The following is a 112,207-nucleotide window of genomic DNA, read 5'->3' on the forward strand; positions in this document are numbered from 1 at the left end:
AACTCTCCCTGGACGCGGGCCTTCCCGAGCACCTCTTCCAGGTGCTGCCGGGTGCGGGCGACGAGGCCGGCAACGCGCTGGTCGAGCACCCGGGAGTCGCCAAGATCGTCTTCACCGGCTCCACCCGGGTCGGCAAGCAGATCATGGCCAGGTGCGCCGAGCGCGTGAAGCGGATCACCCTCGAACTCGGCGGCAAGAGCCCCAACATCGTCTTCGCCGACGCCGACATCGAAGCCGCGGCGGCCGCCGCCCCGCTGTCCTTCCTGGACAACGCCGGCCAGGACTGCTGTGCCCGGACCCGGATCCTCGTCCAGCGCTCCGCGTACGACCGCTTCCTCGAACTCCTCGCCCCGGCCCTCGCCGCCGTCGTGGTCGGCGACCCGGCCGACGAGAAGACGCAGATGGGCCCGCTCATCTCGCGGACGCAACTGGACCGGGTGCGCGGGTACGTCCCCGAGGACGCCGCCGCGATCCGCGGCAGCGCGCCCGAGGGCCCCGGATTCTGGTTCCCGCCGACCGTCCTCACCGGCGTGACCGCGGACGCGCCCGTGGCCACCGAGGAGGTCTTCGGACCGGTCGCCGTCGTCCTGCCCTTCGAGGACGAGGCGGACGCCGTCCGGCTCGCCAACGCCACCGACTACGGCCTGGCCGGATCGCTCTGGACCCGCGACGTGGGGCGCGCGCTGCGCGTCGCCCAGGCCGTCCGGGCGGGCAATCTCTCCGTCAACTCCCACTCCGCGGTCCGCTACTGGACCCCGTTCGGTGGGTTCAAGCAGTCCGGCCTCGGCCGCGAACTGGGCCCGGACGCCCTTACCGCCTTCACCGAAACCAAGAACGTCTTCCTCAGTACGGAGGCCTGAAACGGTATGACCACGGACCACGGGAACATCTGTCGCCGCCTCGTCGGCCGTACCGCCGTCATCACCGGCGCCGGCAGCGGCATCGGCCTGGCCGCCGCCCACCGGCTCGCCTCGGAAGGGGCGAAGGTGGTCTGCGGCGACATCGACGAGACCGCCGGCAAGGCCGCCGCCGAAGCGGTCGGCGGCACCTTCGTACGCGTGGACGTCACCGATCCCGGACAGGTCGAGGCCCTGTTCAGGACGGCGCAGGACACGTACGGCTCCGTCGACGTCGCCTTCAACAACGCCGGTATCTCACCGCCCGACGACGACTCCATCCTCACCACCGGGCTGGAGGCGTGGAAGCGCGTCCAGGACGTCAACCTCACCTCCGTCTACCTGTGCTGCAAGGCGGCCCTGCCCTACATGCGGCGTCAGGGCCGGGGATCGATCATCAACACCGCCTCCTTCGTCGCCAGGATGGGGGCGGCGACCTCGCAGATCTCGTACACCGCCTCCAAGGGCGGCGTGCTGGCGATGTCGCGCGAACTGGGCGTCCAGTTCGCCCGCGAGGGCATCCGGGTCAACGCCCTGTGCCCGGGGCCGGTCAACACCCCACTGCTCCGGGAACTCTTCGCCAAGGACCCGGAGCGCGCCGCCCGCCGGCTCGTGCACATCCCGCTCGGCCGGTTCGCCGAGGCGTCCGAGATCGCGGCCGCCGTCGCGTTCCTGGCGAGCGACGACTCCTCGTTCGTCAACGCCACCGACTTCCTCGTCGACGGCGGCATCTCCGGTGCCTACGTCACACCGCTGTAGGGGAGGGCCCGGAAGCCGGGAGGGCGCTGAAGCACCCTTCTAGAGTGGAGCCATGAGCAACGCGACGCCGCCCGGCTGGTACCCGGACACGGCCGCCCCCGGTCACGAGCGGTGGTGGGACGGGACGGCCTGGACCGGTCACACCCGAACCCACCCCGCCGCGACCCAGCAGTCCGGTCCCGGCCGGGGAGCCGGAGGAGGCGGCGGCACGGGCGCCAGGACCGTCGCGATCGTGGCGGCCGGTGCGGTGGTCGTCGCGGTGACCGTGGCGGGAGCGGTGCTGCTCAACAGGGGCGATGACACCGCGCCCACCACGACCCGGTCGGGCAGCTCGGCCCCGAGCCCCGCCGACACCGCCGCCGACGCGAAGCCCGACGACGGCCCGTCGCCCGAAGGGGCACCGGCCGACGAGGACCCCGCGGTCCTCGTCGACCAGCTCAACGGCATCACCCTGCCGATCCCCGACGGCTGGGAGCGGCCCGAACGCACCGCTGGGGAACTGCTCACGATCCACACGACCGACTCCTACGACTGCCCCGGGGCCTCCTCGTCGTTCTGCTACCACGGCACGGTGACCACCCGCACCCCGGGCGGCACCGACGCCACCACGCCCGAGGCGCTCGCCAGGGAGGACATCGGCGCCGCCGCGGACCGGGCGTACGAGGAGGACGTCGTCGGCCGGCGCATCCACGGCGGCATCGTCTCCCACCGGCAGATCGCCGCCGGGCCGGTCAGCGTCGCCGGACGCACCGGATACCGGGTGCGCTGGCGGGTCGTCACCGCCGAGGGGCCGGGCGGCTACGTCCAGTCCCTCGTCTTCCCCTCGGCCGTCGGCAGCGAGTCGCCCGTCGTCGTCCGCTACGCCTTCGACGCCGGCCCCGACGGCCCGCCCCTCGCCCTCATGGACACGCTCACCGAGGGCATCCGGCCGATCGGCGACCGTGGGACCGGCGGGGGCGTCGGCAGCTCCATCGCCCCCTGAGGCGCCGTGGATCGCCCGCTCAGAGGAAGGTGCGGCCCTCGCCCCGGTACGTCGGCACCGTCGCCGTCACCCGGTCACCCTCGATCAGCTGAAGCTCGTCGAACCGCTCGCACAGCTCACCGGCCTTCGCGTGCCGGAACCACACCTTGTCCCCGATCAGCAGATCGTCGGCCGGGGCGCCGAGCAGTGGGGTCTGCACCTCGCCGGGGCCCTCCTGCGGGTCGTAGCGCAGACCCTCCGGGAGGTACGGGACCGGCAGCCGGTCCGCGCCCGCGGCCCCGGAAGCCGGGTAACCGCCACCGAGCACCGTCACCACGCCCACCCCGGGCCTGCGCACCACGGGCTGGGCGAACAGGGCCGCCGGCCGCGCCGTGAACGAGGTGTAGTTGTCGAACAGCCGCGGCACGTAGAGGCCGGAACCGGCCGCGATCTCGGTGACGGCGGCCTCCGCCGCGGTGTGCTGCACACTGCCGGTGCCGCCGCCGTTCACGAACTCCAGGTCCGGCGCCACGGCCCGCACCGCCCGCACCACCTCGGCCCTCCGCGCCGCCAGCTCCCGACGGCCCGTGGCCTGCATCAGCCGGATCGCCCGGGAGCGCAGCGGCCGTCCCGCGACCGAGTCACCCACCCCGGCGATGTGCCCCTCGTACGCCATGAGTCCCACCAGCCTGAATCCGGGCCGGCGGGCGACGGACCTGGCCAGCTCCGCCAGCTGGGCGGGGGAGCGCAGCGGCGAGCGCAGGGCGCCGATCCTGACCCGGCCGCCGAGCATCCGCAGCGAGGTGTCCAGCTCCAGACAGACCCGGATCTCCTCCGCGCCCCCGGCCCGCGCGGCGTCGATCAGCTCCAACTGCGCGTGGTCGTCCACCATCACGGTCACGGCGGCGGCCAGCTTCGGGTCCGCTGCCAGCTCAGCGAAGGCCGAACGGTCGGCTGACGGATAGGCCAGCAGAACGTCCTCGAACCCGGCGCGCGCCAGCCACAGCGACTCCGCGAGCGTGAACGACATGATCCCGGCGAATCCGGGCCGCGCCAGGACACGCTCCAGCAGGGCACGGCAGCGCACCGATTTGCTCGCCACCCGGACCGGCTTTCCGGCCGCACGCCGTACGAGATCGTCGGCGTTGGCGTCGAACGCCTCCAGGTCGACGACGGCGATGGGGGCGTCGAGATGGGCGGTGGCCCGGTTGTAACGGGTCCGGTCAGCGGCACGGGCAGTCATGGCCGCAGCTTGCCAGACGGTTGTACCGCTGGGTAGGGGGACGATCTGCGCAGATCGGCACCCAGGGCCCGTCCGGCGTGGCGGCCCGCTCCCACCACGCCCTCCCCAGCCCGTAGAGTGACCGGCACGCGGCGAGCAACGGCCCTGCCAGTGCGGCCGGTCCGCGTGCGGTACGGAACGGACCAGGGGGGGCGGATGAGTACCGAGGCGCAGCGCGCTCCCGTCCCGCCACGCCCGACCGCCCCGCCACAGCCTCTCCCGGAGCCGGCCGACCGGGGAACGGGCACCGCCGTCCCGCCCCGCCCTGTCACCCCGCCGCGGAGCGATCGCGCATCCGCTCCTGCGGCGAGCGGCCCGGCGCCGGCCGCGCCTGCTGCCCCACCACGACCCCTCTCCCCGGCCGCCACCGAGCCCTCGCCCCCCGTGGAGACGACCGCCCGCCTGCGCCCCGTGCCCCCCGGCCCGCCCGTTGAGGCGCCCGTCCCCACCGGGGCACCGGCGTTCCCGCCCGTCTCCTCCACCGGCGCCCCGGCGTCCCTGCCCGGTACGCCCCCGGCGGCGACCCGGCGGCGTCCCGTGGGCGCCGTCGAACTCGGCGGCCCGCCGGCCCGGTTCGGGGCAGCGGTGCCGTACCCGTACCGGCCCCCGCACATCCACCCCCCGGCCGAGACGCCGGCCGAGACCACCACCCGGCTCCGGCCCGTGCGGACCCGGCACCCCTTCAGGACCGCGGCCGCGGCGGTCTGTGTCGTGCTCGGACTCGGGCTGATCGGCGGGGCCGCCACCGGCAGCTGGCTCATCAGCGACTCGTCGGCCGATCCCGCGGCACACAGCGCCTACACCGTGGGCCGCGAGGCCTGGCACAGCATCCCGGTCGACACGCTCTTCCCCCGGACGCTCAAGGGCGACGGCGCGGGACCCGGCGGCGCCGACCGTGTCTGGACGAGGATCGCCGTGGCCCCGGACAGCGGCTGCACGGGCGCACTCGACCCGCTGCTGCTCAAGACCCTTCGACCGGTCGGCTGCGCCCGACTGCTCCGCGCCACGTACACCGACGCGACGAGCAGCAGCGTCACCACGGTCGGACTGGTCTTCACCGAGGGTGACACCGGGGCGATGCGGGCGCTCGGTTCCCGCTACACCCGTGAGCACCTCGACGCGCGCGCCGACCTGATGCCCCGTACGTACGCCGTGAAGAACAGCCCCGCCGCAGGATTCGGCGACCGGCAGCGCGCCAGCTGGACCGTGCACGTACTGACGGAGGTGCCCGTCGTGGTGTTCGCCGTTTCCGGCTTCGCCGACGGGCGCAAGGTCACCGACCCGCAGCCTGCCGAGAAGGCGATGGCGGTGGACGCGACGACCGCGGCAGCCCAGGCCGGACTCGGGTACGAGGCCAAGGGCGTGGCCGACCGGGTCGAGCGCGGACTGCGCAGAACCGTCGCCGATCTCACGGAGAAGCCCGAATGAGCCGCCGCGTCCGCCCCCGCAGGCTCCTCGGCGCGGTCTGCGCCGCCACCGCGTTCGCGCTGCTGCCCGCACCCCCTGCCGGAGCGGACACCATCCGGGCCCAGCAGTGGGGCCTGGACGCCCTGCACACGGACCGGGCCTGGCAGACCACCCGAGGCAAGGGAATCACCGTCGCCGTCGTCGACACCGGGGTCGACGGCAGCCTGCCCGACCTCACGGGCCAGGTGCTCGACGGCAAGGACATGATCGGTTTCGGCGCCGGGCGAGGCGACCGGTCCTGGGCCAGGCACGGCACCGCGATGGCCGGGATCATCGCCGGCCGGGGCCACGGCAGCGATGGGGACGAGGGGGTCATCGGCATCGCGCCCGAGGCGAAGATCCTCCCCGTCCGGGTCATCCTCGAAGCGAGCGACCCCGCCCGCGCCAAGGCCCGCAAGTCCCGCGGGACCGCCCTCGCCGACGGCATCCGCTGGGCCGCCGACCACGACGCCGACGTCATCAACCTCTCCCTCGGCGACGACAGCGCGTCCGCGCACCCCGAGCCCGGTGAGGACGCCGCCATCCAGTACGCACTGAAGAAGGGCGCGGTCGTCGTCGCCTCTTCCGGGAACGGGGGCGAGAAGGGCGACCACATCTCGTACCCCGCCGCCTACCCGGGTGTGATCGCGGTCGCCGCGGTCGACCGGTACGGCACCCACGCCTCGTTCTCCACCCGCCGCTGGTACGCCACCGTGAGCGCGCCCGGGGTCGACATCGTCGTCCCCGCTCCCGACCGCAAGTACTACGTGGAGTGGGGCACTTCCGCAGCATCGGCGTTCGTCTCCGGCGCGGTCGCGCTGGTGCGTGCCGCCCATCCGGGCCTCTCGCCCGCCCAGATCAAGAAGCTCCTCACGGACACCGCCCGCAACTCCCCGTCCACCGGCCGCGACGACGCCCGCGGCTACGGAATCGTCGACCCGGCCGCGGCCATCGAAGCGGGCGCCTCCCTGCGCCCCGGCGGGCTGCGCGCGGACTCCGCCGCGGCCGGCTACCGCAAGCAGTACTTCGGCTCCGGCCCCACCCCGCCCCGTGCGGACGACGGTCCCGCGGACTGGCTGGCCCCGGCGGCGGGCGGCATCGGCGCGATCCTGCTGGCCCTGGCCGTCGTCCTGTGGCGCGCCCGCAACGGCCGCTCGCCCTTCCCCCGTCGCTGAACGGCCCTCACCCCGCGGCGCCGGCCCGCACCACGGCCACTGCGGCCTTCGCCGCCGCCTCGACGAGCGCGATGCCCGACTCCTTGGTCCGCTGACCACCGGAAAGCACCGCCACCAGGTAGGTCCGGCCGTCCGCCGTCACCTGCCCGATGCTGTTGATGTTCCACAGCCCGGTGGCGGTGCGCGGCATCCAACCGTTCTTGAGCGCCCACGCGCTGCCCGCCGCCGACACCCCCCACTGCTGGTCGGCCTCGACCTGCGCCATCAGCCCCCGCACACAGGCCCGGGACTCCTCGCTCAGTCCGGCGTCCGCGTCCGTGCCGAACACCGCCTCCAGCAGCGTCAGCTGATCGGCGGCGGTGGTACGGGTCAGACCCCAGGCCTGCGCGGCCGTCGTCGAGGTGAGACCGAGCCGTTCGTTGGCGGCGTCGAGCCCGGCGGCTCCGCCCACCGCCGCCAGCAGCGCGGTGGCGGAGTCGTTGTCGCTCCGCTCGATCATCGCGACGGCGTGGGCGTGCTCGCCCGTGGTCAGGGCCCGCTTCTCGTCCTGGGCCCGGAGCAGCAGCGCGGCGAGAATGTCGACCTTGACGATGCTCGCGGTGTCGTACGTGGCGTCCGCGCCCCCGTACACCGCACGCGTCCTGCCCGCGCTGTCCAGCACGGCCACCGACAGCGCCGCCGTGCCCGCATCGGCCAGCAGGGGCTCGACGGCCGCGGCCAGCTCCGTGTCCCGTTCCACCGTCGGCTCCTCGCTCGCCGCCGCGACCGGAGCGGTCGCTGCCGAGGGGACGGACGATACGGAAGCCGCGGCTGCGGGCGCGTGACCGGCCGGCCTTCCGGCCAGATACGCGCCACCGGCAGCCGAGCCGGCCAGGACGACCGCGGCCGCCACGGTCGCGGACAGTGCGGATCTGCGGATTCTGTGTCGGGACATGGCCCGGACGCTAGGAACCGCGGCTGAGAGGAGGCTGAGCCCGACCTGTCGACGGGATGAGAATGCCCAGGCACTAGGCTCGCCCTGTGGCGCAGAAGAACATTCCGGACCCCGGATACTCCGACGACGACGGTACGGCCGACCCCGCTCTGACCGCGGCACTCGCCGCCTGGGCCGAGGACCGCAAGGCCGTCGGCGCGGTACTCGAAGCCCTCAGGGGGGCCCGCCTCCTCGTTCCCGTGGTGGCCGTCCTCGGTGAGGTCGAGGAGGACGAGAACGGGCTGCGCCGCGAGAAGACGAGCGACATGGCGGTCCCCACCCTCCAGGCCGGCGAGCGTCGCGCCCTGCCCGCCTTCACCTCCACCGCCTCGCTGGCCCGTTGGGACCCGCAGGCCCGCCCCGTCGCCGTACCCCTGCACCAGGCCCTCCAGGCCGCCGCGCACGAGAAGGCCGACACGGTGGTGCTCGACCTCGCCGGGCCGGTGGCCTTCGAGCTCAGCGGGTCCGCACTGCTCGCCCTCGCCGAGGGCCGTACCAGCGCCGACCCGCTGGACGATCCGGCCGTCATCGCCGCGGTACGTGACGCTGTCGCCGCGGAGCCGGCGGTGCTCCGCGCCCACCTCGGGCCGGGTCGCGCCGACGGCACGCTCGCCCTCGTCCTGACGGCGGACGCCGATCCCGCCGAGGCGGCGGGCCGGGTCGCGCAGGCGCTGGCGGCGCACGAGGTACTGCGGGCCCGGCTGAACCGCGGCCTGGACCTCGCGCTGCTCCCGGCCGACGCGCACACGCCCGGTGAGGCCCTGTTCACGCGCTGACCCGATCTGTTCCCCGCCCCCGAAGCGACCGCAGGCCGAAGTGCCGCCTGGGGAATCGGACGATCGCGGCGCTCGCGCACCGGCCGGCCCCCGTCGCGCCCTGGTGGCAGGGGGAGTCCGGTCCCGCCCCGCACGACGTGAGCCCGCTGCCCGGTTCGGGCAGCGGGCTCACGGTCGGAAGAGGCGGAACGAGGGGCGAGGAAGGCAGAGGGGCGGGATCAGCCGAAGACCGGGCCGGTGTACTTCTCGCCGGGGCCCTGGCCGGGCTCGTCGGGCACGAGCGAGGCCTCGCGGAACGCGAGCTGCAGGGACTTCAGGCCGTCACGCAGCGGCGCCGCGTGGAAGGAGCTGATCTCCGTGGTGCTCGCGTCCAGCAGGCCGGCCAGTGCGTGGACCAGCTTGCGGGCCTCGTCGAGGTCCTTGTGCTCGTCGCCGTCCTCGGTCAGTCCGAGCTTCACAGCGGCGGCGCTCATCAGATTGACCGCGACCGTCACGATCACCTCGACCGCGGGCACCTCCGCGATGTCGCGGGCCATCTCGTCGAAGCCGGGGGAATCACTGGTGGGGGTCGCGTCACTCATGCGCCATACGATAGGCCCCCGGCACGGCCGCTTCTCCTGCGGGAGTGCGCGCGGCCACCGGTTAGCGCACGCCCCGCCGAGCTGCTAACCTTGTGTAACGACCGGCTGGGCATCTATGTGCCCGGCCCACAAGTGGAGGCTCCGATCTCCCACCTGGCCGTCCTCAGGACGGCGGGTCACCGGTCAGGTGGCGCCCATCGTTCCGTACGGACGATGGAGCCGCCCGATGCGCCCCGCGGTAGATCGCGGCGGTGTTCCGGTTGTTCAGGAGCCCCGCCTGTGTCCCGTCGGGGCATTTTTCATGGTCCCGCACGGTTGGTCTGTCGAAACAGACGTTACGTGGCTGTCTGCCAGGCGGTCACGTGGTGCTACCGAGGAGGATCCATCAGCGCCGAGCCCCGCATCAACGACCGGATTCGCGTGCCCGAGGTGCGACTTGTCGGTCCCAGCGGCGAGCAGGTCGGGATTGTTCCGCTTGCCAAGGCCCTGGAACTCGCACAGGAGTACGACCTCGACCTGGTCGAGGTGGCGGCTACCGCCCGTCCGCCCGTGTGCAAGCTCATGGACTACGGGAAGTTCAAGTACGAGTCGGCCATGAAGGCCCGTGAGGCGCGCAAGAACCAGGCGCACACGGTCATCAAGGAGATGAAGCTCCGGCCGAAGATCGACCCGCACGACTATGACACCAAGAAGGGTCACGTCGTCCGGTTCCTCAAGCAGGGCGACAAGGTCAAGATCACGATCATGTTCCGTGGTCGCGAGCAGTCCCGCCCCGAGCTGGGCTTCCGACTGCTCCAGCGTCTCGCTTCGGACGTGGAGGAACTCGGCTTCATCGAGTCCAACCCGAAGCAGGACGGCCGGAACATGATCATGGTTCTGGGCCCGCACAAGAAGAAGACCGAAGCCATGGCCGAGGCCCGCGAGGCCCAGGCCGCCCGCAAGGCGGAGCGTCAGGGGTACACCCACGACGACGACGCCGAGGCTGCGGACGAGGCTGTCGAGGCTCCGGCCGAGGCGACCTCCGAGGCTCCGGCCGAGACACCCTCCGAGGCGTGACCTCCGGGGGCTGCCATCCAGGCGCCCCCGGGTCCACCCGGAGTCCCACCAAGATCTGACGCCCCTGCAGTCCGGTGCCCGCACCGAGAGGGGCGCCACTGACGAGGAGAGAACGGCGCGATGCCGAAGAACAAGACGCACAGCGGTGCCAGCAAGCGCTTCAAGATCACCGGCTCCGGCAAGGTGCTCCGGGAGAGGGCCGGCAAGCGCCACCTGCTCGAGCACAAGTCGTCCAAGAAGACCCGCTCGCTGACCGGCACGGTCGTCGTGGCTCCGGCCGACGCCAAGAAGATCAAGAAGCTTCTCGGCAAGTGAGGCCGTCGTCCCCGGTGACACCGGGGACGCGCCCTCGATCCGACCGGGACCAATTCGTTTCCGGGCCGTGTGAGTACGACCACGGCCCCGCTACAAGGAGTTAACAAGTGGCACGCGTCAAGCGGGCAGTCAACGCCCACAAGAAGCGCCGGGCAATTCTCGAGGCCGCCAGCGGTTACCGCGGTCAGCGCTCGCGCCTGTACCGCAAGGCCAAGGAGCAGGTCACCCACTCCCTGGTCTACAACTACAACGACCGCAAGAAGCGCAAGGGCGACTTCCGTCAGCTGTGGATCCAGCGCATCAACGCCGCTGCCCGCCAGAACGGCATGACGTACAACCGCCTCATCCAGGGTCTGAAGGCCGCCAACGTCGAGGTGGACCGCAAGATCCTGGCCGAGCTCGCGGTCAACGACGCCAACGCGTTCGCCGCCCTCGTCGAGGTTGCCCAGAAGGCCCTCCCGAGCGACGTCAACGCCCCGAAGGCCGCCTGATCCAGGCAGTACTTCTTGGCTTTTGAGCCGGACCCGCAGGCGCACGTCGTCTGCGGGTCCGGTGCGTTCACCACCCGGACCTTTTCGTAACGCAGAGAGGCTCGCCGCCGACATGGGCACCCCCGAACTGATCTCCCCGCGATCGCCACGGGTCGCCGCCGCCCGGCGGCTGGCCAGGCGCAACTTCCGCGGCAAGGAGCGCAGGTTCATCGCCGAGGGGCCGCAGGCCGTCCGCGAGGCCGCGGACCACCGCGGCAGCGACGGCGAGCCGACCCTCGTCGAACTGTTCGCCACCGTCGAGGCCGCCGAGCGCTACGAAGCGATCGTCGACGCCGCCCACGCGGCGGGAGCCCGAGTGCACCTGGCCGACAGCGAGGTCCTGGCCGACGTCTCGCAGACCGTCACCCCGCAGGGCCTGATCGGAGTCTGCCGCTTCCTCGACTCGCCGTTCGCGTCGGTCATCGCCGCACGGCCGAAGCTGGTCGCCGTCCTGGCGAACGTCCGGGACCCCGGGAACGCCGGTACGGTACTGCGCTGCGCCGACGCCGCAGGCGCCGACGCGGTCGTCCTGACCGACGCCTCCGTGGACCTGTACAACCCCAAATCCGTGCGCGCATCCGTCGGTTCGCTCTTCCACCTGCCCGTCGCCGTCGGCGTGCCCGTCGAGCAGGCCGTGCAGGGGCTGCGGGATGCCGGTGTTCGGATCCTCGCGGCCGACGGCGCGGGCGAGGACGACCTCGACGACGAGCTCGACGCCGGCACCATGGGCGGTCCCACCGCCTGGGTCTTCGGCAACGAGGCCTGGGGCCTCCCCGAGGAGACCCGGGCGCTGGCCGACGCCGTCGTGCGCGTACCGATCCACGGCCGGGCGGAGAGCCTCAACCTGGCCACTGCCGCGGCCGTCTGCCTGTACGCCTCCGCGCGCGCCCAGCGTCCACGCCGCAGCGCCGGCTGAACCACCCGCGCCACCGCTTTTGGCCCAGGGCCCCCGCAGGGTGTCGCTCCGCCACCGGCGACTAGGGCCTGTTTCGAAAGTAGCGCCGTCCGCCCGGAGGGCGGGCTCGGCGGCGTCCGGCGCGTGCGATCGCAAGGCGGAGGGTCGCCCCGATACTGGGCGTATCGGGGTGATCCCGACAACGCGGCGAGCGTGCGTGCCAGGCGTCGCCGAGCAGGCGGGACTTTCGAAACACGCCCTAGTAGGGTGACGAACTCGGGGGCCCACTGCACCTGTTCGAGAGGTGGGTACGGGAATATGGCTGTCGGCATGAGCGGACCGCGGGAGCGCGCGGAGGCCGTCGTGCGCGCCGCCGAGGACCCGGACGGCATCACCGTCGCGGGGAGCGGAGCCGGTCCGGCGCTGGATCCGGATGACCTCCCCGACGGGCTCGTCGTCGCGGACGAGACCGGCCGGATCATCTGCTTCAACTCCGCCGCCGCACGGATCACCGCCGTGCCCAGGGCCGCAGCACTCGGCCGCCCGCTGGAACACGCGCTGCCGCTGGAGGACCTCAAGGGCCGCCGCTGGTGGGAGCTGACCGACCCCTACGGCGGCCTCGCCACGCGCGTCGGGCAGCCCGAACGCAACCTCCTGCTGCCCGGTGGCCGCGAGGTCCTCGTCTCCGCCCGCTACGTACGCGAGAGCCCTACCGGCCCCGTGCACCGGCTGGTGATCAGCCTGCGCGGCACCGAGGCCCGCCGCCGCAACGAACGCAGCAACGCCGAACTCATCGCGACCGTGGCCCACGAGCTCCGCTCGCCGCTCACGTCCGTGAAGGGCTTCACCGCCACGCTGCTGGCCAAGTGGGAGCGGTTCACGGACGACCAGAAGCGGCTGATGCTGGAGACCGTCTACGCGGACGCCAACCGGGTCACCCGCCTGATCACGGAGCTCCTGGACATCTCCCGGATCGACTCGGGACGTCTGGAGGTGCGGCGCCAGCCCGTCGACCTCTCCGCCGCCGTCGAGCGCCACATCCAGGCGCTCACCGCATCCGGCCAGGACCCCGGCCGGTTCCTCGTCCGTACCTGCCAACCGCTGCCCACCGTCTGGGCCGACCCGGACAAGGTCGACCAGGTGCTCGGCAACCTGCTGGAAAACGCGGTGCGCCACGGCGAGGGAACCGTCACCATCGAGGTGGCACCCGCACCGGCGAAGAGCGACGAGAAGGGAACGGCGGTCACCGTGAGCGACGAAGGCCCCGGCATCCCCGAGGAGTCGATGGGCCGTGTCTTCACCCGCTTCTGGCGGGGGAGCAAGCGCGGCGGCACCGGCCTGGGCCTCTACATCGTCAAGGGCATCGTCGAGGCGCACGGCGGCACGATCGCGGTCGGCCGCGGCCCCGGGGGCGGCGCCGAGTTCCGATTCGTCCTGCCGGTGAGTACGCCGGCGTATATGAAGTAGAGGGGTTCGCGGAGCGGCCCACGGGCGCCCTGTGCATCCTGCGGCCCGTAGACTCGACCTTTGGCACCTTTGTGTCCTCCAGGCGTCGAGCGGGACCACGGGGGTCCGGGGGTACACCCCGGTCAGCGCAGTACCAGCCAATCGGAAGTACGGGAAGAGATGTCGGCACCGAACAAGTCGTACGACCCAGTCGAGGTCGAGGCACTGAAACCGGAAGAGATCGAGCGCATGCGGGACGAGGCGTTCGCCGCCTTCGCCGCCGCGGGCGACCTCGACGCGCTCGCCCAGGCGAAGACCGCGCACACCGGTGGTACCTCGCCCCTGTCGCTCGCCAACCGCGAGATCGGCGCGCTGCCGCCCCAGGCGAAGGCCGAGGCCGGCAAGCGCGTGGGCCAGGCCCGCGGCGCCGTGGGCAAGGCCCTCGCGGCCCGCCAGGCGGAGCTGGAGGCGGAGCGGGACTCCCGGGTCCTGGTCGAGGAGGCGGTGGACGTCACGCTGCCGTACGACCGCACCCCGGCCGGCGCCCGCCACCCGCTGACGACCATCATGGAGCGCGTCGCCGACGTCTTCGTGGCCATGGGCTACGAGATCGCCGAGGGGCCCGAGGCCGAGGCCGAGTGGTTCAACTTCGACGCCCTGAACTTCGTGCCCGACCACCCGGCCCGGCAGATGCAGGACACCTTCTTCGTCGAGGGCGCCGACGGCGCGAAGAACGACGAGTCCGGTGTCGTCCTGCGCACGCACACCTCGCCGGTCCAGGCCCGCACCCTGCTCGACCGCGAGCCCCCCGTCTACGTCGTCTGCCCCGGCCGGGTCTACCGGACCGACGAGCTCGACGCCACGCACACCCCGGTCTTCCACCAGATCGAGCTGCTCGCCGTCGACGAGGGCCTCACCATGGCCGACCTGAAGGGCACCCTCGACCACATGGTCCAGGCGCTCTTCGGCCCGGACATGAAGACCCGGCTCCGGCCGAACTTCTTCCCGTTCACCGAGCCGTCCGCCGAGATGGACATGGTCTGCTACGTCTGCCGTGGCGAGTCCGTGGGCAACCCCGACCGTCCCTGCCGCACCTGCGGCAGCGAGGGCTGGATCGAGCTCGGCGGCTGCGGCATGGTCAACCCCAAGGTGCTCATCGCCTGCGGCGTCGACCCCCAGAAGTACAGCGGATTCGCCTTCGGGTTCGGCATCGAGCGGATGCTGATGTTCCGCCACAACGTAGAAGACATGCGAGACATGGTCGAAGGCGACGTCCGGTTCACCCGGCCCTTCGGGATGGAGATCTGATGCGCGTCCCGCTTTCCTGGCTGCGGGAGTACGTCGACCTGCCTGCCACCGAGACCGGCCGTGACGTACAGGCCAAGCTCGTCGCCGTCGGCCTGGAGGTCGAGACGGTCGAGCAGATCGGTGCCGGCCTCAAGGGCCCCCTGGTCGTCGGCAAGGTACTCACCATCGAGGAGCTGGAGGGCTTCAAGAAGCCCATCCGCTTCTGCACGGTGGACGTCGGCACCGCCAACGGCACCGGCGAGCCGCAGGAGATCGTCTGCGGCGCCCGCAACTTCGCCGTCGGCGACAAGGTCGTCGTGGTGCTCCCCGGCGCCGTGCTGCCGGGTGACTTCGCGATCGCCGCGCGCAAGACGTACGGCAAGACCTCGCACGGCATGATCTGCTCCACCGACGAGCTCGGCATGGGCGACGACGGTACCCACGGCATCATCGTGCTGCCGCCGGAGCACGAGGTCGGCACCGACGCGATCGAGCTGCTCCAGCTCGTCGACGAGGTCCTCGACATCGCCGTCACGCCCGACCGCGGCTACTGCCTGTCGATGCGTGGCGTGGCCCGTGAGACCGCCATCGCCTACGGCCTGCCGCTGCGCGACCCGGCCCTCCTGGACGTGCCCGCGCCCAACGCGTACGGCTACCCGGTCAAGATCTCCGACCCGATCGGCTGCTCCCGCTTCACCGCGCGCACGGTCGTCGGCCTCCAGCCCGAGGCCCGGTCCCCGATCTGGATGCAGCGCCGGCTCCAGAAGGCCGGCATGCGGCCGATCTCCCTCGCCGTCGACGTCACCAACTACGTGATGCTCGAACTGGGCCAGCCGCTGCACGCCTACGACCGGACCCGCATCGATGGTCCGATCGGGGTGCGCCGCGCCGAGCAGGGCGAGAAGCTCACCACCCTCGACGGCACGGTCCGTGTCCTGGACGCCGCCGATCTCGTCATCACCGACAACCGCGGGCCGATCGGCCTGGCGGGCGTCATGGGCGGTGCCAACACCGAGATCGCGGACGCCGCCGAAGGCACGCACACCACCGAGGTGGTCATCGAGGCCGCGCACTTCGACGCGATCTCGATCGCCCGGACCGCGCGCCGCCACAAGCTGGCCTCCGAAGCGTCCAAGCGCTTCGAGCGCGGCGTCGACCCGCAGGCCGCGGCCGCTGCCGCGCAGCGCACCGTCGACCTGCTGGTGCTGCTCGCCGGCGGCACCGCCGAGGCCGGCGTCACCGAGGTCAGCGCGCCCTCCGGCCCCCGCACCATCACGATGGCGGCCGACCACCCGGACAAGGTGGCCGGCGTCGCGTACGGCCGCGAGACCGTCGTGCGCCGCCTCCAGGAGGTCGGCTGCGACGTCTACGGGCAGGACGAGCTCCTCGTCACCGCCCCCTCCTGGCGGCCCGACCTGAACGAGCCGAACGACCTCGCCGAAGAGGTCATCCGGCTGGAGGGTTACGAGAACCTCCCGTCCACGCTCCCGACGCCGCCGTCCGGCCGAGGCCTCACCGACCGCCAGCGACTGCACCGCAGGGTCGGCCGGGCTCTCGCCGGCGCCGGCTACGTCGAGGCGCTGAACTACCCGTTCACCGGCGAGGCGGTCCTGGACCAGCTGGGCCTGGACGCGGACGACGCCCGCCGCCGCACGGTCAAGCTCGTCAACCCGCTCTCCGACGAGGAGCCGTCGCTGCGCACCACGCTGCTGCCGGGCCTCCTCGGCGCACTGCGGCGCAACGACGGGCGGGGCAGCCACGACCTCGCTCTCTTCGAGACGGGTCTCGTCTTCCGGCCCACCGGCCAGGAGACGAAGCCGGTCCGGCTGCCCGTGGACCGGCGACCCTCCGACGAGGAGATCGCCTCGCTCGACGCGGCGCTGCCGCGTCAGCCGCGTCGCGCCGCGGTCGTCCTCGCGGGCGCCCGCGAGCAGGCCGGCTGGTGGGGCAAGGGCCGCCCGGCAGACTGGGCGGACTCCGTCGAGGCCGCCCGGGCCATCGCCCGCGAGGCCGGTGTCGACCTCACGGTCCGCGCCGATCAGCACGCGCCGTGGCACCCGGGCCGCTGCGCCGCGCTGTACGTGACGGTCAACGGCGAGGAGACCCTCTTCGGGCACGCCGGCGAGCTGCACCCGCGCGTCATCAAGGAGCTCCACCTGCCCGAGCGCACCTGCGCCATGGAGGTCGAGCTCGACGTCCTGGAGCAGGCCGTCGACGGTGCGCTCCAGGCTCCGCGGATCTCCACCTTCCCGGTGGCGACCCAGGACGTCGCACTCGTCGTCGACCAGGACGTCCCCGCCGCCGACGTGGAGCACGCGCTGCGCGAGGGTGCGGGCGAACTCCTGGAGTCGCTGCGGCTGTTCGACGTGTTCACGGGCGAGCAGATCGGCGCCGGCCGCAAGTCCCTGGCGTACGCACTGCGTTTCCGTGCCGCGGACCGCACGCTGACCGTCGACGAGGCGAGCGCCGCCCGTGACGCGGCGGTGGCACTGGCCGCCGAGCGTACGGGGGCGGTGCTGCGCGGCGCGTAACAGCGCACCCGCACAGTGAGGAGGGGCGTATCCGGCCACCGGATACGCCCCTCCTGTGTGCTCGCCCAGAGGCGGAGGACCGCACGCGGACTCCGGCCCGGCCCCGGGAACCCGGTTCCCGGCCGATTCCGCAGAAACCCTCCGATCCGTGGGCAGTGGGTCGTGCGTTCCGGCGCCGTCCGCCCTGCCACGGAGTGTCGGGCAGGTCGGCAGAGCGGACGGCGCGGATGCGGGTCGTCGTGCTGTACGAGGGGGAGCAGACGACCCGGCCGCCTCTTGCGAGGCACTCATTCAAGCGATCCGCGGACCGGTACGACAGAGTGCGCAGCGGGACGGTTCGGGCATTCCGTTCACACCCCGTGTGAATCGTGCTCCACTGGGGCGACACGTCCTGGCGTGCCGATCCACCGGAGGGGGCAATGGGGGCAATGGAGCCCAACACTCTGCTAGAGGCTCTGATCGACGAGGCGGGTGTCTCCCGGGCCGGGCTCGCCGCACACGTGAACCAGGCCGGCCGCACCCGGGGCCTGTGTCTGCGGTACGAACACACCGCCGTCGCCCGCTGGCTGAAGGGCCAGCGCCCGCGCGGCCAGGTGCCCGACCTGATCTGTGAGGTGCTGGGCAACCGCCTGAGCAGGGCACTCTCGCTCCATGACATCGGCATGGCGGCCCTGGGCGGCCACCCGCCCGCCCAGGGATCCTCGCTCACGGGATTCGTCGAGCGGGCCACCGCCCTGTGGCGCTCCGACGAACAGCAGCGCCCGCATGTCGTCGCCGCTCCGGCCGTCACCGGAACCACCGCGGTGATGCCGGTCTGGGAGTGGGAGAACCCGCCGGAGGACACCGATGTGTCCCGTACCGGCCCGCACCGCGTCGGCCCGGCCGACATAGCAACCCTGCGGGCCGCCCGTGCCCACTACGAACTGATGTACCGCAAGGCGGGCGGGATCGCGACGCGTTCGCGCATCGTCGGGTTCCTCAACACGGAGACGGCCCCCCTGCTGCGCGGCGGCTACAGCGATGCGATGGGGCGTCAACTGCACCGCGCGACCGGCGGTCTGGTGGCCGTGGCGGGCATCTGCGCGTACGACTCCGACGCTCACGGGCTCGCCCAGCGCTACTTCCACCAGGCGCTGCGGCTGGCCAAGGCGAGCGGGGACCGGGGGCTGGGCGGTTACGTGATCGCACTGCTGGTGAACCAGTCGCTCTTCCTCGCCGATTTCCGGCAGTCCGTCGCCTTCGCCGAGGCGGCACTGCGGGCCGCCGGACGCGACATCACCCCCGCGCTGGCTGCCGACCTCCACGCGATGCAGGCCAAGGCGTACGCCCGTCTCGGCGACGGACCGAGCGCGTTGAGGTGCATCCGGCGCGCCGAGTCCGAGGCAGAACGGATCCGGCCCGGTCAGGAGCCGGACGAGACGGGGTACGTCCAGCCGGGCCTGATCAACGTCCAGGTGGCGGAGGCACTCCTCGGCCTCGGGGACCTGTCGGCGGCCAGGGAGCACGCCGCGGCGGCGGTGCGGACTCCCGCGCACGACCGGGGCCGGGTCCACCGGCTGGCGATGCTGACCACGATCGAGTTGCGCCGGGGCGAGGCCGACCGGGCCGCGGTCACGGCGGCGGAGATGGCGGAGGGCGCGCGGGGCATGGAGTCGCAGCGGTTGCGTGACCGGTTGCGGTCGGTTCGGGAGCACCTGGTCGCGAGCGGCAGCGCGGAGGCGGAGCGCGCCGCGGATCTCGTCGACAGTGCTTTGCGCGTACCGCTGTAAGCCGGGGTCTGCTGCGATATGGCCACCTACTAGTCAGAAGGTGGCAGAACTATGCAGTGGACGAACCTGAACGAACAGACTGTGTATGAGAATCGCTGGTTCCGGGTCAATCTGGCCGACGTCGTGCTCCCCGACGGTCACCACCTCGACCACTTCGTGATCCGGCTCCGCGCTGTCGCGGCGGCCACCGTCGTCAACGAGGCCAACGAGGTCCTGCTGCTCAGGCGGCACCGCTTCATCACCGACAGCTGGGGCTGGGAGCTCGCCGCCGGCGTCGTCGAGGACGGAGAGCAGCCGGCTGCCGCGGCCGCCCGGGAGATGGAGGAGGAGACGGGCTGGCGTCCCGGCCCGCTGCGCCCCCTGCTGACCGTCGAGCCGTCGAACGGGCTCACGGACGCCCGGCACCACCTCTACTGGGGCGAGGAGGCCGACTGGACGGGCCACCCCGTCGACGCCTTCGAGTCCTCGAGCCGCGAGTGGATACCCCTCAAGCTGGTGCCCGACATGATCGCCCGCGGCGAGGTCCCCGCGGCGGGGATGGCCGCAGGGCTGATGATGCTGCACCACTTACGGCTGGGCTGAACCGCCTCCGCCCACGTGCGAGGGGCCGCGGGCCCCTCGCACGTGGGCGGCCGGTCTCAGGCGTACGGGTAGAAACCCGAGCCGGTCTTCCGGCCGAGCCGCCCCGCGTCGACCATCCGCTGGAGCAGCGGGGGAGCGGCGTACAGGGGCTCCTTGTACTCGGCGTACATCGAGTCGGCCACCGAGGCCACCGTGTCGAGCCCGATCAGGTCGGCGAGCTTGAGCGGGCCCATCGGGTGGGCGCAGCCCATCTCCATGCCGTTGTCGATGTCCTCGCGGCTGGCGATACCCGACTCGAACATCCGGATCGCGGAGAGCAGGTACGGGATCAGCAGAGCGTTCACGACGAAGCCGGAACGGTCCTGGGCGCGGATCGGGTGCTTGTCCAGTATGTCCTGCACCATGGCCTCGGCGCGCTTGACCGTCTCGTCCGACGTGGTCAGTGCCGGGATCAGCTCGACGAGCTTCTGCACCGGGGCCGGGTTGAAGAAGTGGATGCCGATGACCTGGTCCGGACGGGAGGTCGCGACGGCCAGCTTCACCAGCGGGATGGATGAGGTGTTGGAGGCGAGGATCGCGTCCGGCCGGGTCACCACCTGGTCCAGCACCTGGAAGATCTCGGTCTTGACCTGCTCGTTCTCCACGACGGCCTCGATCACGAGATCGCGGTCGGAGAACTCGCCGAGGTCGGTGGTGAAGCTGAGACGGCCGAGCGTCTCGTCGCGCTCCTCCTCGGTGATCTTGCCGCGTTCGGCGGCCTTCGAGAGGGAGTTGTGGAGCCGGGTGCGACCGATCTCCAGCGCCTCGCCGGTGGTCTCGGCCACCTTGACGTCGAGGCCGCTGCGGGCGCACACCTCCGCGATGCCTGCGCCCATCTGGCCACATCCCACCACTCCGACGCGTGCAATGTCGGCCATAGAGTCCGTCACCTCGTGCCTTTCGCTGTTCTCCGTTCGGCGGCTTCCGTCTGATTCCGGGCTCCACCACGACCCCACGACGTTACTCCGCGCCTCGGGGTGACCGGCAAATGGGGGGCGGCGTGCATGTGCCGGTCGCCCTTCCCGGGGATCACGGGCCGGGGCGGGCATGCTCGGTCTCACGCCCGGATTCCGGGGCTGCGGACACGTGAGGAAACGGCAGGTACGGCGAAATGCGGCACATGGACCGACGGAAGTTCGTGACGGGGGCGGCCGGAACGGTCGCGGGGGTGATCGGATCGGCCGCGGTGGCGGGTGACGCCGTGGCGGCCCAGCGGGGTGGTGGTCCTACGGGCCGGCCAGGAGGACCCCGCGATGTGCAGCGGCGCGAGCTCCGGGGCATGTGGGTGGCCACGGTCGCGAACGTCGACTGGCCGTCGAAGCCGGGTCTGTCGGCCGCGGCACAGCGGGCAGGGCTGATCTCGTACCTCGACGAGGCCGTCGCCCGGCGGTTGAACGCGGTGATCCTCCAGGTCCGTCCGAGCGCCGACGCGCTGTGGCCGTCGCCGTACGAGCCGTGGGCCCAGTGCCTCACCGGCGTCCAGGGCAAGGACCCCGGCTGGGACCCGCTGGGCACGGCCGTCAAGGAGGCACACAGCCGCGGTCTGGAACTGCACGCCTGGTTCAACCCGTACCGGGTCGCCAACCACACCGACCCCTCCCGGCTGTCCGCCGGCCACCCCGCGCGACTGCACCCCGAGTGGGTCCTGCCGTACGGCGGGAAGCTCTACTACAACCCGGGACTGCCCGAGGTCCGCGCGTTCGTCCAGGACGCGATGCTCGACGCGGTCCGCCGCTACGACATCGACGCCGTCCACTGGGACGACTACTTCTATCCGTACCCGGTGGCGGGCCAGACCTTCGCGGACGGTGCCGCGTACGCGAAGTACGGGGCGGGATTCCCCGACCGTGCCGCCTGGCGGCGCTCCAACACCGACAAGCTGGTCCGGGAGATGTCGGAGCGGATCAAGGCGCTCAAGCCGGCGGTCCGCTTCGGCATCAGCCCGTTCGGTGTGTGGCGCAACGCCTCGACCGACTCGCTCGGCTCACGGACCCAGGCCGGTGTGCAGACCTACGACGATCTGTACGCCGACACCCGCGGCTGGATCAAGAAGGGCTGGATCGACTACATCTGCCCGCAGCTGTACTGGAACATCGGCTCCGCGGCCGCCGACTACGCGACGCTGGTGCCCTGGTGGGCCGAGACGGTCCGGGGCACGGGCGTGGACCTGTTCATCGGCGAGGCCCTGTACAAGGCGGGCGACCCGGCCCAGTCCGCGGCCTGGCAGGACCCGGCGGAGCTGTCCCGCCATGTCGACTTCGCCGCCGCGTACGACCAGGTCCGCGGCCACGCGTACTTCTCGGGGAAGAGCGTGGTCGCGGACCGGATCGGCGCGATGGACCGGGTGGTGGCTGACCACTACCGTTCGCGGGCGCGCCCGCCGCGCTGAACCCTTACGTGCCCGGGTCCCGGCTCCGGTCGGCGGTGTGCTGGACGACGCTGTCGGGGCCGGGAGCGAGCAGGTGTTCGTGTCCGTCCTCGAAGCGGACGCGGTACGGGGGAGCGCCCCCGTCCCCGAGCACTTCGACGATCTCTGCGACCCGGTCGTGCTGCCCCACGGTCCTGCCGTGCGTCAGCAGCCGGTCGCCCGTGTGTGCCTCCATCGGGAGTGACCTCCTCACGGGTGGCGTTCCATGTCGACAAGTCTATGACCGGCCGGCTCCGGCGCGCTGGGTGACGGCAATGCAGACCAGGACACCGACCGCCGCCACCGGGGCCGCGGCAGTGATCTCCTCGCCGAGCAGCAGGAACGACCAGGCGAGGGTCAGCAGGGGCTGCGCGAGCTGGAGCTGGCTGGCCCGCGCCACGCCGATCTCCGCCATTCCGCGGTACCAGACGTACAGGCCGAAGAAGGTCGAGGCCACCGAGACCCAGACCAGTCCGATCACCCCGTGCGCGGACCACCGCACCGGCTCGTACGGCAACGCCACCGCGGCCCCCGCCATCGCGAGCGGCACGGTGAGGACCAAGGCCCAGCCGGTCACCTGCCAGCCCGGCATCACCTTCGCCAGCCTGCCGCCCTCGGTGTAGCCCGCCGCGCAGACCAGCAGTGCGCAGAACAGGTAGAGATCCCCGGCCGACAGATCGCCACCGCTCTGCAGCACGGTGAAGGCGATCACGACCGCCGCCCCGGCGAGTGCCGCAGCCCAGAACGCACGGGGCGGCCGCGATCCGGTGCGGACCGAGGAGAACAGCGCGGTGGTCAGCGGCAGGAGCCCGACCACCACCGCCGCGTGCGAGGTCGTCGACGTCCGCAGGGCCAGCGTGGTCAGCAGCGGGAACCCCACGACCACTCCGCCCGCCACCACCACGAGCCCGGCCCAGTGTTGCCGTGCAGGCACCCGCACCCGGGCCGCAAGCAGCACGCCGCCCGCGATCGCCGCGGCCAGCAGGCTGCGCAGCGCGACCAGGGACCAGGGGCCGAAGCTCTCCAGGCCCCAGGCGGTGGAGGGGAACGTCAGCGAGAAGGAGACCACTCCGAGCAGGGCGAGCAGCGTGCCGTTGCGGCCCGCCGGGCGGGACCCGGGCTCCGGGGCCGCCGGGGGGCCGGTCTGTGCGGGGCCGTCCGCCGCCGGTCCGACCGCTATCGTGGACGTGGTAGTAGCGCTATCCTTTGCCGTCATGCAAGAGCGTAGCAGTGTCGCCCATCTGGTCCTGGTGCTCCGTGGTGAGCTGAACCGCTACTCGCCGGGTGAGAAGTTGCCGTCCAGTCGCGCTCTCGTCGAGCGGTTCAGGGCGAGCCCCGTGACCGTCTCGCGGGCGGTCGCGCAACTTGCTGCGGAGGGCCTCGTCGTCACCCGCCCAGGATCCGGTGCGTTCCGGGCGCAGCCGCGTACCGAGGTGACTCCGCCCGCCGACACCTCCTGGCAGGAGGTGTCGCTCAACGGCGACGGCGGCCCCGAAGTAGTGCCCCGGACGGTCGACGCGTCCGGCCTGCTGGTCACCCTGACGCCCCCGCCCACGGGGGTCATCGAGTTCAACGGCGGATACCTGCACAGCTCGCTCCAGCCCGAGCGGGCCATGGCGGCAGCCCTCGCCAGGGCGGGCCGCCGCCCCGGTGCCTGGAGCCGCCCGCCCACCGACGGGCTCACCGAACTGCGCGCCTGGTTCGCCCGCGAGATCGGCCCCGCACTCACCGCGGCCGATGTGCTGATCACCGCGGGTGGTCAGAGCGCCCTGGCCACCGCGCTGCGGGCGCTCGCCCAGCCGGGCGCGCCCGTCCTCGTCGAATCACCCACCTACCCCGGCATGCTGGCGGCCGCACGGGCCGCCGGCCTGCGGCCCGTCCCCGTCCCCGTCGACACCGACGGCGTACGGCCCGAACTCCTCGCCGCCGCCTTCCGGGCCACCGGCGCCCGCGTCCTGGTGTGCCAGCCCCTCTTCCAGAACCCGACGGGCGCCGTCCTCGCCGACGGCCGGCGCGCCGAGGTCGTCCGGATCGCCCGGGAGGCGGGGGCCTTCGTCGTCGAGGACGACTTCGCGCGCAACCTCGTCCACGACGACGCCGGCCCGCTCCCCGCGTCGCTGGCCGCCGACGACCCCGACGGAGTCGTCGTCCACGTCTGTTCGCTGACCAAGGCCACCTCGCCCAGCTTCCGGGTGGGCGCACTCGCCGCCCGGGGGCCGGTCCTGGAAAGGCTGAGGGCCATCCAGGTCGTGGACAGCTTCTTCGTCGCCCGGCCGCTCCAGGAGGCCGCGCTGGAGCTCGTCGGCTCTCCCGCCTGGGGCCGTCACCTGCGCTCCGTCTCCACGGAGCTGCGGATCCGCCGCAGTGCCATGATCACCGCGCTGCGCCAGGAGCTGCCCGGTCTCGCACTGCCGCACCTTCCCGCGGGCGGCGGCAGCCTCTGGCTGCGCCTGCCCGATTACGGGGCCGGTGCGGACGAGTCCGCCATGGTCGCCGCGGCCCTGCGCGCCGGTGTCGCCATCGCGCCGGGGCGGCCCTACTTCTGTGCCGAACCGCCCTCGCCCCACGTCAGGCTGAGCTTTGTCGCGGTCGCCGGCATCGCCGAGATCGCCGAAGGGGTGCGGCGGCTGTGCACTGCCTGGGAAGGCATGCTCGACACCCCTGCCGATAGGGTCCGGCCATGACCGAGACGCCTCAGGAACGCTACGAGATCTCGCCCGACCCCGCCCGTCTGGACGCCGCCCGGATCCACAACTGGCTGTCCACCGACACCTACTGGGCCAAGGGGCGGACCCGGGAGCACCAGGACCGGGCCATCGCCGGGTCGCTCAACTTCGGCGCCTACGACCTCGCGTCCGGCGAACAGGCCGGATACGCCCGCGTGGTGAGCGATCTCGCGACGTTCGCCTGGCTCTGCGACGTGTACGTCGACCCCGCGGCCCGCGGGCAGGGCCTGGGCGGAAGGCTCGTCGCGGCGGCGCGCGATCAGCTGAGGACTTACGGTGTCCGCAGGTTCCTGCTCGCTACGGCCGATGCCCACGATGTGTACGCGAAGGCCGGTTTTCGGCCGCTCGACAACCCGGACCAGTGGATGTGTCTGCGGTTCGCCTGAAGGGGAACCACCTGCGGCGGCACTCTTGACCTGTGCGGCGATCGGCTCCACGATCGCGCCCATGAGTGTTCGAGTCTCGCTCGTCGCCGCGGCCCGCAGTTCCTCCCTGCTCGGCGAGCGCTTCGACGACGACCGGCCGCTCGACGAGGCGGGCTGGCACGAGGTGCAGTTCGCCGCCCCGTCCCTGGTGCCCCTGGGCGCGGCCGAGCTGCGCTACTGCTCACCGACCGCCCGGAGCCGTGCCACCGGGGCGGCCCTCGGCTTCGCGCCCCTGGTCCAGCCCGCACTGCGTGACTGCGACATGGGGCGCTGGAGGGGCTGCACGCTCTCCGACGTCACCGCGCGCGAACCGGCTGCCGTGGATGCCTGGCTGGCGGACCCGCGCTCGGCGCCGCACGGTGGCGAGCCCCTGATCGCGTTCATCTCCCGCATCGGCAACTGGCTGGACACCCGTCCCGCCTGCGACGGATCCATCGTCGCCGTCGCCGAACCCGCCGTCGTCCGGGCTGCCCTCGTCTATGCGCTGAAGGCCCCGCCGTCGACGTACTGGAACGTCGACGTCCGCCCGCTCTCCACGATCACGCTGACCGGCCTGCCGCGCCGCTGGAGCCTTCGCCTGGAGGCCGGGGCCCGCTGACCGAAGCCGCCGCGAGCGGCGCGGGCTCGGCGCGTGCCACACCTTCCCCCCGATCCGACCAGTCGGTATGTTGACCGGGAACCGAGTCCGACCAGACGTGTCCCAGGCGAGGGAGGCCCCGTGCCCCAGATCGACGGCCACTGCGACGAACGATTCTCCGCGGTGCGCAACGCGTTCGAGGCGAATTTCCGCGAGCGCGGCGAACTGGGCGCGGCCGTCACCGTCCTCGTCGACGGCAGGCCCGTCGCCGACCTCTGGGGAGGCTGGGCGGACGGTGCACGCACCCGCCCCTGGGAACAGGACACCCTGGTCAACGTCTGGTCCACCACCAAGGGGCCGATCGCGCTCTGCGCCCACATCCTCGTCGATCGCGGCCTGCTCGACCTCGACGCCCCGGTCGCCGCGTACTGGCCGGAATTTGCCGCAGCGGGCAAGGAGGCCGTTCTCGTACGGCATCTGCTCTCCCACCGCGCCGGCCTCGCGGGCCTGCGCGAGCCGCACACCCTGGCGGAGCTCTACGACTGGGAGCTGACGACCGCACGGCTCGCCGCGACCGCACCGTGGTGGGAGCCCGGCACCCGGTCCGGCTACCACGCCCTGACGTACGGTTTCCTGGTCGGCGAGGTGATCCGGCGGGTCAGCGGATCGCTGCCGGGGGAGTTCCTGCGGCGGGAGGTGACCGGCCCCCTCGGCATCGACTTCACCGTCGGCCTCCCGGAGAAGGAGGCGACGCGCGCCGCCGAACTCGTCGTCCCGAAGGCGGACCGGTCCCAGCAGGCGGCGCTCTTCGCGCAGTTGGAGCCGGTCGCCGTGGCCTCGCTGCTCAACCCGCCCACCGGCGCGGCCGCCGCCAACACCCCGGAATGGAGGGCGGCCGAGATCCCTGCGGCCAACGGCCACGGCACGGCCCGAGCGGTCGCCGCGCTGTACGGAATCCTCGCGGGGCGCGGCAGTGCGGACGGGCTGCGGATCCTGTCCCAGGAGGCCGCCGAGCGGGTCCGCGAGGGCCAGGGCAGCTGCCGCGACCTGGTGCTGGGGGCGGGCTTCACCCACGAGACCGAGATCGCGCTCGGCCTGTGGCTGAGCGGTCCCGACGCCGGCTACGGACCCAACCCGCGGGCCTTCGGCCACGACGGAGCGGGCGGCTCCTGCGGCCTGGCCGACCCGGAGAACGGGATCGCGCTGGGCTACGTCATGAACCGGATGGGCCCGCACATCGCGAACGACCCGCGCAAGACGGCACTGGTCGAGGCTGTGTACGCGTCGCTGTGACCGTCCTCGTTCCGGGGCCGTCGGTCACGGGGCCGTCGCTGGCGGGGCCGACTCGCCCTCCGTGTCGATGTGGGGGAGCACCCGGTCCAGCCACCGGGGCATCCACCAGGCACTGCTGCCCAGCAGCGTCATCACCGCGGGCACCAGCAGCAGCCGCACGATGGTGGCGTCGACGAGCACGCTGACCGCCAGCCCGAGCCCCAGCATCTTGACCACGATGTTGTCGCTGATGACGAAGGCGGCGAAGACGCTGACCATGATGAGCGCGGCGCAGGTGATCACCCGTGCGGTGATCTCCAGACCGTGTGCCACCGCGCCCTTGCTGTCCCGGGTACGCAGCCAGGCCTCGTGCACCCGGGAGATCAGGAACACCTCGTAGTCCATGCTCAGGCCGAAGACGATGGCGAACATCATCATCGGTACGTAGCTCTCGATGGGCACCGTTCCGGAGACTCCCAGGGAGGGCCCGCCCCAGCCCCACTGGAAGACAGCCACCACCACTCCGTACGAAGCGGCGATGGAGAGCAGGTTGAGGACAGCCGCCTTGACGGCGACGAGGACGCCACGGAACACGATCAGGATGATGACGAAGGCGAGCCCGACCACGACCGCGATGATCAGGGGGAGCCTGCTGGAGATGATGTCCAGGAAGTCCTCCTGCGCCGCGGTCGTACCGGTCACATAGGCGGAGGCCTTGGTGCCGGCGATTCCCTGCGGCAGGACATCGTCCTTGAGGCGGTTGAAGAGGGACGTCGTGCCCGCGTCCTGCGGGGCCTCCTTGGACAGGGCCGTACCGACGAGGAGCGCCCCGTCGTCCGTCGGCTGCAGCGGACTGACACTGGCAGCGCCGGGCACGTCCGTGAGCGCCTTCTGGAGACTGTCCGCGAGTGCCGAGCGGTCCCCACCGGGTACCGACTGCTGATCGACGACCAGCGTGAACGGGCCGTTCGCGCCGGGCCCGAAGCCCGTGGAGATCAGGTCGAAGGCGCGCCGGTCGGTGAAGCTCGTCGGATCGGCTCCGTCGTCGATGTGCCCGAGCCGGATGGAGAACAGCGGGATGGCGAGGACCCCCACCACGACCAGCCCGGCGAGCAGGAACCACCAGGGCCGCCGCTCCACCCGTTGGGCGTAGCGGTGCCAGCCGCCCTCCGTCGCTGCGCCCGGGCCGGCCCCGCCCTCGGCGACCGGCGGGCGCACCCGGTAGCGGTCGATCCGCCGGCCGATCAGGCCGAGCAGCGCCGGGACCAGGGTGAGCGCACCGACGACGGCGGTGATCACGGTTACCGCGGCGGCTGCCCCCAGCTTGCCGATGAAGCTCACCCGGGAGACGTACAGACCGGCCAGCGCCACGATGACGGTGCAGCCGGAGACCAGGACGGCGCGTCCACTGGTGGCCACCGCCCGGCCTGCGGCCCGCACCGGATCGGCGCCGTCCATCACGAGCTGACGGTGCCGGGTGATCAGGAAGAGCGCGTAGTCGATGCCGACGCCCAGGCCGATCATGGTGGCCAGCGTGGGTGAGACGCTCGCGAAGGTGGTGGCCGCGGCCACCAGCGCCAGGACGCTCAACCCGACGATCACGCTGATCAGCGCCGTGATCAGGGGAACGCCGGCGGCGATGATGCTGCCGAACCCGACGAGCAGCACGACCACCGCGACGGCGAATCCCACGGCCTCGCTGGTGAGGTCCTTGGTCTCGGGCCGGGCAAGCTCCCCCAGCGGACCTCCGTACTCCACCTGCACGCCCGCGGACCGCAGCGGTTTCACCGCTGCGTCGACCTGGTCGAGATAGGCGTCGTCCAGCGAGGTGGGGTTCACGTCGAACCGTACGGTGATGTATCCGGTCATGCCGTCCTTGGACAGCGAGGTGGACGACGCGGAGGAGGACGAGGGCAGCGGGTTCTGGGCGGACAGCACGTGCGGCAGCTTCTGGAGGTTCGCGACGACCTGGTCGACCTGGCTCTGCACCGCGGTCAGTGGCTTCTTCGCATCGTGCAGGACCACCTGTGCGCCGGTGCCGCCCGCGGCCGGATCGTGGGCCTTCAGGAGTTCGGCGCCGGTGTTGGACTGGGTGCCGGGCAGGTTGAAGTCGTCGGAATACGTCCCTCCGTACGCGTTCTGCAGGACGTGCAGCCCGCCCAGGGCGACCACCCACAGCACGATCACGACGACGAAGTGGCGCGCGCACCATTCGCCCAGCCGCAGCAGCCACCCCCTGCCGGAACGTGCCGGAGGTGCGTACGTGCTGCTGCCGCTGGGCGGGACCATGCGCTCTCCCGGAGAAGGGGACCCGCGGTTCGGTCGGGCGTCACGCGCCCATGGGTCCACTTCGAGAAGGTAGGGGCCGGGGTCGGACCCATGGGCCGCGACACGTCCGGCGGACCGCCCGTTCCGCCGCACGGCCGGTAGGCGCAGGTGGACGGCGCGGCCGTGTCGCGGGCCGCACCGCAAACCGTCCCGGTCCGGCCGGAGCTTCTGCTGCGCGTCGACTCAGGGCGTCTGCTGCGTGTCGACGACGAGGGTGAGCGCCTCGGTGATGGCCGTCTCCGCGGTCGCCTTGTCGAGCCCGAGGCCGGTCAGCAGCCCGGCGCCGTCCTCGTGCTCCAGCAGGGCCAGCAGGATGTGCTCCGTGCCGATGTAGTTGTGCCCCATCCGCAGAGCCTCCCGGAACGTGAGCTCCAGGGCCTTGCGTGCATCGGCGTTGTACGGGATGAGCTCGGGGAGCTGCCCCTCGACAGCCGGCGGAAGCGCCTGTTCCGCGGCCTGGCGGACGGTGTCCAGGGCGACACCCTGGGCCTTGATGAACGCCCCGGCGAGAGCCGTCGGCTCGATGAGCAGCCCCAGCACGATGTGCTCGGTGCCGATCTCGGCGTTGCCGGCGGCGCGGGCCTCGTTCTGCGCGGCCATCACGACGTTCTTGGCGCGCGGTGTGAAGCGGCTGAAGCCCTGACTCGGGTCGAGGGCGGACAGCTCGCCGGGGTCCTTGGCCACGAACCGCTTCTGGGCCGCCTGCCGGGTCACGCCCATGCTCTTGCCGATCTCGCTCCAGGAAGCACCTGAACGCCGTGCCTGGTCCACGAAGTGGCCGATCAGATGGTCGGCGACGTCGCCGAGGTGGTCCGCCGCGATGACGGCGTCCTGAAGCTGGTCGAGGGCGTCGGGGTGGACCTTCTTGATGGCGGCGATGAGGTCGTCCAGACGGACGGGCTGCGTCATGCCTACGGGGTTCGTCATGTGTCAACGGTAGGTTGACAGTGGCGAGGTGTCAACCGTCGGTTGACACGCATGTCCCGTGCCCGTTCAGGCATACGAGGCTTCCGGTGGTATCCCCACGCCGTCCGGGAGCGGCGAAGCGCTGCGGAAGCGTCGGAATGCTGCGGAAGCGTCGGAATGCTGCGGAAGCGTCGAAACGCTGGGGAAACGACGGAACGCGCCGGCCGACGTTGTGCGTCGGACGGCGCGTTCCGGTGGGCTGCTCCGCGAACGGACCGGGGTCAGAGCGTCCCGGAGTCGGCGATGGTGACCTTCGCCTTGGTGCGGCCGCTCTGCGAACCGAGACCCTCGATCTTCGTGACCAGGTCCATGCTCTGCTGGTCGGCGACCTCGCCGAAGACCACGTGCTTGCCGTCCAGCCAGGACGTCACGATGGTCGTGATGAAGAACTGCGAGCCGTTGGAGTTCGGGCCGCTGTTCGCCATGGAGAGGAGACCGGGCTTGGTGTGGGCCAGCTTGAAGTTCTCGTCCTCGAACTTCGCGCCGTAGATGCTCTTGCCGCCCGTGCCGTCACCGCGGGTGAAGTCGCCGCCCTGCAGCATGAACTCGGGGATGACGCGGTGGAAGGACGAACCCTTGTAGCCGTAGCCCTGTTCGCCGGTGGCCAGCTGGCGGAAGTTCTCCGCGGTCTTGGGAACGACGTCGTCGAACAGATTGAAGACGATCCGCCCGGCGGGCTCGTCGTTGATGGTGATGTCGAAGTAAACCTTGCTCGTCATGGAACCATCCTGACATCTGCCCGCCCGGCCCCGACGAGCGGGCGCGTACAAACACCGCTCACGGGTGACCGGTCCGGGGCATGTGGTGGCCCCCCGCCTGGGCCCCGGCCCCGTCGCGCCTGTGCCCTCACACCCCGGTGCTGCCGATCCGCTCCCGCAGCAGGTCGGCGTGACCGCTGTGGCGGGCGTACTCACCGATCATGTGCGTGTAGATCCATCGCAGGTTCACCTCGCCGCCCATGAAGGGCGCGGTGTCCTCCAGCGACCGCGCCGCACAGTTGGCCCGGGACACGGTGATCTCCTCCTGCCAGCGCGCGCGGGCTTCGGCGAAGGCTTCCCTGCCGGAGAGCGCGAAGCCCCCGTCGTGGCCGCCGGGGCCGGCCGGTTCGTCGTGCGCCGGGGGGACGTCCTCGCCGGTCAGTACCCGGCGGAACCAGTTCCGTTCGACCTCCGTGAGGTGCTGGACCAGTCCCATCAAGGTCAGCGACGAGGGCGCCACGGAGGCGTGGCGCACCTGCTCGTCGGTGAGGCCTTCGCATTTCATGGCCACGGTGGTCCGGTAGAAATCGAGCCAGGCGGCGAGATTGGCCCGCTCGTCCGCGTTCAGGGGCGGCATGGGGCGTGCGATGTCCGTCATGACAGCGATGCTGCCAGGAGGGTCTGACAAGGGAGCCGCTGCGACCCACGCCGCCAGGGCTTCGCCCTACGGCCTGCGTCGGGGCTTGCCGCGCTTCGCCCCGGCGGACCCCTTGGCCCCGCGGGCGCCGCCCTTCGCCCCCTTGGACCCGCCGGAACCGCCGCGCGGGTTCCTCGCCGAAGCACCCGCAGCGGGCTTGCCCCGCGCGCCCCCGTCGGTGCGCTTCGACTTCGGCTGCTCCGCGGGTGCCGTACTGCGGCCCCGTGAACTGTTCACGGTCCGCCCGCGGACGATCCCGATGAAGTCCTCCACCAGGTCGGTGGTCCGGTCCTCGGGCCAGGACAGGGCGATCCGCGATTCCGGCGCGTCCGACAGCGGGCGGTAGGTGAGGTCCTTGCGGTGGTGCAGGCGGGCGAGCGACTGCGGGACGACCAGGACACCCACCCCGGCGGCCACCAGCTCGACGGCGTCCGCCGTCGTGGCCGGGCGCTCGATCGCGGGCCTGCCGGGAAGTTCCTCCCAGCCGAGGGTGTCGTCGAGCGGGTGGAGCACGATGTCGTCGGCCAGTTCCGCGAGGGAGACCTCGTCGACGGCCGCCGCCACATGATCCTTGGGGATCACGACGACGGTCTGCTCGGTGTAGAGCGGAATGGCGCTCAGGTCCGTCCCGTCGACCGGCAGCCGGACGAACCCCGCGTCGGCGCCGCCGGCGCGCAGCAGGGCCGTCGCCTCGGCGGCGGGCACCGCGACGAGAGCCAGGGGAGTGCCGGGCAGGCGCTCGTTCCAGATCCGCACCCACTTGGTGGGCGTCACTCCGGGGACGTACGCGAGCCGGAATGAAGAGGATGCTTCCGAGCCTGTCACCCCGCCAGGTTACCGGTCGTGGTCAGAGGCGGCGCACACGCTCGATACTCTTGACACCATGACGTCGCACCAGACCACCCAGACCATGAAGCCCGCAACCGCGGCGAAGAAACTGGGTGTGTACCTCGAGGCCACCCCCACCGAGTTCCAGGAGGGTGTCGTCTCGCGCGCCGAGCTGGCGGCCCTCCAGGCCGATCCGCCCGAGTGGCTGCAGGAACTGCGACGCAGTGGCCCGCACCCCCGCCCGGTGGTCGCGTCCAAGCTGGGCGTCTCCATCTCCGGCCTCGCCCGCGGGGGAGTCACGGACGCCCTCACCACGGAGCAGATCGAGGCGCTGAAGCAGGACAACCCCGAGTGGCTGCAGAAGGAGCGGGCCACGCAGGCGGAGGTCCGTAAGGAAACGGTACGCATCAAGGAGCGGAACGCGGAGCGCAAGGACGCCTCCCAGTAGCGCCTGGGGGCTGCCCCGAAGACACCTTCGCATGGGTGGCTTGCACCCCCTCACCTTCCGGTGACGGGGTGCAAGCCACCCATGCGTCGTTTCCGGGCGGGAGTCGCCGGCCCGAAATCCGGGTGACGCCCTTCGGGCCCCCGCGTACCTTGGTCCGCATGGGAACGCTGTGATCACCCCGCCCACGACCGTGTAGAGCCCAGCTCCGCCGTCGTGGTGCCGATTCGTACGCGAATCCGTTCTGTCGGCCCGGCCGGGAACAGGGGCTCATCCATGCACCCAGCACACTCCGCACAACTCTCTCTGCACGGCGTCACCAAGCGTTACGGTGAACGCACCGTGCTCCGCCAGATCTCGTTCAGCCTCGCGCCCGGTGAGAAGGCCGGCGTGGTCGGCGACAACGGGGCCGGCAAGTCCACCCTGCTCCGCCTCCTCGCGGGTGAGGAACGGCCCGACGCCGGCGAAGTGTCGGTGACCGCTCCCGGCGGAACGGGATATCTCGCCCAGACGATCGGGCTGACTCCGCAGGCCACCGTCCAGGACGCGGTCGACGCGGCACTGGGCGAACTGCGCACCCTCGAATCCGAACTGCGCCGGGCCGGGGCCGCGCTGGCCACAGCACCTCCCGGCCCGGAGATGACGGCCGCCCTCGCCGCGTACGCACGCCTGACCGAGCGGTACGAAGCGCGCGACGGCTACGGCGCCGACATCCGGGTGGACACCGCGATGCACGGGCTCGGTCTGCCGTGGCTGTCCCGGGACCGGCCGCTCGGGACGCTCTCCGGCGGCGAGCGGTCCCGGCTGGCGCTGGCCGCGACACTCGCGTCCCGCCCGGAACTGCTGCTGCTGGACGAGCCGACCAACGACCTGGACGACCAGGCGGTCGGCTGGTTGGAGGACCACCTTCGGGCCCACCGCGGAACGGTCGTCGCGGTCACCCATGACCGGGTGTTCCTGGAACGCATCACCCCCACGGTCCTGGAGGTCGACAGCGGACGCGTCTCCCGTCACGGCAACGGCTACGCCGGATACCTCACGGCCAAGGCCGGCGAGCGCCGCCGGCGCCAGGAGCGGTACGCCGAGTGGCAGGCCGAACTCGACCGTGGCCGCCGACTGGCCGAGTCCAACGTGGCCCGACTCGACGCCATTGCGCGCAAGATGCCGCAGGCCGCTTTCGGCTCCGGGGCGTTCCGCGCACGTGGCCGCGCCCATGGTGCGATGAGTCGTATCCGCAACGCGAAGGAGCGGGTCGAGCGGCTCACCGCGAACCCGGTGGCACCTCCGCCGGACCCGCTGTCCTTCACGGCCCGCATCGCCACGGCGACCGGCCCCGGCGATGACCCCGCCGCGGTCATGGACGGTGTGGTCGTCGAGGGCCGGCTGAAGGTGCCGGGGCTGTGCATCGGCCCGGCGGAGCGGCTGCTGGTCACCGGGCCCAACGGCGCCGGCAAGAGCACCCTGCTGCGGGTCCTGGCCGGGGAACTCCGGCCGGACGCGGGCGCGGTGGGATGCGCAGGGCGGGTGGGACACCTCCGGCAGGAGGAGACACCCTGGCCGCCGGCCCTGACCCTGTTGGAGGCCTTCGCACACGGCCGCCCGGGCGACCGGGACGAGCACACCGAGAGGCTGTTGTCGCTCGGCCTGTTCGAGCCGGACGAACTGCGGACGCGCGTCGGGGACCTCTCCTACGGCGGGCGGCGCCGCATCGAACTCGCCCGGCTGGTCAGTGAGCCGGTGGACCTCCTGCTGCTGGACGAGCCGACCAACCACCTCTCGCCCGCGCTCGTGGAAGAACTGGAGGAGGCGCTGGCCCGCTACGCGGGAGCGCTGGTGCTGGTCACCCACGACCGCCGGATGCGCTCACGGTTCACCGGCACGCGCCTGGAGCTGAGGGAGGGCGCCGTCACCGGCACGCCCTGACCCGGCCGGCGCCACGGCGCCGGCCGTCCGGGATGCCCCCACCAAGGGCTGTCCCGCAATTCCTGGCGGGCGCACGACGACAGCTACGGCGCCTCGCCGCGTTGTCGAAAGCCCGAATACACCGAGTATGCGGACGCCTCTCCGCCTTGCGATGCACCGCATCCGATGCCGCGCGCTGATCCACCAGGAGTTGCGGTCAGCCCTTAGGGTGACGCCCATGCTGGAGGGGATCGACGACATCGACTGGGCGGCACTCGAGCACGCCTACGGACCGGCGGACGATGTTCCCGCTCTGCTGCGGGCGGCCGGATCGACGGACGCCCGGGACCGCGACGAGGCGGTGGACGAGCTGTACACCTCCCTGTGCCACCAGGGTTCCGTCTACTCGGCGACGGCGCCGGCCGTGCACTTCGTCGCGCGGCTCGCACGGGACGGCCCCGGACGCCGCCTGCCGCTGCTGTGGTTGCTGCACGGCGCGGCCGACGGGGCGGGCCCCGAACGGCAGCAGGCGCGACGAGCGGTGGCCACGGCCCTCCCCGCCCTTCTCGGGCTCGCGGCGGACCGTGATGCGGACGTCCGGCGCGCCATGGTGTGGATCGTCGCCGCCTGCGAGGAGGCCTCCCTGCCGCTGCTCCCGCTGCTGCGGGCCCGGCTGGAGACGGAGGAGGACGGCGAGGTGCGGGCGGATCTCGTCACCGCGCTGGGCCTGCTCGACGTCGCGCCGGAGATCGGCAGGGCCCGCAACCAGTGCCTGCTGTCCGCTCCGGAGCCGTCGGTGCGCAGGGCCGCGGCGACGGACCTGCTGCGGACGTCCTCGCTGCCGCTGCCGCTCGCCCTCGTGGAATCGGCCCTCGACGCCCGGGAGGCCGCGCCCGGCGACGACGACACGTTCCACCCATGGCCTGCTTCCCATGTCCCGCTGAAGCAAAGGCTGTTGGACGACCCGGATGCGGCCCTGCGTGCCGTCGAGCGGGGACTGCCGATGGCCTGGGAGCTCACCGAGACCTGGCGGGACCGCGAGAGGGACGTCCTGCCGTGGCTCGCGGATGGGGCGAAGGACTCCGAGGACCTGTGCCGGGTGGCCCGCGCGGGTGCTGCGATGCCGGGTGGGGAGGCGGCTCCGTGGCTCGACTCCCACCTCCGGTCCGACGCGACCGAGATCCGGGTCGCGGCGACCCTTGCCGCAGTGCGGCTGCGCGTGCCCGGCGCGCTCGGCCTCGTCCTGCGGCTGATGGACGAACTGCCGGAGGCGGCGGCCTCGCTGCGGCTGACCCCTCTCGGCACGCCCGGCACGGTCGTGACGGCTGCGGTGGAGGTGTTCGGTACGGCGGCCGAACCGGTGGCCCGGCGGGTCGCGGCCCGGCCTCGCGCCGAGTGGCTCGACGCCCTGCTTCCCTTTCCCGGACTCGCTGCCGACTGCGTCGACGACCTGGTCGGACTGCTGCCCGCTTCGGCCGGGGTGCTGGCCGTCCTGGGACCGGCGGCCGGCCGGGCGGCGGCACGGGCCCTGCGGGCACGGGCCGCGGCGGGTGACCTTCCGGCAGCGCTGGCGCTGGTGCGGGTCGACGGGGACGCCGGGCCTGCGGTGCAACTGGTGAACGTGATGCCGGACGTGGTGGCGCGACGTGCGGCGGCGGTCCGGGTGGCGAGCGAAATCGGTCCGTCGGCACGTGAGTTGCTTCCGCTGCTGGAAGAACGGCTGAGGGCGCCGACCCAGGAGAGCCGGGCGGACGCGGCTGCCGCGATCTGGCGGGTCACGGGCCGCACGCACGACACGGTGCCGGTGATCGCGAACAGCCTCTCCCGTCGTGGTGACCTGTACGAACCGCGCCTCGGCGCGCTGCGTGCACTCACGGCGATGCGCCTGCTCCCGCCTGCGGCCCGTCCCGCGGTCGAGCACCTCGTCTCCTCCCCGCGCCGTGTCGTCAGGGCCCTTCTCTGCGACGGCACGCCCCACCCGGATGTCGTGGCGAGGGAGCTGGCACGGGAACTGCTGGCGGCGACAGGCTGAAGGGATGGGGGGCGCCGGTCCGCGGGACCTCGGCGCGAAGCGGCAAAGGTGGCGGCGGGCGCAGGGAAAGCCCGAGAGAAAAGAAGAACGAGAAGAGCGAGAACGTCGAGAACGCTCAACAAGAAAGGCAAGGAGGTTTTCCCACCCCTTGCCTTTCTCAAGATATAGCGCACCGGGGGGCTTGCGGCAAGGCCCCCGGTATACCGCAAGATGATCGACCGCGGCCGGAACCAACGGAATGGGCGAGGGCGCGGTCTGCGCATTCAGGTCGAAGCACGGGCCGTGCGGGCCCGGCCCGACCGTCGGTGGGACCGGCGAACGGACGCGGACGGGCGGCACGGACCGTGCCGGAGCGGCAGGCCGAATTCCGGTCTCTTGAATGTGGATGGGTGTTTCGATGATTGACGTGATCGTGGTCGGCGGCGGCCCGACCGGACTGATGCTGGCGGCCGAGTTGCGGCTGCACGGTGTGCACGTGGTTGTGCTGGAGAAGCTGACCGGCCCGACGGGGGAGTCTCGCGGACAGGGTCTGCACGCGCGCAGTGTCGAGATGATGGACCAGCGCGGCCTGCTCGAACGGTTCCTGGCGGTGAGTGAGAAGTTCCAGGTCGGTGGTCTCTTCGGCGGCATCGCCACGGCGTGGCCGGAGCTGCTGGACACGGCTCACCCGTACGGAATCGCCACTCCGCAGCCGGTCACCGAGCGGCTTCTCGAAGAGCGTGCTGTCGAACTCGGGACCGAGATCCGGCGTGGCTGCGAAGTGGTCGGGTTGAGCCAGTCCGAGGACGGGGCCGATGCCGGCGTGACCGTCGAACTGGCGGACGGCACCCAGCTGCGCTCGCGCTACCTCGTCGGGTGCGACGGCGGCCGCAGCGCGGTGCGCAAGCTGCTCGGCGTCGGTTTCCCCGGCGAGCCCGCCACGGTCGAGACACTGTTGGGGGAGATGGAGGTGACCGAGGATCCGGAGAAGATCGCCGTTGTCGTCGCGGAAGTACGGAAGACCCAGCTGCGGTTCGGCGTCGGCCCCTCCGTGAACGGGGTGTGCCGCGTCGTGGTGCCCGCCGACGGGGTTGCCGAGGACCGTACGGCCCCGCCGACCCTGGACGACTTCAAGCAGCGGCTGCGGGCGGTCGCGGGCACCGACTTCGGGGTGCACTCGCCGCGTTGGATGTCCCGGTTCGGCGACGCCACCCGGCAGGCCGAGCGCTATCGCGTCGGCCGGGCATTCCTGGTCGGGGACGCGGCGCACATCCATCCGCCGACCGGCGGACAGGGTCTCAACCTCGGCGTCCAGGACGCCTTCAACCTCGGCTGGAAGCTGGCCGCCACGGTCGCGGGGTGGGCCCCGGAGGGGCTGCTGGACAGCTACCACGCCGAACGGCACCCGGTGGGCGCCGCCGTACTGGCCAACACCCGCGCGCAGATCACGCTGCTGGGGACCGACCCGGGTGCCACCGCGCTGCGTGAGCTGTTCACCAAGCTGATGGGCTTCGAGGAGGTCAACCGGTTCGTGACCGGGATGATCACCGCAGTCGACGTCCGCTACGACTTCGGCGAGGACCACGAGCTGGTCGGCCGCCGGTTGCGGGACGTGGAGCTGAAGGACGGGCGGCGCCTCTACTCCCTGATGCACGAGGGACGCGGGCTGCTCCTCGACCGGACGGGCCGGCTCTCGGTGGCCGGCTGGGCGGACCGGATCGATCACGTCGTCGACCCCTGCGAAGGAGGCATCGGCGGGGAGCCGGGCGTGCCCGCGGTCCTGCTGCGCCCGGACGGCCACGTGGCATGGGCCGGTGAGGACCAGCAGGAGCTGCGCGACCGGGTGCTCCGGTGGTTCGGCGCTGCCACCGGCTGAGCGCGGTTTCCGAGGCTCTCGCCGGCGAGGCGCAGCTGCTCAGCCTCACGGGCCGCGCGTCACGGGGCGGCGGCCGGCCACGCCCGAACGGCGTCCCCCCGCCACCGTGCGGGCGGGGACGAGACGCCGTCGGGTTCGCGCAGTGCGTCAGGAGGCGACGAAGCGCGCGATCTGGCCCAGCACGATCGTGTCCGTCAGGTACCCGATGTGGGTCTGGCAGAGCACGTTGTTGTTCGTCGCGCCGCTCAGTCTGGTGCTGGTGTACGGGAGGATGATGCCGTCGCACGCCGAGTACCAGGTGGCGTACTTGGTGTCGCCCGGTGTCTCGTCACCGGAGGAGATCTGGGAGATGAACGACGAGCCCGGGTACATCTGCTGACAGGTCGTGTAGATCAGGCAGGCACCGGCGAAGGTCGTTCCGTGGTTCGCGCCCGCGATGGAGGCCAGGTGGCTGACGCTGGTGTTGCCGCCCAGGACCTTCAGGTAGTACTGGCTGACGAGGCCGCCCATCGAGTGGTTGACGATCGCGACCTTGCTCGCGCCGGTCTGCGACTTCACGTTGTTGACGAAGGTGGCGAGGCCCTGGGCGTTGGTGACGTTGTTGCCGTACGAGTTGTACTCGTAGGCGAACAGTTTGGAACCGGACCAGCCGTTGAGCTGGAAGACGCTCTTGGCAGTGACCCAGTTGGAGGCGTTGCCGGTGTACCCGTGGACGAAGACGACCGGGGTGCTGGTCGACAGCGGCGTCACGGCCGCGGCGGTGGCGGTCTTCGCGGCCGGCGCACGGTCGGCGGCGCCGGCCGCCGACGTCGAGCCGAACAGGGTGAACGCGACCGTGACGGCGGCGAGAACGCCGAGAAGCCGACGGGGTGAACGACGACGCATGGGGCACTCCTGACAGGGGTGTGGGGATGCGGGGGTGCGGATGCCTGCTCCGATCAGGGTCGGGGCGCGGGGCGCGGGCGGCATCGGCGAATTCACCGGTGTTGGCGAGCGCCCCGGGGCCCGCCGGGAACACTCCGGTGCCCGGCGCGCACGGCCGACCGGAGCCGGGTGGTACGTCGACGGGCCGGCCGGACCGGAAGGACGAGGAGGGCGAACCTCCTCGGGCGCCCTTGCGCACCGGGGTGCGCGCCGCACACGCCGAGCGCCGCGAGGGATCTGTTCGGCGGGTCAGGCGCCGTAGCGGGCCGAAGTGAACAGGCGCAGGAGGTACTTGAGGGGAAGCACGGCGAGCCAGGTCCACAGGGCTGCCGGGGGCGACACCGTGTAGGCCACGGCCACTGATGCCGCGGCGACCGGGACGGTGGAGGCCAGATCGATGACGCCGTCCCAGGTGGCGCGGTCACCCAAGGGGAACGCCCTCCCGCGCGGACGGCGGCGCGCGAGGAGGAACAGCGTCAGGTGCAGCAGGCCGATAACGGCGATGGTGACCGCGTACACGGCCACGGCTGCCGGGTAGCTGCCCCCGTATTCCGAGAGCACCGATGTCGGGAAGGGGAGCAGCGCCACCAGGCCCAGCCCCGCCAGGGTGACCCGGACCATCAGGGTGTCGCACCGCCGGACCTGGTGCAGGATCGACCGCTGGTCGCGCCAGAAGCCGGCCAGTACGGCAAAACTGAGCGCGTACGCGCCCAGGCTCGGCCACACCCCGGCCAGGGCGGCCTCGAAGCCCGCTTCGTCCAGCGCCGGAGGGATGGTGATGTCCAGCACGAGCAGCGTCATCGCGATCGCGTAGACCCCGTCCGACAACGCCACGAGCCGCTCCGTGCTCCCCGCCTCCTCAGCGGCCCCACCGGGCTCGGCCGGCACGTCCCCGCTCACCTTGGCCATGCCGCCCACCCTGACCGAGACCCCCCGCCCGCCCTGCGGGCCACGCCTCCGGATCCCCCGTGCCCCCCGGCGCCTCGTCCGAACGGCCCAGAGTGGAGAGGTGTGTGCCGTCACACCTCCGGAGTTCCATGGGCCGGCCACGACCCTGAAGGGCCGCCTGGAACGCCGGATCTCCACAGACTTACGCCGGATGATCGCAACTCTTTGCATAAAAGTGCAGAGATGCGTATAGTCATGCCATCGACGAGGAGGATTTTCGATGGTGGTACGTGCAGCGGTGGCAGGGGCGAGCGGATACGCCGGCGGGGAACTGCTCCGCCTTCTGCTGGTCCACCCCGAGGTCGAGATCGGTGCCCTCACCGCGAACTCCAACGCGGGCCAGCCGCTCGGCACCCTGCAGCCGCATCTGCGGCCCCTGGCCGGCCGGGTACTCCAGCCGACCACCGCCGAGGTGCTCGCTGGTCACGACGTGGTCTTCCTGGCCCTGCCCCACGGGCAGTCCGCCGCCGTGGCGGAGCAGCTCGGTGACGAAGTGCTCGTCGTCGACATGGGGGCCGACTTCCGGCTCAAGGACGCCGCGGACTGGGAGAAGTTCTACGCCTCGCCGCACGCCGGGACCTGGCCCTACGGCCTGCCCGAGCTGCCCGGTGGGCGCGCCGCGCTGGCGGGGACGAAGCGGATCGCGGTGCCCGGCTGCTACCCGACCGCCGTGTCGCTCGCGCTCTTCCCGGCGTACGAGGCCGACTTCGCCGAGCCCGAAGCCGTGATCGTCGCCGCCTCCGGGACCTCCGGCGCGGGCAAGGCGGCCAAGCCGCATCTGCTCGGCTCCGAGGTGATGGGAAACATGTCGCCGTACGGTGTCGGTGGTGTCCACCGGCACACGCCCGAGATGATCCAGAACCTCAGCGCCGCCGCCGGCGAGGCTGTCACCGTGTCCTTCACCCCGACCCTCGCGCCGATGCCCCGCGGCATCCTCGCCACGTGCAGCGCGAAGGCGAAGCCCGGCGTGAGCGCCCAGTCGCTGCGCGCCGCGTACGAGAAGGCCTTCGCCGACGAGCCGTTCGTCGATCTGCTGCCCGAGGGGCAGTGGCCCGCGACCGCCGCCGTGTACGGATCCAACGCGGTGCAGATCCAGGTCGCTTACGACGAGGCCGCCGGCCGGATCGTCGTGATCAGCGCCATCGACAACCTCGCCAAGGGAACCGCGGGCGGGGCCCTGCAGAGCATGAACATCGCCCTCGGACTTCCCGAGGACACCGGACTTTCCACGATCGGAGTGGCACCGTGAGCGTCACGGCAGCACAGGGATTCTCGGCGGCGGGCATCGCCGCGGGGATCAAGGACAGCGGCAACCCGGACCTGGCCCTCGTGGTCAACAACGGTCCGCGTCGCGCCGCCGCGGGCGTCTTCACCTCCAACCGTGTCAAGGCCGCTCCCGTCCTCTGGTCGGAGCAGGTCCTCAAGGGCGGCGAGGTCACCGCCGTCGTCCTCAACTCCGGCGGCGCCAACGCCTGTACGGGACCCCAGGGCTTCCAGGACACCCACGCCACCGCGGAGAAGGCGGCCGAGGTCCTCGAAGGCCACAGCGCAGGTGAGATCGCCGTGGCCTCGACCGGGCTCATCGGCCTGCTGCTTCCCATGGACAAGCTGCTGCCCGGTATCGAGAAGGCGGCGGCAGCCCTGAGCGAGCACGGCGGCGAGAAGGCCGCCATCGCCATCAAGACCACCGACACCGTCCACAAGACGGCCGTTGCCGGCGGCGAGGGCTGGACCGTCGGCGGCATGGCCAAGGGCGCGGGCATGCTCGCCCCCGGCCTGGCCACGATGCTCGTGGTGCTGACCACCGACGCCGACGTAGCCGCCCCCGCACTCGACGCCGCGCTGCGCGACGCCACCCGGACCACCTTCGACCGGGTCGACTCCGACGGCTGCATGTCCACCAACGACACCGTGCTCCTGCTGGCCTCCGGGGCCAGCGGCATCACCCCGGAGCAGGGGGAGTTCGCCGAAGCCGTACGGGCCGTGTGCGACGACCTCGCCCGGCAGCTGATCGGCGACGCGGAAGGTGCCTCCAAGGACATCCGGATCGAGGTCGTGAACGCCGCGACCGAGGACGACGCCGTCGAGGTGGGCCGCTCCATCGCCCGTAACAACCTCCTCAAGTGCGCCATCCACGGCGAGGACCCCAACTGGGGCCGGGTGCTGTCGGCCATCGGCACCACGAAGGCGGCCTTCGAGCCGGACGAGCTGAACGTCGCCATCAACGGCGTCTGGGTCTGCAAGAACGGGGGAGTCGGCGAGGACCGCGATCTCGTCGACATGCGCTACCGGGAGGTCAAGATCACCGCCGACCTCGCGGCAGGCACCGAGTCGGCCGTCATCTGGGCCAACGACCTCACCGCGGACTACGTCCACGAGAACAGCGCGTACAGCTCATGACCGTCGCGCGGAAGCACACCGCACTCCCGAAGGCGCAGATCCTCATCGAGGCACTGCCCTGGCTGACCCGGCACAACGGCAAGACCGTCGTCATCAAGTTCGGCGGCAACGCCATGATCGACGAAGAGCTGAAGGCGGCCTTCGCCCAGGACGTCGTCTTCCTGCGGCACGCCGGCCTCAAGCCCGTCGTCGTGCACGGCGGCGGCCCGCAGATCAGTGCCCAACTCGACAAACAGGGCCTGGTCAGCGAGTTCAAGGCCGGGCTGCGCGTCACCACGCCCGAGGCGATGGACGTCGTACGGATGGTGCTCGCCGGGCAGGTCCAGCGCGAGCTCGTCGGCCTGCTCAACCAGCACGGCCCGCTCGCCGTCGGCATGACCGGCGAGGACGCCCACACCATCACCGCGACCCAGCACCGCCCCGTGATCGACGGCGAGGCCGTCGACATCGGCCGGGTCGGCGAGATCACCGCGATCGACACCGGAGCCATCCAGGCGCTGCTCGACGACGGCCGCATCCCGGTCATCTCCTCCATCGCCCGCTCGGCGGAGGACAACCACGTCTACAACGTGAACGCCGACACCGCGGCCGCCGCACTCGCCGCCGCGCTGGACGCCGAGACGCTGATGGTCCTCACCGACGTCGAAGGCCTCTACGAGGACTGGCCCAACAGCGACGACGTGATCAGCCGTCTCACCGCCACCGAGCTGGAGAAGCTCCTGCCGGAACTCTCCAGCGGCATGGTGCCCAAGATGCAGGGCTGCCTGCACGCCGTGCGCAACGGCGTGGAGACCGCCCGCGTCATCGACGGCCGGGTCCAGCACTCGATCCTGCTGGAGATCTTCACCGACGAGGGAATCGGCACGATGGTCGTGCCCGACGCACAGGGGGAAGCATGACCAACGCCGAGCTCTCGCAGCGCTGGCAGCACGCGCTGATGGACAACTACGGCACCCCGAAGCTGTCCCTCGTCCGCGGCGAAGGCGCCCATGTGTGGGACGCGGACGGCACCCGGTACCTCGACTTCGTCGGCGGCATCGCGGTGAACGCGCTGGGCCACGCCCACCCCGCGGTCGTCGGGGCGGTCTCCGCGCAGATCGCCTCCCTCGGCCACGTCTCCAACCTCTTCGTCGCCGAGCCGCCCGTCGCCCTCGCCGAACGGCTGCTTCAGCTCTTCGGCCGCAGCGGCAAGGTCTACTTCTGCAACTCGGGCGCCGAGGCGAACGAGGCCGCGTTCAAGATCGGACGGCTGACCGGCCGCACCCACATGGTCGCCACGGACGGCGGCTTCCACGGCCGGACCATGGGGGCGCTCGCGCTCACCGGTCAGCCCAAGAAGCGCGAGCCCTTCGTCCCGCTGCCCGGGGACGTCACGCACGTCCCGTACGGGGACGTCGAGGCGCTGCGGACCGCGGTGACCACCGACACCGCGCTGCTGATCATCGAGCCCGTCCAGGGCGAGAACGGTGTGGTCGTGCCGCCCAAGGGCTATCTGGAGGTGGCCCGGGAGATCACCCGGGCCACCGGCACGCTGCTCGTCCTGGACGAGGTGCAGACCGGCATCGGCCGGTGCGGCACGTGGTTCGAGCACCAGGCTCACCAGGGCGTGGAACCCGATCTGGTCACCCTCGCCAAGGGGCTGGGCGGCGGACTGCCGATCGGCGCCACGGTGGCGTTCGGTGCGGCGGCCGATCTGCTCGGCCCCGGTCAGCACGGCACGACGTTCGGCGGCAACCCGGTAGCCTGCGCCGCCGGTCTCGCGGTCCTGGACACCCTGGCCGCCGATGGCGCGCTGGACAACGTGAAGCGGCTCGGCGAGCGGATCCGCGACGGCGTGGAGGGCCTGGGGCACCCCCTGGTCTCCCACGTACGCGGCTCCGGTCTGCTGCTGGGTATCGTGCTCACCGAGCCCCTCGCAGCTCAGGTGCAGCAGGCGGCTCAGGGAGCCGGACTCCTGGTGAACGCGCCCGCCCCCGACGTCGTACGGCTGATGCCGCCGCTGATCATCGGTGAGGCGGAGGTGGACGCGTTCCTCCAGGCGCTGCCCGGGGCCCTTGAGGCGGCCTACGGAGAGGGACACACCGGAGAATGAGGCGACGACGATGACCGAGGCGCAGGAATCCGAGCACGGCGGACCGTCCGTGCCGCAGACCCGCACCGCACGCCACCGCCGGATCGTGGACATCCTGAACCGGCAGCCGGTGCGCTCGCAGAGTCAGCTGGCCAAGCTCCTCGCGGACGACGGGCTGAGCGTCACCCAGGCGACGCTCTCCAGGGACCTGGACGAGCTGGGTGCGGTGAAGATCCGCAACACGGGCGGCGAGCTGATCTACGCGGTGCCGAGCGAGGGCGGATTCCGCACCCCGCACGCACCGCTGGGCGGCTCCGCCAAGGAGGAGCGGATGCGCCGCCTCTCCGCCGAACTGCTCATCTCGGCGGAGGCCTCGGCCAACCTCGTCGTGCTGCGTACGCCCCCGGGCGCCGCCCAGTTCCTCGCCTCGGCGATCGATCAGGCCGAGCTGCACGACGTTCTCGGCACCATCGCCGGCGACGACACGCTCATGCTGATCAGCCGCGATCCGGCCGGGGGGCAGGCGCTCGCCGACCATCTGCTGCGGCTTGCGCAGAACGAGCGCTAGAAGACGGACCAGGATCGTGTCGAGGGGCTGTCCGGCAGGCGACCGGGCAGCCCCTCAACGCCGTGCGGGGCTGGAGCCAGGCGTCGTTGTCGGTGGTGCCCCGTATTGTTCAGCCGGCGGTGAGGCCGGAGAACGCCTCGGTCGTGAGCTCCTGGAGCTCGGCGAGGGGTACGTCACGGAGATGCTGCGTGAGCCCCCACCGATGACCGAAGGGGTCGAGCAGCTGGCCTTCCCGCTCGCCCCAGAAGGTGTCGTTCAACGGGCGGATCACGGTGGCTCCGGCACCGACGGCCCGCTGCCAGGAGTCGTCGACGTCGTCGGTGTGCAGGTAGATGGCGCCATAGGTACCGCCGAAGTGCTGCGGCCCGTAGGACTCCATCTCGGGGAACTCGTCGGCCAGCATCAGGGTGAGCGTGCCGATGCGCACCTGGACGTGGATCAGCCGGCCGCCCGGTACCACCAGCCTGGTGAGTTCCACGGCTCCGAACGCCTGTTGGTACCAGGCGGATGCCTCGTCCGTGCCGCGTACGGTCAGGTGCAGGGTGTGGGCATTGAACGACATCGGTAGTTCCTTTCCGAGTTCTGCGTCCGGCCGGTGCGCACACCGCATCGCGCTGTGCGAACGGCCCGGCCGATCGACGGTTTCGCACCGGGAATTGTCAGGTTCGAGGGGCGCGCCCCCCTCAACTGCTCCATGACCGCAGCTTGTCCGGGTTGCGAATCGCCCAGATACGCCGGATGCGGGACTCGTCGATGTCGAATGCGTAGACGGTCAGCACCTGACTGCCGTTCACCGCGACGAGGCCCGGCTGCCCGTTGACGCTCCGCTCAAGGAGGTCGAGACGGCCGGCAAGGTCCGCCAGCCGCACCAGGAACTCCGCCACCCGAACGTGGCCCTGGACCGGAACCGGCGAGGCCATCGCGCGACCCCCACCGTCGGCGATGGCGACCACCGAAGGGTCGAGGACGCGTACCAGGGCATCCACGTCCTTGGCCTGCCACGCCTGCCGGAACTCACCGACCAGGGCGGAACGCCGCAGCGTCTGTGCACCGCGGGCGCGGGCGGCCGCCACGCGTCGACGACCCGACGAGGCGAGCTCCCGGCAGGCCCCCGGTGTGCGGCCGACGATCTCCGCGACCTCGCTGAACGGCACCCGGAACACATCGTGCAGCATGAAGGCGACCCGCTCGGCCGGCGTCATCGCGTCGAGCACCACCAGGAACGCCATCTCGACGGACTCGTCCAACGTGATGTGGTCGGCGGGGTCGCCCGCCGTCGATCCGTGGGAGAGGCGGCTCCACTCGGCCCGCGCCGGCAGCGGCTCCGGAATCCACTCGCCGACGTACCTCTCCCGCCGCGTACGTGCGGAACGGAGCTGGTCCATGCAGATGCGGCTCACGACGGTGGTCAGCCAGGCTGCGGGGTTCGCGACGGCCGCCCGGCGCTCCACAGGCTGCGCGAACCAGCGGGCGTACGCCTCCTGGACGGCGTCCTCCGCCTCGGTCAGCGAGCCGAGCAGCCGGTAGGCGAGATTGGCCAGGTTGCGCCGTTCGGAGAGGAGTGGCTCGTCCTCAGGACGCGCCGGGGCTTCCTCGTTTTCGCCTGTGATGTCCATTCGGTCAGCGCCTTCCACTCGTCACCTACGAATCCTCCCGCCGGATACGACGGATCAGGGGCCGCAGACGTCAGGCGAGGACGGTGGCCCGGCTCCTGACATCGGGACCACTACACATCGGCGTGGAGGTGGACACGGCGATCGACCGCAAGGCGCTGGAGGGCCCGGTGGCCCCGGCGCGGATCACGCAAAGCCGCGTTCCGCTCGCCGCCGGACGGGAGCGGCGAGGACCGGCTGCCGGGCAGGCTCACCTTTCGCGGATGTCGGCACTACGTCCCACGCGTTCCTGAGCCGACCGAACGGGTGCATCCTCCACGAGTCTCCCGGGGCCCGATCAGTACCGGGTGATCGCGGTCGGACCCGAGCGGGTCCCGATCGCGATATGCGGACGGCGGGCCGGATCGACCCAGGCCAGGATCCGGTGCATCGCGGCCGCCGGCACGGAGACACAGCCGGCGGTCGCACCGCGCCCGTTGACGTGGAGGAAGATCCCCGCACCCCTGCGCCGGACCGGCCGGTCGTAGTTGAATCCCACGACGAGTGCGTGGGCGTACTGCGCCGGGTATGCGATCAGGTGCTCGGCTTCGGCCGCACGGCAGTCGGCGGGGCGCGGTTCCACCCACCGGTTGTAGTCACGCGCCGCGTTGTCCTGACACCACCACGACCGGTCGCCGACCCGGCGGTACGGATAGCGCGTCCCCGGCGGGGCCGCCTCGACCCCGAAGGCGTACGGCAGGTCGTACAGCCCGGTGGGTGTCGTGTTCGTCCCCTGCTTGCGCGCATCACCCTCGGCCAGCCCGTTCGCCCCGAAGCGGGCGGGTGCCGATCCGGCCGCCACCCAGCGGGCCCTCCGCAGGCTCCACCAGGTGACCGTGCCCGTGGTGGAGCCGGTGCCGGACGCCTCGGCCGTGATCAGCTGGCTCCCGCCGCCCGTGTCGGCCAGCCGCCACGGCAGGGGCGCGACAGCCGGGGGACGGGCCCCGAGCAGGCCGGCGAGAGCGAGCAGGACCGAACCGGTCACCAGGAGTCTGTGCATGCCCCGGACCGTAGTCCCGCCACCGCCGGGCCACCTGCCGGCCTGCTCCGTACGGCTCAGGCGCTCAGGACGCGGGCGGCATCACCGGCAACGGGAGCGGCAGCCCCGGCAGACCGTCGATGCTGGACGCGATGTGCTCCTTCTTCTCGAAGTAGGCGCTGAGCGAGGCGTCGTCCTCCCGGGCGAAGCGCTGGCCGTGCAGGGCCCGGTCCTCGTCGTAACTCATGAAGGGAACGCCGTATCCGCAGGTGTCCCGGATCAGTTCGGCCGTCACCACGATGATCGCCCGCAGTCCGTGCCGGGACGGGTCCACCTCATCGAACCGCGCGAGGAGCTCCGGGAAGCGGGGGTCGTCGCGGAAGACCGGCTCACCGCGGCCGTGCACCCGCACGATGTTCGGCGGTCCCTGGAAGGCGCACCACATCAGGGTGATCCGCCCGTTCTCGCGCAGATGCGCCACGGTCTCCGCGTTGCTTCCGGCGAAGTCCAGATACGCGACGCGCTGCTCGTCCAGCACGGTGAACGAGCCGCTGACGCCCTTGGGGGAGAGGTTGACCGTGCCCTCCCCGTCGAGCGGCGCTGTCGCCGTGAAGAAGATGTGCTGCTCCTCGATGAAGGTGCGCAGGCGTCCGTCGATGCGGTCGTAGGTTTTTCCCATGGCTCGATTATCCGGTGTCTACTCCCGCCGGGGCGGGGGCATTTCAAGCGCTGGGACGGATGTACCCGGCAGCCCGGAGCAGCCGCTGCGCCGCCACCCGCACCGCCCGCGGCCGGTCCGGCGTATCGCGCTCGGACAGCCCGTGGTCCTCGTCCCGCATCGACGCGATGGCCGTTTCGGCGCAGAGGTCCCGCAGGGGCGCGTCGCCGGAGCCCGCGGCCAGACGGGCCAGCCGACCCGGAGTGAGGAGGCCGCGGTCGAGGGCGATGCGGTGGGCGAACCGACGAGTGGCGCGGTCCTCGCTCGCGAGCAGGGCCTCCAGCTGCGCGGCGGGGCCTTCGCGCAGCCTCCGGCCGAGCAGGTCCACCGCGAACCGGCCCTGCTCGCGCCGGACCAGCAGCATGATGAGTTCCGCGTGAGGGACGAGCGCGGACAAGGTCACCTCCGACAGCATCGCCCGGGCCCGCTCGCGTACCGGGGCCGCCCAGTCCGCGCACCGCACGATCAGCAGCGGCAGCAGGGCGGGGGAGCCGGGCACCAGGTCGAGGGCCGCCGCACGGATCCTGCCGTCCTGGTGGCACAGGGCGATGACGCACGTGAACTCACTGGTCGCGGCCCCGTCGCAGGGACGGCAGCGGCGCGTTCCAGTCCCACCGAAGCCGCCGCCCTCCCGGTGCGACGTACGCTCCGAGGTCCTGGGGCGGCAGGTCGCGCATCGCGCGGTCGAGCGCCGGCCAGGATGCGGCCGAGGTGTGCTCGAACGCCTCGTGCAGGGATGCGCCGCCGGCCAGGCGCCGTGCCGCCGTCCAGGCCTCGTTCATGGTGCCCCCCGGGTGTACCGAGTGCCGACCGTACCGGGGGCGGCGCGGCAGGGCACCCCAATTGGCCGGCGGTCAGCTTTGACAAAACATGCAGAGGACCGCATAGTTATGCCTGATAGTGATCGCGGCAGTGGCTGCACCATGGATCGCGCCGTGAGCAGGGCATCCGTGACCGAGTGGGTCGCACTCGCGCGGGGAAGCGGTCGCACATCCACCCCTGGTTCTTCCGAGGAGCACGCAGTGAGCAACGGCAACGGCAACGGCGACGTACGTCTGTGGGGCGCCCGCTTCGCGGACGGTCCGGCCGAGGCGCTGGCCAGGCTGTCGGCGTCCGTCCACTTCGACTGGCGGCTCGCGCCGTACGACATCGCCGGATCCCGCGCCCATGCGCGCGTCCTCAACAAGGCGGGCCTGCTCACCGAGGACGAGCTGAAGCGGATGACCGCCGGGCTCGACCAGCTGGAAGCCGATGTCGCGGACGGCTCCTTCACCGGCACGATCGCCGACGAGGACGTCCACACCGCTCTTGAGCGCGGGCTGCTGGAGCGGCTCGGCCCCGACCTCGGCGGCAAGCTGCGGGCCGGGCGGTCCCGCAACGACCAGATCGCCACGCTCTTCCGGATGTACCTGCGCGACCACGCCCGCATCATCGGCGGCCTGATCGCCGAGCTCCAGGACGCCCTCGTCGGCCTCGCCGAGGCCCACCCGGACGTCGCCATGCCCGGCCGTACACATCTCCAGCACGCCCAGCCGGTGCTCTTCGCCCATCATGTCCTGGCCCATGTGCAGTCCCTGTCCCGGGACGCGGAGCGGCTGCGTCAGTGGGACGAGCGGACCGCGGTGTCCCCGTACGGCTCCGGAGCGCTCGCCGGCTCCTCGCTCGGGCTCGACCCGGAGGCGGTGGCCGCCGACCTCGGGTTCGAGCGCGGCTCGGTGGGCAACTCCATCGACGGGACGGCCTCGCGGGACTTCGTCGCCGAGTTCGCGTTCATCACCGCGATGATCGGCGTCAACCTCTCCCGGATCGCCGAGGAGATCATCATCTGGAACACGAAGGAGTTCTCCTTCGTCACCCTCCACGACGCCTTCTCGACCGGCTCCTCGATCATGCCGCAGAAGAAGAACCCCGACATCGCCGAACTGGCCCGGGGCAAGTCGGGGCGGCTCATCGGCAACCTCACCGGACTGATGGCCACGCTCAAGGCGCTGCCGCTCGCGTACAACCGCGACCTTCAGGAGGACAAGGAGCCGGTCTTCGACTCCTGCGACCAGCTCGAAGTCCTGCTCCCCGCCTTCACCGGCATGATGGCCACGCTCACCGTCAACCGCGCGCGCATGGAGGAGCTGGCCCCGGCCGGTTTCTCGCTCGCCACCGACATCGCCGAGTGGCTGGTCAAGAAGGGCGTGCCGTTCCGTGTGGCCCACGAGGTCGCCGGTGAGTGCGTCAAGGAGTGCGAGAGCCACGGCATCGAGCTCGACGAACTGACCGACGAGCAGTTCGCGAAGATCTCCGAGCACCTCACCCCCGAGGTCCGCACGGTCCTCAACGTGGCCGGCGCACTCGCCTCCCGCAACGGCCGCGGCGGCACGGCCCCCTCGGCGGTCGCCGTCCAGCTGGCCGAGGTCAAGGCCGACCTGGCGACGCAGCACACCTGGGCAGCGGCCGGTAAGTAGCCGGACGGGCATCGCGGGCTAGGTTGGGGGTAGTCGAGATTCCTGCCGACGACGAGGAGCCCGCGATGCCGTTCGCCCGACTGACCAGTGCGACCACCCCGACCGCCCACATCGGGCTCGGCCTGGCAGCGGTCGGCCGGCCCGGCTACATCAATCTGCACCGCGACCGCGACCTGCCCGGCGAGCGCACAGTCGACGCGCTGCGCGCCCGTACGCACGAACTGCTGGACGCGGCCTACGCGCAGGGCGTCCGGTACTTCGACGCCGCCCGCTCCTACGGCCGCTCCGAGGAGTTCCTCGGCGAGTGGCTGACCTCCCGGCCCGAGGTCCGCGACGTCGTCGTCGGGAGCAAATGGGGCTACACCTACACCGCCGACTGGAGCGTCGACGCCGAGTCGCACGAGGTCAAGGACCATGCCCTCGGTACGTTCGAACGCCAACGCGCCGAGACCGCCGCCCTGCTCGGCGACCGGCTCGACCTCTACCAGATCCACTCGGTGACCCCGGACAGCCCGGCGCTCGCCGACAAGGAACTGCACGCCCGGCTTGCGGCGCTCGCCGCCGAAGGGGTCAGCGTCGGCCTCTCCACCAGCGGACCGGACCAGGCCGACGCGATCCGGGCCGCCCTCACCGTCACCGTGGACGGCGAGCCCCTCTTCCGTACGGTCCAGGCCACCTACAACGCCCTGGAGACGTCTGCCGGACCGGCGCTCGCCGAGGCCCATGCCGCCGGACTCACCGTCATCGTCAAGGAAGCCATGGCCAACGGCCGGCTCGCCGGCACGGAGGCCCCCGCCGTGATGCGTGAGATCGCCGACGAGGAGGAGCTCGGCAGCGACGCGGTCGCCCTGGCGCTGGTGCTGCACCAGCCGTGGGCCGGCGTCGTGCTCTCCGGCGCGGCGACCGTGGAACAGCTCGCCGGTAACCTCCACGCGGCCGTCCTCGACCTCGACGAGGAGCGGCGGGCCCGGCTGGACGCGCTCGTGGAGGAGCCCGAGGCGTACTGGCGGCACCGCGCGACCCTCCCGTGGAGCTGAGCCCCTTCCCCACTCCTGTCACATCGGCCGGGCCCGCTACGTCAGTGTGATGACGGCACACGACGCAGGAGGACGGCTGTGGACGGAAACGAGTTCCTGGCGGCACGCTTCGAGGAGAACCGGGCCCGCCTCAAGGCGGTGGCGTACCGGATGCTCGGCTCCGACAGCGAGGCGGAGGACGCCGTCCAGGAGGCCTGGATCCGCCTCGGCCGGTCCGACGGTGCGGCGATCGACAACCTGGGCGGCTGGCTGACCACCGTGGTCGGCCGGGTCTGCCTGGACATCCTGCGCTCGCGCCGCTCCCGCCGCGAGGAACCCCTGGAAGCCGGCGCGGCGGAGGCCGGCGTGCCCGGCCGGACCCTTGGTCCGCAGCCCGGAGCCGACCCGGAGCAGCAGGCGCTGATGGCCGACTCGGTGGGCCTCGCGCTGCTCGTCGTGCTCGAAACGCTGGACCCGGCCGAGCGTCTGGCCTTCGTGCTGCATGACATGTTCGCGGTGCCCTTCGACGAGGTCGCCCGGATCCTGGACCGCACCCCGTCCGCCGCCCGGCAGCTCGCCAGCCGGGCCCGTCGCCGGGTGCAGGGCGCCGATCCGGTGCCCGACCCCGGCGCGGCCCGTCGGCGGGAGGTCGTCGACGCCTTCCTCGCCGCCGCCCGCGGAGGCGACTTCGACGCGCTCGTCGCCGTGCTCGACCCGGATGTCGTGGCCCGGTCCGAAGGCGCGGCCGGAACCGCCTCGTTGGTACGCGGGGCCGCGAACGTGGCCCGGCAGGCGATCATGTTCGCCCCGTTCGGCCGGTCGGCGCGTTTCGCCCTGCTCGACGGCGCGCCCGCCGTCGTCTCCGAGGTGGAGGGGCAGCGCTTCTCGGTCATGCGGTTCACGATCGAGCGCGGAAAGATCGTCGAACTGTTCGTGATCAACGATCCGGCGCAGCTGCCGGGGCTCGACCTGACCCTCCTCGGCGACTGAGCGGATGCGGCGGGGGAGCGGTCAGCCGGTCGTTCCCCGGCCGTCCGCCCACCCGGCCAGCGTGTCGAAGTCGGCCCGCTCCAGGCCGCACCGCGGGTCTATCCGCAGCAGCAGGCTCTCGGCGCCCGCCCCGTGCTCCGCCACCCACGCCCGGTCCCGGTCCGTGATCTCGTCGTCGATCCACGCGAACGGCCGTCCGGCCGCGTACTCCACGATGTAGTGCGTCTTCCAGTACGTCCCGTCCGGTGCGGCGACGTGCATGACCGGCCAGTCGATGTACGGCAGAGCGGGCAGTCCCAGATGCGGGCCGATCCACTCGTTCGCCTCGTCCTTCCACGTGGTCGCCCAGACCAGCTCGTAGCGGTCGGCGAGCGCGAGGAGTTGCTCGCCGTGCCCCGGGTTGAGCAGAACGGGCAGTGCCGGGCCGCTGGTCCACCCTGTCGGGCGCATGCGGTGCCTGGTGTATCCCTGCGGCGCGCGGCGGTGGGAGAGCGCTGCGTACGGATTGAGCGGACCGTCGATGTCGATCAGCAGCAGCGGCTTCATGCCAACATGGTCCTCCGGCCGCGGTGGGCGGCGCGAGCCGATTTCCGGTGAGACGTTGACGTCTCAAATGGGTTAGTGTCGTCTCATGACTCTTGATCGTGAGCAGGTTCTGCGCAGCGCCGCCGCCCTGCTGACCCGCAAGTCGACGGCCACCATGGACGAGGTCGCCAGAGCCGCAGGCATCGGCCGAGCCACCCTGCACCGGCACTTCGCCGGGCGGGACGCCCTGGTCAGGGCGTTGGAGGAGCTGGGGATCCAGGAGTTCGGAGCGGCACTCGACGCCGCGGCACTGGACGAGGGCACCTCCCGGGAGGCGCTGCGCCGGTTCGTCGACGCGATTGAGCCGAGTGCCGGGCTCCTGTCCTTCCTCGTGACCGAGAATCAGCTCTTCGAGGGCGACGAGCAGAACGACGGCTGGGACAGGCTGGACGCCCGGGTGGCCGCGTTCTTCCGGCGCGGCCAGGAGCGTGGCGAGATCCGTATCGACCTGACCCCGGCATGGCTGACCGAGGCGCTCTACGGGCTCATCAGCAGCGCCGCGTGGGCCGTTCAGGCAGGGCGGGTGGCCGCGCAGGACTTCTCGCACATGATCGTCGAGTTGCTGCTCGGCGGCGCAAGCCGGAGCGTGGAGCAATGAGCAGCATGGAACAGCGACCGGAGCCCTCGCCCGAGCTGTACCGTCCCGGGCGGTGGATCGCGCTGGCCGTGCTGGTGCTCGCCGTGCTGCTGGTGGCCGTCGACGCCACGGTGCTGGGACTCGCGACCCCGTTCCTGAGCGAGGACCTCGAACCGACCGGCACCCAACTGCTCTGGATCGGCGACGTCTACTCCTTCGTCATCGCCGGGCTCCTGGTCTCGATGGGCAGCCTCGGTGACCGCATCGGCCGCAAGAAGCTGCTGCTGTGCGGAGCCACCGCGTTCGGCGCGATCTCGGTGCTGAACGCCTACGCGTGGTCGCCGGAGATGATGATCCTGGCGCGGGCCCTGCTCGGTGTCGCCGGCGCCACCCTGATGCCGTCCACCCTCGCCCTGATCCGCAACCTCTTCCACGACGCCCGTGAGCGGAGTCTGGCCATCGGCATCTGGGGGGCGATGGCCTCCGCCGGTGCGGCGGTCGGGCCCGTGGTCGGCGGATTCCTCCTGGAGCACTTCTGGTGGGGCTCGGTCTTCCTGATCAACCTGCCGGTCATGGCGGTGCTCGTCGTCGTCGGCATCAAGATGATCCCCGAGTCCAAGAACCCGGCGCCCGGACCGTGGGACCTGGTGAGCGTGGGGCTCTCGCTGGTCGGCATGATCGGGGTCGTCTACGCCATCAAGGAACTCGCCGCCCACGGCGGAAGCTGGGAGGTCGCGCTCTCGGGCTTCGGCGGCCTGGCGGCGCTCGTCTGGTTCGTACGACGGCAGTTCCGCCTCCCCGCCCCGCTGCTCGACATGCGGCTCTTCCACCACCGGGGCTTCTCCGGCGCGGTGCTCGCCGACCTGCTGACCATCCTCGGCCTCTCCGGCCTGGTCTTCTTCCTCTCCCAGTTCCTGCAACTGGTGCAGGGGCGCGGGCCGCTGGAGGCCGGGCTCGCCGAACTGCCCGCGGCCGTCGGAGCGGTCACCGCCGGTCTGCTGGCGGGAACCACGGCCCGCCGCTTCTCCGTACGGTCCGTGGTGGCCGGCGGTCTCGCCGGGATCGGCCTGGCGCTGGCCGCTGTCGCCGCCGTCCACAAGGACACCGCCTACCCGCTGATCGGCGCGCTCCTGCTGGTCGTCGGGGTGGGCGCGGGCTTCGCCTTCACCGTCACCTCCGACGTGATCCTCTCCAGCGTCCCGAAGGAGCACGCCGGCTCCGCGTCCGCGGTCTCCGAGACGGCGTACGAGCTCGGCGCCGCCCTCGGCATCGCCCTGCTCGGCTCCATCGTCACCGGCGTCTACCAGGGCTTCACCGCCCCCGCCGGAACCCCCGCCGACGTCGCGTCGGCCGCCCACGAGTCACTCGGCGGCGCGGTGGAGGCGGCCAAGACGCTGCCCGAGCACGAGGCGACGACCCTGGTCTCCGCCGCCCAGGACTCCTTCGTCGACGGGCTGGGGGCCGCATCGGCCATCGGCGCGGTCGTCCTGCTGGCGACGGCGGTCGCCGCCTGGTTCCTGCTGCGTGGTCAGGAGCTGGAGGAGGGCATCGTGCACGACTGAGTCGTGCGGGGAGCGGACATGCGGAAGGGCCCGTACGGGGGTACGGGCCCTTCCCGGGTTCGTGCGCCGCGCCGTCGCGCTCCGGCTCAGGCGGCCTTGGCCTTCGTCGCGTACATGTCGACGTACTCCTGGCCGGACAGCCGCATCACCTCGGCCATCACCGAGTCCGTCACCGCACGCAGCACATAGCGGTCGCGGTCCATGCCCTCGTAGCGCGAAAACTCCATCGGCTCGCCGAAGCGGACCGTGACCTTGCCGGGCCGCGGCAGACCGGAGCCGCCCGGCTGCAACTTGTCCGTACCGATCATCGCGAAGGGCACCACCGGAGCACCCGTCATCAGAGTCAGGCGCGCGATACCCGTGCGGCCCCGGTAGAGGCGGCCGTCGGGGGAGCGGGTGCCCTCCGGGTAGATCGCGAAGGCCTTCCCCTCCTCCAGCACCCGGCTGCCCGTCATCAGCGCCGCGACACCGCCGCGTCCGCCGTCCCGGTCCACCGGGATCATGCCGACTCCCGTGAAGAACCAGGCCATCAGCCGGCCCTTGAGTCCCTTGCCCGTGACGTACTCGTCCTTGCCGATGAAGAACACCGGACGGTCGCAGCAGATAGGCATGATCATCGAGTCGATGAACGTCAGGTGGTTGCCCGCCAGGATCACCGGCCCGGACCCCGGAACGTTCTCGATGCCCTCCATCCGCGGACGGAACATCAGGCGCAGGATCGGTCCGAGCACTGCCTTGATGAGTGCGAGTCGGGACAACGGTTCCTCCGGTGTAGTGGCCGGGCCGGCCGAGGCGACGGATTGAGAGGGTCCATGCAGGTGAGGACGATACTCGTGGGTACCCGCTGATCGCACATCGGGTTCACGCAGTGGATACGCAGTGTTGACGTGTGTTTGCGCCATGTTCGCCCGGATGGCGCCGTCCGGACCGCGTCGCTGCCTACGCTCGGTCCGCGCCCGACAGGTGCCGGACATCACAAGCGAGGAGCATTCATGACAGAGCGTGCGCAGGCCGGTCCCGGACGACGGACCATCATAGGCGTGGGGGCCGCCGCACTCGGCACCGCCGCCCTCGGCGTCACCGGAACGGCGCAGGCGACCGGGAAGCCCGCCGGGCACGACGGCCACCGCCTCGACCTGCCGGTGCCGACGGTCATCGGGCACCGCGGCACCAGTGGCTACCGTCCCGAGCACACGATCGGCTCCTACCAGCTGGCTCTCGACATGGGTGCGCACATCATCGAGCAGGACCTGGTGCCGACCAGGGACGGCCACCTCGTGTGCCGCCACGAGAACGACATCACCGCCACCACCGACGTCTCCGCCCACCCGGAGTTCGCCGGCCGCCGGACGACGAAGACGGTCGACGGTGTCGCCCTGACGGGCTGGTTCACCGAGGACTTCACGCTCGCCGAGCTGAAGACGCTGCGGGCCAAGGAGCGCATCCCCGGCAACCGCCAGAAGAACACGCTGTACGACGGCCGCTGGGAGGTCCCCACCTTCGAAGAGGTCCTGCGCTGGGCCGACCGTGAGGGCCGGCGTCGCGGAAAGCCCGTCTGGCTGTACGTCGAGACCAAGCACCCCACCTACTTCCGGGGCCTGGGCCTCGGCCTGGAGGAGCCGCTCGCCAAGCTGCTGCGCCGCTACAACCGGCACCGCGCGCAGTCCCCGCTCATCCTCCAGTCCTTCGAACCCGGCAGCATCCAGCGGTTGTCGAAGCTCGTCGCCACCCCGCGCGTCGTGCTGCTCTCGGGCACCGGTTCCAAGCCCTGGGACTTCGTGGTGTCCGGCGACCCGCGCACCACCGACGACCTGGTCAAGCCCGCCGGCCTCACATGGCTCGCGTCCTTCGCCCAGGGCATCGGTCCCACCCTGGACCTGATCGTCCCCAAGGACGCCTCGGGCCGGCTCACCACACCCACCACCCTGGTGCGGGACGCGCACGCGCAGGGCCTGATCCTGCACCCGTACACGATGCGCAACGAGAACAGTTTCCTGCCCGCCGACTTCCGCCGCGGCACGGACCCCAACGCCTACGGGGACGCATTCGGCGCCTTCGCGGCGTACTTCGCCACGGGCATCGACGGGATCTTCTCCGACAACCCGGACACCGCGCTGCTCGCGGCGGCGGACTTCGCCGGGAAGTAGCGGCCTCTCGCCTCCGTACGGAGCGGTGTCCGGCTCTCCGAGGCGTCAGCACCCGGCCGGGGCGTGCCCCGGTCGGGTGGTCCCGGCAGGTTCGGCAACCGCCGTCCGGTATACCGGGTCGGGTGGGGGTGTGACGCTTCTCGATCTTCCCCGGGCGCTGCCCGTTCCGACAGCCGCTGCCGTCGTCCGTGCGCTGTATCCGCTGGTCGGAGCCGAGGCGACGGCCGAGGCCACGGCATCCGCCACCGGCGCCGCCGTCGACCGCGCCGATCTCGAACAAGCCGTCTGGCTGCGGCTGCTGGAACGGCTGGCGGACCGGGGGCTGCCCGCGGACCCCGCTCGTTGGGTGCGGGACACCGTCAGGGCGGAGGCCCGCCGGGCCCGCCGTACCGCCAGGCGCGAGCGCCCCTACCGTGACGAGCGGGCCGCCGACCTCTCCGGCTGCCCGGAGCGGGCCGCCCTCGGCGCCGACCAACGCCGGGTACTGCACGCCGCGGTGGACCGGCTCCCCGGCCGCTGTGCCCGCCTGCTGCGGGCACTGCTCTCCCCGGGCGATCCCACCTACCGAGAGATCGCAGGGGAGTTGGGTATGTCACAGGGCAGTTTGGGCCCGATCCGTTCCCGATGCCTTGGATGTCTGCGCAGAATGCTGGCGGCGGAGGTTGTAGCTCCTGAACTGCGGGGAATGGAGCGGTAGACAACCGGCGGATCAGGTGAGCGAGAGGCATGCGCAGATGGGCATGAGCGTGATCATCTCGGCGGCGAAGGCACAGGACGCCGAACAGGTCTTGAAACTCCAGTACCTCTGTTTTCAGCGCGAGGCGGAGCTGTACGGGAACTACCGGATCGACCCCCTCGTCCAGACCCTCGAATCGGTGCGGGCCGAGATCGCCACGAATCTGGTGTTCGTGGCGCGGCTCGGTGAGGAAGTCGTCGGTTCGGTGCGCGGGTCGGCGGAACAGGGCGGCACCGGACAGATCGGGAAGCTCTGCGTCCACCCCCGGCTCCAGGGGCACGGCCTCGGCGCCCGCCTGCTGGGTGCGGCGGAGGCCGGACTGGCCGACCAACGGTCGGCGACCCGCTTCAGGCTGCACACCGGACACCGCAGCGAAGGCAATCTGCGGCTCTACCGGCGCGCGGGCTACGCCCCCGTCGGCAACGCCACCGGTCAGGACGGCGTCCTGATGATCCTGCTGGAGAAGGAGGCCTCGGCGCACGCCTATGTGACGAGCGCCTGAGGACCGTCCCGGCGGGACGCGGAGTTACGCGGTCCGCGCGCGGCGCAGCCACATCATCCCGGTGACCGGAAGGATCACCGGGATGAACAGGTAGTCCCGGCCGAAGTACGACCAGACCGTGGCGTCCGCGAACGCCGAAGGCTCGACCAGTGTCCACGTTCCGACGATCAGCACACCGGCGAGTTCGGCGGCACAGCACACCAGCGCCGTCCGCCGCGCCTTCTCGCCGCCACGCACCAGCGAGTAGGTGATGAAGCCGTACACGGCCGCAGCGGCGGCTGACAGGACGTAGGACAGGGGGGCCTTCCCGAAGTCCAGGACCATCTGGACGATCGCACGGGACGCCGCCGCCACGGTGAACACGCCGTAGAACCAGACCAGTACCCGCCCGGGGCCGGTGCCCAGATCGAAGGGCTGCTTCTCGTCGGTTGCCGCCGCGGGGGTGCGATCGGTGTCGGTCACGGTCAGTTTCCCCAGATGTCGTAGAGCCGTACTTCGAGAACGGCCAGCACGACCGCGCCCGCCGCCACCGTCACCGAACCCCACCGGGTCCGCTCGCTCAGTGACAGGAAGCCCGCCGCCGGTACGGCGAGGAAGGCCCCGATCAGATACGCGATGAAGATGGTCATGCCCTGTTCCGGCCGCTCGCCGCGAGCCAGCTGCACGATCCCCACCACCAGCTGGCCGAGTGCCAGAGCCGAGACCACGGCCATTCCGATGAAGTGCCAGTCCTTGGTCGGCTGGTCCCGATAGGCGGCGAATCCGCACCAGGCGGCTAGGGCGAGGGCGGCCACGCCGACCGCGATCGTCAGGGCGTCAAGCATGAGCCGAGGGTATTACGGGCCACGGGTCCCGCTGCGTGCGCCCCCGGGACCGCGCGCCCCGGCCGGTGGAGACGGAGAGCCGCGCCGGTCCTCCGCCGCGGGTGGGCGGTCGTGGCGCGGGTCGTGGTCTTGACCACACCTTCCCATGCCCCCGGCCGGTGAGGGCTCCTCCCGGTTCGGTGCTGCTCCCTGCGTCTACGCAGGTCACAGAGGTACGGCCGTGGACCTCCCCAGCCCGCCGGGCGGTCGCGCCGCACCATCCACGGCTGTCCGCTATCCGGACAGCCGGTCCGGCGGCAACCTCACGTCTGTTTTACTTGGCGCATGACCACGACGAGCAGCCGCATCCTTGCGACCGAGGCGATCACGACGCCCGGTGCTCGTTGTATGTGTCGAATGCGCGCCTTCTGAGGGCCCACGCCTGAGCCTCGCGCCCCGAAGCGAGACCGAGCCCGAGCCGTCCGCACCCAGCGGAACGCGTCTCCCCGGCACGCTGCCCGGCGGTCACCGCCGTGTCCGGCCGTGCCGGGACCCCCGCTCGGAACGTCCGATCGAAACGTCCGGACAGTCTCACCGGACGAATGCCCCGTGCCCGGCGGACCCCGCGCCGCGCACTCGACAGTGACGGAAACCCCTGTGATCACCACTACGGGCCTCACGAAGGTCTACCAGTCGCGCGACCGCGAGGTCACCGCTCTGGACGGCGTCGACCTGCATGTTCGCGAGGGCGAGGTGTACGGCGTCATCGGGCAGAGCGGCGCCGGTAAATCCTCCCTCATCCGCTGCGTCAACCTGCTGGAGCGCCCCACCTCCGGAACCGTGACCGTGGCAGGCCAGGACCTCACCGCTCTCGCGGGCCGCGGCCGCCGGGCCGGAAGGGAACTGCGCGAGGCGCGCAGCCGCATCGGCATGGTCTTCCAGCACTTCAACCTGCTGGCGTCCCGCACCGTCCAGGGCAACGTGGAGCTCCCGCTGGAGATCCTCGGCGTCACCGGCCGCGAACGGTCCCGCAAGGCGCTCGAACTCCTCGACCTGGTCGGCCTCGCCGACAAGGCCAAGGCCTACCCGGGCCAGCTCTCCGGCGGCCAGAAGCAGCGCGTCGGCATCGCCCGCGCACTCGCCGGCGACCCCAAGGTGCTGCTCTCCGACGAGGCGACCTCGGCCCTGGACCCCGAGACCACCCGCTCCATCCTCCAGCTGCTGCGCGACCTCAACCAGCAGCTCGGCCTCACCGTCCTGCTCATCACGCACGAGATGGACGTCGTCAAGACGATCTGCGACTCCGCGGCGCTGATGCAGAAGGGCCGCATCGTCGAGTCCGGAACCGTCGGCGACCTGCTCGCCACCCCGGGCTCCTCACTCGCCCACGAACTGTTCCCGGTCGGCGGCAGCGCCTCCGGCCCCGACCGCACGGTCGTCGACGTCACCTTCCACGGCGACGCCGCCGGCCGGCCGGTGATCTCGCAGCTCTCCCGTACGTACAACATCGACATCTCGATCCTGGGCGCCGCGATGGACACCGTGGGCGGCAAGCAGATCGGCCGGATGCGCATCGAGCTGCCCGGCCGGTTCGAGGAGAACGTCGTTCCCATCGGCTTCCTGCGCGAACAGGGGCTGCAGGCCGAGCTCGTCGAGGGCACCGACGCCGAACCCGTCATCATTCCCGCACCGTTCACCAAGGAGGTGGCGAAGTGACCTGGTCCGAAATGCAGCCGCTGCTGACGCAGGGCACCGTCGACACCCTCTACATGGTCCTGTGGTCCGCCGTCGTCACCGTCCTGGTCGGACTGCCGCTCGGCGTCCTGCTCGTCCTCACCGACAAGGGCGGACTGCTGCGGAACACCCCGGTGAACAAGGTCATCGGCGTGATCGTGAACATCGGCCGCTCGCTGCCGTTCATCATCCTGCTGATCGCACTGATCCCGTTCACCACCTGGGTTGTCGGCACCTTCATCGGCCCGACCGCGATGATCGTGCCGCTGGCCGTCGGCGCCATCCCGTTCTTCGCCCGGCTCGTCGAGACGGCTGTGCGTGAGGTCGATCACGGACTCGTCGAAGCCGTCCAGTCCATGGGCGGTTCCATCCCGACGATCGTCCGCAAGGTGCTGCTGCCGCAGGCGCTGCCGTCCCTCGTCTCCGGCGTCACCACCACCGTCATCGTGCTCATCGGCTACTCCGCGATGGCCGGCGCGGTCGGCGGCGAAGGGCTCGGATCCAAGGCCGTCACCTACGGATTCCAGCGCTTCGACAACCAGTTCATGCTCATCACCGTCGCGTTGCTGATCGTGATCGTGACCGTGATCCAGCTGATCGGCGACGGGGCCGTGCGGCTCCTGGCCCGCCGCGGCCGCGCCACCTCCTGAGACTTCTCCTCCCCGAGCCCGCACTCCTTGTCCGGGCGCACCACCATCACCACCTGAAAGAGGCACTCTTCGTGCGTAAGAACATCAAGATCACCGCGGCTGCCGCCGCCACCGCCGCCCTCGCCTTCGGCCTCACCGCTTGCGGCACGGACTCCGACCCGGCGTCCAAGAGCGAAACCGGTGCGGGCGCCGACACCTCCAAGGCCCTCGTCGTCGCAGCGTCCCCGACGCCGCACGCCGACATCCTGGGCTTCGTCAAGAAGAACCTGGCAGCCAAGGCCGGCCTCAAGCTGGAGGTCAAGGAGTTCACGGACTACGTCCTGCCGAACACCGCCACCGAGACCGGCCAGGTCGACGCCAACTTCTTCCAGCACCAGCCCTACCTCGACGACTTCAACAAGAAGAACAACACCCACCTGGTCTCCGTGGGCACCGTGCACCTGGAGCCCCTCGGCCTCTACTCCAAGAAGCTCAAGGAACTGGGTGACATCAAGCCCGGCCAGACCGTCGCCGTACCCAACGACACCACCAACGAGGGCCGCGCGCTTCAGCTCCTCGCCGAGAACGGCCTGATCACCCTCAAGGCCGGCGTCGGCACGAGCGCCAAGCTGAGCGACATCACCGACAAGAAGGGCCTGGAGTTCAAGGAGCTGGAGGCCGCAACCGTCCCCCGCGCCCTGAACGACGTGGACGCCGCCGTCATCAACGGCAACTACGCCATCGAGGCCAAGCTCAAGCCCAGCGACGACGCCCTGGTGCTGGAGAAGGCCGAGGACAACCCGTACGCCAACATCATCGCCGTGAAGAAGGGCAACGAGAAGGACCCCCGCGTCGAGAAGCTCGTGAAGCTCCTCCACTCCGACGAGGTCAAGAAGTTCATCGAGGACCGCTACCAGGGCTCGGTCATCCCTGCCTTCGGTACCGCAGCCAAGTCCTGACCCCGGCGCGGCACTTGTCCGCGGAGCCCCGCACACCCCGCCCGGGTGTGCGGGGCTCCGTCGTGCCGACCCGGCCATGCACAAGGTCCGGCCGATGCTGCATGCTGTGCCTTTACACGGTCTTCGGCATGGAGCTGCGCATGACTTCCACCTTTCCGGACATCTCCATCAGCACGGACCGGTTGGTGCTGCGCCCGTTCGACATGGCGGACATCCCCGCGTACATCGAGATGATGAACGACGAACTCGTCGTCGCCTGGACCGAGGCACCTCATCCCTACACCCAGGTCGACGCCGAACGCTGGGTCCGCAGGATCGCTCCCGCACAACGCACCAAGGGCGACGGCATCGTGCTCGCCGTCACCGAGTTCCTCACCCAGCGCCTCGTCGGGTCGGTGCGGTTGCGCAACACCGACTGGCGCACCCGCGCCACGGAGGCCGCCTACATCACCGCCCCCTGGGCGCGGGGCGAGGGCTATGCCACCGAGTCGGTCCTGGCCCTGGCCCAGTGGCTCTTCCGCGACCAGGCCTTCGAGCGCATCGAACTGCGTACCGCCGCCGACAACACCGCCTCCCAGCAGGTCGCGCAGAAGCTCGGCTGCATCAGCGAGGGAGTCCTGCGCAACGCGCGCATAGCCCGCTCGCAGACCGAGGACGGAGGCTGGACCGACATCAGGACCGATCTGATCGTCTGGGGCCTGCTTCCCGAGGACCTCGAAGGGGTGGCCGAAGAGCTCGCCGACGCCGGTGGATACGGCACCTACAACGACTGGAACTGACAGCATTCCGCGAATGCTCCGACTTTCCCGGGGCACCGACACCACCTCACAGGTCCGGACCGGGTAGCCTCACCCTGCTCGACCGCGGGCGACCAGCCCCACCTGCGACAACTCCAGGAGACTGACGACAGATGGCCGACCGGGTCACAGTGATCGGCTGGGACGGCTCGCCACTGACCAGAGCGGCCACGGCCGCGCTCTCGGCTGCCACCCTCGTCGCCGGAGCCGCCCACCACCTCGCCCTGCCCGAAGTCCCGCAGGGCGCGGAGCGGATCCGGCTCGGCTCCGTCGATCTCGCGGCCCGCCGCATCGCGGGCCACCGCGGCAGCGCCGTCGTCCTCGCCGACGGAGACCCCGGATTCTTCGGTGTCGTGCGCACCCTGCGCGCCCCCGAGCACGGCCTCGAAGTCGAAGTGGTACCCGCCGTCTCCTCCGTCGCGACCGCCTTCGCGCGCGCCGGCATGCCGTGGGAGGACGCGCAGACGGTCGTCGCCCACCCCCGCACCCTGCGCCGCGCCGTGAACGTCTGCCGCGCCCATCACAAGGTCGCCGTCCTCACCTCGCCCGGCGCGGGCCCCGCCGAACTCGCCCTCCTGCTCGAAGGCGTCCACCGCACCTTCGTCATCTGCGAGGAACTCGGCACCGACCGCGAACAGGTCACCGTCGTCACCTCCGACGCCGCCGCCGACCACGTCTGGCGCGACCCCAACGTCGTCCTCGTCATCGGTGGAGGCCCTGAACAGCGGGCCGAAGGAGCCTGGATCGCCGGCCGCCATCCCGCCTACCCCCAGGGTGTACGCGGCTGGGCGCTGCCCGCCGACGCCTACCCGGGCGCCACGACGGACACCGTGGGCCGGAGCGGGGAGGGCGAGGCCCCCGGGCTGCGTGCCGCCCAACTCGCCCACCTCGGACCCCGGACCGGCGACCTGCTCTGGGACATCGGCTCGGGGAGCGGGGCGCTGGCAGTGGAGGCGGCCCGATTCGGCGCGGCGGTCCTGGCCGTCGACAGCGACCCGGGCGCCTGCGCCCGCACGACTGCGGCGGCCCGGGCGTTCGGAGTCCAGCTCCAGGTCGTCGAGGGCCGGGCTCCGCACGTGCTGGAACGGCTGCCCGAGCCCGATGTCGTACGGATCGGAGGCGGCGGCGCTCCTGTCGTCATCGCCGTCGCCGACCGCAGGCCGGAGCGGATCGTGACGCACGCGTCGACCCGGGACGAGGCCGAGGCGCTGGGCGCGGCTCTCACGGAGAACGGATACACGGTCGCCTGCTCCCTCCTCCAGTCCGTCGAACTCGACGCGGCTGCATGGTCGGAGCGCGAACGCACGGTCGTCTTCCTGCTGTCCGCACTGCGTTCGGACCTTGCCCCCTGACCCGGTCGGCATGCGGTGCGAGGTAGGCTGGCCGATCGTTGCACCGCGCCCGGACGTTCGTCGCTTCGTTCGTCAATGTCCGGAAAAGGGGACTGTTTTGACCCCCGTTGTGGTACGGCAGGACCGGGGGACGCGCAACGTGGCGTAGTCCACAGCGAACCGCGGCGAAATGACCTGCCGCGGCGGCGAACGGCCGCGAGAATGCAGTATGTCCGCGACCGAATCGTGCCGCGCGGCGCGCCCGCTCGTTCCATGGGACGAGCACCGGCGTGCCGTGTCCGGCCGTCCCGGGCGAAGGGCCGAAGGAGCACTGACGATGGGCGAGGGGTACGCATGAGTGACACCGGCCAGATCCCGGTCGAGGGACTGCCGGAGAGCGCAGGCATGGTGGAGCAGACGGGCATCCCCGCCCCGGACGCTTACACCTTCCTCGACCCCTCCGAGCATGCGCCCGAGGATGACGACCTCCTGTTGATGCCGAGCCCCCAGGGTGCCTGGAGCGAACCCCAGTCCGGCGCCGCCCCGCTGACCGAGCAGGGCGGTGGGTACCACTCCGGCCACGCCCCGCAGGCCCAGGGCGACGGTGGGGCGCAGGGTCCCGTCCAGGTCCAGGCCCCGGCCTACGCCATGCAGCAGGCCGCCGCCGAATCGCTTCAGGAGACCGGCCAGGGGACTCATGAGTCCGGCGGCCGCGACTCCGGCCACGTCGACCTCGGCGGCGTGCGCATGCCGCCGCCCGCACCGGTGCAGGCCCAGGCTCCCGCGGCCCAGACCCAGACCCAGACCCAGACCCAGGCACCCGCGCGCCGCCCGCTGCACCGCGGCCCGGCCTCCGCCGAAGTCGGCCCCTCCTATGGTGGTACGTCCGGCGGCGTGGTCCGTTCGCTCGCCGACCGGGGCCCGGCGGGCTCGCCCCAGCCGCAGGACCGCTCGCAGACGCAGGCAGCCGCGCAGACGCAGGCAGCCGCGCAGGCGCCGGCCCGGCACGCCGGCCCGGTCACCGCCGAGCCCGAGTACTTCGATCTGCCGGCCGACGAGGTGGCAGCGTTGCCGGGCCCGCAGCTCGGCGAGATCCCGCCCCAGGGCGGGGGGCAGTGGGCCGCCCGGACACCCCAGCAGGTGCCGGTCGCCGCTCCTCCCGTCGCAGAGGCGGAGCCGTCGGCCCCGGAGCCGACGGCAGCAGAAACGGTCGTCCCGCAGGCTGTCGTCCAGCCGGCTGCCGTCCCGGAGGCGGTGGCCGAGGAGTCCGTCGCCGAGGAGCCCGTGGCCGAGGTGCCGACGGAGATGCCCGCGCCGGTCGCACAGGTAGCGGAGCCGGTCGCAGTGGAGCCCGTGACCGCGCCGGCCGAGGAGCCCGTTCCCGCACCGCCGGCGCCCGAGGTGCCCGCCGAGGCCCCCGACGAAGCCGCTCGGACCGAGGTGCAGGCGGAGAAGGCACACCTGTACGCCGTGCCGGAGGCGGACGCGCCCGCCGACGCCGTCGCGCTCCCCGCGGCGGTGCCACCGGCCGAGGCCGCCCCTGTTGAAGAGGCAGTCGCCGAAGCCGCGCCTGCCGAAGCCGCGCCCGAGGGTGCGCTCGTCGAGGACGCGGCCGTGGACGCGCCGCTCGCCCCGGTCGTGCCCACCGAGCCCGGACCCGCCCTGCACGCGCAGGCCGGGGAAGTCCCGGTCGAGCCCGTGGCGGCCGTGCAGCCGCCGGTGGAGCCGGTTCCCGAGGGAGCTTCCCTGGGCCGGTTCGTCCGTGTCGCGGGCCCGCTTCCGACCACTCCGCACCTGGCTCCCACTCCGGTGGCAGAGCCCACGGCGGAGCCCGCGCCGGAGGCCGGGACCGTCGTCCGGACCGTCGCGCCGGAGCCCGTCGTCGCGCCGGAGGCCTCGGAGGCCCTCGTCGCGCCGGCGCCCGTGGTCGCGGAGGCCTTCGCCGAGCCCGAGCCGGAGCCCGAGCTCGTCGCGCCGGAGCCCGTGGTCGCGCCGGAGGCCTTCGCCGAGCCCGAGCCCGTCGTGCCCGAGGCGGAGTCCGGCCCCGAGGTCATCGAGACCCCGGACCTCACGGTCGGCCACGCGGAGCCGGTAGGACCCGAGGCCGCCGGGCCCGCGCCGGAGGCTCCGGTCGCCGAGCCCGTGGAAGCCGCCGAAGCCGCAGCTCCCGCGACGGCCGACGAGCCCGAGGCCGTGGAGGCCACGGCCACCGAGGCCGAGGACGTACCCGCCGCCTCGCCCCCCGCCCCCGGCTACGACGACGCCGAGCGCGAGGCCGTACTGCGCGTCATGCGCGAGCGGCGCGACATCCGCAACGGCTTCCGCAGCGACCCGATCCCGCACGAGGTGCTGCTGCGCGTCCTGGAGGCCGCCCACACGGCGCCCAGCGTCGGGCACTCGCAGCCCTGGGACTTCGTCGTCATCCGTTCCGCCGAGACCCGCCGTTCCATGCACGAACTGGCGCAGCGCCAGCGCGAGGCCTACGCGAAGTCGCTCCCCAAGGCGCGGGCGAAGCAGTTCAAGGAACTGAAGATCGAGGCGATCGTCGACACCCCCGTCAACATCGTCGTCACGGCAGACCCCACCCGTGGAGGCCGCCACACCCTCGGCCGGCACACCCAGCCGCAGATGGCCCCGTACTCCTCGGCCCTCGCCGTCGAGAACCTGTGGCTCGCGGCCCGGGCCGAAGGCCTCGGCGTCGGCTGGGTCAGCTTCTTCGACGAGCGCGAGATGGTCCGTGCCCTGGGCCTGCCCGAGCACCTGGAAGTCGTCGCGTACCTCTGTGTCGGTTACGTCGACGAGTTCCCGGAGGAGCCCGAGCTGATGCAGGCGGGCTGGTCCAAGCGCCGTCCGCTGTCCTGGGTCGTCCACGAGGAGACGTACGGCCGCCGTGCCCTGCCCGGTGAGGAGCCGCACGACCTGCTCCAGGAGACCATCTCCAGCATCCGGCCGCTGGACGCCAAGGCGCTCGGCGAGGCGTGGGAGCGTCAGAAGCGGATGACCAAGCCGGCCGGTGCGCTGGGCATGCTGGAGATCATCTCCGCGCAGCTGTCCGGGCTCTCCCGGATGTGCCCGCCGCCGATCCCGGAGCCCGCGGCCGTCGCGATCTTCGCGGGCGACCACGGGGTGCACGCCCAGGGCGTCACGGCCTGGCCCCAGGAGGTCACCGGCCAGATGGTCGCGAACTTCCTCAGCGGTGGTGCGGTCTGCAACGCGTTCGCGGCCCAGGTCGGTGCCGAGGTGTGCGTCGTCGATGTCGGCGTGGCCTCGGAGCTGCCCGCGCAGCCCGGCCTGCTGCCCCGCAAGGTGCGCGCGGGGACTGCGGACTTCACGACCGGCCCCGCGCTCACCCGCGATGAGGTCCTCGCGGCGATCGAGGTCGGCATCGAGACCGCCCGCGACCTGGTCGCAGCCGGCAACAAGGGCCTGCTGACCGGCGAGATGGGCATCGCCAACACCACGGCGTCGGCCGCCCTGATCTGTGTGTACACGGGGATGGACCCGGCCGAGGTGACCGGTCGCGGTACGGGCATCAACGACGAGATGCACGCCCGCAAGGTCGATGTCGTGCGACGCGCCCTCGATCTGCACCAGCCCGACCCGGCCGACCCGATCGGCGTACTGGCGGCCGTGGGCGGCCTGGAGCACGCCGCGATGGCCGGGTTCCTGCTCGGCGGGGCGTCGCTCCGTACGCCGGTCATCCTCGACGGTGTGAGCGCCGGCGCCGCGGCCCTGGTCGCTCGCGCCATCGCGCCGGAGGCCCTGGCCGCCTGCATCGCGGGCCACCGCAGTGCCGAGCCCGGCCACGTCGCCGCGCTCAACAAGCTGGGCCTGCGCCCGCTGGTCGACCTCGACCTCCGCCTCGGTGAGGGCACGGGCGCGCTGCTGGCGCTGCCGATCGTGCAGAGTGCGGCGCGCGCGATGCACGAAGTCGCTACGTTCGACTCGGCGGGAGTCACGGAGAAGTAGCTCCCACTCATCGATCGCCGGAGGGGCTTGTGATTCCAGCCCCTCCGGCGATGGGTGCACGGGGTCCGGGGCGGCGCACCCGGGGACGGGAAGGGGCGGGAGGGGCAGGGGGCAAGGCAGCCGCAGGCGCCCATGCCCACAGCCGCAATCCGCCCCCGCTCACCCACCCCGTATCGTGGCCCCAGCCCCAGCCCCAGCCCCAGCCCGCCCCCCCACAACACCGCACGTCATAGCCGCTCCACCGCCGCAGCGGCCGCAGCCCCCGCATCGCACGAGGAGCCCGCACCGCCATGGCCGAGCACGCCGATCACCCCGCCTACCCCGTCGGACTCCGCCTGAGCGGGCGCCGCGTAGTCGTCGTCGGCGGCGGTCAGGTCGCGCAGCGCCGCCTCCCCGCTCTCATCGCGGCAGGCGCCGACATCATCCTCGTATCGCCCACCGCCACCCCCTCCGTCGAGGCGATGGCGGATGCCGGCGAGATCCGTTGGGAGCGCCGCCCTTACGCAGACGGGGACCTGGCCGACACCTGGTACGCCCTCATCGCGTCCGACGACACGGCGGCCAACGACGCGGCCTCCGCCGAGGCCGAACGCACCCGCACCTGGTGCGTCCGCAGTGACAACGCGGACGCCGCCACCGCCTGGACCCCCGCCACCGGCCGCAGCGAGGGCGTGACCGTGGCCGTCCTCACCGCCGACGCGCACGGCCGCGACCCGCGCCACTCCGCCGCGGTCCGCGACGCCATCGTCGAAGGCCTGCGCGACGGCACTCTCGCCGCCCCCCACCACCGCACCCGGGCCCCCGGCGTCGCCCTGGTCGGCGGCGGTCCCGGCGACCCCGATCTGATCACCGTCCGCGGCCGCCGGCTCCTCGCCGAGGCAGACGTCGTCATCGCGGACCGGCTCGGACCGCGCGACCTGCTCGACGAACTGCCGCCGCACGTCGAGGTGATCGACGCCGCCAAGATCCCGTACGGCCGCTACATGGCGCAGGAGGCGATCAACAACGCGCTGATCGAGCACGCCAAGGCGGGCAAGGCCGTCGTCCGGCTCAAGGGCGGCGACCCGTTCGTCTTCGGCCGCGGCATGGAGGAGGCCCAGGCACTCGCCGCCGAAGGCATCCCCTGCACCGTCGTGCCCGGCATCTCCAGCTCCATCTCGGTGCCCGGCGCCGCCGGAATCCCCGTCACCCACCGCGGTGTCGCCCACGAGTTCACGGTGGTCAGCGGCCACGTCGCCCCCGACGACGAGCGCTCGCTGGTCGACTGGGAGGCACTCGCCCGGCTGCGCGGCACCCTGGTTCTCCTGATGGCCGTCGACAAGATCGGCGCCATCGCCCGTACGCTCATCGCCCACGGCAGGTCCCCCGAGACCCCGGTCGCTCTGGTCCAGGAAGGGACCATGGCCGCCCAGCGCCGCGTCGACGCGACGCTCGCGACGGCCGCCGAGCGGGCCGTGGCCCATGACGTCCGCCCGCCCGCCGTCATCGTCATCGGTGATGTCGTGGCGGTGGGCCCGGCATCCGCCGCACGCATCGCAGAGTAACCATCGGTAACGGACCTTCTCCAGACCGTTGGCACCACACACCGGACAAGGCAGTATCAACCTGTGGCTGATCTCATCACCGTCGACGACCCCGACGACCCCCGCCTGAGCGACTACACCGGTCTGACCGACGTCGAGCTCCGGCGCAGGCGAGAGCCCGCCGAGGGCCTCTTCATCGCCGAGGGGGAGAAGGTGATCAGACGCGCCAGGCACGCCGGGTACGAGATGCGCTCCATGCTGCTCTCGGCGAAGTGGGTCGACCTCATGCGCGACGTCATCGACGAGGTTCCGGCGCCCGTCTACGCGGTCAGCCCCGAGCTCGCCGAACGCGTCACCGGCTACCACGTGCACCGCGGCGCCCTCGCCTCCATGCAGCGCAAGCCCTTGCCGACAGCCGACGAACTGCTCCGCACGACGCGCCGCGTGGTCGTCATGGAGGCCGTCAACGACCACACGAACATCGGCGCCATCTTCCGCAGCGCCGCGGCGCTCGGCATGGACGCCGTGCTGCTCTCCCCGGACTGCGCGGACCCGCTCTACCGGCGGTCCGTCAAGGTCTCGATGGGCGCCGTCTTCTCCGTGCCCTACGCCCGCCTCGACACCTGGCCCAAGGCCCTGGAGACGGTACGGGAAGCGGGCTTCAAGCTGCTCGCGCTGACTCCCGACGAGAAGGCCAGCAGCATCGAGGAAGCCGCGCCGCACCGGATGGACCAGGTGGCCCTGATGCTCGGAGCCGAGGGCGACGGGCTGTCCACGCAGGCCCTCGTAGCCGCCGACGAATGGGTGCGCATCCCGATGGCCCACGGCGTCGACTCGCTGAACGTCGGCGCGGCCGCGGCAGTCGCCTTCTACGCGGTTGCCACCGGACGCCCGGAGAGTTAGCCCCGGGCCGGGGGCTGCTGCTCGCTCTGCCCCTGGCTCTGACCCGCGCCGAGCCCACGGGCCGGCCCCTGGCAGCCCTGAGCTGCCGCGATACCCAGCGCCACCAGCAGCGTCACCACCACGAAGACCACCAGCCGCTGACGCAGCAGCCGCGGATTGGCGGGACGCCGGCCGGTCGAGGTCGAGCGTGTGCCGGGCCGGGTGCCCGGCCTGCCGTTCGTCCCCGGCGCGCCCTGGGACCGCTTGCCCGAACGCGTCGTGTTGCGCGGCTGCTGCTGGGCGGGGCGCGAACCCCCGGTGCGCGGCGACGCCGGCCGGGGTGACGCCTGCTGCCGGCCCTGCGGCCGCGACAACGGTGCGGGGCCGGGCGAGCGACGCGTCTGCTGCTCCGTGTACGGGCCGTCCAGACGCCCGGTCGGCCGGTCCGCCTCCTGCGCCGAACGCTGGGCGGGCGGGCGGCCCTCGTGGAGCCCCTGTGCCTCCCGCGCCGCGATCTCCTTGAGCCGCATGGAGAGTTGCAGCGTGCTGGGCCGCTCCTCCGGGTCCTTCGCCAGGCAGGCGCTCACCAGCGGAGCGAGCGCGTCGTGCACGTCGTACAGCTGCGGCTCCTCGTGCACCACGCGGTAGAGCATCACCTCGGAACTGCCGTGGCCGAACGGCGAATCGGCCATGGCCGCGTACGCCAGCGTGGCACCGAGGGAGAAGACGTCCGTCGCCGGCGTCACCGCCGCACCCCGTACCTGCTCGGGCGCGAGGAAGCCGGGCGACCCGACCGCCGTCCCGACGTGCGTGAGCGTGGAAGCACCGGTCGCCCAGGCGATTCCGAAGTCGATGATCCGGGGGCCCTTGGGGGACAGGAGGATGTTCGACGGCTTCAGGTCACGGTGGACGACCCCGGCCTCGTGCACCGCCACCAGGCCTTCGGAGAGCGCCGCCCCGATCGAGGCCACCTCGGCGGCCGACAGCGGGCCCTCCTCGGCCACCTTGTCGTGCAGCGAGGGCCCCGGAACGTACTGCGTCGCGAACCACGGGCGGTCCGCCTCCAGGTCGGCGGCGACCAGCCGTGCCGTACAGCCGCCGCGGATCCGCCGGGCAGCGGACACCTCGCGCGCGAACCGTGAGCGGAACTCCTGGTCCTCCGCCAGGTCGGGGCGGATCACCTTCAGCGCCACCCGCTGGCCCCGCCGGTCCGAGCCGAGGTAGACCACCCCCATGCCGCCCGCCCCGAGCCGCCGGTGCAGCCTGAACGAGCCGACGACACGCGGGTCCTCGCGCCGGAGCCGCATCATCGCCATGTCTGCCCATCCCCGCTGCCTGGTCCGCCTGACGAGGCACAGCTTACGTACCCGCCGCCCGGGGCGCTCAGAGGCCGCGCCCTCGCCGGAGAATCGATTGTCAGTGCCGGGTGGGAAACTTGAGGAGTGGTCAGGGAGCCGCGGATCCATGCTCCCCGGCCCGTGCGAGATCTCAAAGGTCCGTCGCAGAAGGGGGATTGGATCAGTGAAGGGCGATCGAGTCGAGATAGTCGTGGACGCCGGAGACACGACCCGAACCTACGAAGTAGTGGCCTCCAGGGCAGGGCGCAGAGTGGAGACCGCGGTCCGCCGAGGGGTGGTCGAAGTGAGTGAAGTCACCCGAAACGGCTCCGTGGTGCGCACCGCTCGCTTCATGGCGACCAGGGTGCTCGCCCTGGTCGAACAGCCGGTCCCCAGGGAGGACGGCTCCGAGCGTCCCCTCCGGGATGACCCCAACGTGCCGTAGGCCCGTCTCCACCCAGGGGAGTACGCCGACTACCCACGGCTCATCCTCCGGGAGGCCCGGCAATCGGTACGCGGGCATGACGCCGCCCGCCTCCCGGATCCCTAATGTTGAAGTCAAGCGGCGGGCGTCGCACTCGTCCCCCGAGGTCAAACGCCCGCCGCCCCACATCAGGTCAGGAGAGGAATCATGGCGGACACGGCAGCGCGGACGATGATCCGCACGCAGGGACGCAGGGCCTATGCCTCGTTCGGCAGCCGCCCGTCGTCCGGCAAGCGTCGCCACCCGCTGGTGGCGACGGCCATGGTTCTTCCTCTGGCGGCCCTGCTCGCAGTCGTCTTCGGCGGCTGGGAGGCAGTGGTCACACAGGCGTCGTCCGTGGGCGTGATGCTGGGGCGCTGAGCGGCGCCCCGGGTCCGGAAGAGCGGTCCGGACCGGGACATCCGGCCAACAACCCCGTGGGGACGGGGGTGCGGCGGACGGCAGCGTTTGTCCGGTCAGCTGGGGAGCTGACCGGACATCGCGCTGTCCGGGGCCATACGCGCCCCCGTGTACCGGCTGCCCGACGCGCTCGGTGCCCCCGTGTACCGGCTGCCCGACGCGCTCCGTGCCCCCGTGTACCGGCCGCCCGACGCGCTCCGCGTACGCTCTGCGGCGGGCGCGGCGCCGGCCGTCCCGCCGATCCTGTGCTACCGGGGGAGTCCGTGACCACCGCTGTCGTCCGCGCGCTGGGCGCCCTCGCCCACGAGGCGGCCCACGCCCGCTCCGGGCCCCTGTGCGACTGTCCGCCGCCGGCTGTGCTCGCCGACCGGGCGGACGGCACCGTCGTCCGCTGCGGCCCTGTCGTCGCCAAGGCGCACGCCGCCGGCACGGACACCGCCGCACTGTCCGCACGCCTGGGCCTGGCGGCCGACCCCGGTCTGACGGGCATCCTGCTCGCGCCGCTTGCCGTACGGGCCGTTGCGGGCCCGGCGGCGGGCGGCGGCGCCTCGCCGTACCTCACCGAACTGCACGGCCGTCCGGTCACTGCCTGGCCGTACGGCGAGCCGGTGGACCCGGGGGACCCGGACGAGGCGCCGTGGGAGGAGACGGCCGTCCTGCTGGCCCGGCTCCACCGCACCGGGAGCCGTACGGACCTGACCGCACCGGGTGATCCTCCCGCGCCGCCCCCCATGCGCGGCCCGGCGAAGGCCGCGCTCGCCGTGGCCCGGATGTGTGCGGCCCGGCCCGGCGATCCGGTCACGGACCCCGTTCTCGTCGCCTGGGGCGGGCTGCCGCCGTGGGTGCGGGGCGAGGCCCCGGCTCCCGCCCACCGCGCGCGCACCCTCTGCCACGGCGATCTGCACCTGGGCCAGCTCGTCCGGCACCCCTCGCCGCACGGCCCCTGGCTGCTGATCGACGTCGACGACGCGGGAACCGGCGATCCCGCATGGGACCTCGCGCGCCCCGCCGCCTGGTACGCGGCCGGACTGCTGCCCCCCGAGGTGTGGTTCCGCTTCCTGGGCGCCTACCGGGACGCGGGTGGCCCCGCGGTACGCGCCGACGGCGACCCGTGGCCCGAGTTGGAGCTCGCCGCCCGCGCCCTGACCGTACAGACGGCGGCGCTCGCCCTCGCCAAGTCCGTGGCGGAGCACCGGGCTCCGGATGAGGTGGAACAGGTGATGATCGACACCTGCGCCCGAATTGCCGCTCTCCCGCCCGAGTTGGCCGCCGAACACTCGTCGTAGGGTGAACCGACCGCCGCCGGGCATGCATTCCGGCGACGGCTAACCGACGGCGAGGAGTGAGCCCGAACATGCAGTGTCCCAAGTGCCACGCACAGATGCACACGTACAACCGCAACGGCATTCAGATCGAGCAGTGCAGCGGCTGCCGGGGGATATTCCTGGACTACGGCGAGCTGGAGTCCCTGACCCGCATGGAGTCGCAGTGGACCCAGCAGGCTCCCCCCGCGCCGCCCGCCCCTCAGGCCTACCCCGCAGCCCCCGCGCCCGCCTGGGGCGCCCCGCAGCACCACGGTGGACACCACCAGGGCCACTACCGGCAGAAGAGCTTCGGCCGGATGCTCTTCTCCTCCTGATCCGGAAGCCCCGTGCCGCGGCCCTGACGGAACGAGTCCGGGCCGCGGCACGGGTGCGCGGAGGAACGACGAAGCCCCGGTCGTCGAGACGACCGGGGCTTCGGGCTGTGCGCGATACTGGGATTGAACCAGTGACCTCTTCCGTGTCAGGGAAGCGCTCTCCCGCTGAGCTAATCGCGCAGGGTGAACCTGCGTGTACTGCGTGCGCGATACTGGGATTGAACCAGTGACCTCTTCCGTGTCAGGGAAGCGCTCTCCCGCTGAGCTAATCGCGCGGGGGTCCTTGCGGACCGGTGGACGATACTGGGATTGAACCAGTGACCCCTTCCGTGTCAGGGAAGTGCTCTCCCGCTGAGCTAATCGTCCTTGGAGGTGGAGACGGGATTTGAACCCGTGTAGACGGCTTTGCAGGCCGTTGCCTCGCCTCTCGGCCACTCCACCAGGGGCGGGGGTTCGGGAAGATCCCCCACCTTCTGCGAGCGGACGACCAGGTTCGAACTGGCGACCTCAACCTTGGCAAGGTTGCGCTCTACCAACTGAGCTACGTCCGCTTGTCGGTTCCGGTTCACTTGCGCGTCCCGGCGACGTGTTGAACTCTAGCGGATTCCGGGGCCAGTACAAAAACGCGTTTGTGCAGCGTGCTGAGGTGCGCTCGCCCCGGCGCAGGTCACCGCACGCCGACCTAGACTCGCCGACGTGCACGACCTCGCTCCCATGGCCCGCTTCGGCGGCCTCGTCGCCTCCGATCTGCAGGATGTGACCAGTGATCCCGCAGCCCTCGACTCGTCCGGCTTCTGGGCGGTGTCAGCCGATTTCGAGGGCCGGCTGACCTGCGCCCGTTTCGCCACCGTGCGCACCGCGTCCGTGCCCGCCCCGGTGCCCGGCGCCTGGCGGGGCCCCGCCGCCGGTGACTGGACGTCCTCCCTCGACCGCGCCGCGTACACCGCGGGCGTACGGCGCATCCGCGCGTACATCGCGAGGGGCGAGGTGTACCAGGCCAACCTCTGCCGCGTGATGACCGCGCCCTTGCCCGATCCCGCCGCGGCAGACGTGGACGCCCTCACCGCACTGCTGGCGCGCGGCAACCCGGCCCCGTACGCAGGAACGATTCGGCTGCCCGGCCACGGCGTGGAGATCGCGACCGCCTCGCCGGAGCTGTTCCTGCGCAGGGACGGCCGTGCGGTCGAGTCCGGACCGATCAAGGGCACCGGCCGCACCGAGGCCGATCTGCTGGAGAAGGACCACGCCGAGAACGTGATGATCGTCGACCTGGTCCGCAACGACCTGGGCCGGGTCTGCGACACCGGATCGGTCACGGTGCCCGACCTCTGCGTCGTCGAGAAGCACCCGGGCCTCGTCCATCTCGTCTCCACCGTGCGCGGACGCCTCGCCGACGGTGCCGGCTGGCCGGAACTGCTCGCCGCCGCCTTCCCGCCGGGTTCGGTGACCGGGGCGCCCAAGTCCAGCGCGCTGCGGATCATCGAGGAACTGGAGACCGCCGCGCGCGGCCCGTACTGCGGAGGCATCGGCTGGGTGGACGCCGACCGGGCCACCGCCTCCCTCGCCGTGGGCATCCGCACCTTCTGGACCGACCGCACGCCCGACGTACCGGTGCTGCGGTTCGGCACCGGCGCCGGCATCACCTGGGGCTCGGATCCGGAACGCGAATGGGACGAGACCGAACTGAAGGCGTCCAGGCTGCTCGCGGTAGCGTCGGGCGCATACGAAGCAAACGGAAGGACCGCACCATGAAGATCTGGGTCAACGGGGGACTGCGGGCCGCCGATGACGCCCGGGTGTCCGTGCTCGACCACGGGCTGACCGTCGGCGACGGCATCTTCGAGACGGTGAGGACCGCCGACGGCAGGCCCTTCGCACTCACCCGTCATCTCGACCGGCTGACCCGCTCCGCCCTGGGCCTCGGCCTGCCCGCGCCCGACCTGGACGAGGTGCGCCGCGCCTGCGCCGCCGTCATCGAGTCCAACCCGGCCGCGCTCGGCAGGCTCCGCATCACCTACACCGGCGGGATCTCGCCGCTCGGCTCCGACCGCGGCACCGCGGGCCCCGGACTGGTCGTCGCCCTCGGCGAGGTGAAGCGCCGCCCGGACACCACGGCGGTCATCACCGTTCCCTGGACGCGCAACGAGCGCGGCGCGCTCACCGGGCTCAAGACCACCTCGTACGCGGAGAACGTCGTCGCCCTCGCCCGCGCCCACGAGCAGGGCGCCTCCGAGGCGCTGTTCGCCAACACCGTCGGCAGGCTCTGCGAAGGCACCGGCTCCAATGTCTTCGTCGTGCTCGACGGCCGGCTGCACACACCGCCGGTCGCCTCAGGCTGCCTGGCCGGGATCACCCGCGCACTGGCGGTGGAGTGGACGGGGGCGCAGGAGACGGATCTGCCGTTCGACGTGCTGGACCGGGCCGAGGAGATTTTCCTGACCTCCACCCTCCGCGACATCCAGGCGGTCCACCGGGTCGACGGCCGGGAGCTGCCCGGATGTCCGGGCCCGGTGACCGCCAAGGCCATGCGCGTGTTCGACGAGCGGGCCGGCGACGACCTGGACCCGTGACCCGGCGCCCGACCACCGCCGCAAAAACGGATGACGTGTGCTCGGACAGGGGATAGAAATCCTCTGATGACCACGACACTCCGGCCGTCCGGGCCGATCCAGCCAGGCGCCGATGGCGCACAGAGCCGCGCGTACGACGTATGCGACAACGGGCGCCCCGTCGGTGCCGTCGAAATCGCCACGGACCCGGGCGCGGACGGCGGGACCGGTGTGCTGCGGTCCCTGCGGATCGACGAGCCGGTCCGCCGGCGCGGCCGCGGCACCATTGCGGCGCTGGCGGCCGAGGAGGTGCTGCGGGGCTGGGGCTGCACTCAGGTGCGGGCGGACGTCGCCGCCGACAACACGGGTGCTCAGCGGCTGAGCGCCGCGCTCGGCTACACCGAGCGCAGCCGGAACATGATCAAGCGGCTGCCCGCCGAACCCCCGGTCCTGCCCGGCGGACTCACCGCACGCCCGATGACACCCGAGGAGTTCGCCGCCTGGGAGGCCGGCGCGATCGCCGGGTATGCCAAGAGTCTGGTGACGCGCGGCACCCCGCGGGAGTCGGCGCTGCGGGCGGCCCGCGCCTCGCACGCCAGGCATCTGCCCCAGGGCCTCGCCACCGAGGGTGCGCAACTGCACCACCTCATCCACGAGGACGAGAAGGCCGGGTTCCTCTGGGTGACGCGGTTCGAGATGCACCCCGGCCAGGTCATCGGCTACGTCTTCGACGTCGAGGTGGACGAACGCTTCCGGGGGAGGGGGTACGGGCGGGCGCTGATGCTCCAGGCCGAACGCCTCGCTCTGGCGGCGGGCGACACGTGGCTCGGCCTGCACGTCGTCACGGCGAACACGCCCGCGCTCCGGCTGTACGAGTCGCTCGGCTACGAGCCGACGCAGTACAACCTGGCAAAGCCGCTCTGACCCGCCGCGCGGCGGCCGCCCGGGGCGGCCGGCGCCGCGCAGGCGGGCGGCGCGCCACGGAAACGGCGCCCCAGCCCGCACCGCTTGGCGGTCCGGGGCTGTGCCGCGGCCCGCGCCCCGGCCCGATTCCCGTCCTCAGTCCTGTTCGGCGAGCAGCCGGTCGGCGATCGCCTCGATCCGCTCGCGCAGTCCTTCCTGGCTCTTGCCGCCGTCCAGCCGCTCGCCACCGATCACATACGTGGGCGTGCCCGTGACACCGATGGCCTTGCCCTCGGCCTGGTCGGCGTCGACGATCAACATGTGCCGGCCGTCGATCAGGGCGGTGTCGAACTCCTCGGCGTCCAGACCCAGTTCCCCCGCCACCTCGACCAGCAGCGGCTCGCCGGTGCGGCCGAGGTCGGCGGTGCGGGCGAGTACCGCCTCGATGTACGGCCAGCCCTTGCCCTGCGTCACGGCCTCCTCGGCGGCCTGCGCCGCGGCGTAGGCGTGCTTGTGCTTCTCCAGCGGGAAGTGCCGCAGCCGGATGTCGATCCGGTCGCCGTACCGGGCGCGCAGGGCGTGCACATCGGTAAGGGCCTGGTGGCAGTCGGGGCACTGGAGCTCGCACCAGACGTCGAGGACGACCGGGGCTGCGGAGGTGGAATCGCTCATGGGGCCAGTCTCCCAGGGCGGACGGGGGCCCCTCGACCGGCATCGGCGGTGCCGACGGGGCGTGGCCTGCCCCGTCCCCGGCGCGGGACGTACGGCACCTGGGGAGGATCCCGGCCCTGAAATGTCCCTGATGTGGGCTGGGAGCATGGCCGCCCGCCCGGTCGCCGGTGCAGGATGGAAGGGACGTTTCCCCTGCGCCTGGAGGCACCGATGCTTGCCGAGACCATTTGCTCCGCGGTGTCCGCGGCGGGCCTGGGCATCGCCGCCGTCACCGCGTACCGGAAGCGGTTCCTCGCGGCGACCAGGATCGCCGCCTACTCCCTGGTCCCGATCGGGCTGGTGCTGACCGGCGTCGTCGAGTGGGTGTCGGACATCGCCTTCAAGCCGAGCGTCTGGCTCGGCTTCGGGGTGCTGGGGGTGGCCTGGCTGTTGTTCATGACCACGCGTGCGATCGAACGCAGAGGCGGTGGCACCCGCAAGGAGCGCAAGGCGGCGGTGCGGGCGCCGCAGGGCGACGCGGTCGCACCGGCCGCCTCCGCCCCCTCGCTGGGGGCGGGCGCACCGGCCGCCGAGCCCCGCCGGAAGCCGAAGAAGGATTCGGCCTCCGCGGGGCCGGGGGACGACTTCAGCGACATCGAGGCCATCTTGAAGAAGCACGGCATCTGAGGGCTCGCCCCGCTGCGCGGACCCCGCCCGTATGAATCGATTCAGGGATGATCCTTGACGACCTTCGGCCCCGAGGGCTAGCGTCCCGACCGGATTGAAACAATTCATTCACTCCGTCCGTACGATGGGGTGACGCCGCTTGACGAGCGCGGCCGGGGCAGTGGGGCAGGACTAGTGGCGCGTGTGGCAGGGATCAAGGATGTGGCCCGGAAGGCCGGCGTCTCCGTGGGCACGGTCTCCAATGTGATCAACCGCCCCGAGGCGGTGCTGCCCGAGACCCGGTCACGGGTGCTCGCCGCCATCGAGGAGCTCGGATACGTCCGCAGCGAGTCGGCCCGCCAGCTCAGGGCCGGCCGCAGCCGGATCATGGCGCTCCTCGTCCTGGACATGGGCAACCCCTTCTTCGTCGACGTGGCCCGCGGCGCCGAGCGAGCCGCCCGTCAGGCAGGCCTGGGCGTCATGGTCTGCAACAGTGGCCAGAGCCCCGCGGAGGAGGCCGAGTACCTGGGCCTCTTCGCGGAGCAGCGGGTGTGCGGCGTACTCGTCACCCCGGCCGACGCGACCGGCCGCAACCTCGACTCCTTCAGCCGTCACCGGATTCCCTATGTCCTGGTGGACCGGGTCGCCTCCGGTACGGGCAGTTGCGCCGTCTCCGTCGACGACGTCCGGGGCGGCGCACTGGCCGTCGGCCACCTGGTCTCGGCCGGGCACCGCTCGGTGGCCTATGTCAGCGGCCCCGGCGACCTGCACCAGATCAGGGACCGCCGCGAGGGCGCGCTGTCCGCCCTCGCGGAGGCGGGGCTGCCCCCCGCGGCGCTGGTCGAGATCCCGTCCGAGCGCCTCGACGTGGCGGCGGGCCGTGATGCCGGGGCCCGGCTGCTCGGGCTCGTCCCGCGTCCCACCGCCGTCTTCTGCGCCAACGACCTGCTGGCCCTGGGCGTACTGCAGGCTCTGTATGCGGCCGGGGTGCGGGTGCCGCAGGACATCGCCATCGTCGGGTACGACGACATCGAGTTCGCCGCCGCCGCAGCCGTACCGCTCACCTCGGTCCGCCAGCCCGCGGCCCTGATGGGCCGGTTGGCCGCCGAACTCCTGCTGGAGGAGGCGGACGACGAGGGCGGCGCCCACGAGCACCGCAGCGTCGTTCTCCAGCCGGAACTCGTCGTCCGCGCGTCGAGCTCCACACCCCGCTGAGCCCGGCCGCCGGCCCCTTCCCTTCCGTCACCTGCCGTCGGCCCTCTTCTGCCACCTTCCGCCGTTCCTTTCCGCATGCCCGAAATGGAGACGCCGTGTCCCTGTTCGACCTGCCCCTGGACCAACTCCGCACCTACCGGCCTGAGTCCGGTGAACCCGACGACTTCGACGCCTTCTGGCGCCGCACTCTGGACGAGGCCGCCACACACCCGCTCGACGCCGAATTCCACTCCTACGACTCCGCGTTGAGCAATGTCGACGTCCATGACGTGTCGTTCGCCGGCTGGGGCGGCCATCGCATACGTGCCTGGCTCAACGTGCCCGCCGGGGCCGAAGGCCCGCTGCCGGCCGTCGTCCACTACCTCGGCTACGGCGGCGGGCGCGGGCTGCCGCACGACCACCTCGTCTGGCCCGCCGCCGGCTGGGCCACGCTGGTCGTGGACACCCGCGGCCAGGGCGCCGTCAACAGCCACTCGGCGGGCTCCACCGCCGACCCGCACGGCGGCGCCGGCCCGCAGTCGCCGGGCTTCATGACCCGCGGCATCCTCGACCCCGACGACTACTACTACCGCCGGGTGTTCACCGACGCGGTCCGTGCCGTCGAGGTTGCCCGCGCCCACCCGTCCGTCGACCCCGACCGGATCGTCGTGCACGGCGGCAGCCAGGGTGGCGGCATCGCCCAGGCGGTGGCGGGGCTCAGTCCCCACGTCAGGGCGGCGCTCGTCGACGTACCGTTCCTGACCCACTACCGGCGGGCCGTCGAGATCACCGACGAGGACCCGTACCAGGAGATCGTGCGCTTCCTGGCCACCCAGCACGGCGCTGCCGACCAGGTGTTCCGGACGCTTTCCTACTTCGACGGGATCAGCTTCGCCGCCCGGGCCGACATACCGGCGCTGTACTCCGTGGCCCTGATGGACCCCATCTGCCCGCCGTCCACGGTCTTCGCCGCCTACAACAACTGGGCGGGCCCCAAGGAGATCGAGGTCTACCCCTGGAACGGTCACGAGGGCGGCGCCTCGGTCCACCGTGCCGCACAGCTGCGCATGCTGCGCGACCTGGGCTGACCGGGGACGAGGGCCGGGGGTGCGGGGGGTGGAGCTCCGGAAGCCTGAGGGCGGATGGAGCTCCGCAGGGCCGAGGGGGCAGCGGTGCCCGAAAGCCTGACGCGTGATCGGACGCCGGAGCGATTCGGTCCACCCTGGAGGGAGTGAACTCCCGTCACGAAAAGGTGTGTTGATCGCCAACAGGGCACGGTCTGCGTCATGATCGTCCCGAGATGGTGGACACATCCCGGGGCGATGTCCCCGCACCCCCCGCCGAAGAGCCGCGTGGCTGCCTCTTCGCGCTTTCCCAGCCCCCTCTGATGATCTTCCTCACGGTGATCGGCGGCCTGCTGCTGATGGCCGCGTTGCATGATCTCTTCGTGTTGTGAGGCGTCAGCCGGCCGCTTCCCTGCGGCGCGCCCGGTACGCGGCGACGTGCAAGCGGTTACCGCAGGTGCGGCTGGAGCAGTAGCGGCGGGAGCGGTTGCGCGAGAGGTCGACGAAGGCGTTCCGGCAGTCCGGCGCCTCGCAGCGCCGCAGCCGCTCCGTCTCGCCCGCCACGATGATGAACGCGAGGGCCATGCCGCAGTCGGCGGCCAGGTGGTCGGCGAGCGAGGCGTCCGGCGCGAAGTAGTGCACGTGCCAGTCGTAGCCGTCGTGGTTGCTGAGCTGCGGTGTGGTGCCCGCGGCGGCCACGAGCGCGTTGACGAGCGAGGCGGCGACCTTGGCGTCCGTGGCGGCGAAGACCTCGGCGAACCGTGCCCGAACGTCGTGGACGGCTCGCAGGTCCTTCTCGTCGAGCTCGTTCACGCCGCTCACCCGGTGGCGCGAGGCGAACGCGTACAGCGCCTCGATGCCGCCGAGCGCATCGGCCGGCGAGCCCCTCCCGGGCTGCTCGCTCTCCGGCGCGGTGTTCACCAGATCGACCACCGTTTCGAGGGCGATCCGGGTGTCGTGGGGGATCAGCACGCTTCCGCTCCCTGGCCTCCGGCGGGCGGGGCGACCGCCGATGGCGGCTGACTCTACTGGCTCACCCCGGGCGCCCCGGGGCCCGAGGGGCCTTTGGGGCCCCGGGGGCGTACCAGGCGCCCCGTATGGGCAGGGGGCGGCTCCGCGGGCGCCAGGCGGGCGTGTGGGGCCTCGACGGGTGCGAGGAGGCCCCCGGGGGAACGCGGACCGGCGCCGTCACCACGGTGGTTTCCGTGGTGACGGCGCCGGTGTCGGCCGTATGAGGTTGTCCGCGCGACGCCATCTCCCCGAGTCGGACGGCGCCGTGCAGTTCTCGGCCTGGCTCAGCTCTCGGCCAGGATGTGCGACAGCTCCGTGTCGAGATCGAAGTGACGATGCTCGGTCCCCGGCGGAACCGCGGCATCGGTCCTCTTCAGGAACGATTCCAGGGCTCGTGCCGGGGCCTCCAGAAGGGCTTCGCCCTCCGGGGAGCTCAGTGCGATACAGACGACGCCCTGGCCGTGACTACGGGATGGCCAGACGCGGACGTCTCCGGTGCCGGTGGGCCTGTGCAGCCCCTCGGCAAGGAGGTCGCGGGCGAAAACCCACTCGACCGTCTCCTCCGCTCCGGTATGGAAGGTGGCGTGCACGGCATAGGGATCGGCCGTGTCATACCGCAGGCCCGCGGGTACAGGCAGTGAGGACTCGCTCGACACAACGAGGCGCAGGTGCAGCTCGCAGCTGACCGTGGTGTTCATAAGCGCCAGGGCCTTTCGCTCAGTGTGCGCTCGGGGATTCGCACGTCGGCGAAATCGACATGCCACCTACGGTGGCGTTGTAAACCCCTCTGACCGTTTTGTGATCCTTCAGGTAGCTCGTACAGCGGTGAGTAACTTTGGGTGATGCGGCCATTCCGGTGACGAGGAGCGTTCCGGTAGGTTGGGCGCCATGAATGCGGAGAGTGACGAGCGGGACGGGGCTGCCGCACCGGCGGAACCGGCGCCCGCGGCGGGGGAAGCGCGCACGAGCGTGACGGGGGACGTCACGGAGGGTGTGTCGAAGGAGGACCGGGAGCTCGGCTCCAGGGCGCCGGGGTTCATCAAGGCGTCCAGGACGCTGCACCTGAGCTGGCAGGTCGGCGTGTTCGTGGTCGGTCTGGCCGTGGTGGCGGCCGGCATCGTCATGCTGCCGCTGCCGGGCCCCGGCTGGCTGGTGATCTTCGGTGGCATGGCGATCTGGGCGACGGAGTTCGTCTGGGCCCAGCTGGTGCTGCGGTGGACGCGCCGCAAGGTCACCGAGGCCGCCCAGCGTGCGCTCGACCCCAGGGTGAGGCGGCGCAACATCGCGCTCACGGTGATCGGGCTCGTGATCATCGCGGTGCTGGTCGGGATCTACGTGTGGAAGTTCGGAATCGTCATGCCGTGGAAGATCAACGAGTGAGCCGGTGATGGTCGGGGGGCGCCGCTGACATGGGGTAATGTTTGGCGTGCGCCCGGGCGATTAGCTCAGTGGGAGAGCGCTTCGTTCACACCGAAGAGGTCACTGGTTCGAACCCAGTATCGCCCACCCCGGACCGACGGCCCGGAAGCTTCTTGAAGCTTCCGGGCCGTCGGCGTTTCCGCGTGCCCCATTGAAGCGCTTCGATCGATTTTCGTCCCAGCCATTGACGTCGCCGGTGCGGCTCCTTACTTTGACCCGGCAAGCGCTTTCTAAAACGATTCAATCAAGCGTAGGGGCGAACTATGTCTCGGAACCAAGGCATGGACCGGCGGCAGATGCTGAAGCTCGCGGGCTTCTCGGCTGCGGGTCTCGGGCTGACCGCGGCCGGCTGCGGCTCGGGCGGCGGCTCGAACGGGCCGGTCACCATCCGGCATGCCTGGTGGGGCGCCGACGACCGGGCGAAGAAGGTCCAGGAGTGCGTCAAGCTCTTCGAGAAGAAGCACCCGAAGATCAAGGTGAAGACGGACTTCCAGCAGTACCCGGACTTCTGGAAGAAGTTCAACACCCAGGCGGCCGGCGGCAACCCGCCCGACGTCATCCAGAACGCGGTCACCTTCCTGCGCAAGTACGAGGCGAAGAACGTCCTGCTCGACCTCAACCCGCAGGCGAAGAAGGGCAACCTCCAGCTGGAGGGCTTCCGCGCCGGTCTCGAGAAGTTCGCCGAGATCGACGGCAAGCTGCTCGGTGTGCCGGTCGGCAGCAACTCGATGTCCCTGGTCATCGACGAGAAGGTCTTCGAGAAGGCCGGCGTCGACCACCGCCTCGGCTGGACCTGGGACGACTGGTACGCGGGTCTGCAGAAGATCAAGTCCGGTCAGGGCATAGCCGGCGACTCCGGCCCGCACGGCGTCATGTACCTGTACGACCTCGTGCTGCGGCAGAACGGCAAGGCGTTCTTCACGGAGGAGGGGATGGGCTTCGGCGAGGCCGAGCTGCTCCCGTACTGGACCGAGGCACTCGCCCGGGTCAAGTCCGGGATCTACGCCGACCAGAAGAAGGTCGAGCAGATCAAGCCCGCCTCCGCCCTCGCCAAGGGACTCTCGGCCGGCGAGTTCACCTGGGACAACTTCTCCGTCCGCTACAGCGCGGAGGGCAAGAGCAGCTACAGCCTCGCGCCCATCCCGAGCACCGACGGCAAGAAGACCGGCCAGTACCTCGGCTCGCTGATGCTCAGCGGCACAGCCCGTACCAAGCACCCCGCCGAGGTGGTCACCTTCATCAGCTTCATGACCCACGACCCCGCGGTCGCCCGCATCATGGGCTACGACCGCGGAGTCCCCGCCACCACGGCGCAGTTCGAGGCCTTCCAGCCCACCGACGCCCCGAGCAAGGCGATCGGCGCCTACGAGACCGAGATCGCCAAGGCCGGCGTGCTGGAGCCCATCACCCCGCACCCGGCCGGCGCCGACGTCGTCGAGGCGGCGTTCCTGCGCATCGCGGGCGACATGTCCCTGGGCAAGGCCTCACCGGAGGACTCGGTCAAGCAGTTCTTCTCCGAGGCGAAGACCGCCCTCGCCTCGAACTGAGAGGAATGACGCGGTGACTCACATCCAGACCTCCACGAGCGGCCCGGTCCTCGACGAGGACCTCGCCGCCGTGGAGCGGAGCGGCCCGGGACGCAAGACCCGCCCCGCACCGCAACCGCGGGGCCACCGCGAGAATCTGACCGGCTATCTCTTCATGTCGCCCTGGATCGCGGGCTTCCTGTTCCTGATCGCCGGACCCATGGTGTTCTCGCTGTACCTCGCGTTCACCGACTACAACCTGTTCGACGCCCCGAAGTGGGTGGGGCTGAAGAACTTCACCGACATGTTCGCCGACCCCCGCTGGCGCCAGTCGGTCAAGGTGACGTCCTGGTACGTGGTGATCGGCACGCCGATCAAGCTTGCCGCCGCGCTCGCCGTGGCGATGCTGCTGGCCCAGAAGCGCTGGGGGCAGTCCTTCTACCGGGCGGCGTTCTACGCCCCCTCGCTGATCGGTGCGAGCGTCTCGGCCGCCATCGTCTGGCGCGCCCTGTTCTCCGACGACGCCGTCGTCGACCGGGGGCAGCAGTTGTTCGGCATCGACGCGGGCGGCTGGATCGGCGACCCACAGATGATCATCTACGCGCTGGTGGCCCTCACGGTCTGGCAGTTCGGCGCCCCCATGGTGATCTTCCTGGCCGGGCTCAAGCAGGTCCCCAGGGAGCTGTACGAGGCGGCGGAGGTCGACGGAGCCGGCCCCTGGCGCAGGTTCTGGAGCATCACCCTGCCGATGATCTCGCCGGTGCTGTTCTTCAACGTCCTGCTGGAGACCATCCACTCCTTCCAGATCTTCGGGTCGGCCTACATCGTCAGCAACGGCAGTTGCGGGCCTGCCGACGCGACGCTCGTCTACACCTGTTACCTGTACGACCAGGGCTTCGCGAACAGCCGGATGGGCTTCGCCTCCGCCATGGCGTGGCTGCTGCTCGTCGCCGTGGGCCTGGTCACCGCCGTGCTGTTCTGGTCCCAGAAGCGCTGGGTGCACTACGAGGAGGGTGGCCGATGACCCCGATGGACACCACCGCCGTACGACGCCGGCTCCCCGGCTCCCTCGCCTGGCACATCGGCGCACTCGCCATCCTCGCGGTGGTCCTCTACCCGGTGGTGTGGACGATCGGCGCCTCGTTCAAGCCGAGCGAGGACATCGTCGGCGCGCTGAACCTGTTCCCGACCGACCCCATCACCGACAACTACCGGCGGCTCGCCGACGGCATCGCCGACATCCCGATCTGGAAGTTCTTCCTGAACTCGGCCTACGTCTCGGTCGGTTCCGTCATCGGAGTCGTCCTCTCCTGCTCGCTCACGGCCTACGCCTTCACCAAGGTCCGCTTCGCGGGGCGCAACGCCATGTTCGCCATCATGATCGGGACACTGCTGCTCCCGTACCACGTACTGATCATTCCGCAGTACGTGATGTTCCAGAAGCTGGAGCTGATCAACACCTTCACTCCGCTGCTGATCGGCAAGTACCTCGCCACCGACGCGTTCTTCGTCTTCCTCATGGTCCAGTTCATGCGCGGACTGCCCAAGGAACTCGACGAGGCCGCCCGGCTCGACGGCTGCGGGCACCTGCGGATCTACTGGTCGATCGTGATGCCGCTGTGCCGGCCCGCGCTCATCACCAGCGCCATCTTCACCTTCATCCAGGCCTGGAACGACTTCATGGGCCCCCTGCTGTACCTCAACGAGCCGGACAAGTACACCGTCTCGATGGGACTGCGGATGTTCATCGACCAGGACGCGGTCGCCGACTACGGCGGCATGATCGCGATGTCACTGGTGGCCCTGCTGCCGGTACTGGCCTTCTTCCTGGCCTTCCAGCGCTACCTCATCGACGGCATGGCCACCTCCGGCCTGAAGGGCTGAGCACCCCGTGGCGACGAAATCCGGCACCGCACCCAGGACCTCCTTCGTCCGGGAGCGATTCAGCGTCTTCTCCGAATGCCTGCTCACCGGCGTGTGGATCACCGTCGCCGCCCTGCCGCTCATCACGTTCCCCGCGGCCTTCGCCGCGGGGAGCCGGCACCTGCGCCGGTACCTGGCCGGCGAGAAGGGCGGCGTGCGGGAGTTCGCCGCGGACGCAGGTGAGGCGTTCCGCAGCGGCTGGCGGATCTCCCTCCTGTGGTGGGCGGCACTCGCGCTGCTCGCCTTCGACTGGCAGGTCGCCCGGTCCGGCCTGCTGCCGGGCGGCCGTCCGCTCATCGCCGTGAGCGTGCTCGGACTGCCGGCCGTCGCCGTCTGGGGACTGCGTACGGCCGCCGCCTGGCAGCCCGGGACCCCGTGGGCGCAGACCGTGCGGGCCGCCGGCCGCCGGACGTTCACCGACCCTGCCGGATCACTGCTGCTCGTCGGCGGATTCGTCGCCCTGGCCCTCGCCGCCTGGCAGATTCCGCCCCTGGCCGCACCCGCCCTCGGCTGCCTCGCGGCGGCGGCGGTCGCCGCCGACCGTCGCTGACCGGGCGGACGCCCCCCGAACCACCACGTCCCACCACGCGTCAGCGTGCGATCAGTCATGCCCATTTTCGCCACGAATTGGAGTCGTGATGTCCCCGATCCCCCGCCGTACCGTTCTCAAGGCCGCCGCCGTCGCCGGTGCGGCCACCTCCTTCTCCTGGGTGCTGAACGGCACCGCCCGGCAGGCGGCCGCCGCCACCGGCGAGGCCGCCGAGGGCCCCGTCGAGATCGGCTGGCTGGAGGAGGACGGCCTCGGCGCCGCCCCCGGATCCACCTTCGGCGTCCCCTGGGCCAAGGGGCGCTACCCCGCCGACCAGAAGTTCGCCCTCGCCGCCGCCGACGGCAAGGACATCCCCGTCCAGACCTGGGCCACCGCCAAATGGCCCGACGGTTCCCTCAAGTGGACCGCACACGCGGTCGGCCCCGAGGCCGCCGGCGCCAAGAAGTTCACCCTCACCACCGGCGAACCCGCCCCCGCCGCCCACAAGGTCACCGTCAAGAACAGCGGCGGCTCGATCACGGTCTCCACCGGCGTCATCACCGCGAAGATCGGCAAGACCGGCTCCTCGCTCGTCACCTCCCTCACCCGAGGCTCCACCGAGATCGCCCGGAACGGCCGCCTCGTCCTGATCCGCCAGGGAGAGATCGAGGACGGCGACCAGGGACAGCAGAAGTACGAACGCTTCGAGAGCGCCATCAGCAAGGCCGAGGTCGAACAGAGCGGACCCGTCCGCGCAGTCGTCCGCATCGACGGCAAACACCGCCACGGCAACCGCTCCTGGCTGCCGTTCTCCGTCCGCCTCTACTTCTACGCGGGCGCCGAATCGTTCCGCATGATGCACACCATCACCTTCGACGGCACCCAGGAACCCGGCAAGGCGAGCGGTGACTTCATCCGCGGCCTCGGTGTCCGCTTCACCGTCCCCATGCGCGACGAGACGTACGACCGCCACATCCGCATCGGCGGCGACGAGGCCGGCATGCTCCGCGAAGCCGTCAAGGGCATCACCGGACTGCGCCGCGACCCCGGTGCGGCTGTCCAGGCCGCCCAGTTCGAGGGCACGAAGCTGCCCGACCCGGCCACCTGGGACCAGCGCGTCACCACCCGGCTCCCGCTCATCCCCACCTGGGGCGACTACACCCTCAGCCAGCTCTCCGCCGACGGATTCTCGCTGCGCAAGCGCACCAAGAAGGGTCACGGCTGGATCGCGGCCGGCGGCGGACGGCGCGCCTCCGGCTTCGGTTACGTGGGCGGCGCGAGCGGCGGACTCTCCTTCGGGCTGCGCGACTTCTGGGAGAAGTTCCCCGCCCAGCTCGACATCCGCGGCGCGGACACCGACGCAGCCGAGGTCACCCTCTGGCTCTGGTCGCCGGAAGCGGAGCCGATGGACCTGCGCTTCTACCACGACGGCCTGGGCCAGGACACCTATGCCGAACAGCTCGAAGGCCTCAACATCACCTACGAGGACTACGAGCCCGGCTTCGGCACCCCGTACGGCATCGCCCGTACCAGCGAACTCGTCTTCTGGGCCAACGACTCCACCCCCAGCGCCGAGGCCCTCGCCCGGCAGACCCGCACGGTGCGCACCCTTCCGCAGCTCGTCGCCCCGCCGTCCCAGCTCATCGGGGCGGGCGTCTTCGGCGGACTCTTCTCGCCGGTCGACCGCTCCACCCCCGCCAAGGCGAAGATCGAGGACCACCTGGACTTCCTGTTCACGTACTACAGGGACCAGGTCGAGATGCGCCGCTGGTACGGCTTCTGGGACTACGGCGACATCATGCACTCCTACGACCCCGCCCGGCACCAGTGGCGCTACGACGTCGGCGGCTACGCCTGGGACAACTCCGAGCTCTCGCCCGACCTCTGGCTCTGGTACGCCTATCTGCGCTCGGGGCGCGCGGACATCTTCCGCTTCGCCGAAGCCATGACCCGCCACACCGGAGAGGTCGACGTCTACCACCTCGGCGACTGGGCCGGCCTCGGCACCCGTCACGGCGTTCAGCACTACGCCGACAGCGCCAAGCAACAGCGCATCGCCAACACCACCTACCGGCGCTTCTACTACTTCCTCACCGCGGACGAACGCGTGGGCGATCTGATGCGCGCCAACGTCGACTCCGACGAGACCTTCCTCGGCCTGGACCCGCTCCGCAAGATCCGCACCGAGCCCTACACCCCCGACCGGCACGCCCTGTCCGTCGGCTTCGGCACCGACTGGAGCGGACTCGTCTCCGCGTGGCTCACCGAATGGGAGCGCGGCGGCCCGCAGGCAGAGAAGGCCAAGGCGCGCGTGCTCGGCACCATGGAGACGATCGCCGCCCAGCCCAACGGATTCGTCCAGGGCAGCGGTCTCTACGACCTGGACACCGGGAAGTTCGCCGTCGCCACCGAGCCCGTCGTCAGCGTCTCCCACCTGTCCGGGGTCTTCGGCCTCAACGAACTGTGTGCCGAACTCATCGGCCTGATCGACATGCCGGAGTTCAAGGAGGCGTACCTCGACTACTGCCGATACTTCAACGCCACCAAGGCCGAACAAGCCGCCCGCTACGGCTCCAACTTCGGCAGCCTGCTCCTCTTCCAGGGCCACTCACGGATGGACGCCTACGCCGCAGTGCAGACGGGCGACGAGAAGCTCGCCGCCCGTGCCTGGGAGAAGTTCTACAACAGCGACGGCTACAAGGAATCCGCCCCCTGGAAGACCGAGAAGGTGAGCGGCCCGGTCACCACCGTCCCGGGCAGCGAGGCCAACTGGGTCTACACCAACGACACCGCGCTGTACGGACTCGCCGCGATCGAGAACCTCGCACTGGTCGGTGACCACATGCCGGCCTGAGGCCCGTGAGGGCGCCCCGGGCCGGCATGCGTCGGATCACCGCATCCGGCCCAGGGCGTTCCTCAGCCGCCGGGCGTCACGCAACCGCTTCTCGTACGTCGCCCCCACCGCCAGCAGCAGCACCCCGGCCAGTGCGGGCGCCACCCAGCGCGGCATCGCACCCACGACCTGCACCACGTACGGCGCCAGCTCGTGCAGCGCGTCCAGCGCCAGCACCGCACCGCCCAGCACCAGCAGCGCCTGGAGGCGGAGCCGCGCTCCGAGCAACGTGATCACCAGCGCCGCCACCCCCAGCGACAACGGCCGCAGCCAGTGCGGGTCGCCCCAGGCGGCGATGAGCGCCGGCACCAGCGTCACCGCCAGGCCCGCCCCGTACGCCGTCCACGACGACGCCGAAGGATCGCGACGACGCCGCAGCACACCGATCACGAGCGCCGGCACAGTCACCGGCAGCGTGTACGCCTCCGGGGACGACACCCCGGACGCCGACAGCCGCACCCAGGACGCCAGGACGAACAGCCCCGTCGCCAGATACCCGGCCACCGCACGGCGCTCCGGGCGCAGCGCCGTACCCGCGGCCAGTACCCCGCACAGAGCGAGTACCAGAGCCAGGAACGGAGGGTCGCCCAGGGCCGCCACGACGGCGGCGAGTCCCACCGCCCCACCGGTCAGTTCGAGCGGCAGCGCCACCGGGCGCCCCTTCAGCCGCGCGCCCAGCCCGGCCGTCACCGCGGGGACCAGGAGCAGCACGGGCGCGGCCTCGTACACGGCGAGCCCCATCGACGCACCGAACGCGGCGGAGAGCACCGCGGCGCAGACCACCGCCGCGCACGCCAGGACCGCCTGCACCGTCACCGCAGCGCGCGACGGGCCGCCGGGCGCGTCCAACGCGGCCGCAGCGGCGGCGCACATCAGCAGCAGGGCGCCGAACACCGCATAGGTGGCGGGCTCCGAAGCCAACGACAGCAATGCCACGCCCACCGCACCGACCGACGCGCAGGCCCATGCGGTCACCGCCACACCCGTCATCCCGGCGCGCAGCGCACCCACCGCGAGAGTCAGAACCCCCGCGACGAGCACCGACTGCAGCGAAACGGCCTCCGTGTGCGAGACGTTCAGGGCGGGCGGGAGCACCGTCAGCCCGGCCCATCCGGCCACCACGGCCGACGCACCGGCGACAGCCCGCCACACGGGGCCCGGAGACAGTGCAGGCCCCGCCCATCGCGCCATGGCCTCCCAGGACCGGTACACAGCCCCGAGCGCCGCAGCGACCATCAGCAGCACCACAGGAGCCGCCGCCATCTCCTGCCACGGCAGCCCCGCAGCCCCCAGCGACGACCGCACCCCCTCGTGGGGCGCCCCCGACCACAGCCGGCCCAGCTGGGACACCGGACCCACCAGCACCACCGCGACCGGGGCGGCCGAGAAGAGCACCGACGCGGCCGCCACCGCACCCGCCGCCCACGCCAGACCCTGCGCGGCCGGACGCCCCAGCGGAGCCCGTACGCCCAGCAACAGCAGCCCGCCGGACACCAGATACACCGGCACCGCCCAGCCCCCGGACATCCCCGCGGTCAGGACCCCGCCCACCGCGGCGACGGCGGCCAGTCCGGCCACCACACCGCCGGCAACCGCGAGCGCCACCGGCGCTCGCCGGGCCCCCGCGAGAGCGATCACCGCACCGGCCAGGAGCAGCGCCGCCGGCGCCGACGCTCCCGCCGGACCTCCTGCCGACAGCGACTTCACCAGAGCCAGCAGCAGCCCCGTACCACCGGTGACCCAGAGACCCGCACCGGCAGTGGCCCGGACCCCAACGCCCTTGCACCACACCGCGATCGCACAGTCCGCCGCCGCCGTCGCCAGGAGTGCGACGGAGAACACCAGGGCGTCCGCCTCCGCGGCCCACGCCCACAGCAGAAGCGGTAGTTGCGCACTGACCACGGCCAGAGGCAGCGGCAGCCGCAACCGGTCCAGCAGCAGACCGTAGGCCCCCCAGAGCACCGCCAGCACGGCCGAGGCGGCGGCCGCGTACCCGAGGCCGCCCACGTCCGGAACCGCGACCAGATACAGGGCGACGGCGTCCAGAACCATCAGTACCGAGGCCAGAGCCCCGAGTGCCTCCGCCGTGGCGGACAGGCCCCGCCGAAGGAGCACCGCGGGCGCGGTCAGTGCCGCGACCGTGACGGCGGTCAGAACCGCGGAGCGGCCGCCGATCCCCATCTGACCCCAGCTGACCAGGGTGAACGCGATGGCGGCGATCGTCAGCAGCAGCCCCCCGAGGGTGAGCAGTACGTTCTGCGCACTACGGGTACGGACCGGGGGAGAAGGCGCCGTGAACGGTGGCGCGGGAAAGGCCGGGGCCCCGGCCCGGGCCGGAGGCCGTGTGTGCGGCGCGGCAGGCATCGGGCCGGGCGCCTGCAGCACGCTCAGCAGCCAGGTGCGACGGGTCAGCAGCTGCGAGCGGCGCAGGTCGAGCCGGGCGAGCTCATGGTCGAGGATGACCAGTTCCTCGGCGGGTGGCAGCACATGTTCCATGGACGCGAGTGTGGTGCCGGCCACCGGATCCGACATGCGCGCACGTACTCAGATCCCCGGCTGAGTACGCGCATCCTGGGGACATGGACTGGAATCACTACCGATTTGTCAGCATGTGGGACCTGCCCGCCCCGCCCCATGTCGTCCACGCCCACCTCGAACGCGTCGAGCACTACCCGCAATGGTGGCCGCAGGTCCGCGAGGTCACCCCCCTCGACGACACCTCCAGCACCACCCGGATCCGCTCCTTCCTCCCCTACGACCTCGTCACGACCATGCGCGAGCGCCGTCGCGACGCGCCCCGCGGCGTACTCGAGGTGACGCTCACCGGTGACCTCGAAGGCTGGGCGCGCTGGACCGTCCGTGCGCACGGCACCGGGAGCCGTGCCACGTACGAACAGGAGGTCGTGGTGCGCCGGACGTTGCTGCGGGTCCTCGCGGTGCCGGGACGGGCCGTGTTCCGGGCGAATCACACCCTGATGATGCGGGCCGGACACCGTGGTCTCACGGCTCGGCTGGAAGCGGTTTGAACCACACCCGCCGAGCCCTGTATGGTTCAACCCGTTCCCGGGCGATTAGCTCAGTGGGAGAGCGCTTCGTTCACACCGAAGAGGTCACTGGTTCGAACCCAGTATCGCCCACCCCGGGAGAGGCCGGTCCGTCAGCAACACCGACGGACCGGCCTCTGCGTGTCCTCACGCGAATGCGCCGAGGCCGCTCACGCCGCGGCGCGCAGCTCCGGACGCAACGGCCAGGCCGGATCCACCGTCTCCGGAGTCCCGCTTTTGGCAAACCACGCCTGCAGGCCACGTGCCTGCGCCGCGTGCCACACCGCCTGGAGCGTGTGCAGCTCCGCGGGCGTCAGCCGCTCAAGACGGGTGGAGAACCTCCGGCCCACCGCCCGGACCAGCTCCAGCGACGCGGCCGCGTCGGCTGCCGCGTCATGGGCCCCGTCGAGCACCACCCCGTACAGCTCACAGAGGTCGGTGAGTGTGCGCCGCCCCTTGCGGTAGCGGTCCAGGTGCTTGTCGAGCACCCGCGGATCCAGCACGCACAGTGAGGCGTTCTCCAGATAGCCACCGAGCGACGACGCCCGGTGCCGCCTCAGCTCCCGGTCCAGCAGCGTCAGATCGAACGGCGCGTTCATCACGACCAGGGGCCTGCCCGCCGCGCTCTGCTCGGCCAGCGCCCTGGCTATCTCCTCGACCACCGGCGCGGGCCACCGCCCGTTGCGCTGGAGGTGGTCGTCGGTCAGGCCATGGATCTCCGTAGCCCCCACGGGCACCGGAATACCCGGATTCACCAGCCAGCGGGTGACACGTGGCCGCCCCCCGGCACTGTCCTGGACGACGAGCGCGGCCGAGACGATCCGGTCCTGCTCGACGTCCACTCCCGTCGTCTCGGTGTCGAAAGCGGCCAACGGCCCCTCATACCAATAGGTCATCCCCGAACTCCTCGCGCCCGAGCGGCAGATGGTGTGATTCCTCTGCCCGGTTCGGTGATACCCGCACCCTTTGCCTGATACGCCGTTTGGAGGCCGTCCTGTGCGGTGACAACACAGGTGACGGGGCCGGAAGTTGAGATGCCGCCGCGTCCAACTCACCCATCGGCACAGCCCGGAAGGCAAACGGAGCCATGGCGCTCGCGCAGCCCGAACCGAGTGGGCTGCTGCCCCAGCGGACCGCACCGCTGCGCGGCGCACTCGCCACCACCGCCTGCATGGAGACCCTCCAGGTGGGCTACTTGCACGCGGTCGCGGCCGCGGCGGGGTGCTCCCTGTCGCAGCCCTTCCCCGACAACGGCATCGACTGGCACGTCAGCCACGGAGCCCCGGGTCACGTCGTCGACGACGAGGTCACCATCAAGGTCCAGCTGAAGTGCACCTACCAGATACCGCCCCGGCCACCCGGCCCCACCTTCGCCTTCACCCTCGACAACGCCCACCTCGTGAAGCTCGCCCGGACCCCCGTGTCCGTGCACAAGATCCTCGTCGTGATGCTCGTGCCCCGAAGCCAGGACGACTGGCTGCGCGCCGGACACGACCGCCTCGACCTGCGGCACTGCTGCTACTGGACCAACCTGGCCGGTCACGCCGTGACCGGCCGGCACCGGACGACCGTGCGGATCCCGACCTCGCGCATCTTCGACGACCGAGCGCTCTGCGAGATCATGACCCGTGTCGGGGCGGGAGGGAGACCCTGATGCACCGGCCGATGGACGAGTCCGTCAACGAAGTGTTCCCGTCAGCCGTCCGACCCCACCCCGCCGAACAGGCGGGTCCCTGGCCCACCGGCTCACCTGCCGGAGGCCTCCCCGACCCCGCCCGTGTCGACCCCACGGTCCTCGGCGTCCTGCTCGCCCGGCACGGCTGGCTGCGGCGGGGCGGAGCGCCCGGGCGCTACAGCCGCTGGACCCCGCCCGGCCCGCCCGGCGGCTCCACCAGCCTGCTCGTGCCGGACACCACCGCCTATCCCGACAGCGAGGACCTGCTGGGGGAGGCCCTTACCGCCCTCGCCCGCAGCGCCGCGCCGTCCGCCCGCGAGGTCCTGGTCTCCCTCGCCGTCCCCAGCGACGAGATCCGCTGGTGGCGCGACGTGCCCGAACCGGCCGCCGGAGCCGCCGGGGCGGCCGGCTGGATGGGAGCGGAGCAGTTGCACGGCGCGGCCCGGCAGATCCTGCTGGCCGGCGCACTCGCCGTCCGGGGCCGGGCCGGCTACCACGGTGCCCGTCACCGCCGACGCGCCCTGGCGACCCTCGGCACCGTCCTCATCGGCCCCGGGCCCGGCGGCCGCGACCTCACCGCATTCGTCCCCGTGGAGGCGGGCCGCCCCCTCGCCATAAGGCTCTACCAGGCCCTGCACGCCGCCAGGGAGGCCGTCGACTACCAGCGGGCCACCGGCGGCATGGAGGCCTTCGACACCGCCGTCGAGGCGGGCGTCAGCCGCGAACTGACCGAGGCGGTCATCGCCCTCGTCCGCGGCTCGGAGGGGGCCCGGGTCGCGCTGGACTGGGCACCCGCCGCAGGAGTCCCCGCCGGCTGCCCCGCACACCCCGAACCGGTCGAGTTCTCCCCGGGCGACCTGCCGGCACTGCGGCTGGCGGGCGCCCGCTACCTCAGGGACGAGCCCGCGGCGACGGTGCGGATCACCGGCGCGGTCGTCCGCATGCGCCGCTCCGGACCGCGCGGAGCCGGAATCGTACGGCTGCGCGTCCTGGCGGGCGCCGAGGTGCCCCACGTACGGCTGGAGCTCGACGAAGAGGCCTACCGGATCGCCGGCCAGGCCCACCTCGTGGGGCTGCCGGTGCGGGTGGAGGGCCGGCTGGAGAGCCGGGGCGGCTTCCGGCGGCTGACCAGGACCTCGCAGGTGGTCCCGGTACAGGTCGACGAGGAGGAACGGGACCGGCTGATGAAGTCGCTCCAGGAGAACGTCGACTATTTCGAGGAGGCGTGCACGGGGGAGTAGCGGGGCGGAGGCGGCCCATTTCGCTAAGGGGGCCGTCGGCTCGGTACGATTCCCCTTGCGTCCGCCATGGGAATGCGGGTGCGCCCCCTGAGTCAGGAGAGACCGGTGTCAGACGTCCGTGTGACCATCCAACGCGATTCCGAGCGGGAAGAGCGCGTGGTGACGACGGGCACTACGGCAGCCGAGCTCTTCCCCGGCGAGCGCACCGTCGTCGCCGCACGCATCGCAGGTGAGCTGAAGGACCTCGCGTACGTCGTCGCCGACGGCGAGACCGTCGAGCCCGTCGAGATCTCGTCCGAGGACGGCTTGAACATCCTGCGGCACTCCACCGCCCACGTGATGGCCCAGGCCGTGCAGGAGCTCCACCCCGAGGCCAAGCTGGGCATCGGCCCGCCGGTCAAGGACGGCTTCTACTACGACTTCGACGTCGAGAAGCCGTTCACGCCCGAGGACCTCAAGGCCATCGAGAAGAAGATGCAGGAGATCCAGAAGCGGGGCCAGAGGTTCTCCCGCCGTGTCGTGACGGACGAGGCGGCCCGCGAGGAGCTCGCCGAGGAGCCGTACAAGCTGGAGCTCATCGGCATCAAGGGCTCCGCCTCCTCGGACGACGGCGCGGACGTCGAGGTGGGTGGCGGCGAGCTGACCATCTACGACAACCTCGACCCGAAGACCGGCGACCTGTGCTGGAAGGACCTCTGCCGGGGCCCGCACCTGCCGACCACCCGGTTCATCCCGGCGTTCAAGCTGATGCGGAACGCCGCTGCGTACTGGCGGGGCAGTGAGAAGAACCCGATGCTGCAGCGCATCTACGGGACCGCCTGGCCGACCAAGGACGAGCTGAAGGCGCACCTGGAGTTCCTGGAGGAGGCCGCCAAGCGCGACCACCGCAAGCTCGGCAACGAGCTGGACCTCTTCTCCTTCCCGGACGAGATCGGCCCCGGCCTCGCCGTCTTCCACCCCAAGGGCGGCGTCATCCGCCGTGCCATGGAGGACTACTCGCGGCGCCGCCACGAGGAGGAGGGCTACGAGTTCGTCTACTCGCCCCACGCCACCAAGGGCAAGCTCTTCGAGAAGTCCGGCCACCTGGACTGGTACGCCGACGGCATGTACCCGCCCATGCAGCTCGATGACGGGGTGGACTACTACCTCAAGCCGATGAACTGCCCGATGCACAACCTGATCTTCGACGCGCGAGGCCGCTCCTACCGCGAACTGCCGCTGCGCCTCTTCGAGTTCGGCACGGTGTACCGGTACGAGAAGTCGGGCGTCGTGCACGGTCTGACCCGCTCGCGCGGCTTCACGCAGGACGACGCCCACATCTACTGCACCAAGGAGCAGATGGCGGAGGAGCTCGACAGGACGCTCACCTTCGTCCTGAACCTGCTCCGCGACTACGGTCTGACCGACTTCTACCTGGAGCTGTCCACCAAGGACCCGGAGAAGTTCGTCGGCTCGGACGAGATCTGGGAAGAGGCCACCGAGACACTGCGACTGGTCGCCGAGAAGCAGGGCCTGCCGCTGGTACCGGACCCGGGCGGCGCCGCGTTCTACGGCCCCAAGATCTCCGTGCAGTGCAAGGACGCCATCGGCCGGACCTGGCAGATGTCGACCGTGCAGCTCGACTTCAACCTGCCGGAGCGCTTCGACCTGGAGTACACCGGCCCCGACGGCACCAAGCAGCGACCGGTCATGATCCACCGCGCCCTGTTCGGTTCCATCGAGCGCTTCTTCGCGGTGCTCCTGGAGCACTACGCGGGTGCGTTCCCGGTGTGGCTGGCGCCCGTCCAGGCAGTCGGCATCCCGATCGGCGACGCGCACATCCCGTACCTCCAGGAGTTCGCTGCCAAGGCCCGTAAGCAGGGGCTTCGGGTCGACGTGGACGCCTCGTCGGACCGGATGCAGAAGAAGATCCGCAACCAGCAGCGGGCCAAGGTGCCGTTCATGATCATCGCGGGTGACGAGGACATGGCCAACGGAGCCGTCTCCTTCCGCTACCGCGACGGTTCGCAGGAGAACGGCATCCCCGTCGAGGACGCCATCGCCAAGATCGCCAAGGCCGTGGAGGACCGCGTCCAGGTCTGATCCGTGACAGGCAGGGCCCCCGCCGAGCTACCCCCTCGCCGGGGGCTCTGTGTCGTCCTCCCGGCGGAACACCTGGATCAGCCACGACGAGAACGAACCCGTCACCGCCCCCAGCAGCGCCAGCCCGCAGGCCATCAGCCCCGCCGCGACGACCCGCCCCCACGGTGTCACCGGCACGGCATCCCCGTACCCCACCGTCGTGAGGGTGGCGCACGCCCACCAGACCGAGTCACCGAAGGTCCGGATCGAGGCGCCCGGAGCGTCGTGCTCCTGGTGGTAGACCGCGAGGGCGGCCGAGAAGCCGAGCAGCAGAGCCGTCATTCCGGCATACGACATCACCCGTGCGTACAGGCTCAGCCGCGGCTCGCCGTGGCGCTTCTGTACGGCCGTGTAGACCTTGACCAGGCGCAGCGGGCGGAGCAGTGGCAGCAGGAGGACGATCGTGTCGAGCCAGCGCACCCGGACGAAGCGGTGGCCCAGTCCGCTGAGCCGGATCCGTACGGCGTAGTCGGCGACGAAGAGCAGCCAAGTGGCGGCGACCAGGGTGAGGGCGAGGTCGTGCCAGGGTTCGGCGTCGTGCGGGGCGAGGACGCGGACCGCGTAGCCGAGCAGGAAGAGCAGCGAGGCAGCGAAGAGCGGTACCTCGGTGCGCTGCTCCCACAGGGTCAGGGCGGGGGAGGGCCGGGCCGGGGTGCGGTCGCTCATCGGGCCAGCATCGCTCCGAGCGAACGGGATCGGCCCCGGCGACACGCTTCGCGTGGGCTACGCAATATGCTGACCGGCATGACGAGTGAGCCGGAGCAGCAGATCGGAGTGGGAACGCCCGATGCGTTCCAGCGCCTGTGGACGCCCCACCGGATGGCGTACATCCAGGGCGAGAACAAGCCGAGCGGCCCGGAGGCCGGCGACGGCTGTCCGTTCTGTGAGATCCCCTCGAAGTCGGACGAGGACGGTCTCGTCGTCGCACGCGGCGAGCAGGTCTACGCGGTGCTGAACCTGTATCCGTACAACGGCGGGCATCTGATGGTGGTGCCGTACCGGCATGTCGCGGACTACACGGAGCTGGACGGTCCCGAGACGCTGGAGCTCGCCGACTTCACCAAGCGTGCGATGACCGCGCTGCGCGCGGCGTCGGGGGCGCACGGTTTCAACATCGGGATGAACCAGGGCGCGGTGGCGGGTGCGGGTATCGCCGCGCATCTGCATCAGCACCTCGTGCCCCGCTGGGGTGGTGACACCAACTTCATGCCGGTGGTGGGTCACACCAAGGTGCTGCCGCAGCTGCTGGCCGACACCCGCCTGATGCTGGCCGACGCCTGGCCGCGCGCTGTCTGATCCCGCGTTTTCCTTCCTTCGCGCAGGGCGCCCCTTCCGGGGCGCCCTTTGCGCGGGCTCTCGGGGCGCCCCTTGCACAGGCTCTAGGCGTCGTACAGGTCGGCCTTGCGCGGGGTGGGGTCCTGGACGAGGCCGCTCAGTATCGACGAGCGGTTTCCGAAGCGTTCCGTGTCCACGCCGTTCTCCTCCAGGACCTTCATGGCGGCGCTGTGCACGACCCGAAGGACCGGTGTGGCGGCGCGCATTGCGTCGTCGGCCATGAAGCGGTGGCGCCACGGCTTCTCGGCCCAGGCGTGCCGGAGCCCGAAGGGCTCGGGCAGGGCGATCTTTCCGCCGAGGTAGTCGAGGAGCGGCGGGTACCAGGTGAAGGGCGCGCGCAGGGCGAGGCGGACGACTTCCCTGGACTCGACCAGTGCCAGCGTGATGTCACGGGTCTCCCAGAACTTGACGGTCTTGTTGACCGTCCTCTTCTTGGCGGCCGGCTTGCTGGTGAACAGGGAGTGGACGGGTCCGAGGGCGTGTCCGGTGACTTCGATGCGCAAGGTCTCGAACAGCACCGTGACGGTGATCATCATGGTGATGACCAGTTGGCCGTCCCAGAGGGTGAACTGGACGCCCAGGTAGTGACGGTCGCCGCCGCCGAACTGCTGGTGGTTGCAGATCCGCTGTATTTCGTGGGGCTTGACCTGGAAGGTGGCGACGTCCTCGCCCTCGGGGCGGGAGACCGCGTCGGCGTTCTCCCCGACGGGCGACACGATCCAGTGGGTGACCGAGGGGGTGGGGAAGCCGCCGGTGTTCAGCGGGCCGCGCTCCAGCATCTTGAGCTGGTCGTGGATGACACGTACCAAGTCCCAGCTGCGGAACTGGTGGAACTCCTTGCCGGGTTCCTTGGACACGAGGTCCTCGGCGAGCTGCCAGCTGCCCCAGCGGGTACCCATGCCGAGGATGCCCTTGGGGCCGGCGTAGAAGACGGAGTTGGACTGCTGCTCGGCGGAGAGCTTCTCCAGGCCCTGGCGGAGCGCCTCGCGGGCGGTCTCGTTCGGGTTCTTCGGCACGGCTTCGGGGATCTTGGCGATGACCCCGCCGCCGTCGAGGAGCCCTTCCCAGCGGGCACGCATGTCCTGGGCGGAGGCTTCGGCGATCCGTTTGGCGATCAGCCAGCCGATGACGGGGGCCACGATCATCGCGCGCAGGTACAGCCCCAGAAGTCCGGTGAGGGGCATTTTGATCAGGAAGAACAGGGCGGCGATGCCGATGATCGGCAGCAGGGCGTTGCCGATGACGGAGAGGCCCTTGTCCTTGGTGCTCGCGAGGCCGTCGCGGAGGCGGAACACGATGACCCACAGCAGCATTCCGGGCAGGAAGGCGAAGCCGAACAGGGCGGTCACGGCCGTGAGTTTGCTGTCGCGGGCCTTGCGGAGGCGGGTCGCGGAGAGGCAGTGCTCGACGACGGTCTGGGGGTCGCTGCCGAAGGACTGGATGAGGGCCTTCCGCGCGCCGCCCAGCATGCGTTCCTGAACGGCGCGGGAGAAGGCCTCGCCGAGGTTGGGTTTGAAGTAGTCGGACTTGAAGAGCTTCGAACGCCCTTCCTTCACTTCGGACTTGTGCCATTCGCTGTTGGCTTTGAGGATTTCCTCCACCGGGCTGTCGCGGTACGCGGCAGAGGCGAGGGCGTTGGTCGCCACCGCCGCTCCTGCCGCCCCCTGGAGCGGAATCTGCGCTCCGGGAGAAAAATCGAATCCGTTGCTGGCCACTGTCGCCCCCACTCGCCACCGAGGAACCGCTCCTGCGGCTGTTTCCCAACTGCCGGGCCCGGCACACTTTCTGAGCTGGGAGCACAGCGTATCGTCCGGATCGGTACCCCGTCCGGCCCTGTGGACAACGACTGGCAGTGAACGGCTTACGCGCCCCTTGCTCCGTTGACCGGTTGTTCGTGGAGCCGGTCGGCGAGCTGCGGGGGCATGGGTTCGTGGCGGGCGTAGGAGCGGTCGAAGTGACCGGTTCCGTGGGACAGGGAGCGCAGGTCGACGGCGTAGCGTCCGATCTCCAGTTCCGGGACCTCGGCCCGCACGAGGGTGCGTCCGGCGCCGGACTGTTCGGTACCCGTCACCCGGCCGCGGCGTCCCGAGAGGTCGCTCATGACCGGTCCGACGTAGTCGTCGGGTATCAGTACGCGGACCTCCGCCACGGGTTCGAGGAGCTTGATACGGGCGTCGCCCGCGGCCTCGCGCAGGGCCAGGGCGCCCGCGGTCTGGAAGGCGGCGTCGGAGGAGTCCACGGAGTGGGACTTGCCGTCCCGCAGGGTGACACGCACGTCGACGAGCGGATGTCCCGTGGTGAGGCCGCGGGCTGCCTGGGCGCGGACGCCCTTCTCGACGGACGGGATGAACTGGCGGGGTACTGACCCGCCGACCACCTCGTCGACGAATTCGATGCCGGAGCCGGGCGGCAGTGGCTCGACGTCGATCTCGCAGATGGCGTACTGGCCGTGGCCACCGGACTGTTTGACGTGGCGGCCGCGGCCCGTGGAGGGCCCGGCGAAGGTCTCGCGCAGGGCGACGCGGTGGGGGACGGCGTCGACCTGGACGCCGTAGCGGGTGCGCAGCCGGTCCAGTGCCACGTCCTGGTGGGCTTCCCCGAGGCACCACAGGACGACCTGGTGGGTGTCCTGGTTCTGTTCCAGGCGCATCGTCGGGTCCTCGGCGACGAGACGCGCCAGGCCATGGGACAGCTTGTCCTCGTCGGCTTTGCCGTGCGCCTCGATGGCGAGTGGCAGCAGGGGGTCGGGCATGGTCCACGGTTCCATCAGCAGGGGATGGTCCGGGGCGGACAGGGTGTCGCCGGTCTCGGCGGTGTCCAGCCGGGCGACGCAGGCGAGATCGCCGGCGACGCAGGCCGTGAGGGGGCGCTGCTGTTTGCCGAAGGGGGAGGAGAGGGCGCCGACGCGGATCTCGGTCTCATGGAGGGGCCGGGCCTCGTGCCCGGGGTCGTCGAGGCCGTGGCCGGATATGTGCACCGTGTCGTCGGGCCGCAGGGTGCCGGAGAAGACGCGTACCAGCGAGAGCCGGCCGACGTAGGGGTCGGAGGCCGTCTTGATGACTTCGGCGGCCAGCGGGCCCTGCGGGTCGCAGTCCAGGGCGGGGAGCGAGGTGCCGTGCAGGGTGGTCACGGCGGGCAGCGGGCGTTCGGGCGGGGTGGGGAAGCCGCGCGTGATCAGGTCGAGGAGTTCGACGTTGCCGATGCCTTGGCGGGCCCCGTCGGCGGCCGGGGCGGCGGTGAGGACGGGGTGGAAGGTGCCGCGCGCGACGGCGCGTTCGAGGTCGTCGACGAGTGTCTCGATATCGATCCCGTCCCCGCCGAGGTAGCGGTCCATCAGGGTCTCGTCCTCGCTCTCGGCGATGATCCCTTCGATCAGCCGGTTACGGGCGTCGGACAGGGGCTTCTGCTGGGACTCGGCGGGCGGGTGCTCCTGCCGTTCCCCGCCCGAGTAGTCGAAGATCCGCTGCGTGAGCAGTCCGGTGAGCCCGGTCAGTGGGGCGTGTCCGTCAGCGGCCTCGGGACCGTGCACCGGCAGGTAGAGCGGAAGTACGGCGTCGGGGTCGTCGTCGCCGAAGACCTCTCCGCAGATCCGCGTCATCGCGTCGAAGGAGGTGCGCGCGGTGTCCAGGTGGGTGACGACGATGGCGCGCGGCATGCCGACCGCCGCGCACTCCTCCCACACCGCGCGGGTGGTCCCGGCGACGGCCTCGGCCTCCTGGGCGGCCGAGACGACGAAGAGAGCCGCGTCCGCCGCACGCAGACCGGCCCTGAGTTCCCCGACGAAGTCGGCGTATCCGGGACTGTCCAGCAGATTTATCTTGACTCCGTCCCATTCGACCGGGACGAGCGAGAGCGAGACCGAGCGCTGCCGGAGATGTTCGATCCCGTCGTGGTCGGAGACCGTGGTGCCGTCCTCGACCCTGCCTGCCCGGTTGACCGCGCCCGCGGTCTGTGCCAGAGCCTCGACGAGGGTGGTCTTGCCGGATCCGCTGTGGCCGACCATCACCACGTTCCGGATGGCGGAGGGATGGCCGGCCGTCGCTGCTCCTGTGGCGGCCCCGTTGTGCGTGTGTGCCTTGTCGCCCATGACGCGTGCCTCCCGGATGATGGCGCCGGGCGGGGGGACCGCCGGCGCGGGATGGGGAGCGGTTGCGCGGGCACGGGGGAGCCGCCGCTGCGGCTACGGCGACGCCCGCGGTAGTTCCGAGCTTGGCACTGTGTCCGGGTTGCGTCCATACGCCGTACGTCGTCGCGCGGGGCCGGGACCCGCGATCCCGGCGTCCTCCAGGGTGCCCGGACAGTGGATCCCGGCGGTCGTGACTACGATGGGCCAGCCGGTGGCCGATGGGGCCATGCGGCCCACCGACCCCTCGGGAAGGCCATGCTGAACAAGTACGCGCGTGCATTTTTTACGCGTGTCCTCACGCCGTTCGCCGCACTGTTGCTCCGTCTCGGCGTGAGTCCTGACGCGGTCACTCTGATCGGCACGGCCGGGGTGATGGCAGGTGCGCTGGTCTTCTTCCCGATGGGGGAGTTCTTCTGGGGCACGATCGTCATCACGATCTTCGTCTTCTCCGACCTCGTCGACGGCAACATGGCGCGGCAGGCCGGCATCTCCAGCCGCTGGGGCGCGTTCCTCGACTCGACGCTCGACAGGGTCGCGGACGGGGCGATCTTCGCCGGTTTCGCGCTCTGGTACGCGGGCAGCGGTGACGACAACATCCTGTGTGCCGTCGCGATCTTCTGCCTGGCGAGCGGCCAGGTGGTCTCGTACACCAAGGCGCGCGGGGAGTCGATCGGACTGCCGGTGGCGGTCAACGGGCTCGTGGAGCGTGCCGAGCGCCTGGTGATCTCATTGGTGGCTGCCGGACTCGCGGGTCTGCACACGTTCGGTGTGCCGGGCATCGACATCCTGCTGCCGATCGCCCTGTGGATCGTCGCCGTGGGCAGCCTGGTGACGCTGGTGCAGCGGGTCGTGACCGTGCGCCGCGAGTCCGCCGAGGCCGACGCGGCTGCCGCGGTGTCGGCTGCGGCTGACCGGGGGAGCGAGGCCACGCAGTGAGCGACGCGCCCGGGGGCACGAAGCCCGGTCCCAAGGAGCGGCTGAGCGACGGGTTGTACGGGCTGGGCTGGGCCGCGGTCAAGAAGCTGCCGGAACCGGCCGCACGGGCGCTGTTCCGCACCATCGCCGACCAGGTGTGGAAGCGGCGCGGCAGGAGCGTGCTGCGGCTGGAGTCGAATCTGGCGCGGGTCGTGCCGGACGCGAGCCCGGCCCGCCTCGCGGCCCTGTCCAAGGCCGGGATGCGCTCGTACATGCGCTACTGGATGGAGTCGTTCCGGCTGCCCACCTGGACCCCGGAGCGGATCAAGGCATCCATCGACGTGACGGACGCGCACCGGCTGACCGAGGGGCTCGACGCGGGGCGCGGGGTCATTCTCGCCCTGCCGCACCTGGGGAACTGGGATCTGGCGGGGGCGTGGGTCACCACGGATCTGAAGGTCCCCTTCACGACGGTCGCCGAACGGCTCAAGCCGGAATCGCTGTACGACCGGTTCGTGGCCTACCGCGAGGGTCTGGGCATGGAGGTGCTCGCGCACAACGGCGGCACCGCGTTCGGAACCCTGGCACGCCGGCTGCGCGAGGGCGGCCTCGTCTGTCTGGTCGCCGACCGCGATCTGTCGGCATCCGGCGTCGAGGTGACGTTCTTCGGCGACACGGCACGGATGCCCGCAGGACCGGCGCTCCTGGCGCAGCAGACCGGCGCGCTGCTCTTGCCGGTCACCCTCTCCTACGACGACACGCCGGTGATGAAGGCGCGGATCCATCCGCCCGTCGACGTACCCGGCTCAGGTGACCGCGGCGAGAAGACGTCCTCGATGACACAGGCCCTGGCCGACGCGTTCGCCCTGGGTATCGCCGAGCACCCGGAGGACTGGCACATGCTGCAGAGGCTCTGGCTCGCCGACCTCGGCCCCCGCGGAGACTAGGGCCTCGTTCGGGTCAGGCCGCGGCTCGCGGGCTCCGGCACGTGTACCTGCCGCGCTGTCGCCGGTCGCCCACGCTCCGCAGTGACCCCCTCCGCCGCCTTGCAACTGCACGCGCCGGACCCCCGCTCCCTGATCCGGCCTGACCCGAACGAAAGGCCCTCGCAGTGAAGATCGGCATCGTCTGCCCGTACTCCTGGGACGTCCCCGGCGGCGTGCAGTTCCACATCCGTGATCTGGCCGAGCACCTGATCCGTCTCGGCCACCAGGTCTCCGTGCTCGCCCCGGCCGACGACGAGACGCCCCTGCCGCCGTACGTGGTGTCCGCGGGCCGGGCCGTGCCCGTCCCGTACAACGGGTCCGTCGCCCGGCTGAACTTCGGCTTCCTGTCCGCGGCGCGTGTGCGGCGGTGGCTGCACGACGGCACGTTCGACGTGATCCACATCCATGAGCCGACTTCACCGTCCCTGGGTCTGCTGACGTGCTGGGCGGCGCAGGGGCCGATCGTCGCCACGTTCCACACGTCCAATCCGCGCTCGCGGGCGATGATCGCCGCCTATCCGATCCTGCAGCCGGCGCTGGAGAAGATCAGCGCCCGTATCGCGGTGAGCGAGTACGCGCGCCGGACCCTGGTCGAGCACCTGGGCGGCGACGCGGTGGTCATCCCCAACGGGGTGGACGTCGGGTTCTTCGCCGCGGCGGAGCCCAGGCCCGAGTGGCAGGGCGGCACGATCGGCTTCATCGGGCGCATCGACGAGCCCCGCAAGGGCCTGCCCGTCCTGATGCGGGCGCTGCCCGCGATCCTGGCGGCACGTCCGGACACCCGGCTGCTGGTGGCGGGACGGGGTGACGAGGAGGAGGCCGTCGCCTCGCTGCCGAAGGAGATGCGCGCGCGCGTCGAGTTCCTCGGCATGGTGAGCGACGAGGACAAGGCGCGGCTGCTGCGCAGTGTCGATGTGTACGTCGCGCCCAACACGGGCGGCGAGAGCTTCGGCATCATCCTCGTGGAGGCCATGTCGGCGGGCGCACCGGTGCTGGCCAGCGATCTGGACGCGTTCGCGCAGGTCCTGGACCTGGGCGCGGCGGGCGAGCTGTTCGCCAACGAGGACGCGGACGCCCTGGCGCGGGCGGCGGTCCGGCTGCTGGACGACCCGGAACGGCGCGCCGAACTGCGCGACCGCGGCAGCGCGCACGTGCGCCGCTTCGACTGGTCGACGGTCGGGGCGGACATCCTCGCGGTGTACGAGACGGTGGCGGACGGGGCCGCTTCCGTGGCGGCGGACGAACGCCCGGGGCTGCGGGCCCGGTTCGGGCTCGCCCGGGACTGATCCGTTCCCGGGACGGCTCTCCCGCCGTCAACGGGGGCCGAGTGGTGCCCGGTCGCCGGTAGCCTTGCCGCCCGTGACCGAAACCCTCATCTGGACCGTCGTCGTGATCGTCGCGATCGGCCTGTACCTCAGCTGGACCGCCGGTCGTCTCGACCGGCTGCACACCCGGATCGACGCGGCCCGCGCCGCCCTCGACGCCCAACTGCTGCGCCGCGCCTCGGTCACCCAGGAACTCGCCACGTCCGGTGTCCTCGACCCGGCCGCCTCCCTCGTGCTGTACGAGGCCGCGCACGCCGCCCGCCAGTCGGAGGAGGAGCACCGCGAGGTCTCCGAGAGCGAACTGAGCACCGCCCTGCGCGCGGTGTTCGGTGAGCGGGCCCAGGTCGACGCCGTGAAGGAGATCCCGGGCGGCGAGGAGGCCGCGTCCGAGCTGGCTGCGGCCGTACGCCGGGTCCCGATGGCGCGCAGGTTCCACAACGACGCGGTGCGGGCGGCGCGGGCGCTGCGCCGCCACCGCACGGTGCGCTGGTTCCGGCTGGCCGGGCACGCCCCGTTCCCGCTGGCCTTCGAGATGGACGACGAGCCGCCGGTCGCCCTCGCGGACCGCCCGGTCAGCTGACGGCGGTGGCGCGGGCACCGCGGGCCCGCGCTTGCCGTGCGGCGGGAACGAGCGATCCACCGGCCCCCCATTGGCCCTTGCTGCGGCACCGCTCGTCCGTGCCTGCCCCGTAGCGCGCCAAAATGATCCACCGGCCTTCCATTGGCCCTTGCTGTGGACTGGTGCCGGAGAGTTTGCTCGGTAGTGCATCCCCCAGCACGTTCAGCACCCTTTTCCCCGAGTGAGGTCGATCCGTGTCCACGAACCCCGGTACCCCGCAGTCCGCCGACGCCCCCGCCACCGGCACCGCCCGCGTCAAGCGCGGCATGGCCGAGCAGCTCAAGGGCGGCGTGATCATGGACGTCGTCAACGCCGAGCAGGCGAAGATCGCCGAGGACGCGGGCGCCGTGGCCGTCATGGCCCTGGAGCGGGTCCCGGCCGACATCCGCAAGGACGGCGGCGTGGCCCGGATGTCGGACCCGAACATGATCGAGGAGATCATCGAGGCCGTCTCCATCCCGGTGATGGCGAAGTCCCGCATCGGACACTTCGTCGAGGCCCAGGTCCTGCAGTCCCTCGGCGTCGACTACATCGACGAGTCCGAGGTCCTCACCCCGGCCGACGAGGTCAACCACAGCGACAAGTTCGCCTTCACCACCCCGTTCGTGTGCGGCGCCACCAACCTGGGTGAGGCCCTGCGCCGCATCGCCGAGGGTGCGGCCATGATCCGCTCGAAGGGCGAGGCCGGCACCGGCAACGTCGTGGAGGCCGTCCGCCACCTGCGCCAGATCAAGAACGAGATCGCCCGGCTGCGCGGCTACGACAACAACGAGCTGTACGCCGCCGCCAAGGACCTCCGCGCCCCGTACGAGCTGGTCAAGGAGGTTGCCGAGCTCGGCAAGCTGCCTGTCGTCCTGTTCTCCGCCGGTGGCGTCGCCACCCCCGCCGATGCCGCGCTGATGCGCCAGCTCGGCGCCGAGGGCGTCTTCGTCGGCTCCGGCATCTTCAAGTCCGGCGACCCGGCCAAGCGCGCAGCCGCCATCGTGAAGGCCACCACCTTCTACGACGACCCGAAGATCATCGCGGACGCCTCCCGCAACCTGGGCGAGGCCATGGTCGGCATCAACTGCGACACCCTGCCCGAGGCCGAGCGCTACGCCAACCGCGGCTGGTAGTCACTGATGAGCGACACCCCTGTGATCGGCGTCCTGGCACTCCAGGGCGACGTACGGGAACACCTGATCGCCCTGGCCTCGGCGGACGCCCTGGCCAGGCCGGTCCGGCGTCCCGAGGAACTCGCCGAGGTCGACGGCCTGGTCATTCCCGGCGGCGAATCCACCACGATGTCCAAACTGGCGGCCCTCTTCGGCATGCTGGAACCGCTGCGCGAGCGGGTGCGGGCCGGTATGCCGGTCTACGGCACCTGCGCCGGGATGATCCTGCTCGCGGACAAGATCCTCGACCCGCGCTCGGGCCAGGAGACGGTCGGCGGCATCGACATGATCGTGCGGCGTAACGCTTTCGGGCGGCAGAACGAGTCGTTCGAGGCGGCCGTCGAGGTCGCCGGAATCGACGGCGGACCGGTCGAGGGCGTCTTCATCCGTGCCCCCTGGGTCGAATCCGTGGGAGCCCAGGCCAAGGTGGTGGCGGAGCACGGTGGCCACATCGTGGCGGTACGGCAGGGAAACGCCCTTGCCACGTCATTCCACCCGGAACTGACCGGGGACCACCGGGTTCACGCGTACTTCGTCGACATGGTGCGCGCAGTCAGCTGACTCGACCCCGGTAGGATCTCTCGGGTTCGTACGGAATTTGGTGACGCGAAGGAGAAGGCAGATGTCCGGCCACTCTAAATGGGCTACGACGAAGCACAAGAAGGCCGTGATTGACGCCAAGCGCGGCAAGCTCTTCGCGAAGATGATCAAGAACATCGAGGTCGCGGCCCGCACCGGCGGTGCCGATGTGTCCGGCAACCCGACCCTCTTCGACGCCATTCAGAAGGCCAAGAAGAGCTCGGTCCCGAACAAGAACATCGACTCGGCGGTCAAGCGTGGCGCCGGTCTCGAGGCCGGTGGCGCCGACTACGAGACGATCATGTACGAGGGCTACGGCCCGAACGGTGTCGCGGTGCTCATCGAGTGCCTCACCGACAACCGCAACCGTGCGGCGTCCGACGTCCGCGTCGCGATGACGCGCAACGGCGGCTCGATGGCCGACCCGGGCTCGGTCTCGTACCTGTTCAACCGCAAGGGTGTCGTGATCGTCCCCAAGGGCGAGCTGGGCGAGGACGACGTGCTCGGTGCGGTGCTCGACGCCGGCGCCGAGGAGGTCAACGACCTCGGTGACACGTTCGAGGTGCTCAGCGAGGCCACCGACATGGTCGCGGTCCGCACCGCGCTGCAGGACGCCGGCATCGACTACGACTCGGCCGAGGCCAACTTCGTCCCGACCATGCAGGTCGAGCTGGACGAAGAGGGCGCGCGCAAGATCTTCAAGCTGATCGACGCGCTGGAGGACAGCGACGACGTGCAGAACGTCTTCGCCAACTTCGACGTCTCGGACGAGGTCATGGAGAAGGTCGACGCCTGAGAGGCTGCCGGGAGACCTGCGCAGCGTTCCATGGACGGGCCGACGGGGACACACCCCGTCGGCCCGTCGCATTGTCAGTGCGAGCCGATAGCCTGCGGGAACAGTTGACCGATAGGCAGGGAGGGGGCGAACCGTGCGGGTACTCGGCGTGGACCCCGGGCTCACCCGGTGCGGAGTCGGAGTCGTCGA

107 protein-coding genes and 7 tRNA genes (2 of these 114 running past the window's edge) are annotated in these 112,207 nt (G+C 71.4%); 77 read left to right on the forward strand and 37 right to left on the reverse strand.

Features of this window, described 5'->3' with window-relative positions:
- The 3 genes in view from OG538_RS29750 to OG538_RS29760 are tightly spaced (at most 52 nt apart) and all read left to right on the forward strand, a layout consistent with a single transcriptional unit that may run on beyond the window.
- Nucleotides 1–860: the 3' portion of an aldehyde dehydrogenase family protein gene (locus OG538_RS29750; RefSeq protein WP_406098530.1), read on the forward strand. Its footprint begins 505 nt before the window's first position; only the last 860 of its 1,365 coding nucleotides appear in the window; its start codon lies beyond the left edge, outside the window; its stop codon occupies nt 858–860.
- Nucleotides 861–866: 6 nt separating this feature from the next.
- Nucleotides 867–1,655 (forward strand): 3-oxoacyl-ACP reductase, encoded by a 789-nt coding sequence (locus OG538_RS29755; RefSeq protein ID WP_406098531.1) that lies wholly within the window; start codon nt 867–869, stop codon nt 1,653–1,655.
- Nucleotides 1,656–1,707: 52 nt separating this feature from the next.
- Complete coding sequence (locus OG538_RS29760; RefSeq protein WP_406098532.1) at nt 1,708–2,637, forward strand: DUF2510 domain-containing protein; 930 nt, start codon at nt 1,708–1,710, stop codon at nt 2,635–2,637.
- A 19-nt stretch (nt 2,638–2,656) separates the two neighbouring features.
- Here OG538_RS29760 and OG538_RS29765 read toward each other — a convergent pair whose 3' ends face one another.
- Nucleotides 2,657–3,859, reverse strand: coding sequence for an amino acid deaminase/aldolase (locus tag OG538_RS29765; protein ID WP_406098533.1), 1,203 nt, complete (start codon nt 3,857–3,859; stop codon nt 2,657–2,659).
- Between the two features lie 702 nt (nt 3,860–4,561).
- On the opposite strand from OG538_RS29765, the gene OG538_RS29770 reads away from it, so the two are divergent.
- Both OG538_RS29770 and mycP read left to right on the forward strand, forming a co-directional pair.
- Nucleotides 4,562–5,326: a hypothetical protein gene (locus OG538_RS29770; RefSeq protein WP_406100366.1), complete on the forward strand. Its 765-nt coding sequence runs from the start codon at nt 4,562–4,564 to the stop codon at nt 5,324–5,326.
- The gene (gene mycP / locus OG538_RS29775; protein WP_406098534.1) at nt 5,323–6,519 is read left to right on the forward strand and encodes a type VII secretion-associated serine protease mycosin; all 1,197 of its coding nucleotides are present in this window, start codon (nt 5,323–5,325) and stop codon (nt 6,517–6,519) included. The genes OG538_RS29770 and mycP overlap by 4 nt, the downstream gene beginning before the upstream one ends.
- Before the next feature lie 7 nt (nt 6,520–6,526).
- On the opposite strand, the gene OG538_RS29780 is transcribed toward mycP, so the two are convergent.
- The gene (locus tag OG538_RS29780) at nt 6,527–7,453 is read right to left on the reverse strand and encodes a serine hydrolase (protein ID WP_406098535.1); all 927 of its coding nucleotides are present in this window, start codon (nt 7,451–7,453) and stop codon (nt 6,527–6,529) included.
- A gap of 86 nt (nt 7,454–7,539) precedes the next feature.
- On the opposite strand from OG538_RS29780, the gene OG538_RS29785 reads away from it, so the two are divergent.
- Complete coding sequence (locus OG538_RS29785; protein ID WP_406098536.1) at nt 7,540–8,268, forward strand: SseB family protein; 729 nt, start codon at nt 7,540–7,542, stop codon at nt 8,266–8,268.
- A gap of 218 nt (nt 8,269–8,486) precedes the next feature.
- On the opposite strand, the gene OG538_RS29790 is transcribed toward OG538_RS29785, so the two are convergent.
- Nucleotides 8,487–8,849 (reverse strand): DUF1844 domain-containing protein, encoded by a 363-nt coding sequence (locus OG538_RS29790; RefSeq protein ID WP_136327541.1) that lies wholly within the window; start codon nt 8,847–8,849, stop codon nt 8,487–8,489.
- A 339-nt stretch (nt 8,850–9,188) separates the two neighbouring features.
- Between OG538_RS29790 and infC the strand changes: the two genes are divergently transcribed.
- The 9 genes from infC (at nt 9,189) to OG538_RS29835 (ending at nt 19,260) form a co-directional block, all read left to right on the forward strand.
- Entirely contained in the window at nt 9,189–9,905 is a 717-nt protein-coding gene (gene infC / locus OG538_RS29795; protein ID WP_406098537.1) for a translation initiation factor IF-3, read from the forward strand.
- Between the two features lie 120 nt (nt 9,906–10,025).
- Entirely contained in the window at nt 10,026–10,220 is a 195-nt protein-coding gene (gene rpmI / locus OG538_RS29800; protein WP_003970213.1) for a 50S ribosomal protein L35, read from the forward strand.
- 107 nt (nt 10,221–10,327) lie between these two features.
- Nucleotides 10,328–10,711 (forward strand): 50S ribosomal protein L20, encoded by a 384-nt coding sequence (gene rplT / locus OG538_RS29805; RefSeq protein ID WP_277325215.1) that lies wholly within the window; start codon nt 10,328–10,330, stop codon nt 10,709–10,711.
- A 112-nt stretch (nt 10,712–10,823) separates the two neighbouring features.
- Nucleotides 10,824–11,666 carry a TrmH family RNA methyltransferase gene (locus tag OG538_RS29810; RefSeq protein ID WP_406098538.1) on the forward strand — a complete coding sequence of 281 codons (843 nt, stop codon included), beginning with the start codon at nt 10,824–10,826 and terminating at the stop codon, nt 11,664–11,666.
- 297 nt (nt 11,667–11,963) lie between these two features.
- Nucleotides 11,964–13,112 carry an ATP-binding protein gene (locus OG538_RS29815; protein WP_406098539.1) on the forward strand — a complete coding sequence of 383 codons (1,149 nt, stop codon included), beginning with the start codon at nt 11,964–11,966 and terminating at the stop codon, nt 13,110–13,112.
- A gap of 159 nt (nt 13,113–13,271) precedes the next feature.
- Nucleotides 13,272–14,399 (forward strand): phenylalanine--tRNA ligase subunit alpha, encoded by a 1,128-nt coding sequence (gene pheS / locus OG538_RS29820; RefSeq protein ID WP_406098540.1) that lies wholly within the window; start codon nt 13,272–13,274, stop codon nt 14,397–14,399.
- Nucleotides 14,399–16,909: a phenylalanine--tRNA ligase subunit beta gene (gene pheT / locus OG538_RS29825; protein WP_406098541.1), complete on the forward strand. Its 2,511-nt coding sequence runs from the start codon at nt 14,399–14,401 to the stop codon at nt 16,907–16,909. The genes pheS and pheT overlap by 1 nt, the downstream gene beginning before the upstream one ends.
- A gap of 428 nt (nt 16,910–17,337) precedes the next feature.
- Nucleotides 17,338–18,678 (forward strand): transcriptional regulator, encoded by a 1,341-nt coding sequence (locus OG538_RS29830; RefSeq protein WP_406098542.1) that lies wholly within the window; start codon nt 17,338–17,340, stop codon nt 18,676–18,678.
- A gap of 51 nt (nt 18,679–18,729) precedes the next feature.
- The gene (locus OG538_RS29835) at nt 18,730–19,260 is read left to right on the forward strand and encodes an NUDIX domain-containing protein (RefSeq protein WP_406098543.1); all 531 of its coding nucleotides are present in this window, start codon (nt 18,730–18,732) and stop codon (nt 19,258–19,260) included.
- 56 nt (nt 19,261–19,316) lie between these two features.
- Here OG538_RS29835 and OG538_RS29840 read toward each other — a convergent pair whose 3' ends face one another.
- On the reverse strand, nt 19,317–20,177 hold the full coding sequence (locus tag OG538_RS29840) for a 3-hydroxybutyryl-CoA dehydrogenase (protein ID WP_406098544.1): 861 nt from the start codon (nt 20,175–20,177) through the stop codon (nt 19,317–19,319).
- A gap of 260 nt (nt 20,178–20,437) precedes the next feature.
- On the opposite strand from OG538_RS29840, the gene OG538_RS29845 reads away from it, so the two are divergent.
- On the forward strand, nt 20,438–21,688 hold the full coding sequence (locus OG538_RS29845; protein ID WP_406100367.1) for a glycoside hydrolase family 10 protein: 1,251 nt from the start codon (nt 20,438–20,440) through the stop codon (nt 21,686–21,688).
- A 4-nt stretch (nt 21,689–21,692) separates the two neighbouring features.
- On the opposite strand, the gene OG538_RS29850 is transcribed toward OG538_RS29845, so the two are convergent.
- Nucleotides 21,693–21,902: a DUF1918 domain-containing protein gene (locus OG538_RS29850; RefSeq protein ID WP_406098545.1), complete on the reverse strand. Its 210-nt coding sequence runs from the start codon at nt 21,900–21,902 to the stop codon at nt 21,693–21,695.
- 42 nt (nt 21,903–21,944) lie between these two features.
- Complete coding sequence (locus OG538_RS29855) at nt 21,945–22,922, reverse strand: DMT family transporter (protein ID WP_406098546.1); 978 nt, start codon at nt 22,920–22,922, stop codon at nt 21,945–21,947.
- Between OG538_RS29855 and OG538_RS29860 the strand changes: the two genes are divergently transcribed.
- The 4 genes from OG538_RS29860 (at nt 22,921) to OG538_RS29875 (ending at nt 26,727) form a co-directional block, all read left to right on the forward strand.
- Nucleotides 22,921–24,390, forward strand: coding sequence for a PLP-dependent aminotransferase family protein (locus tag OG538_RS29860; protein ID WP_406098547.1), 1,470 nt, complete (start codon nt 22,921–22,923; stop codon nt 24,388–24,390). The two genes, OG538_RS29855 and OG538_RS29860, sit on opposite strands and share 2 nt — an antisense overlap.
- The gene (locus OG538_RS29865; RefSeq protein WP_406098548.1) at nt 24,387–24,818 is read left to right on the forward strand and encodes a GNAT family N-acetyltransferase; all 432 of its coding nucleotides are present in this window, start codon (nt 24,387–24,389) and stop codon (nt 24,816–24,818) included. Before OG538_RS29860 ends, OG538_RS29865 begins: the two co-directional genes overlap by 4 nt.
- A 61-nt stretch (nt 24,819–24,879) precedes the next feature.
- Nucleotides 24,880–25,455, forward strand: coding sequence for a histidine phosphatase family protein (locus OG538_RS29870; protein ID WP_406098549.1), 576 nt, complete (start codon nt 24,880–24,882; stop codon nt 25,453–25,455).
- Nucleotides 25,456–25,575: 120 nt separating this feature from the next.
- Nucleotides 25,576–26,727: a serine hydrolase domain-containing protein gene (locus OG538_RS29875; protein WP_406098550.1), complete on the forward strand. Its 1,152-nt coding sequence runs from the start codon at nt 25,576–25,578 to the stop codon at nt 26,725–26,727.
- A 24-nt stretch (nt 26,728–26,751) separates the two neighbouring features.
- On the opposite strand, the gene OG538_RS29880 is transcribed toward OG538_RS29875, so the two are convergent.
- The 5 genes from OG538_RS29880 to OG538_RS29900 form a co-directional block, all read right to left on the reverse strand.
- Complete coding sequence (locus OG538_RS29880) at nt 26,752–28,995, reverse strand: MMPL family transporter (RefSeq protein ID WP_406098551.1); 2,244 nt, start codon at nt 28,993–28,995, stop codon at nt 26,752–26,754.
- A gap of 222 nt (nt 28,996–29,217) precedes the next feature.
- Complete coding sequence (locus tag OG538_RS29885; protein WP_406098552.1) at nt 29,218–29,961, reverse strand: Clp protease N-terminal domain-containing protein; 744 nt, start codon at nt 29,959–29,961, stop codon at nt 29,218–29,220.
- Nucleotides 29,962–30,221: 260 nt separating this feature from the next.
- Entirely contained in the window at nt 30,222–30,719 is a 498-nt protein-coding gene (locus tag OG538_RS29890; RefSeq protein WP_406098553.1) for a peptidylprolyl isomerase, read from the reverse strand.
- Nucleotides 30,720–30,846: 127 nt separating this feature from the next.
- Entirely contained in the window at nt 30,847–31,356 is a 510-nt protein-coding gene (locus tag OG538_RS29895; protein WP_406098554.1) for a DinB family protein, read from the reverse strand.
- Nucleotides 31,357–31,422: 66 nt separating this feature from the next.
- Complete coding sequence (locus OG538_RS29900; RefSeq protein ID WP_406098555.1) at nt 31,423–32,220, reverse strand: LysR substrate-binding domain-containing protein; 798 nt, start codon at nt 32,218–32,220, stop codon at nt 31,423–31,425.
- Between the two features lie 58 nt (nt 32,221–32,278).
- Between OG538_RS29900 and OG538_RS29905 the strand changes: the two genes are divergently transcribed.
- The 4 genes from OG538_RS29905 (at nt 32,279) to rox (ending at nt 38,457) form a co-directional block, all read left to right on the forward strand.
- Nucleotides 32,279–32,671 carry a DUF5997 family protein gene (locus tag OG538_RS29905; protein WP_406098556.1) on the forward strand — a complete coding sequence of 131 codons (393 nt, stop codon included), beginning with the start codon at nt 32,279–32,281 and terminating at the stop codon, nt 32,669–32,671.
- A 273-nt stretch (nt 32,672–32,944) separates the two neighbouring features.
- Complete coding sequence (locus OG538_RS29910) at nt 32,945–34,591, forward strand: TlrC/CarA/OleB/SrmB family ABC-F type ribosomal protection protein (protein WP_406098557.1); 1,647 nt, start codon at nt 32,945–32,947, stop codon at nt 34,589–34,591.
- A gap of 217 nt (nt 34,592–34,808) precedes the next feature.
- A complete protein-coding gene (locus OG538_RS29915) occupies nt 34,809–36,602 on the forward strand; it encodes a hypothetical protein (RefSeq protein WP_406098558.1) in 1,794 nt (597 codons plus the stop codon).
- 397 nt (nt 36,603–36,999) lie between these two features.
- Nucleotides 37,000–38,457: a rifampin monooxygenase gene (gene rox, locus OG538_RS29920; protein WP_406098559.1), complete on the forward strand. Its 1,458-nt coding sequence runs from the start codon at nt 37,000–37,002 to the stop codon at nt 38,455–38,457.
- 147 nt (nt 38,458–38,604) lie between these two features.
- Here rox and OG538_RS29925 read toward each other — a convergent pair whose 3' ends face one another.
- A complete protein-coding gene (locus OG538_RS29925; protein WP_406098560.1) occupies nt 38,605–39,342 on the reverse strand; it encodes an esterase/lipase family protein in 738 nt (245 codons plus the stop codon).
- A 288-nt stretch (nt 39,343–39,630) separates the two neighbouring features.
- Entirely contained in the window at nt 39,631–40,290 is a 660-nt protein-coding gene (locus tag OG538_RS29930) for a TMEM175 family protein (RefSeq protein ID WP_406098561.1), read from the reverse strand.
- Between the two features lie 259 nt (nt 40,291–40,549).
- Here OG538_RS29930 and argC point away from each other — a divergent pair, with 259 nt between their 5' ends.
- From argC to OG538_RS29955, 5 genes are read left to right on the forward strand one after another with little or no spacing between them, the layout of a single operon-like run.
- Nucleotides 40,550–41,578, forward strand: a complete 1,029-nt coding sequence (gene argC, locus OG538_RS29935) for an N-acetyl-gamma-glutamyl-phosphate reductase (protein ID WP_406098562.1) — start codon at nt 40,550–40,552, stop codon at nt 41,576–41,578.
- Nucleotides 41,575–42,729, forward strand: a complete 1,155-nt coding sequence (argJ, locus tag OG538_RS29940) for a bifunctional glutamate N-acetyltransferase/amino-acid acetyltransferase ArgJ (RefSeq protein ID WP_359353359.1) — start codon at nt 41,575–41,577, stop codon at nt 42,727–42,729. Before argC ends, argJ begins: the two co-directional genes overlap by 4 nt.
- Nucleotides 42,726–43,628 carry an acetylglutamate kinase gene (gene argB, locus OG538_RS29945; RefSeq protein ID WP_406098563.1) on the forward strand — a complete coding sequence of 301 codons (903 nt, stop codon included), beginning with the start codon at nt 42,726–42,728 and terminating at the stop codon, nt 43,626–43,628. The genes argJ and argB overlap by 4 nt, the downstream gene beginning before the upstream one ends.
- Entirely contained in the window at nt 43,625–44,821 is a 1,197-nt protein-coding gene (locus OG538_RS29950; protein WP_406098564.1) for an acetylornithine transaminase, read from the forward strand. Before argB ends, OG538_RS29950 begins: the two co-directional genes overlap by 4 nt.
- Nucleotides 44,822–44,831: 10 nt before the next feature.
- Nucleotides 44,832–45,368, forward strand: a complete 537-nt coding sequence (locus OG538_RS29955) for an arginine repressor (protein ID WP_406098565.1) — start codon at nt 44,832–44,834, stop codon at nt 45,366–45,368.
- A 109-nt stretch (nt 45,369–45,477) separates the two neighbouring features.
- On the opposite strand, the gene OG538_RS29960 is transcribed toward OG538_RS29955, so the two are convergent.
- The 6 genes from OG538_RS29960 to OG538_RS29985 form a co-directional block, all read right to left on the reverse strand.
- On the reverse strand, nt 45,478–45,930 hold the full coding sequence (locus OG538_RS29960) for a VOC family protein (protein ID WP_406098566.1): 453 nt from the start codon (nt 45,928–45,930) through the stop codon (nt 45,478–45,480).
- A gap of 121 nt (nt 45,931–46,051) precedes the next feature.
- On the reverse strand, nt 46,052–46,984 hold the full coding sequence (gene sigJ, locus OG538_RS29965; RefSeq protein WP_406098567.1) for an RNA polymerase sigma factor SigJ: 933 nt from the start codon (nt 46,982–46,984) through the stop codon (nt 46,052–46,054).
- A gap of 334 nt (nt 46,985–47,318) precedes the next feature.
- Entirely contained in the window at nt 47,319–48,020 is a 702-nt protein-coding gene (locus OG538_RS29970) for a L,D-transpeptidase (protein ID WP_406098568.1), read from the reverse strand.
- A gap of 64 nt (nt 48,021–48,084) precedes the next feature.
- Nucleotides 48,085–48,678: a pyridoxamine 5'-phosphate oxidase family protein gene (locus OG538_RS29975; protein ID WP_406098569.1), complete on the reverse strand. Its 594-nt coding sequence runs from the start codon at nt 48,676–48,678 to the stop codon at nt 48,085–48,087.
- Between the two features lie 43 nt (nt 48,679–48,721).
- Complete coding sequence (locus OG538_RS29980) at nt 48,722–49,216, reverse strand: hypothetical protein (protein ID WP_406098570.1); 495 nt, start codon at nt 49,214–49,216, stop codon at nt 48,722–48,724.
- Between the two features lie 64 nt (nt 49,217–49,280).
- Entirely contained in the window at nt 49,281–49,499 is a 219-nt protein-coding gene (locus OG538_RS29985) for a hypothetical protein (RefSeq protein ID WP_406098571.1), read from the reverse strand.
- 240 nt (nt 49,500–49,739) lie between these two features.
- Here OG538_RS29985 and argH point away from each other — a divergent pair, with 240 nt between their 5' ends.
- From argH to OG538_RS30000, 3 genes are all read left to right on the forward strand, one after another.
- The gene (gene argH / locus OG538_RS29990) at nt 49,740–51,173 is read left to right on the forward strand and encodes an argininosuccinate lyase (protein WP_406098572.1); all 1,434 of its coding nucleotides are present in this window, start codon (nt 49,740–49,742) and stop codon (nt 51,171–51,173) included.
- A 65-nt stretch (nt 51,174–51,238) separates the two neighbouring features.
- A complete protein-coding gene (locus OG538_RS29995) occupies nt 51,239–52,210 on the forward strand; it encodes an aldo/keto reductase (protein ID WP_406098573.1) in 972 nt (323 codons plus the stop codon).
- 78 nt (nt 52,211–52,288) lie between these two features.
- Entirely contained in the window at nt 52,289–53,179 is an 891-nt protein-coding gene (locus tag OG538_RS30000) for a sigma-70 family RNA polymerase sigma factor (protein ID WP_406098574.1), read from the forward strand.
- 21 nt (nt 53,180–53,200) lie between these two features.
- Here OG538_RS30000 and OG538_RS30005 read toward each other — a convergent pair whose 3' ends face one another.
- Nucleotides 53,201–53,725 (reverse strand): HAD domain-containing protein, encoded by a 525-nt coding sequence (locus OG538_RS30005; protein WP_406098575.1) that lies wholly within the window; start codon nt 53,723–53,725, stop codon nt 53,201–53,203.
- A gap of 85 nt (nt 53,726–53,810) precedes the next feature.
- On the opposite strand from OG538_RS30005, the gene OG538_RS30010 reads away from it, so the two are divergent.
- Together OG538_RS30010 and OG538_RS30015 are read left to right on the forward strand one after the other, a co-directional pair.
- Complete coding sequence (locus OG538_RS30010) at nt 53,811–54,362, forward strand: TetR/AcrR family transcriptional regulator (RefSeq protein ID WP_406098576.1); 552 nt, start codon at nt 53,811–53,813, stop codon at nt 54,360–54,362.
- The gene (locus OG538_RS30015) at nt 54,359–55,903 is read left to right on the forward strand and encodes an MFS transporter (RefSeq protein WP_406098577.1); all 1,545 of its coding nucleotides are present in this window, start codon (nt 54,359–54,361) and stop codon (nt 55,901–55,903) included. The genes OG538_RS30010 and OG538_RS30015 overlap by 4 nt, the downstream gene beginning before the upstream one ends.
- Before the next feature lie 86 nt (nt 55,904–55,989).
- Here OG538_RS30015 and OG538_RS30020 read toward each other — a convergent pair whose 3' ends face one another.
- Entirely contained in the window at nt 55,990–56,661 is a 672-nt protein-coding gene (locus OG538_RS30020; RefSeq protein ID WP_406098578.1) for a lysophospholipid acyltransferase family protein, read from the reverse strand.
- A gap of 234 nt (nt 56,662–56,895) precedes the next feature.
- On the opposite strand from OG538_RS30020, the gene OG538_RS30025 reads away from it, so the two are divergent.
- The 3 genes from OG538_RS30025 to OG538_RS30035 all read left to right on the forward strand — a co-directional run bounded on the left by OG538_RS30025 (nt 56,896) and on the right by OG538_RS30035 (nt 59,288).
- The gene (locus tag OG538_RS30025) at nt 56,896–58,050 is read left to right on the forward strand and encodes a glycerophosphodiester phosphodiesterase (protein ID WP_406098579.1); all 1,155 of its coding nucleotides are present in this window, start codon (nt 56,896–56,898) and stop codon (nt 58,048–58,050) included.
- 130 nt (nt 58,051–58,180) lie between these two features.
- A complete protein-coding gene (locus OG538_RS30030; protein WP_406098580.1) occupies nt 58,181–58,747 on the forward strand; it encodes a sigma-70 family RNA polymerase sigma factor in 567 nt (188 codons plus the stop codon).
- Nucleotides 58,748–58,784: 37 nt separating this feature from the next.
- On the forward strand, nt 58,785–59,288 hold the full coding sequence (locus OG538_RS30035) for a GNAT family N-acetyltransferase (RefSeq protein WP_406100368.1): 504 nt from the start codon (nt 58,785–58,787) through the stop codon (nt 59,286–59,288).
- A 24-nt stretch (nt 59,289–59,312) separates the two neighbouring features.
- Here the strand turns inward: OG538_RS30035 and OG538_RS30040 are convergent, their stop codons facing one another.
- Both OG538_RS30040 and OG538_RS30045 read right to left on the reverse strand, forming a co-directional pair.
- A complete protein-coding gene (locus OG538_RS30040; protein WP_406098581.1) occupies nt 59,313–59,750 on the reverse strand; it encodes a hypothetical protein in 438 nt (145 codons plus the stop codon).
- Between the two features lie 2 nt (nt 59,751–59,752).
- Nucleotides 59,753–60,112: a hypothetical protein gene (locus OG538_RS30045; RefSeq protein ID WP_406098582.1), complete on the reverse strand. Its 360-nt coding sequence runs from the start codon at nt 60,110–60,112 to the stop codon at nt 59,753–59,755.
- Between the two features lie 636 nt (nt 60,113–60,748).
- Here OG538_RS30045 and OG538_RS30050 point away from each other — a divergent pair.
- The 8 genes from OG538_RS30050 to OG538_RS30085 all read left to right on the forward strand — a co-directional run bounded on the left by OG538_RS30050 (nt 60,749) and on the right by OG538_RS30085 (nt 71,936).
- Nucleotides 60,749–61,807 carry a methionine ABC transporter ATP-binding protein gene (locus tag OG538_RS30050; protein ID WP_406098583.1) on the forward strand — a complete coding sequence of 353 codons (1,059 nt, stop codon included), beginning with the start codon at nt 60,749–60,751 and terminating at the stop codon, nt 61,805–61,807.
- Nucleotides 61,804–62,475, forward strand: coding sequence for a methionine ABC transporter permease (locus OG538_RS30055; protein ID WP_406098584.1), 672 nt, complete (start codon nt 61,804–61,806; stop codon nt 62,473–62,475). The genes OG538_RS30050 and OG538_RS30055 overlap by 4 nt, the downstream gene beginning before the upstream one ends.
- A 71-nt stretch (nt 62,476–62,546) precedes the next feature.
- On the forward strand, nt 62,547–63,413 hold the full coding sequence (locus tag OG538_RS30060) for a MetQ/NlpA family ABC transporter substrate-binding protein (RefSeq protein ID WP_406098585.1): 867 nt from the start codon (nt 62,547–62,549) through the stop codon (nt 63,411–63,413).
- Between the two features lie 101 nt (nt 63,414–63,514).
- Nucleotides 63,515–64,192: a GNAT family N-acetyltransferase gene (locus tag OG538_RS30065; protein WP_350994073.1), complete on the forward strand. Its 678-nt coding sequence runs from the start codon at nt 63,515–63,517 to the stop codon at nt 64,190–64,192.
- A 131-nt stretch (nt 64,193–64,323) separates the two neighbouring features.
- Nucleotides 64,324–65,562 (forward strand): precorrin-6y C5,15-methyltransferase (decarboxylating) subunit CbiE, encoded by a 1,239-nt coding sequence (cbiE, locus tag OG538_RS30070; RefSeq protein ID WP_406098586.1) that lies wholly within the window; start codon nt 64,324–64,326, stop codon nt 65,560–65,562.
- Nucleotides 65,563–65,895: 333 nt separating this feature from the next.
- Nucleotides 65,896–69,510, forward strand: coding sequence for a nicotinate-nucleotide--dimethylbenzimidazole phosphoribosyltransferase (gene cobT / locus OG538_RS30075; protein WP_406098587.1), 3,615 nt, complete (start codon nt 65,896–65,898; stop codon nt 69,508–69,510).
- A 290-nt stretch (nt 69,511–69,800) separates the two neighbouring features.
- Nucleotides 69,801–71,054 carry a uroporphyrinogen-III C-methyltransferase gene (gene cobA, locus OG538_RS30080; protein ID WP_406098588.1) on the forward strand — a complete coding sequence of 418 codons (1,254 nt, stop codon included), beginning with the start codon at nt 69,801–69,803 and terminating at the stop codon, nt 71,052–71,054.
- A 63-nt stretch (nt 71,055–71,117) separates the two neighbouring features.
- Nucleotides 71,118–71,936: an RNA methyltransferase gene (locus OG538_RS30085; RefSeq protein ID WP_356317279.1), complete on the forward strand. Its 819-nt coding sequence runs from the start codon at nt 71,118–71,120 to the stop codon at nt 71,934–71,936.
- Here the strand turns inward: OG538_RS30085 and OG538_RS30090 are convergent.
- Nucleotides 71,933–73,231 carry a serine/threonine-protein kinase gene (locus tag OG538_RS30090; RefSeq protein ID WP_406098589.1) on the reverse strand — a complete coding sequence of 433 codons (1,299 nt, stop codon included), beginning with the start codon at nt 73,229–73,231 and terminating at the stop codon, nt 71,933–71,935. The genes OG538_RS30085 and OG538_RS30090 overlap by 4 nt on opposite strands.
- A gap of 205 nt (nt 73,232–73,436) precedes the next feature.
- On the opposite strand from OG538_RS30090, the gene OG538_RS30095 reads away from it, so the two are divergent.
- From OG538_RS30095 to OG538_RS30110, 4 genes are all read left to right on the forward strand, one after another.
- A complete protein-coding gene (locus OG538_RS30095; RefSeq protein WP_406098590.1) occupies nt 73,437–73,697 on the forward strand; it encodes a hypothetical protein in 261 nt (86 codons plus the stop codon).
- A gap of 186 nt (nt 73,698–73,883) precedes the next feature.
- Nucleotides 73,884–74,096, forward strand: a complete 213-nt coding sequence (locus tag OG538_RS30100; RefSeq protein ID WP_406098591.1) for a hypothetical protein — start codon at nt 73,884–73,886, stop codon at nt 74,094–74,096.
- Between the two features lie 302 nt (nt 74,097–74,398).
- The gene (locus tag OG538_RS30105) at nt 74,399–75,421 is read left to right on the forward strand and encodes a phosphotransferase (protein WP_406098592.1); all 1,023 of its coding nucleotides are present in this window, start codon (nt 74,399–74,401) and stop codon (nt 75,419–75,421) included.
- A 68-nt stretch (nt 75,422–75,489) separates the two neighbouring features.
- A complete protein-coding gene (locus OG538_RS30110) occupies nt 75,490–75,774 on the forward strand; it encodes a zf-TFIIB domain-containing protein (RefSeq protein WP_406098593.1) in 285 nt (94 codons plus the stop codon).
- Nucleotides 75,775–75,882: 108 nt separating this feature from the next.
- On the opposite strand, the gene OG538_RS30115 is transcribed toward OG538_RS30110, so the two are convergent.
- From OG538_RS30115 to OG538_RS30135, 5 genes are all read right to left on the reverse strand, one after another.
- Nucleotides 75,883–75,954 (reverse strand) — tRNA-Val (locus tag OG538_RS30115).
- A gap of 23 nt (nt 75,955–75,977) precedes the next feature.
- A tRNA-Val gene (locus tag OG538_RS30120) sits at nt 75,978–76,049 on the reverse strand.
- Nucleotides 76,050–76,068: 19 nt separating this feature from the next.
- Nucleotides 76,069–76,140: transfer RNA gene (locus OG538_RS30125), tRNA-Val, on the reverse strand.
- A 1-nt stretch (nt 76,141) separates the two neighbouring features.
- A tRNA-Cys gene (locus OG538_RS30130) sits at nt 76,142–76,215 on the reverse strand.
- 37 nt (nt 76,216–76,252) lie between these two features.
- Nucleotides 76,253–76,325 (reverse strand) — tRNA-Gly (locus OG538_RS30135).
- Between the two features lie 163 nt (nt 76,326–76,488).
- Between OG538_RS30135 and OG538_RS30140 the strand changes: the two genes are divergently transcribed.
- The 3 genes from OG538_RS30140 (at nt 76,489) to OG538_RS30150 (ending at nt 79,247) form a co-directional block, all read left to right on the forward strand.
- Complete coding sequence (locus tag OG538_RS30140; protein ID WP_406100369.1) at nt 76,489–77,526, forward strand: chorismate-binding protein; 1,038 nt, start codon at nt 76,489–76,491, stop codon at nt 77,524–77,526.
- Nucleotides 77,523–78,344 carry an aminotransferase class IV gene (locus OG538_RS30145; RefSeq protein ID WP_406098594.1) on the forward strand — a complete coding sequence of 274 codons (822 nt, stop codon included), beginning with the start codon at nt 77,523–77,525 and terminating at the stop codon, nt 78,342–78,344. The genes OG538_RS30140 and OG538_RS30145 overlap by 4 nt, the downstream gene beginning before the upstream one ends.
- A gap of 66 nt (nt 78,345–78,410) precedes the next feature.
- Nucleotides 78,411–79,247, forward strand: a complete 837-nt coding sequence (locus tag OG538_RS30150; RefSeq protein WP_406098595.1) for a GNAT family N-acetyltransferase — start codon at nt 78,411–78,413, stop codon at nt 79,245–79,247.
- 135 nt (nt 79,248–79,382) lie between these two features.
- On the opposite strand, the gene OG538_RS30155 is transcribed toward OG538_RS30150, so the two are convergent.
- Nucleotides 79,383–79,898 (reverse strand): DsbA family protein, encoded by a 516-nt coding sequence (locus OG538_RS30155; RefSeq protein ID WP_406098596.1) that lies wholly within the window; start codon nt 79,896–79,898, stop codon nt 79,383–79,385.
- A gap of 210 nt (nt 79,899–80,108) precedes the next feature.
- Here OG538_RS30155 and OG538_RS30160 point away from each other — a divergent pair, with 210 nt between their 5' ends.
- From OG538_RS30160 to OG538_RS30175, 4 genes are all read left to right on the forward strand, one after another.
- Nucleotides 80,109–80,564, forward strand: a complete 456-nt coding sequence (locus OG538_RS30160) for a hypothetical protein (protein ID WP_406098597.1) — start codon at nt 80,109–80,111, stop codon at nt 80,562–80,564.
- Nucleotides 80,565–80,738: 174 nt separating this feature from the next.
- A complete protein-coding gene (locus tag OG538_RS30165) occupies nt 80,739–81,758 on the forward strand; it encodes a LacI family DNA-binding transcriptional regulator (RefSeq protein ID WP_406098598.1) in 1,020 nt (339 codons plus the stop codon).
- Nucleotides 81,759–81,853: 95 nt separating this feature from the next.
- A complete protein-coding gene (locus OG538_RS30170) occupies nt 81,854–82,825 on the forward strand; it encodes an acetylxylan esterase (protein ID WP_406098599.1) in 972 nt (323 codons plus the stop codon).
- A gap of 212 nt (nt 82,826–83,037) precedes the next feature.
- Nucleotides 83,038–83,193 carry a hypothetical protein gene (locus OG538_RS30175; protein ID WP_406098600.1) on the forward strand — a complete coding sequence of 52 codons (156 nt, stop codon included), beginning with the start codon at nt 83,038–83,040 and terminating at the stop codon, nt 83,191–83,193.
- A 4-nt stretch (nt 83,194–83,197) separates the two neighbouring features.
- On the opposite strand, the gene OG538_RS30180 is transcribed toward OG538_RS30175, so the two are convergent.
- Together OG538_RS30180 and OG538_RS30185 are read right to left on the reverse strand one after the other, a co-directional pair.
- Nucleotides 83,198–83,773 (reverse strand): CGNR zinc finger domain-containing protein, encoded by a 576-nt coding sequence (locus OG538_RS30180; protein ID WP_406098601.1) that lies wholly within the window; start codon nt 83,771–83,773, stop codon nt 83,198–83,200.
- Nucleotides 83,774–84,096: 323 nt separating this feature from the next.
- Nucleotides 84,097–84,510, reverse strand: a complete 414-nt coding sequence (locus OG538_RS30185; RefSeq protein WP_003959770.1) for an SsgA family sporulation/cell division regulator — start codon at nt 84,508–84,510, stop codon at nt 84,097–84,099.
- A gap of 190 nt (nt 84,511–84,700) precedes the next feature.
- Between OG538_RS30185 and OG538_RS30190 the strand changes: the two genes are divergently transcribed.
- From OG538_RS30190 to OG538_RS30220, 7 genes are all read left to right on the forward strand, one after another.
- Nucleotides 84,701–85,192: a TIGR02611 family protein gene (locus OG538_RS30190; RefSeq protein WP_406098602.1), complete on the forward strand. Its 492-nt coding sequence runs from the start codon at nt 84,701–84,703 to the stop codon at nt 85,190–85,192.
- 54 nt (nt 85,193–85,246) lie between these two features.
- Nucleotides 85,247–85,318: transfer RNA gene (locus OG538_RS30195), tRNA-Val, on the forward strand.
- Between the two features lie 176 nt (nt 85,319–85,494).
- Nucleotides 85,495–86,778: an ABC transporter substrate-binding protein gene (locus tag OG538_RS30200; RefSeq protein ID WP_406098603.1), complete on the forward strand. Its 1,284-nt coding sequence runs from the start codon at nt 85,495–85,497 to the stop codon at nt 86,776–86,778.
- A 13-nt stretch (nt 86,779–86,791) separates the two neighbouring features.
- Entirely contained in the window at nt 86,792–87,781 is a 990-nt protein-coding gene (locus tag OG538_RS30205) for a carbohydrate ABC transporter permease (protein WP_406098604.1), read from the forward strand.
- Nucleotides 87,778–88,641, forward strand: a complete 864-nt coding sequence (locus OG538_RS30210) for a carbohydrate ABC transporter permease (protein WP_406098605.1) — start codon at nt 87,778–87,780, stop codon at nt 88,639–88,641. Before OG538_RS30205 ends, OG538_RS30210 begins: the two co-directional genes overlap by 4 nt.
- Before the next feature lie 7 nt (nt 88,642–88,648).
- Entirely contained in the window at nt 88,649–89,230 is a 582-nt protein-coding gene (locus tag OG538_RS30215) for a hypothetical protein (RefSeq protein WP_406098606.1), read from the forward strand.
- 88 nt (nt 89,231–89,318) lie between these two features.
- Nucleotides 89,319–92,063, forward strand: a complete 2,745-nt coding sequence (locus tag OG538_RS30220; RefSeq protein ID WP_406098607.1) for a Tat pathway signal sequence domain protein — start codon at nt 89,319–89,321, stop codon at nt 92,061–92,063.
- A gap of 36 nt (nt 92,064–92,099) precedes the next feature.
- Here the strand turns inward: OG538_RS30220 and OG538_RS30225 are convergent, their stop codons facing one another.
- Nucleotides 92,100–94,598 carry an SCO7613 C-terminal domain-containing membrane protein gene (locus OG538_RS30225; protein ID WP_406098608.1) on the reverse strand — a complete coding sequence of 833 codons (2,499 nt, stop codon included), beginning with the start codon at nt 94,596–94,598 and terminating at the stop codon, nt 92,100–92,102.
- Between the two features lie 83 nt (nt 94,599–94,681).
- On the opposite strand from OG538_RS30225, the gene OG538_RS30230 reads away from it, so the two are divergent.
- Together OG538_RS30230 and OG538_RS30235 are read left to right on the forward strand one after the other, a co-directional pair.
- The gene (locus OG538_RS30230) at nt 94,682–95,128 is read left to right on the forward strand and encodes an SRPBCC family protein (RefSeq protein WP_406098609.1); all 447 of its coding nucleotides are present in this window, start codon (nt 94,682–94,684) and stop codon (nt 95,126–95,128) included.
- Between the two features lie 39 nt (nt 95,129–95,167).
- Nucleotides 95,168–95,239: transfer RNA gene (locus OG538_RS30235), tRNA-Val, on the forward strand.
- A 77-nt stretch (nt 95,240–95,316) separates the two neighbouring features.
- Here the strand turns inward: OG538_RS30235 and OG538_RS30240 are convergent.
- Nucleotides 95,317–96,042 (reverse strand): 3'-5' exonuclease, encoded by a 726-nt coding sequence (locus OG538_RS30240; protein WP_406098610.1) that lies wholly within the window; start codon nt 96,040–96,042, stop codon nt 95,317–95,319.
- 191 nt (nt 96,043–96,233) lie between these two features.
- On the opposite strand from OG538_RS30240, the gene OG538_RS30245 reads away from it, so the two are divergent.
- The 3 genes from OG538_RS30245 (at nt 96,234) to thrS (ending at nt 100,144) form a co-directional block, all read left to right on the forward strand.
- Nucleotides 96,234–96,800, forward strand: a complete 567-nt coding sequence (locus tag OG538_RS30245; protein WP_148016276.1) for a DUF4365 domain-containing protein — start codon at nt 96,234–96,236, stop codon at nt 96,798–96,800.
- The gene (locus tag OG538_RS30250; protein WP_406098611.1) at nt 96,800–98,062 is read left to right on the forward strand and encodes a hypothetical protein; all 1,263 of its coding nucleotides are present in this window, start codon (nt 96,800–96,802) and stop codon (nt 98,060–98,062) included. Before OG538_RS30245 ends, OG538_RS30250 begins: the two co-directional genes overlap by 1 nt.
- Before the next feature lie 105 nt (nt 98,063–98,167).
- Nucleotides 98,168–100,144 carry a threonine--tRNA ligase gene (gene thrS / locus OG538_RS30255; RefSeq protein WP_406098612.1) on the forward strand — a complete coding sequence of 659 codons (1,977 nt, stop codon included), beginning with the start codon at nt 98,168–98,170 and terminating at the stop codon, nt 100,142–100,144.
- 27 nt (nt 100,145–100,171) lie between these two features.
- Here the strand turns inward: thrS and OG538_RS30260 are convergent, their stop codons facing one another.
- A complete protein-coding gene (locus tag OG538_RS30260) occupies nt 100,172–100,849 on the reverse strand; it encodes a potassium channel family protein (protein ID WP_406098613.1) in 678 nt (225 codons plus the stop codon).
- Between the two features lie 66 nt (nt 100,850–100,915).
- Here OG538_RS30260 and OG538_RS30265 point away from each other — a divergent pair, with 66 nt between their 5' ends.
- Nucleotides 100,916–101,479 (forward strand): HIT family protein, encoded by a 564-nt coding sequence (locus tag OG538_RS30265; protein WP_406098614.1) that lies wholly within the window; start codon nt 100,916–100,918, stop codon nt 101,477–101,479.
- Nucleotides 101,480–101,562: 83 nt separating this feature from the next.
- Here the strand turns inward: OG538_RS30265 and OG538_RS30270 are convergent, their stop codons facing one another.
- Together OG538_RS30270 and OG538_RS30275 are read right to left on the reverse strand one after the other, a co-directional pair.
- Complete coding sequence (locus OG538_RS30270; protein ID WP_406098615.1) at nt 101,563–103,233, reverse strand: hypothetical protein; 1,671 nt, start codon at nt 103,231–103,233, stop codon at nt 101,563–101,565.
- Between the two features lie 146 nt (nt 103,234–103,379).
- The gene (locus OG538_RS30275) at nt 103,380–105,605 is read right to left on the reverse strand and encodes an elongation factor G-like protein EF-G2 (RefSeq protein ID WP_406098616.1); all 2,226 of its coding nucleotides are present in this window, start codon (nt 105,603–105,605) and stop codon (nt 103,380–103,382) included.
- Between the two features lie 294 nt (nt 105,606–105,899).
- Between OG538_RS30275 and pgsA the strand changes: the two genes are divergently transcribed.
- From pgsA to ruvC, 8 genes are all read left to right on the forward strand, one after another.
- Nucleotides 105,900–106,580: a phosphatidylinositol phosphate synthase gene (pgsA, locus tag OG538_RS30280; protein WP_406098617.1), complete on the forward strand. Its 681-nt coding sequence runs from the start codon at nt 105,900–105,902 to the stop codon at nt 106,578–106,580.
- The gene (locus OG538_RS30285; RefSeq protein WP_406098618.1) at nt 106,577–107,506 is read left to right on the forward strand and encodes a phosphatidylinositol mannoside acyltransferase; all 930 of its coding nucleotides are present in this window, start codon (nt 106,577–106,579) and stop codon (nt 107,504–107,506) included. Before pgsA ends, OG538_RS30285 begins: the two co-directional genes overlap by 4 nt.
- 164 nt (nt 107,507–107,670) lie before the next feature.
- Nucleotides 107,671–108,831 (forward strand): glycosyltransferase family 4 protein, encoded by a 1,161-nt coding sequence (locus OG538_RS30290; protein ID WP_406098619.1) that lies wholly within the window; start codon nt 107,671–107,673, stop codon nt 108,829–108,831.
- Nucleotides 108,832–108,904: 73 nt separating this feature from the next.
- Nucleotides 108,905–109,450 carry a hypothetical protein gene (locus OG538_RS30295; RefSeq protein WP_406098620.1) on the forward strand — a complete coding sequence of 182 codons (546 nt, stop codon included), beginning with the start codon at nt 108,905–108,907 and terminating at the stop codon, nt 109,448–109,450.
- A 233-nt stretch (nt 109,451–109,683) separates the two neighbouring features.
- Nucleotides 109,684–110,604 (forward strand): pyridoxal 5'-phosphate synthase lyase subunit PdxS, encoded by a 921-nt coding sequence (gene pdxS, locus OG538_RS30300; RefSeq protein ID WP_406098621.1) that lies wholly within the window; start codon nt 109,684–109,686, stop codon nt 110,602–110,604.
- A gap of 6 nt (nt 110,605–110,610) precedes the next feature.
- On the forward strand, nt 110,611–111,204 hold the full coding sequence (gene pdxT / locus OG538_RS30305; RefSeq protein ID WP_406098622.1) for a pyridoxal 5'-phosphate synthase glutaminase subunit PdxT: 594 nt from the start codon (nt 110,611–110,613) through the stop codon (nt 111,202–111,204).
- Between the two features lie 61 nt (nt 111,205–111,265).
- Nucleotides 111,266–112,018, forward strand: a complete 753-nt coding sequence (locus tag OG538_RS30310) for a YebC/PmpR family DNA-binding transcriptional regulator (protein WP_329035552.1) — start codon at nt 111,266–111,268, stop codon at nt 112,016–112,018.
- 133 nt (nt 112,019–112,151) lie between these two features.
- On the forward strand, nt 112,152–112,207 hold the start of the coding sequence (ruvC, locus tag OG538_RS30315; protein ID WP_406098623.1) for a crossover junction endodeoxyribonuclease RuvC. Its footprint extends 520 nt past the window's final position; the window shows 56 of its 576 coding nt (coding positions 1–56); it begins with the start codon at nt 112,152–112,154; the stop codon falls past the right edge of the window.

It is taken from the genome of Streptomyces sp. NBC_01013 (genome assembly GCF_045162765.1).
GTDB lineage: Bacteria > Actinomycetota > Actinomycetes > Streptomycetales > Streptomycetaceae > Streptomyces.

Bases quoted from the DNA above. Each gene is read 5' to 3' on its own strand.
- OG538_RS30260 (WP_406098613.1), bottom strand. From the start codon at position 100,849: ATGAGCGACCGCACCCCGGCCCGGCCCTCCCCCGCCCTGACCCTGTGG.
- OG538_RS29780 (WP_406098535.1), bottom strand. From the start codon at position 7,453: ATGTCCCGACACAGAATCCGCAGATCCGCACTGTCCGCGACCGTGGCG.
- OG538_RS29835 (WP_406098543.1), top strand. From the start codon at position 18,730: ATGCAGTGGACGAACCTGAACGAACAGACTGTGTATGAGAATCGCTGG.
- OG538_RS29915 (WP_406098558.1), top strand. From the start codon at position 34,809: ATGCTGGAGGGGATCGACGACATCGACTGGGCGGCACTCGAGCACGCC.
- OG538_RS30005 (WP_406098575.1), bottom strand. From the start codon at position 53,725: ATGAAGCCGCTGCTGCTGATCGACATCGACGGTCCGCTCAATCCGTAC.
- OG538_RS29850 (WP_406098545.1), bottom strand. From the start codon at position 21,902: ATGGAGGCACACACGGGCGACCGGCTGCTGACGCACGGCAGGACCGTG.
- OG538_RS29970 (WP_406098568.1), bottom strand. From the start codon at position 48,020: ATGCACAGACTCCTGGTGACCGGTTCGGTCCTGCTCGCTCTCGCCGGC.
- OG538_RS30210 (WP_406098605.1), top strand. From the start codon at position 87,778: ATGACCCCGATGGACACCACCGCCGTACGACGCCGGCTCCCCGGCTCC.
- OG538_RS29765 (WP_406098533.1), bottom strand. From the start codon at position 3,859: ATGACTGCCCGTGCCGCTGACCGGACCCGTTACAACCGGGCCACCGCC.
- OG538_RS30150 (WP_406098595.1), top strand. From the start codon at position 78,411: ATGACCACGACACTCCGGCCGTCCGGGCCGATCCAGCCAGGCGCCGAT.
- OG538_RS29905 (WP_406098556.1), top strand. From the start codon at position 32,279: ATGACGTCGCACCAGACCACCCAGACCATGAAGCCCGCAACCGCGGCG.
- OG538_RS29855 (WP_406098546.1), bottom strand. From the start codon at position 22,922: ATGACGGCAAAGGATAGCGCTACTACCACGTCCACGATAGCGGTCGGA.
- OG538_RS30275 (WP_406098616.1), bottom strand. From the start codon at position 105,605: ATGGGCGACAAGGCACACACGCACAACGGGGCCGCCACAGGAGCAGCG.
- argB (WP_406098563.1), top strand. From the start codon at position 42,726: ATGACCGTCGCGCGGAAGCACACCGCACTCCCGAAGGCGCAGATCCTC.
- OG538_RS30045 (WP_406098582.1), bottom strand. From the start codon at position 60,112: ATGCTTGACGCCCTGACGATCGCGGTCGGCGTGGCCGCCCTCGCCCTA.
- OG538_RS29840 (WP_406098544.1), bottom strand. From the start codon at position 20,177: ATGGCCGACATTGCACGCGTCGGAGTGGTGGGATGTGGCCAGATGGGC.
- OG538_RS30155 (WP_406098596.1), bottom strand. From the start codon at position 79,898: ATGAGCGATTCCACCTCCGCAGCCCCGGTCGTCCTCGACGTCTGGTGC.
- OG538_RS29815 (WP_406098539.1), top strand. From the start codon at position 11,964: ATGGCTGTCGGCATGAGCGGACCGCGGGAGCGCGCGGAGGCCGTCGTG.
- OG538_RS29810 (WP_406098538.1), top strand. From the start codon at position 10,824: ATGGGCACCCCCGAACTGATCTCCCCGCGATCGCCACGGGTCGCCGCC.
- cbiE (WP_406098586.1), top strand. From the start codon at position 64,324: ATGGCCGACCGGGTCACAGTGATCGGCTGGGACGGCTCGCCACTGACC.
- OG538_RS29830 (WP_406098542.1), top strand. From the start codon at position 17,338: ATGGAGCCCAACACTCTGCTAGAGGCTCTGATCGACGAGGCGGGTGTC.
- OG538_RS30225 (WP_406098608.1), bottom strand. From the start codon at position 94,598: ATGGAACATGTGCTGCCACCCGCCGAGGAACTGGTCATCCTCGACCAT.
- cobA (WP_406098588.1), top strand. From the start codon at position 69,801: ATGGCCGAGCACGCCGATCACCCCGCCTACCCCGTCGGACTCCGCCTG.
- OG538_RS30010 (WP_406098576.1), top strand. From the start codon at position 53,811: ATGACTCTTGATCGTGAGCAGGTTCTGCGCAGCGCCGCCGCCCTGCTG.
- OG538_RS30025 (WP_406098579.1), top strand. From the start codon at position 56,896: ATGACAGAGCGTGCGCAGGCCGGTCCCGGACGACGGACCATCATAGGC.
- OG538_RS29885 (WP_406098552.1), bottom strand. From the start codon at position 29,961: ATGACGAACCCCGTAGGCATGACGCAGCCCGTCCGTCTGGACGACCTC.
- OG538_RS29985 (WP_406098571.1), bottom strand. From the start codon at position 49,499: ATGAACGAGGCCTGGACGGCGGCACGGCGCCTGGCCGGCGGCGCATCC.
- OG538_RS30265 (WP_406098614.1), top strand. From the start codon at position 100,916: ATGCTGACCGGCATGACGAGTGAGCCGGAGCAGCAGATCGGAGTGGGA.
- OG538_RS29870 (WP_406098549.1), top strand. From the start codon at position 24,880: ATGAGTGTTCGAGTCTCGCTCGTCGCCGCGGCCCGCAGTTCCTCCCTG.
- OG538_RS30065 (WP_350994073.1), top strand. From the start codon at position 63,515: ATGCTGTGCCTTTACACGGTCTTCGGCATGGAGCTGCGCATGACTTCC.
- OG538_RS30140 (WP_406100369.1), top strand. From the start codon at position 76,489: ATGGCCCGCTTCGGCGGCCTCGTCGCCTCCGATCTGCAGGATGTGACC.
- OG538_RS30145 (WP_406098594.1), top strand. From the start codon at position 77,523: ATGAAGATCTGGGTCAACGGGGGACTGCGGGCCGCCGATGACGCCCGG.
- OG538_RS30250 (WP_406098611.1), top strand. From the start codon at position 96,800: ATGCACCGGCCGATGGACGAGTCCGTCAACGAAGTGTTCCCGTCAGCC.
- OG538_RS30185 (WP_003959770.1), bottom strand. From the start codon at position 84,510: ATGAACACCACGGTCAGCTGCGAGCTGCACCTGCGCCTCGTTGTGTCG.
- OG538_RS29930 (WP_406098561.1), bottom strand. From the start codon at position 40,290: ATGGCCAAGGTGAGCGGGGACGTGCCGGCCGAGCCCGGTGGGGCCGCT.
- OG538_RS30015 (WP_406098577.1), top strand. From the start codon at position 54,359: ATGAGCAGCATGGAACAGCGACCGGAGCCCTCGCCCGAGCTGTACCGT.
- cobT (WP_406098587.1), top strand. From the start codon at position 65,896: ATGAGTGACACCGGCCAGATCCCGGTCGAGGGACTGCCGGAGAGCGCA.
- OG538_RS29975 (WP_406098569.1), bottom strand. From the start codon at position 48,678: ATGGGAAAAACCTACGACCGCATCGACGGACGCCTGCGCACCTTCATC.
- OG538_RS29865 (WP_406098548.1), top strand. From the start codon at position 24,387: ATGACCGAGACGCCTCAGGAACGCTACGAGATCTCGCCCGACCCCGCC.
- OG538_RS29910 (WP_406098557.1), top strand. From the start codon at position 32,945: ATGCACCCAGCACACTCCGCACAACTCTCTCTGCACGGCGTCACCAAG.
- OG538_RS29880 (WP_406098551.1), bottom strand. From the start codon at position 28,995: ATGGTCCCGCCCAGCGGCAGCAGCACGTACGCACCTCCGGCACGTTCC.
- OG538_RS30175 (WP_406098600.1), top strand. From the start codon at position 83,038: ATGGTGGACACATCCCGGGGCGATGTCCCCGCACCCCCCGCCGAAGAG.
- OG538_RS29955 (WP_406098565.1), top strand. From the start codon at position 44,832: ATGACCGAGGCGCAGGAATCCGAGCACGGCGGACCGTCCGTGCCGCAG.
- OG538_RS30240 (WP_406098610.1), bottom strand. From the start codon at position 96,042: ATGACCTATTGGTATGAGGGGCCGTTGGCCGCTTTCGACACCGAGACG.
- OG538_RS30230 (WP_406098609.1), top strand. From the start codon at position 94,682: ATGGACTGGAATCACTACCGATTTGTCAGCATGTGGGACCTGCCCGCC.
- OG538_RS30190 (WP_406098602.1), top strand. From the start codon at position 84,701: ATGAATGCGGAGAGTGACGAGCGGGACGGGGCTGCCGCACCGGCGGAA.
- OG538_RS29925 (WP_406098560.1), bottom strand. From the start codon at position 39,342: ATGCGTCGTCGTTCACCCCGTCGGCTTCTCGGCGTTCTCGCCGCCGTC.
- pdxT (WP_406098622.1), top strand. From the start codon at position 110,611: ATGAGCGACACCCCTGTGATCGGCGTCCTGGCACTCCAGGGCGACGTA.
- OG538_RS30310 (WP_329035552.1), top strand. From the start codon at position 111,266: ATGTCCGGCCACTCTAAATGGGCTACGACGAAGCACAAGAAGGCCGTG.
- OG538_RS29760 (WP_406098532.1), top strand. From the start codon at position 1,708: ATGAGCAACGCGACGCCGCCCGGCTGGTACCCGGACACGGCCGCCCCC.
- OG538_RS30090 (WP_406098589.1), bottom strand. From the start codon at position 73,231: ATGGCGATGATGCGGCTCCGGCGCGAGGACCCGCGTGTCGTCGGCTCG.
- pgsA (WP_406098617.1), top strand. From the start codon at position 105,900: ATGCTGAACAAGTACGCGCGTGCATTTTTTACGCGTGTCCTCACGCCG.
- OG538_RS30245 (WP_148016276.1), top strand. From the start codon at position 96,234: ATGGCGCTCGCGCAGCCCGAACCGAGTGGGCTGCTGCCCCAGCGGACC.
- OG538_RS29960 (WP_406098566.1), bottom strand. From the start codon at position 45,930: ATGTCGTTCAATGCCCACACCCTGCACCTGACCGTACGCGGCACGGAC.
- OG538_RS30200 (WP_406098603.1), top strand. From the start codon at position 85,495: ATGTCTCGGAACCAAGGCATGGACCGGCGGCAGATGCTGAAGCTCGCG.
- OG538_RS29890 (WP_406098553.1), bottom strand. From the start codon at position 30,719: ATGACGAGCAAGGTTTACTTCGACATCACCATCAACGACGAGCCCGCC.
- pheT (WP_406098541.1), top strand. From the start codon at position 14,399: ATGCGCGTCCCGCTTTCCTGGCTGCGGGAGTACGTCGACCTGCCTGCC.
- OG538_RS29755 (WP_406098531.1), top strand. From the start codon at position 867: ATGACCACGGACCACGGGAACATCTGTCGCCGCCTCGTCGGCCGTACC.
- rpmI (WP_003970213.1), top strand. From the start codon at position 10,026: ATGCCGAAGAACAAGACGCACAGCGGTGCCAGCAAGCGCTTCAAGATC.
- sigJ (WP_406098567.1), bottom strand. From the start codon at position 46,984: ATGGACATCACAGGCGAAAACGAGGAAGCCCCGGCGCGTCCTGAGGAC.
- OG538_RS29950 (WP_406098564.1), top strand. From the start codon at position 43,625: ATGACCAACGCCGAGCTCTCGCAGCGCTGGCAGCACGCGCTGATGGAC.
- OG538_RS30220 (WP_406098607.1), top strand. From the start codon at position 89,319: ATGTCCCCGATCCCCCGCCGTACCGTTCTCAAGGCCGCCGCCGTCGCC.
- pheS (WP_406098540.1), top strand. From the start codon at position 13,272: ATGTCGGCACCGAACAAGTCGTACGACCCAGTCGAGGTCGAGGCACTG.
- OG538_RS30100 (WP_406098591.1), top strand. From the start codon at position 73,884: ATGGCGGACACGGCAGCGCGGACGATGATCCGCACGCAGGGACGCAGG.
- OG538_RS29860 (WP_406098547.1), top strand. From the start codon at position 22,921: ATGCAAGAGCGTAGCAGTGTCGCCCATCTGGTCCTGGTGCTCCGTGGT.
- OG538_RS29790 (WP_136327541.1), bottom strand. From the start codon at position 8,849: ATGAGTGACGCGACCCCCACCAGTGATTCCCCCGGCTTCGACGAGATG.
- OG538_RS30035 (WP_406100368.1), top strand. From the start codon at position 58,785: ATGGGCATGAGCGTGATCATCTCGGCGGCGAAGGCACAGGACGCCGAA.
- rox (WP_406098559.1), top strand. From the start codon at position 37,000: ATGATTGACGTGATCGTGGTCGGCGGCGGCCCGACCGGACTGATGCTG.
- mycP (WP_406098534.1), top strand. From the start codon at position 5,323: ATGAGCCGCCGCGTCCGCCCCCGCAGGCTCCTCGGCGCGGTCTGCGCC.
- OG538_RS30110 (WP_406098593.1), top strand. From the start codon at position 75,490: ATGCAGTGTCCCAAGTGCCACGCACAGATGCACACGTACAACCGCAAC.
- argC (WP_406098562.1), top strand. From the start codon at position 40,550: ATGGTGGTACGTGCAGCGGTGGCAGGGGCGAGCGGATACGCCGGCGGG.
- OG538_RS29895 (WP_406098554.1), bottom strand. From the start codon at position 31,356: ATGACGGACATCGCACGCCCCATGCCGCCCCTGAACGCGGACGAGCGG.
- OG538_RS29995 (WP_406098573.1), top strand. From the start codon at position 51,239: ATGCCGTTCGCCCGACTGACCAGTGCGACCACCCCGACCGCCCACATC.
- OG538_RS30160 (WP_406098597.1), top strand. From the start codon at position 80,109: ATGCTTGCCGAGACCATTTGCTCCGCGGTGTCCGCGGCGGGCCTGGGC.